At 66.0% G+C, this 115343-nt stretch carries 91 protein-coding genes, 2 pseudogenes and 1 riboswitch (2 of these 94 running past the window's edge); of the genes and pseudogenes, 61 read left to right on the top strand and 32 right to left on the bottom strand.

The window, feature by feature from the left end:
- Both XH93_RS03380 and dctA read right to left on the bottom strand, forming a co-directional pair.
- Positions 1 to 653: the 5' portion of a LysR substrate-binding domain-containing protein gene (locus XH93_RS03380; RefSeq protein WP_194472389.1), read on the bottom strand. The gene continues 277 nt to the left of window position 1, outside the view; only the first 653 of its 930 coding nucleotides appear in the window; the start codon lies at positions 651 to 653; its stop codon lies beyond the left edge, outside the window.
- Between the two features lie 24 nt (positions 654 to 677).
- Positions 678 to 1994 (bottom strand): C4-dicarboxylate transporter DctA, encoded by a 1317-nt coding sequence (dctA, locus tag XH93_RS03375; RefSeq protein WP_194472388.1) that lies wholly within the window; start codon positions 1992 to 1994, stop codon positions 678 to 680.
- Between the two features lie 313 nt (positions 1995 to 2307).
- On the opposite strand from dctA, the gene XH93_RS03370 reads away from it, so the two are divergent.
- From XH93_RS03370 to XH93_RS03325, 10 genes are all read left to right on the top strand, one after another.
- On the top strand, positions 2308 to 3450 hold the full coding sequence (locus XH93_RS03370; protein WP_194472387.1) for an FAD-dependent monooxygenase: 1143 nt from the start codon (positions 2308 to 2310) through the stop codon (positions 3448 to 3450).
- Positions 3451 to 3473: 23 nt separating this feature from the next.
- The gene (locus XH93_RS03365; protein WP_194472386.1) at positions 3474 to 3872 is read left to right on the top strand and encodes a carboxymuconolactone decarboxylase family protein; all 399 of its coding nucleotides are present in this window, start codon (positions 3474 to 3476) and stop codon (positions 3870 to 3872) included.
- Positions 3862 to 4704, top strand: coding sequence for an alpha/beta fold hydrolase (locus XH93_RS03360; protein ID WP_194472385.1), 843 nt, complete (start codon positions 3862 to 3864; stop codon positions 4702 to 4704). The genes XH93_RS03365 and XH93_RS03360 overlap by 11 nt, the downstream gene beginning before the upstream one ends.
- Before the next feature lie 202 nt (positions 4705 to 4906).
- Positions 4907 to 5602, top strand: coding sequence for a cytochrome c biogenesis CcdA family protein (locus XH93_RS03355; RefSeq protein WP_194472384.1), 696 nt, complete (start codon positions 4907 to 4909; stop codon positions 5600 to 5602).
- Between the two features lie 16 nt (positions 5603 to 5618).
- Positions 5619 to 6197, top strand: coding sequence for a thioredoxin family protein (locus tag XH93_RS03350; RefSeq protein WP_139480221.1), 579 nt, complete (start codon positions 5619 to 5621; stop codon positions 6195 to 6197).
- Positions 6198 to 6389: 192 nt separating this feature from the next.
- Entirely contained in the window at positions 6390 to 7796 is a 1407-nt protein-coding gene (locus tag XH93_RS03345; RefSeq protein ID WP_139858751.1) for a cytochrome ubiquinol oxidase subunit I, read from the top strand.
- Positions 7793 to 8803: a cytochrome d ubiquinol oxidase subunit II gene (gene cydB / locus XH93_RS03340; protein ID WP_305825958.1), complete on the top strand. Its 1011-nt coding sequence runs from the start codon at positions 7793 to 7795 to the stop codon at positions 8801 to 8803. Before XH93_RS03345 ends, cydB begins: the two co-directional genes overlap by 4 nt.
- Positions 8803 to 8931, top strand: a complete 129-nt coding sequence (locus tag XH93_RS03335; RefSeq protein WP_139858753.1) for a DUF2474 domain-containing protein — start codon at positions 8803 to 8805, stop codon at positions 8929 to 8931. Before cydB ends, XH93_RS03335 begins: the two co-directional genes overlap by 1 nt.
- 169 nt (positions 8932 to 9100) lie before the next feature.
- On the top strand, positions 9101 to 9694 hold the full coding sequence (locus tag XH93_RS03330) for a L,D-transpeptidase (protein WP_194472383.1): 594 nt from the start codon (positions 9101 to 9103) through the stop codon (positions 9692 to 9694).
- Between the two features lie 61 nt (positions 9695 to 9755).
- A complete protein-coding gene (locus XH93_RS03325; protein ID WP_139480226.1) occupies positions 9756 to 10793 on the top strand; it encodes an amino acid ABC transporter substrate-binding protein in 1038 nt (345 codons plus the stop codon).
- A gap of 257 nt (positions 10794 to 11050) precedes the next feature.
- Here XH93_RS03325 and XH93_RS03320 read toward each other — a convergent pair whose 3' ends face one another.
- A complete protein-coding gene (locus tag XH93_RS03320; RefSeq protein WP_194472382.1) occupies positions 11051 to 12190 on the bottom strand; it encodes an acyl-CoA dehydrogenase family protein in 1140 nt (379 codons plus the stop codon).
- 145 nt (positions 12191 to 12335) lie between these two features.
- Entirely contained in the window at positions 12336 to 13520 is a 1185-nt protein-coding gene (locus tag XH93_RS03315; protein WP_194472381.1) for an acyl-CoA dehydrogenase family protein, read from the bottom strand.
- Between the two features lie 164 nt (positions 13521 to 13684).
- Between XH93_RS03315 and XH93_RS03310 the strand changes: the two genes are divergently transcribed.
- Both XH93_RS03310 and XH93_RS03305 read left to right on the top strand, forming a co-directional pair.
- Complete coding sequence (locus XH93_RS03310) at positions 13685 to 14230, top strand: carboxymuconolactone decarboxylase family protein (RefSeq protein WP_194472380.1); 546 nt, start codon at positions 13685 to 13687, stop codon at positions 14228 to 14230.
- Positions 14231 to 14345: 115 nt separating this feature from the next.
- Positions 14346 to 14840 carry a VOC family protein gene (locus XH93_RS03305; protein ID WP_194472379.1) on the top strand — a complete coding sequence of 165 codons (495 nt, stop codon included), beginning with the start codon at positions 14346 to 14348 and terminating at the stop codon, positions 14838 to 14840.
- 100 nt (positions 14841 to 14940) lie between these two features.
- On the opposite strand, the gene XH93_RS03300 is transcribed toward XH93_RS03305, so the two are convergent.
- The 3 genes from XH93_RS03300 to XH93_RS03290 all read right to left on the bottom strand — a co-directional run bounded on the left by XH93_RS03300 (position 14941) and on the right by XH93_RS03290 (position 18320).
- The gene (locus tag XH93_RS03300) at positions 14941 to 16158 is read right to left on the bottom strand and encodes an MFS transporter (protein WP_194472378.1); all 1218 of its coding nucleotides are present in this window, start codon (positions 16156 to 16158) and stop codon (positions 14941 to 14943) included.
- A 132-nt stretch (positions 16159 to 16290) separates the two neighbouring features.
- Complete coding sequence (locus XH93_RS03295) at positions 16291 to 17535, bottom strand: MFS transporter (protein ID WP_194472377.1); 1245 nt, start codon at positions 17533 to 17535, stop codon at positions 16291 to 16293.
- Positions 17536 to 17828: 293 nt separating this feature from the next.
- Positions 17829 to 18320, bottom strand: a complete 492-nt coding sequence (locus XH93_RS03290; RefSeq protein ID WP_194472376.1) for a type II toxin-antitoxin system HicB family antitoxin — start codon at positions 18318 to 18320, stop codon at positions 17829 to 17831.
- Positions 18321 to 18401: 81 nt separating this feature from the next.
- Here XH93_RS03290 and XH93_RS03285 point away from each other — a divergent pair, with 81 nt between their 5' ends.
- Positions 18402 to 19274 (top strand): protein-L-isoaspartate O-methyltransferase, encoded by an 873-nt coding sequence (locus XH93_RS03285; protein ID WP_194472375.1) that lies wholly within the window; start codon positions 18402 to 18404, stop codon positions 19272 to 19274.
- Here the strand turns inward: XH93_RS03285 and XH93_RS03280 are convergent.
- Positions 19265 to 19954, bottom strand: coding sequence for a DUF938 domain-containing protein (locus XH93_RS03280; protein ID WP_194472374.1), 690 nt, complete (start codon positions 19952 to 19954; stop codon positions 19265 to 19267). The genes XH93_RS03285 and XH93_RS03280 overlap by 10 nt on opposite strands.
- Before the next feature lie 406 nt (positions 19955 to 20360).
- Here XH93_RS03280 and soxX point away from each other — a divergent pair, with 406 nt between their 5' ends.
- The 7 genes from soxX (at position 20361) to XH93_RS03245 (ending at position 26092) form a co-directional block, all read left to right on the top strand.
- Positions 20361 to 20651 (top strand): sulfur oxidation c-type cytochrome SoxX, encoded by a 291-nt coding sequence (gene soxX, locus XH93_RS03275; RefSeq protein ID WP_194474977.1) that lies wholly within the window; start codon positions 20361 to 20363, stop codon positions 20649 to 20651.
- A 32-nt stretch (positions 20652 to 20683) separates the two neighbouring features.
- On the top strand, positions 20684 to 21178 hold the full coding sequence (gene soxY, locus XH93_RS03270; protein ID WP_194472373.1) for a thiosulfate oxidation carrier protein SoxY: 495 nt from the start codon (positions 20684 to 20686) through the stop codon (positions 21176 to 21178).
- A gap of 22 nt (positions 21179 to 21200) precedes the next feature.
- Positions 21201 to 21512: a thiosulfate oxidation carrier complex protein SoxZ gene (soxZ, locus tag XH93_RS03265; RefSeq protein ID WP_194472372.1), complete on the top strand. Its 312-nt coding sequence runs from the start codon at positions 21201 to 21203 to the stop codon at positions 21510 to 21512.
- The gene (gene soxA / locus XH93_RS03260) at positions 21509 to 22366 is read left to right on the top strand and encodes a sulfur oxidation c-type cytochrome SoxA (protein ID WP_194472371.1); all 858 of its coding nucleotides are present in this window, start codon (positions 21509 to 21511) and stop codon (positions 22364 to 22366) included. Before soxZ ends, soxA begins: the two co-directional genes overlap by 4 nt.
- 8 nt (positions 22367 to 22374) lie before the next feature.
- The gene (locus XH93_RS03255) at positions 22375 to 22683 is read left to right on the top strand and encodes a hypothetical protein (protein ID WP_371814918.1); all 309 of its coding nucleotides are present in this window, start codon (positions 22375 to 22377) and stop codon (positions 22681 to 22683) included.
- A gap of 183 nt (positions 22684 to 22866) precedes the next feature.
- Entirely contained in the window at positions 22867 to 24615 is a 1749-nt protein-coding gene (gene soxB / locus XH93_RS03250) for a thiosulfohydrolase SoxB (protein WP_194472369.1), read from the top strand.
- A gap of 436 nt (positions 24616 to 25051) precedes the next feature.
- Positions 25052 to 26092, top strand: a complete 1041-nt coding sequence (locus XH93_RS03245) for an MBL fold metallo-hydrolase (RefSeq protein ID WP_194472368.1) — start codon at positions 25052 to 25054, stop codon at positions 26090 to 26092.
- A 103-nt stretch (positions 26093 to 26195) separates the two neighbouring features.
- Here XH93_RS03245 and XH93_RS03240 read toward each other — a convergent pair whose 3' ends face one another.
- The 3 genes from XH93_RS03240 to XH93_RS03230 are packed head-to-tail and all read right to left on the bottom strand — an operon-like array spanning position 26196 to position 28842.
- Positions 26196 to 27029, bottom strand: a complete 834-nt coding sequence (locus XH93_RS03240) for an ABC transporter substrate-binding protein (RefSeq protein ID WP_371814917.1) — start codon at positions 27027 to 27029, stop codon at positions 26196 to 26198.
- On the bottom strand, positions 27029 to 27802 hold the full coding sequence (locus XH93_RS03235; RefSeq protein WP_194472367.1) for an ABC transporter ATP-binding protein: 774 nt from the start codon (positions 27800 to 27802) through the stop codon (positions 27029 to 27031). Before XH93_RS03235 ends, XH93_RS03240 begins: the two co-directional genes overlap by 1 nt.
- Positions 27799 to 28842, bottom strand: a complete 1044-nt coding sequence (locus tag XH93_RS03230) for an iron ABC transporter permease (protein ID WP_194474975.1) — start codon at positions 28840 to 28842, stop codon at positions 27799 to 27801. Before XH93_RS03230 ends, XH93_RS03235 begins: the two co-directional genes overlap by 4 nt.
- Positions 28843 to 28955: 113 nt before the next feature.
- A riboswitch (cobalamin riboswitch) is annotated at positions 28956 to 29154 on the top strand.
- 164 nt (positions 29155 to 29318) lie between these two features.
- Here XH93_RS03230 and XH93_RS03225 point away from each other — a divergent pair.
- The 3 genes from XH93_RS03225 to XH93_RS03215 all read left to right on the top strand — a co-directional run bounded on the left by XH93_RS03225 (position 29319) and on the right by XH93_RS03215 (position 32045).
- On the top strand, positions 29319 to 31532 hold the full coding sequence (locus XH93_RS03225) for a TonB-dependent receptor (RefSeq protein WP_246799475.1): 2214 nt from the start codon (positions 29319 to 29321) through the stop codon (positions 31530 to 31532).
- A gap of 108 nt (positions 31533 to 31640) precedes the next feature.
- A complete protein-coding gene (locus XH93_RS03220; RefSeq protein ID WP_172626600.1) occupies positions 31641 to 31796 on the top strand; it encodes a hypothetical protein in 156 nt (51 codons plus the stop codon).
- 90 nt (positions 31797 to 31886) lie between these two features.
- Positions 31887 to 32045 carry a hypothetical protein gene (locus XH93_RS03215; RefSeq protein WP_194472365.1) on the top strand — a complete coding sequence of 53 codons (159 nt, stop codon included), beginning with the start codon at positions 31887 to 31889 and terminating at the stop codon, positions 32043 to 32045.
- A 656-nt stretch (positions 32046 to 32701) separates the two neighbouring features.
- Here XH93_RS03215 and XH93_RS03210 read toward each other — a convergent pair.
- Positions 32702 to 33949: a hypothetical protein gene (locus XH93_RS03210; protein WP_194472364.1), complete on the bottom strand. Its 1248-nt coding sequence runs from the start codon at positions 33947 to 33949 to the stop codon at positions 32702 to 32704.
- A 161-nt stretch (positions 33950 to 34110) separates the two neighbouring features.
- On the opposite strand from XH93_RS03210, the gene XH93_RS03205 reads away from it, so the two are divergent.
- From XH93_RS03205 to XH93_RS03195, 3 genes are all read left to right on the top strand, one after another.
- A complete protein-coding gene (locus XH93_RS03205) occupies positions 34111 to 35340 on the top strand; it encodes an MFS transporter (protein WP_194472363.1) in 1230 nt (409 codons plus the stop codon).
- A gap of 206 nt (positions 35341 to 35546) precedes the next feature.
- Positions 35547 to 37346 (top strand): chloride channel protein, encoded by a 1800-nt coding sequence (locus tag XH93_RS03200; RefSeq protein ID WP_194472362.1) that lies wholly within the window; start codon positions 35547 to 35549, stop codon positions 37344 to 37346.
- Positions 37347 to 37505: 159 nt separating this feature from the next.
- Positions 37506 to 39248, top strand: coding sequence for an amidohydrolase family protein (locus tag XH93_RS03195; RefSeq protein ID WP_194472361.1), 1743 nt, complete (start codon positions 37506 to 37508; stop codon positions 39246 to 39248).
- A 114-nt stretch (positions 39249 to 39362) separates the two neighbouring features.
- Here the strand turns inward: XH93_RS03195 and XH93_RS03190 are convergent, their stop codons facing one another.
- On the bottom strand, positions 39363 to 40670 hold the full coding sequence (locus XH93_RS03190) for an MFS transporter (RefSeq protein WP_194472360.1): 1308 nt from the start codon (positions 40668 to 40670) through the stop codon (positions 39363 to 39365).
- A 233-nt stretch (positions 40671 to 40903) separates the two neighbouring features.
- Here XH93_RS03190 and XH93_RS03185 point away from each other — a divergent pair, with 233 nt between their 5' ends.
- The 5 genes from XH93_RS03185 to XH93_RS03165 all read left to right on the top strand — a co-directional run bounded on the left by XH93_RS03185 (position 40904) and on the right by XH93_RS03165 (position 46589).
- Positions 40904 to 41665: a class I SAM-dependent methyltransferase gene (locus XH93_RS03185; RefSeq protein ID WP_194472359.1), complete on the top strand. Its 762-nt coding sequence runs from the start codon at positions 40904 to 40906 to the stop codon at positions 41663 to 41665.
- A gap of 33 nt (positions 41666 to 41698) precedes the next feature.
- Entirely contained in the window at positions 41699 to 42352 is a 654-nt protein-coding gene (locus XH93_RS03180) for an ABC transporter ATP-binding protein (RefSeq protein WP_194472358.1), read from the top strand.
- Positions 42349 to 44808: an FtsX-like permease family protein gene (locus XH93_RS03175; protein ID WP_194472357.1), complete on the top strand. Its 2460-nt coding sequence runs from the start codon at positions 42349 to 42351 to the stop codon at positions 44806 to 44808. The genes XH93_RS03180 and XH93_RS03175 overlap by 4 nt, the downstream gene beginning before the upstream one ends.
- Positions 44809 to 44980: 172 nt before the next feature.
- Positions 44981 to 46090: a lipocalin-like domain-containing protein gene (locus XH93_RS03170; RefSeq protein WP_194472356.1), complete on the top strand. Its 1110-nt coding sequence runs from the start codon at positions 44981 to 44983 to the stop codon at positions 46088 to 46090.
- A 109-nt stretch (positions 46091 to 46199) separates the two neighbouring features.
- A complete protein-coding gene (locus tag XH93_RS03165; RefSeq protein WP_139479760.1) occupies positions 46200 to 46589 on the top strand; it encodes an MAPEG family protein in 390 nt (129 codons plus the stop codon).
- A 73-nt stretch (positions 46590 to 46662) separates the two neighbouring features.
- On the opposite strand, the gene XH93_RS03160 is transcribed toward XH93_RS03165, so the two are convergent.
- Positions 46663 to 47865 carry an ABC transporter substrate-binding protein gene (locus XH93_RS03160; protein ID WP_139479761.1) on the bottom strand — a complete coding sequence of 401 codons (1203 nt, stop codon included), beginning with the start codon at positions 47863 to 47865 and terminating at the stop codon, positions 46663 to 46665.
- A 155-nt stretch (positions 47866 to 48020) separates the two neighbouring features.
- On the bottom strand, positions 48021 to 48896 hold the full coding sequence (locus XH93_RS03155) for a MurR/RpiR family transcriptional regulator (protein WP_246799474.1): 876 nt from the start codon (positions 48894 to 48896) through the stop codon (positions 48021 to 48023).
- A 322-nt stretch (positions 48897 to 49218) separates the two neighbouring features.
- On the opposite strand from XH93_RS03155, the gene XH93_RS03150 reads away from it, so the two are divergent.
- The gene (locus tag XH93_RS03150; RefSeq protein WP_194472355.1) at positions 49219 to 50826 is read left to right on the top strand and encodes an alkaline phosphatase family protein; all 1608 of its coding nucleotides are present in this window, start codon (positions 49219 to 49221) and stop codon (positions 50824 to 50826) included.
- An 82-nt stretch (positions 50827 to 50908) separates the two neighbouring features.
- On the opposite strand, the gene XH93_RS03145 is transcribed toward XH93_RS03150, so the two are convergent.
- Together XH93_RS03145 and XH93_RS03140 are read right to left on the bottom strand one after the other, a co-directional pair.
- Positions 50909 to 54082 carry an efflux RND transporter permease subunit gene (locus XH93_RS03145; protein ID WP_139479763.1) on the bottom strand — a complete coding sequence of 1058 codons (3174 nt, stop codon included), beginning with the start codon at positions 54080 to 54082 and terminating at the stop codon, positions 50909 to 50911.
- Entirely contained in the window at positions 54079 to 55347 is a 1269-nt protein-coding gene (locus XH93_RS03140) for an efflux RND transporter periplasmic adaptor subunit (protein WP_139858783.1), read from the bottom strand. The genes XH93_RS03145 and XH93_RS03140 overlap by 4 nt, the downstream gene beginning before the upstream one ends.
- Before the next feature lie 728 nt (positions 55348 to 56075).
- Here XH93_RS03140 and XH93_RS03135 point away from each other — a divergent pair.
- From XH93_RS03135 to XH93_RS03115, 5 genes are all read left to right on the top strand, one after another.
- Positions 56076 to 65807, top strand: a complete 9732-nt coding sequence (locus XH93_RS03135) for a cadherin repeat domain-containing protein (protein WP_194472354.1) — start codon at positions 56076 to 56078, stop codon at positions 65805 to 65807.
- A 233-nt stretch (positions 65808 to 66040) separates the two neighbouring features.
- Positions 66041 to 66565 carry a phage tail protein gene (locus XH93_RS03130; RefSeq protein WP_139479766.1) on the top strand — a complete coding sequence of 175 codons (525 nt, stop codon included), beginning with the start codon at positions 66041 to 66043 and terminating at the stop codon, positions 66563 to 66565.
- 12 nt (positions 66566 to 66577) lie between these two features.
- Positions 66578 to 67081 (top strand): phage tail protein, encoded by a 504-nt coding sequence (locus XH93_RS03125; RefSeq protein ID WP_139479767.1) that lies wholly within the window; start codon positions 66578 to 66580, stop codon positions 67079 to 67081.
- A 9-nt stretch (positions 67082 to 67090) separates the two neighbouring features.
- On the top strand, positions 67091 to 67612 hold the full coding sequence (locus XH93_RS03120) for a phage tail protein (protein ID WP_139479768.1): 522 nt from the start codon (positions 67091 to 67093) through the stop codon (positions 67610 to 67612).
- A gap of 13 nt (positions 67613 to 67625) precedes the next feature.
- Entirely contained in the window at positions 67626 to 68153 is a 528-nt protein-coding gene (locus XH93_RS03115; RefSeq protein WP_194472353.1) for a GNAT family N-acetyltransferase, read from the top strand.
- Here XH93_RS03115 and XH93_RS03110 read toward each other — a convergent pair.
- A complete protein-coding gene (locus XH93_RS03110; RefSeq protein WP_139479770.1) occupies positions 68146 to 68448 on the bottom strand; it encodes a hypothetical protein in 303 nt (100 codons plus the stop codon). The genes XH93_RS03115 and XH93_RS03110 overlap by 8 nt on opposite strands.
- Before the next feature lie 408 nt (positions 68449 to 68856).
- On the opposite strand from XH93_RS03110, the gene XH93_RS03105 reads away from it, so the two are divergent.
- From XH93_RS03105 to XH93_RS03065, 9 genes are all read left to right on the top strand, one after another.
- Positions 68857 to 70011 carry an iron-containing alcohol dehydrogenase gene (locus tag XH93_RS03105; protein WP_194474972.1) on the top strand — a complete coding sequence of 385 codons (1155 nt, stop codon included), beginning with the start codon at positions 68857 to 68859 and terminating at the stop codon, positions 70009 to 70011.
- 106 nt (positions 70012 to 70117) lie between these two features.
- The gene (locus tag XH93_RS03100) at positions 70118 to 71668 is read left to right on the top strand and encodes an AMP-binding protein (protein ID WP_194472352.1); all 1551 of its coding nucleotides are present in this window, start codon (positions 70118 to 70120) and stop codon (positions 71666 to 71668) included.
- A 111-nt stretch (positions 71669 to 71779) separates the two neighbouring features.
- Positions 71780 to 72478 carry a DUF2270 domain-containing protein gene (locus tag XH93_RS03095; RefSeq protein ID WP_229174334.1) on the top strand — a complete coding sequence of 233 codons (699 nt, stop codon included), beginning with the start codon at positions 71780 to 71782 and terminating at the stop codon, positions 72476 to 72478.
- A 133-nt stretch (positions 72479 to 72611) separates the two neighbouring features.
- Positions 72612 to 73499 (top strand): TauD/TfdA family dioxygenase, encoded by an 888-nt coding sequence (locus XH93_RS03090; protein ID WP_194472351.1) that lies wholly within the window; start codon positions 72612 to 72614, stop codon positions 73497 to 73499.
- Between the two features lie 402 nt (positions 73500 to 73901).
- On the top strand, positions 73902 to 75500 hold the full coding sequence (locus tag XH93_RS03085; protein ID WP_194472350.1) for an ABC transporter substrate-binding protein: 1599 nt from the start codon (positions 73902 to 73904) through the stop codon (positions 75498 to 75500).
- A 92-nt stretch (positions 75501 to 75592) separates the two neighbouring features.
- Complete coding sequence (locus XH93_RS03080) at positions 75593 to 76540, top strand: ABC transporter permease (RefSeq protein WP_139479775.1); 948 nt, start codon at positions 75593 to 75595, stop codon at positions 76538 to 76540.
- Positions 76541 to 76807: 267 nt separating this feature from the next.
- Positions 76808 to 77701 carry an ABC transporter permease gene (locus XH93_RS03075; protein ID WP_194472349.1) on the top strand — a complete coding sequence of 298 codons (894 nt, stop codon included), beginning with the start codon at positions 76808 to 76810 and terminating at the stop codon, positions 77699 to 77701.
- Entirely contained in the window at positions 77701 to 78714 is a 1014-nt protein-coding gene (locus XH93_RS03070) for an ABC transporter ATP-binding protein (protein WP_194472348.1), read from the top strand. The genes XH93_RS03075 and XH93_RS03070 overlap by 1 nt, the downstream gene beginning before the upstream one ends.
- Positions 78711 to 79709, top strand: coding sequence for an ABC transporter ATP-binding protein (locus XH93_RS03065; protein ID WP_194472347.1), 999 nt, complete (start codon positions 78711 to 78713; stop codon positions 79707 to 79709). Before XH93_RS03070 ends, XH93_RS03065 begins: the two co-directional genes overlap by 4 nt.
- Before the next feature lie 127 nt (positions 79710 to 79836).
- Here XH93_RS03065 and XH93_RS03060 read toward each other — a convergent pair whose 3' ends face one another.
- The 3 genes from XH93_RS03060 to XH93_RS03050 form a co-directional block, all read right to left on the bottom strand.
- Positions 79837 to 81825 (bottom strand): acetyl-CoA carboxylase biotin carboxylase subunit, encoded by a 1989-nt coding sequence (locus XH93_RS03060; protein WP_194472346.1) that lies wholly within the window; start codon positions 81823 to 81825, stop codon positions 79837 to 79839.
- Positions 81822 to 83438 carry an acyl-CoA carboxylase subunit beta gene (locus tag XH93_RS03055; RefSeq protein WP_194472345.1) on the bottom strand — a complete coding sequence of 539 codons (1617 nt, stop codon included), beginning with the start codon at positions 83436 to 83438 and terminating at the stop codon, positions 81822 to 81824. Before XH93_RS03055 ends, XH93_RS03060 begins: the two co-directional genes overlap by 4 nt.
- Before the next feature lie 100 nt (positions 83439 to 83538).
- A complete protein-coding gene (locus tag XH93_RS03050) occupies positions 83539 to 84405 on the bottom strand; it encodes a 3-keto-5-aminohexanoate cleavage protein (RefSeq protein ID WP_194472344.1) in 867 nt (288 codons plus the stop codon).
- A gap of 199 nt (positions 84406 to 84604) precedes the next feature.
- On the opposite strand from XH93_RS03050, the gene XH93_RS42880 reads away from it, so the two are divergent.
- Together XH93_RS42880 and XH93_RS42875 are read left to right on the top strand one after the other, a co-directional pair.
- The gene (locus tag XH93_RS42880) at positions 84605 to 85255 is read left to right on the top strand and encodes an ABC transporter substrate-binding protein (protein WP_371814916.1); all 651 of its coding nucleotides are present in this window, start codon (positions 84605 to 84607) and stop codon (positions 85253 to 85255) included.
- On the top strand, positions 85213 to 85773 hold the full coding sequence (locus tag XH93_RS42875; protein WP_371814914.1) for an ABC transporter substrate-binding protein: 561 nt from the start codon (positions 85213 to 85215) through the stop codon (positions 85771 to 85773). The genes XH93_RS42880 and XH93_RS42875 overlap by 43 nt, the downstream gene beginning before the upstream one ends.
- A 90-nt stretch (positions 85774 to 85863) precedes the next feature.
- On the opposite strand, the gene XH93_RS03040 is transcribed toward XH93_RS42875, so the two are convergent.
- On the bottom strand, positions 85864 to 86682 hold the full coding sequence (locus XH93_RS03040; protein WP_194472343.1) for a helix-turn-helix domain-containing protein: 819 nt from the start codon (positions 86680 to 86682) through the stop codon (positions 85864 to 85866).
- A gap of 114 nt (positions 86683 to 86796) precedes the next feature.
- The gene (locus tag XH93_RS03035; RefSeq protein ID WP_194472342.1) at positions 86797 to 87453 is read right to left on the bottom strand and encodes a glutathione S-transferase family protein; all 657 of its coding nucleotides are present in this window, start codon (positions 87451 to 87453) and stop codon (positions 86797 to 86799) included.
- 170 nt (positions 87454 to 87623) lie between these two features.
- Here XH93_RS03035 and XH93_RS03030 point away from each other — a divergent pair, with 170 nt between their 5' ends.
- On the top strand, positions 87624 to 88418 hold the full coding sequence (locus tag XH93_RS03030; protein ID WP_194472341.1) for a helix-turn-helix transcriptional regulator: 795 nt from the start codon (positions 87624 to 87626) through the stop codon (positions 88416 to 88418).
- A 163-nt stretch (positions 88419 to 88581) separates the two neighbouring features.
- Here XH93_RS03030 and XH93_RS03025 read toward each other — a convergent pair whose 3' ends face one another.
- Positions 88582 to 89718: an acyl-CoA dehydrogenase family protein gene (locus tag XH93_RS03025; protein WP_194472340.1), complete on the bottom strand. Its 1137-nt coding sequence runs from the start codon at positions 89716 to 89718 to the stop codon at positions 88582 to 88584.
- A gap of 219 nt (positions 89719 to 89937) precedes the next feature.
- On the opposite strand from XH93_RS03025, the gene XH93_RS03020 reads away from it, so the two are divergent.
- From XH93_RS03020 to XH93_RS03010, 3 genes are all read left to right on the top strand, one after another.
- Positions 89938 to 91479 carry a long-chain fatty acid--CoA ligase gene (locus XH93_RS03020; RefSeq protein WP_194472339.1) on the top strand — a complete coding sequence of 514 codons (1542 nt, stop codon included), beginning with the start codon at positions 89938 to 89940 and terminating at the stop codon, positions 91477 to 91479.
- A 129-nt stretch (positions 91480 to 91608) separates the two neighbouring features.
- Positions 91609 to 92829: an ABC transporter substrate-binding protein gene (locus XH93_RS03015; RefSeq protein WP_194472338.1), complete on the top strand. Its 1221-nt coding sequence runs from the start codon at positions 91609 to 91611 to the stop codon at positions 92827 to 92829.
- Positions 92830 to 93366: 537 nt separating this feature from the next.
- A complete protein-coding gene (locus XH93_RS03010; RefSeq protein WP_194472337.1) occupies positions 93367 to 94077 on the top strand; it encodes a DUF1614 domain-containing protein in 711 nt (236 codons plus the stop codon).
- A gap of 68 nt (positions 94078 to 94145) precedes the next feature.
- Here the strand turns inward: XH93_RS03010 and XH93_RS03005 are convergent, their stop codons facing one another.
- Positions 94146 to 94910: a helix-turn-helix transcriptional regulator gene (locus tag XH93_RS03005; RefSeq protein WP_194472336.1), complete on the bottom strand. Its 765-nt coding sequence runs from the start codon at positions 94908 to 94910 to the stop codon at positions 94146 to 94148.
- 254 nt (positions 94911 to 95164) lie between these two features.
- Here XH93_RS03005 and XH93_RS03000 point away from each other — a divergent pair, with 254 nt between their 5' ends.
- From XH93_RS03000 to XH93_RS02990, 3 genes are all read left to right on the top strand, one after another.
- Entirely contained in the window at positions 95165 to 97390 is a 2226-nt protein-coding gene (locus tag XH93_RS03000) for a marine proteobacterial sortase target protein (RefSeq protein ID WP_371815151.1), read from the top strand.
- A gap of 195 nt (positions 97391 to 97585) precedes the next feature.
- Positions 97586 to 98176: a class GN sortase gene (locus XH93_RS02995; protein WP_194472334.1), complete on the top strand. Its 591-nt coding sequence runs from the start codon at positions 97586 to 97588 to the stop codon at positions 98174 to 98176.
- Between the two features lie 169 nt (positions 98177 to 98345).
- Complete coding sequence (locus tag XH93_RS02990) at positions 98346 to 100568, top strand: acetate--CoA ligase family protein (RefSeq protein ID WP_194472333.1); 2223 nt, start codon at positions 98346 to 98348, stop codon at positions 100566 to 100568.
- Between the two features lie 153 nt (positions 100569 to 100721).
- On the opposite strand, the gene XH93_RS02985 is transcribed toward XH93_RS02990, so the two are convergent.
- Positions 100722 to 101483: a trypsin-like serine protease gene (locus XH93_RS02985; protein ID WP_194472332.1), complete on the bottom strand. Its 762-nt coding sequence runs from the start codon at positions 101481 to 101483 to the stop codon at positions 100722 to 100724.
- A 109-nt stretch (positions 101484 to 101592) separates the two neighbouring features.
- Here XH93_RS02985 and XH93_RS02980 point away from each other — a divergent pair, with 109 nt between their 5' ends.
- The 3 genes from XH93_RS02980 to XH93_RS02970 all read left to right on the top strand — a co-directional run bounded on the left by XH93_RS02980 (position 101593) and on the right by XH93_RS02970 (position 104999).
- Positions 101593 to 102225: an HAD-IA family hydrolase gene (locus XH93_RS02980; protein WP_194472331.1), complete on the top strand. Its 633-nt coding sequence runs from the start codon at positions 101593 to 101595 to the stop codon at positions 102223 to 102225.
- Positions 102226 to 102386: 161 nt separating this feature from the next.
- Positions 102387 to 103415: an AAA family ATPase gene (locus XH93_RS02975; protein ID WP_371815150.1), complete on the top strand. Its 1029-nt coding sequence runs from the start codon at positions 102387 to 102389 to the stop codon at positions 103413 to 103415.
- A gap of 207 nt (positions 103416 to 103622) precedes the next feature.
- Positions 103623 to 104999, top strand: coding sequence for a VWA domain-containing protein (locus tag XH93_RS02970; protein ID WP_194472329.1), 1377 nt, complete (start codon positions 103623 to 103625; stop codon positions 104997 to 104999).
- Between the two features lie 238 nt (positions 105000 to 105237).
- Here the strand turns inward: XH93_RS02970 and XH93_RS02965 are convergent, their stop codons facing one another.
- The gene (locus tag XH93_RS02965) at positions 105238 to 105771 is read right to left on the bottom strand and encodes a hypothetical protein (RefSeq protein WP_194472328.1); all 534 of its coding nucleotides are present in this window, start codon (positions 105769 to 105771) and stop codon (positions 105238 to 105240) included.
- 341 nt (positions 105772 to 106112) lie between these two features.
- On the opposite strand from XH93_RS02965, the gene XH93_RS02960 reads away from it, so the two are divergent.
- Positions 106113 to 107357 carry a DUF2235 domain-containing protein gene (locus XH93_RS02960; RefSeq protein WP_194472327.1) on the top strand — a complete coding sequence of 415 codons (1245 nt, stop codon included), beginning with the start codon at positions 106113 to 106115 and terminating at the stop codon, positions 107355 to 107357.
- A gap of 216 nt (positions 107358 to 107573) precedes the next feature.
- On the opposite strand, the gene XH93_RS02955 is transcribed toward XH93_RS02960, so the two are convergent.
- From XH93_RS02955 to XH93_RS02945, 3 genes are read right to left on the bottom strand one after another with little or no spacing between them, the layout of a single operon-like run.
- Positions 107574 to 109799 carry a molybdopterin cofactor-binding domain-containing protein gene (locus XH93_RS02955; RefSeq protein WP_194472326.1) on the bottom strand — a complete coding sequence of 742 codons (2226 nt, stop codon included), beginning with the start codon at positions 109797 to 109799 and terminating at the stop codon, positions 107574 to 107576.
- Positions 109796 to 110287 carry a (2Fe-2S)-binding protein gene (locus tag XH93_RS02950; protein WP_194472325.1) on the bottom strand — a complete coding sequence of 164 codons (492 nt, stop codon included), beginning with the start codon at positions 110285 to 110287 and terminating at the stop codon, positions 109796 to 109798. The genes XH93_RS02955 and XH93_RS02950 overlap by 4 nt, the downstream gene beginning before the upstream one ends.
- Positions 110284 to 111627 (bottom strand): cytochrome c, encoded by a 1344-nt coding sequence (locus XH93_RS02945; RefSeq protein ID WP_194472324.1) that lies wholly within the window; start codon positions 111625 to 111627, stop codon positions 110284 to 110286. Before XH93_RS02945 ends, XH93_RS02950 begins: the two co-directional genes overlap by 4 nt.
- 98 nt (positions 111628 to 111725) lie before the next feature.
- On the opposite strand from XH93_RS02945, the gene recQ reads away from it, so the two are divergent.
- Together recQ and XH93_RS02935 are read left to right on the top strand one after the other, a co-directional pair.
- The gene (gene recQ, locus XH93_RS02940) at positions 111726 to 113594 is read left to right on the top strand and encodes a DNA helicase RecQ (RefSeq protein ID WP_194472323.1); all 1869 of its coding nucleotides are present in this window, start codon (positions 111726 to 111728) and stop codon (positions 113592 to 113594) included.
- A 75-nt stretch (positions 113595 to 113669) separates the two neighbouring features.
- Complete coding sequence (locus XH93_RS02935; protein ID WP_194472322.1) at positions 113670 to 114893, top strand: MFS transporter; 1224 nt, start codon at positions 113670 to 113672, stop codon at positions 114891 to 114893.
- A gap of 54 nt (positions 114894 to 114947) precedes the next feature.
- On the opposite strand, the pseudogene XH93_RS42870 reads toward XH93_RS02935, so the two are convergent.
- Positions 114948 to 115055, bottom strand: a pseudogene (locus XH93_RS42870) (SEC-C metal-binding domain-containing protein); the annotation flags it as partial.
- 126 nt (positions 115056 to 115181) lie between these two features.
- Positions 115182 to 115343, bottom strand: a pseudogene (locus tag XH93_RS42865) (DUF1186 domain-containing protein) (its annotated part continues 411 nt past the right edge of the window); the annotation flags it as partial.

Here is a 115343-nt window from a genome sequence, read left to right as displayed (position 1 = left end):
CGCAGCGTCTCCTGGTCCGCACTCATCTCGCCGCCGGCCTGGGCGAGCCAGCGCGGCCAATCGTAGGGCTCCGTCAGGTAGGTGATCAGCGTGTGATGCCGCAGGTCCGCCGGGCTTGCGAGCTGTCCCCGACTCAGCAGGTCGACATGGCACACCGGCGCGATCAGCTCGGTCATGAAGTGCTGCGACATCCAGCCGACCGGCTCGCCGACATTGCCGCGGATCGCGACGTCGAATGAGCGGTCGTTGACATTCAGCGGCCCGATCGAGGTCAGCAGCCGCAGTTCGACATCGGGACGCATGCGCTGGAACGAGGAGATGCGGCGGATCAGCCAGCGCATCGCGAAGGTCGGCGGCGCGCTGACGCGCAGCACCGACGGCGAGCCGTATTGCTTCATGTCCATCGAGGCCAGCGCCAGGCGATCGAGAATCGCCGTGACCTCGCGATAGTAGATCTGCCCGGCGGCGGTCAGCGTCAGTTGCGAGGGCGCGCGCCGGAACAGCTTGACGCCGAACCAATCCTCGAGAAGCGCAACCTGACGGCTGACCGCGCCGTGCGTGACGAGCAGCTCTTCAGCGGCCTTGGTGAAGCTCACATGCCGCGCAGCCGCCTCGAATGTCCGCACCGCGTTGAGCGGTGGCAACTTTCTCATGGTCGTGTCGCGTCTCCGGAGGGATCACGAGGATAGCGTGGCGGCGTCCGGATTGTCGAGGGCGCGAACGAACTGCGCGCGGTCGAGGTCGCCTTCCCAGCGCGACACCACCACGGTCGCGACCGCCGTGCCGATGAAGTTGGTCAGCGCACGCGCTTCCGACATGAAGCGGTCGATGCCGAGCAGCAGCGCGATGCTCGCCACCGGAACATGGCCGATCGAGCCGAGCGTCGCGGCAAGCACGATGAAGCCGCTGCCGGGCACGGCGGCGGCGCCCTTCGACGTCAGCAGGCAGACCACGACGAGACCGATCTGCTGCACCAGCGACATCGGCGTGTCGGTGGCCTGGGCGAGGAACACGGCGGCCATGGTCAGATAGATGCAGGTGCCGTCGAGATTGAAGGTGTAGCCGGTCGGGATCACCAGGCCGACGGTCGATTCCGCGCAGCCGGCAGCCTTCATCTTGTCGATGAAGCGCGGCATCACCGATTCCGAGCCCGACAGGCCGAGCACCAGCAGCAGCTCTTCCCTGAGATAGCGGATCAGCTTGAAGATGCTGAAGCCGGCGAGGCGCGAGACGACGCCGAGCCCGACGATGATGAACAATAGGCAGGTGAGATAGACCACCAGCATGAAATGCGACAGCACGAGGATCGAGCCGGCGCCGTATTTGCCGATGGTGAAGGCCATGGCACCGAACGCGCCGATCGGCGCGATCCGCATGATCATGCCGATCAGGATGAAGAGGATCTTCGACAGCCGCTCAATCGCCAGCAGCACCGGCTTGCCGTTCTCGCCGAAGCGCTGCAGGGCGATGCCGAACAGCACCGCGAAGAACAGCACCTGCAGCGTGTCGCCGCTGGTGAATGCGCCGCCCACCGTCGATGGAATCACGTTCATCAGGAAGCCGACCACGGACTGGTCGTGCGACTGGGTCACGTAGGAGGCAACGAGGCGAGAATCGAGCGAGGCCGGCGAGACGTGCATGCCGACGCCGGGACGCGTCAAATTGATCACGACAAGCCCGAGGATCAGCGCCGCCGTGGTCGCGACTTCGAAGTAGATCACGGTTTTGAGGCCGATGCGTCCGGCCTTGCGCATGTCGCCGAGGCTCGCAATGCCATGCACCACGGTGAGGAAGACGATCGGCGCGATCGCCATCTTGATCATCTTGATCAGTGCATCGCCGAGCGGCTTCAGCGCCGCGCCGACATCCGGCCAGAGGTAGCCGACCAGCGCCCCCAGCGCGATGCCGATCAGCACCTGGACATAAAGGCGCGCGTGCCACGGCGCTGCGACGGCGTCGAGACGGGTGGCGCCGTCATTGGTAATCGTGGACATGGGCGTCGATCCTCGGATGTCTTGATGTTGGCCGCGCGTTAGACATCATCGGCAGACGCCGATGCGGCAGCGCCGGAACGTTGGCGGGCGATGGCGCGAAGCGCAAACGAGTTAAGCTCAGGCAGCGTGACCCCAGCTCACAGGCCGGCAAGGGCGCCGGCCCAGCGCCGGCGACCAAGACCTGCCCTCGCGAGCCGGCCGCGTGAGCCCACGTCACGCTCCGTCAGCATTACTCGTTTGCGGCCGCCGCGGGCTTTGACCGACAAAGGTGCAGAAGCCGGCGGTCAGCCGGCGCGAGCTGTGAGGAACGACAATGAGCAGACTTTCGGTGGCGGTGATCGGCGCCGGCATGGGCGGACTGGCCTCCGCCGCGGCGCTGAGCCGCGCAGGAATCGATGTGACGGTGTACGAACAGGCCCAGCGCTTCACCCGGCTCGGCGCCGGGATCCAGATCGGCTGCAACGCCATGAAGGTGATGCGGGCGTGGGATCTCGAACCGGTACTGCGCCGCGAGGCGTTCTACCCGCGCTCCTGGAACAACAAGGAGTACGACAGCGGCGAGGTGCGCTTCGACATGGTGTTCGGGCCCGCCGCCGAGGAGCGCTATGGCGCGCCGTATCTGCTGGGGCATCGCGGCGATCTGCATGCGGCGCTCGCCAGCGCCGTGCCGCAAAATCTCATCCGGCTCGATCACAAGCTGATTTCGATCGAACAGCGCGCCGACCGTTCGGTGGCGCTGATATTCGCCAACGGCCACACCGCGACTGTGGACGCGGTGGTCGCCGCCGACGGCGTGCATTCCTTCGTCAAGGAGCGGCTGTTCGGCCGCGACGAGCCGAACTTCACCGGCCGCATCGCCTACCGCACGGTGTTTCCGGCGTCGTTGCTCAACGGCTATCCGATCGACGACTGCACCAAATGGTGGGGGCCGGATCGCCACATCGTGATCTATTACGTCAAGCCTGACCGTAGCGAAGTCTATTTCGTCACTAGCCAGCCGGAGCCGGGCTTCACACTGGAATCCTGGTCGGCGACCGGCGACATCCGCGAATTGCGCAAGGCGTTCGAAGGCTTCCATCCGCAGGTCCGCAAGGTGCTCGAAGCCTGCCCCTCAGTGCACAAATGGGCGCTGGTCGACCGCGATCCGCTGCTGCGCTGGGGCGAGGGCAACATCACCTTACTCGGCGACGCCTGCCATCCGATGACGCCCTACATGGCGCAGGGCGCGGCGATGGCGATCGAGGATGCGGCGGTGCTGTCGCGCTGCCTGACCGGCGTCGATCGCGACGGCGTCACCGAGGCCTTCCGCCGCTTCGAGGCGACGCGCAAGCCGCGGACCTCGCGCGTGCAGGCGAGCTCGCGAACCAACACCTGGCTCAAGAACCCGACCGATCCGGACTGGGTCTATGGCTACGACGCCTGGACCACGCCGCTGGCTGAGCCTGCGCTGGCGTGAACGCACTTCAACAGGAGAAGAAAATGACCGACGCAAACTCCCGCGGCGAAAAATTCGAGCGCGGCCTGCAGACCCGCCGCACCGTGCTCGGCGAAGCCTATGTCGAGCGATCGCTGAAGGCCGCCGACAGCTTCAACTGGCCGATCCAGAAGCTCGCGACCGAATATTGCTGGGACGAGATCTGGAATCGCCCGGACCTCGACAAGCGCAGCCGCAGCCTGCTCAACCTCGGCATGATCGCGGCGCTCAACCGGCCGCACGAGCTCAAGGTCCATATCCGCGGCGCGCTCAACAACGGGCTGAGCAAGGCCGAGTTGCGCGAGGTGTTCCTGCAGGTCGCGGTGTATTGCGGCATGCCCGCCGGCCTCGACAGTTTTCGCATCGCCAAGGACGTGTTCGCGGAGATGGGCCTTGTCAACTGAACCGGCACCGATCGTAACAGCGGCATGGCAGGGCTTTGTCCGGCACGATGTGCCGGGCAAGGACGGGCGGCTCAGCCTGCGCATCGGCGGAGCGGAAGGCGGCGCGCCGGTGCTGCTCTGCCATTCGATCCTGACCAGCAGCGCGATCTGGCATCGCCAGGCGATCGCGCTCGCCGCCCGCGGTTTTCGCGTGCTCGCACTCGACAGCCGCGGCCACGGACAATCCGAGGCGCCGCGTGGCCCCTACACAATGGATGATCTGGTGGCGGATGCGGTCGCGGCGTTCGATCATCTCGGCATCGCGCAAGCTCACGTGATCGGCGTCTCCCAGGGCGGCATGACGGCGTTGGGCCTCGGCGTGCGCCATCCTGACCGGATCCTCAGCCTGTGCGTGATCGCCGCACGGGCCGATGCGCCGCCGCCCTTCGCAGCCGCATGGGACGACCGGATCGCGCTGGTGCGCGAGCAGGGGATTGCGCCGCTGGCGGCGCCCACCGCCGAGCGCTGGTGCGGACGCCCCTTCCTCGAGGCGCATCCGGAGACCGCCGCCGCATTGCTCCGCTGTATCGGCGAGACCGATCCCGAAGGCTTCATCGGCTGCGCCTGCGCGATCCAGGGCCTCGCCTATCTCGACGGCGTGAAACGGCTGACGCTGCCGCTGACCATGATCGTGGGCGCGCTCGACCAGTTGCTGGTGGCGCCGATGACGGAGCTTGCGGCGGTACTTGGCTGCCGCCTTGCGGTCATTCCGGACGTCGGCCACTTGCCGCAGCTGCACCGACCGGCGGAGGTCGACGCCGAGATCGAACGGCACCTGCGCGAGGTGGCCTGATCTGCACCTCCGGTCCAGGGGTGCGGCCGGACGGGCCCCCGCTCCGACGGCTCCGGTTCGCGTGAAGTCGGCCGCGGCTGGTTTCACACAGACGTGACGCCGCGCGCGATCCGCTTGCGGTAACGCCCCATCCATCCCCGCGAAGAACATCATGCATCCCGACGCGGCCGCTTGGCGCGGCGGGACCTCTGATGGATGGACGATGCTGAGCCTTGCCCTTGCCCTGCTTGCCGGTGTCGCCACCGTCGCCGCTCCTTGCACCCTGCCGATGCTGCCGATTCTGCTCGGGGTATCGATAGGCCAGACCCGCAAGGCGCGGCCCGCGATGATCGCGCTCGGCTTCGTGATGTCATTCTCCATCGTGGCATTGCTGCTGAGCGCGATCACGCGTGCCTTCGACTTCGATCCCAATGTGCTGCGGACCGGCGCCGCGGTGCTGCTCGCCGGCTTCGGCCTTTTGATGATCTGGCCGGCGCCGTTCGAATGGCTGTCGATCCGGCTCTCCGGCGCCGCAGGGGGCGTCGGCAATGCCGTGCCGTCGCAAAGCCTGTTCGGCGGCTTCGTGCTCGGCTCAACGCTCGGCCTGGTGTGGACGCCCTGCGCGGGCCCGGTGCTCGGCTCGATCCTGACCATCGTCGCGACCTCGAAGGATACCGCCTGGGCCAGCCTGCAGCTCGTCACCTACGCGGTGGGCGCGGCAATCCCGATGCTTGCGATCGCCTATGGCGGCCAGGCCGTCACCACCCGCGTGCGCAGCATCGCGCAGATCGCGCCGCGCCTGCAGCAGGGCTTTGGCGTCGTGATCATCGCCTTCGCGGCGCTGTCCTACCTGCAATACGACACGCTGATCGTGGCGTGGCTCACCCAGTTCTATCCCAATGGCCAGATCGGCCTGTGACCAAGAGGAGATATCGATGCCCCTGCGCCTGGTTGCTGTATCCGCCCTCGTTGCCGCCCTTGGCGTCGGCGGCGCCGTCATTCCCGGCCTCTGCGCGGAGTCCGATGCGCCGGCACAGCCGGTGCCTGTCGCGGCGACCATGGTGGCCGAGCAGGCCCAGACCGCGCCCGAGTTCGTCGGCATCAACAACTGGTTCAATTCGCCGCCGCTGAAGCTCGCCGATCTCCGCGGCAAGGTCGTGCTGGTGGACTTCTGGACCTATGGCTGCGTCAACTGCGTCAACACGCTGCCGCATGTGACCAAGCTTTATTCAAAGTACCGCGATCGCGGCCTGGTCGTGGTCGGCGTCCACACCCCGGAATTCCCGTTCGAGCATTCCGCCTCCAACGTGCAGGCGGCGCTGAAGCGGCACGGCATCCTCTATCCGGTGGCGCAGGACAACAACTCGCAGACCTGGAACGCCTATCGCAACCAGTATTGGCCGGCGCAGTACATCATCGACCAGAACGGCAAGATCGTCTTCCAGCATGCCGGCGAAGGCCAGTACGACGAGATCGACCGCACCGTCGCCAGGCTGCTCAGCGCCAACAGCTAGGCTCATTCCCGGCGCGAGGCGGACATCGGCTCGCGCGGAGAAGACGCGTCAAAACAAGGCACTAGGGTTGCTTCTGACTTGATCAGAACAGCAGCCGTGGGCAAAGGACAGCAACCCTAGACAATCCGCCCCGTATTGCCATCACATCTGGCGTGGTAGGGTCCACGCCAGAGCAGTGATGGATGGTGCGTGATGTTCGAAGGCTGGGATGCGGTCGTACTCGCCCGCGCGCAATTTGCTTTCACGATGTCGTTCCACATCGTGTTTCCCGCATTCTCGATCGGGCTTGCGAGCTATCTCGCGGTGCTGGAAGCGCTGTGGCTGATCACCAAGCGCGAAGTCTTCATCAACCTGTTCAATTACTGGCTGAAGATTTTCGCGGTCGCGTTCGGCATGGGCGTGGTGTCGGGCATCGTGATGTCCTACCAGTTCGGCACCAACTGGTCGGCTTTCGCCGACAAGACCGGCCCGGTGATCGGGCCGTTGATGGCCTATGAGGTGCTGACCGCATTCTTCCTCGAGGCGGGCTTCCTCGGCGTGATGCTGTTCGGGCTCGAGCGCGTCGGCCCCCGGCTGCATTTCTTCGCGACGTTGATGGTCGCGATCGGCACGCTGATCTCGGCGTTCTGGATTCTGTCGGCCAATTCCTGGATGCAGACGCCGACCGGCCATGCCGTCAACGAGCACGGCCAGTTCGTCGCCGCAGACTGGCTGAAATTGATCTTCAATCCGTCGTTCCCGTTCCGCCTCGTGCACATGGTGCTGGCGGCGTATCTCACGACGTCGCTCGTGGTCGGCGCGGTCGGCGCCTGGCATCTGCTGCGCGACCCGCACCTCGCCGGTCCCCGCGTGATGTTCTCGATGGCGATGTGGATGGCGACCCTGGTGGCGCCGATCCAGATCCTCGCCGGCGACCAGCACGGCCTCAACACGCTGGAGCATCAGCCGGTCAAGGTGATGGCGATGGAAGGCCACTTCCAGAGCCACAAGGACGGTGCGCCGCTGATCCTGTTCGGCTGGCCCGACGAAAAAGACGCCAAGGTGAAATACGCGATCGAGATCCCGAAACTCTCGTCGCTGATCCTGAAGCATTCGCTTGACGCGCCGCTCGGCGGCCTCGACTCGGTGCCGCGTGAAAACTGGCCGCCGGTGCCGATCACCTTCTGGGCGTTCCGCGTCATGGTCGGGCTCGGCTTTCTGATATTGGGCCTCGGCCTGTTCAGCCTGCTGATGCGCGTGCGCGGGAAATTGTACGAGTCGCGGCTGCTGCACATGTGCGCGGTGACGATGGGGCCGGCCGGCTTCATGGCGGTGCTCGCCGGCTGGATCACCACCGAGACCGGGCGCCAGCCCTTCACCGTGTATGGGCTGTTGCGGACGGTCGATTCCGCCTCGCCGCTGGCCGCGCCTGCGGTCGGCTCCTCGCTGATCGCCTTCATCATCGTCTATTTCGCCGTGTTCACCGCGGGCGTGATCTACCTGCTGCGGCTGATGGCGCAGCCGCCGCATCAGGGTGAGCGGGGCCCGACGTCCGATTTGCCGGCGCGCGCCGCCGGCATCACGCCGGCCGCAGGCGCAGCTCCGGAGGGTGCGCGATGAGCATCGGTATCGACCTCGCCATGATCTGGGCGTTCATCATCGCCTTTGCCGTGTTCGTCTATGTCGTGATGGACGGCTTCGATCTGGGCCTCGGCATCCTGTTTCCGCTCTTTCCGCAGAAGGCCGACCGCGACGTCATCATGAACACGGTGGCGCCGGTGTGGGACGGCAACGAAACCTGGCTGGTGCTCGGCGGCGGCGGCATGATGGCGGCGTTTCCGCTGGCCTATGCGGTGCTGATGCCGGCGCTCTACACCCCTGTCATCGCGATGCTGCTTGGTCTCGTGTTCCGCGGCGTCGCCTTCGAATTCCGCTGGCGCACCCAGAAGGCGCGCAACAGATGGGACCTCGCTTTTGCCGGCGGCTCGCTGGTTGCGACGCTGGCGCAGGGCATCGCGCTCGGCGCCATCCTGCAGGGCATCCATGTCGACGGACGCCACTATGCCGGCGGCTGGTGGGACTGGCTGACGCCGTTCAGCATCCTGACCGGCATCGCGCTGGTGATCGGCTACGCCCTGCTCGGGGCGACCTGGCTGGTGATGAAGACCGAGGGCGAGCTGCGCGACCGCGCCTACCAGCTGAGCTGGGTGCTGCTGATTGCGATGCTCGGCGCAATCGGCGCCGTCAGCATCGCGACGCCGTTCCTCGCCGTGCAATACACCCAGCGCTGGTTCAGCTGGCCGAACATCATCCTGACCGCGCCGGTGCCGATCGCGGTCGCCGCGGTCACCGCGCTGCTGCTGCGCGCGCTCGCCAACAGATTCGACCTGCAGCCGTTCTTCCTGGTGCTGGTGCTGTTCGCGCTGTCCTATGCCGGGCTCGGCATCAGCATGTATCCGTACATCGTGCCGCAGAGCATCACGATCTGGCAGGCGGCGGCGCCGCACAACAGCCAGGTGTTCATGCTGGTCGGGGTCTCGATCCTGATCCCGCTGATCCTCGCCTATACCGCCTGGGCCTACTGGGTGTTTCGCGGCAAGGTGCGGCCCGGACACGGGTACCATTGATGCGCTCCGAGCCCAAGCTGCGGCCGCTCGGCCAGCGCCTGCTGTGGTTCGTGACGCTGTGGCTCGGCGGCGTCGGCACGGTGGCGCTGATCTCGTTTGCGCTGCGACTCTGGATCGCGCCGAAATGAGTCGGCCGGCGCCGTGCGCACCCGCGCCCTCGACAAAAAACGGAAGCATTACAGCGGTATACCGGCTGTGCTCGCCCTAAACTTGCCATCAAGCCGTCCCTGAGATTTGATGCTTGCGATTTGGGTGGAGCAACCGCTTGGCCGCGCGCGCCAACAAGGAGAGCTTTGCATGACGAGACTTCGTCACCTGGTCTGGATGTTGATCGCCACGGGCGTTCTCGTGCTGTCGACGTCGCAGGGTTTTGCCCAGGGCCGCCCCGACGCCGACGAGCCCGGCCTGATCGCCGACGACGCCTACGAGCTCGATCCGGAATGGCAGAAGCAGGTGGTGTACTACCGCACCAATGAGGCGCCCGGCACCATCATTGTCGCCACCGCCGAGCGCCACCTCTATCTCGTGCAGGGCAACGGCCGCGCGCTGCGCTACGGCATCGGTGTCGGCCGCGAAGGCTTTCAGTGGCAGGGCCTGGTGACCATCACCCGCAAGGCCGAGTGGCCGGACTGGGTGCCGCCGCCCGAGATGATCGCGCGCCAGCCCTATCTGCCGCGCTTCATGGCCGGCGGCCCAGGCAACCCGCTCGGCGCCCGCGCGATGTATTTGGGCACCACGGTCTACCGCATCCACGGCACCAACCGGCCCGACACCATCGGCACCGCCGTCTCCTCGGGCTGCTTCCGCCTGGTCAACAACGACGTCGCCGACCTCTACAACCGCGTCCCGGTCGGCACCAAGGTGATCATCCGCCAAAAGCCTGAACTGTAACCGCACCCGCTAGCCCGCCTCGACCTCCGTCCATTGTCCCGATCATCGCGAGAGAGAACCCATGCGTACATTTCGAGGCGGCCTGATCATCGGGCTCGCGATCGCCGTGCTGGTTGCGGCGGCCGCCATCGTCTATGAATATTACGACACCCGCACGCTGAAGCGCACCGTTCGCCGCGGCGAGGTGCTGTGCGGCGTCAACAAGGGCCTGCCCGGCTTCTCGAACCCCGACGACAAGGGCAACTGGACCGGCTTCGACGTCGATTTCTGCCGCGCGGTGGCTTCCGCGATCTTCAACGATCCGACCAAGGCGAAGTTCGTTCCGCTCGACGCCAGCGAGCGCTTCAAGGAGCTGCAGAGCCGCAAGGTCGACATCCTCTCGCGCAACTCCACCTGGAGCATGTCGCGCGAGACCAATTACGACCTCTATTTCCCGGCGGTCGCCTACTATGACGGCCAGGGTTTCATGATCCCGCGCGCGCGCAACATCGATTCCGCGCTGGACTTGAATGACAGCAAGGTCTGCGTGCAGGCCAACACCACGACCCAGCTCAACCTCGCCGACTATTTCCGTGCCAACAACATGAAGTACACGGAGATGAAGTTCGAGAAGCTCGACGACGTCGTGAAGGCCTACAATTCCGGCCAGTGCGACACGCTGACCTCGGATGCCTCGCAGCTCTATGCGCTCCGCCTCAACCTTGCCAAGCCGGGCGACCACGTCATCCTGGCCGACATCATCTCCAAGGAGCCGCTGGCCCCGGTGGTGCGCCAGCGCGACGACGACTGGATGATGATCGTGAAGTGGACGCTCTACGCCATGATCAACGCCGAAGAGCTCGGCATCACCTCGAAGAACATCGACGAGGCGCTGAAGTCGAAGAAGCCCGAGGTGATGCGGCTGGTCGGCACCGAGGGCAGCTATGGCGAGGACCTCGGCCTGACCAAGGACTGGGCTGCGCGCATCATCCGCCATGTCGGCAATTACGGCGAGATCTACGACCGCAACGTCGGCAGCGAATCCAAGCTGAAGATCCCGCGCGGCATGAACCAGCTCTGGAACGCCGGCGGCGTCCAGTACGCGCCGCCGATCCGGTGATTAACTAGCGGGCCCGCGCGAAGGCCACGCCCAACCCACCGCTGTCATCGCCCGGCTTGACCGGGCGATCCAGTACGCCGCGGCTTCTCGGTTCAAGCACCACCGTCTCTGGAATACTGGATCGCCCGGTCCATGTGCGCAATTGCGCACAGGCCGGGCGATGACAGTGCGTTGTGTGGCGTCGAGCCGAGCAATGACGGCGAGTGTGCGGCGTCCCCGGGCGACGACAGCGAGGGCGCGGCGAGACCGTCGCGTGCTCAGTAGCCCTTGCCGCGGGCGAGCTGGTCGGCGTGAAAATTGCTGTCGCCGAACAGTTCCTGGCAGACGCGGGCGCGCTTCATGAAGAAGCCGATGTCGAACTGGTCGGTCATGCCCATGCCGCCGTGCATCTGCACGCCTTCCTGCACGGCCAGCGTGGCCGTGGTGCCGGCGCGCGCCTTGGCCACCGCGACGGCGGTGCCCGCCTTGTCGACGCCGGCATCGAGCGCTTGCAGCGCCTTCAGGACTGCGGCGCGGGTGATCTCGATATCGATGTAGAGCTGCGCAGCGCGGTGCTGCAGCGCCTGGAATTCGCCGATCGCCTTGCCGAACTGCTTGCGCTCCTTCAGGTAGGCCACGGTGCGGCCGAACACCTCTTCGCTGAGGCCGACCATCTCGGACGCGACCGCGCCGCGGCCGATATTGAGCACGCCGTCGAGCAGCGCAAAACCCTGATCGACCTCGCCGAGCACGCTGTCGGCATTGACCTCGACATTGTCGAACACGATGCGCGCCGCGTTGTGGGAATCGACCATCGCGGTGCGTTCGAGCGCGAGCCCCTTCGCCTTCGGATCGACCAGGAACAGCGTGAGTCCCTGTTTGTCGCCGGCGCTGCCTGCGCTGCGCGCGGCCACGATCAACAGATCGGCGGTGTGGCCGTCGACCACGAACGCCTTGTCGCCCGACAGCTTGAAGCCGTTGCCGGAGCGCGTGGCCTGCAGCTTGGTCTGCAGCGGGCGATGCTTGGCGCCCTCGTCGATCGCGAGTGCGGCGAGCAGCGAGCCATCGGAGATCTTCGGCAGATGCTGCGCCTTCTGCGCCGCGCTGCCGCCGCGCGCCAGCGCCGAGGCCGCGAGCACCGAGGTCGCGAGGAACGGCGACGGCATCAGGGTGCGGCCGATCTCCTCCATGACGATGCCGGCCTCGACGCAGCCGAGCCCGCTGCCGCCGAATTGTTCGGGAACCAAGAGGCCGGAAAAGCCCATCTCGGCAAACGTTGTCCACAGCTCGCGCGAGAAGCCGGTGGCATCCTTGCCGTCCCGCAGGCCGCGCAGATGCGCCACCGGCGCCTTGTCGCTGATGAGGCCGCGCGCACTGTCGCGCAGCATGGATTGTTCTTCGGTGAGGACGAGGGCCATTGGGAATCCGATCTAACGTTCTATGCGAGTATCTCTGAGTACGTCATTCCGGGACGCGTCGCAGACGCGAACTACGGTGCGCAATTGCGCACCTGAGAATCTCGAGGTTCCGGGTTCAATGCTGCGCATTGCCCCGGAACGACGGTTAGGCTCCCGGCAAATCCAGGATGCGTTTCGCCACGATGCCGAGCATCACCTCGCTGGTGCCGCCCTCGATCGAGTTGGCCTTGGTGCGCAGCCAGGCGCGCGGCCGGGCGCCGCCCTTGGAGCGCTCGCTTTCCCACTCCAGCGCGTCGATGCCGCCGGCCGACATCAGGATCTCGTAGCGACGCTTGTTGAGCTCGGTGCCGTAATATTTCATCGCCGACGAGAACGCCGGGTGCGACTGGCCCGCCTTGGCGAGATCGACCGCGCGCTCCGCCGCAGCGGCAAGCGCCGCTTCGTCGACCTCGAAGCTTGCGATCTGGCTGCGCAGCTGCGCGTCGTCGAGCTTGCCCTGCGCGTCGGCGCCGATCGAATCCGCCGCGATCTGGCCGAGCGGACGGCCGACGCCGCGCTCGCCCATGCCCGAGATCATCGCGCGTTCATGCTGCAACAGATATTTTGCGACGTCCCAGCCGCGGTTGACGGTGCCGACGACATGCGACTTCGGCACCCGCACATTGTCGAAGAAGGTTTCGCAGAACGGCGAGTAGCCCGAGATCAGCAGGATCGGTTTTGTCGTGACGCCCTTCGACGTCATGTCGAACAGAATGAAGCTGATGCCGTCGTGCTTCTTGGCCGCCGGATCGGTGCGCACCAGGCAGAAGATCCAGTCGGCGTAGTTGGCATAGGACGTCCAGATCTTCTGGCCGTTGATGATGTAGTCGTCGCCGTCGCTCTCGGCGCGGGTCTGCAGCGAGGCGAGGTCGGAGCCGGCGTTCGGCTCGGAATAGCCCTGGCACCAGCGGATCAGGCCGGCGGTGATCTTCGGCAGATGTTCCTTCTTCTGCTCCTCGGTGCCGTATTTCAGCAGCGCCGGCCCGAGCATGGAGATGCCGAACGAGGTCAGCGGCGCCCGCGCCCCGATCGCCGCCATTTCCTGGCGCACGATCTTGGCCTCCTCGCCGTCGAGGCCGCCGCCGCCATATTCCTTCGGCCAATGCGGCACGGTCCAGCCCTTGTCGCGCATCCGCTCGAACCAGACGCGCTGCGCCTCCGAGGAGAATTTTGCATTGCGGCCGCCCCAGAACGTGTCGCCGTCGGAGGTCATCGGCTTGCGCATCTCCAGTGGGCAGTTCTGCTCCAGCCAGGCGCGGGTCTCGCTGCGGAATGTCTCGAGGTCAGCCATGTGCGTTTCCGGTCAAATATGACGAATTGCAAACGACCTTAGCCACCGCGTCGTGGAATTCAATATGTCTTGCGGCCGCGCCATGCCGTGGCGCCGCTGGTCACCTCGTGCGATCGGGTGTATCGGCGAAGTGGGCGGCAATTGAAAAACAAGAGGAAACGGACATGCGGATCAAGCTCCTTCCGCCTGGCGAAATGAACCCAGCGCAAAAAGAGGTCTACGACGAGTCGATCGCCGGCAAGCGCGGCGCGCCGCCGGCGCCGATGATGGCCTGGCTCAACAGCCCGGAGATGGCGCGGCATGCCACGCGGCTTGGCGAAGTGCTGCGCTTCGACACCATCTTTCCGCCAAAGCTGTCGGAGATCGCGATCCTCGTCACCGCGCGGCACTGGACCGCGCATTACGAATGGTACGCCCACAAGCGGCTCGCGCTGAAGGGCGGCATGGATCCGAAGCTGATCGAGGACATCCGCGTCCGCCGCACACCTATTTTCGACGATCCCAAGGCGAAGATGATCTACGACGTCGCCAAGGCGCTGCACGAAGGCCACGGCCTGCCGAAGGGACTCTATGACGAGGCGGTCGAGGTGCTGAGCCTGCGCGGCCTCGTCGAGGTGATCGGCCTCTGCGGCTACTACACGATGGTGTCGATGACGCTGAACACGTTCGAGTTCCAGCTGCCCGGCGGCGAGCTGTCGGAGCTCGGCTGATACGGCGGTTCCGGAAACCTTGCGTTTCGGGATCGATCGCTCTCGTCTGGCCGGGTTCGTACTATATCAGTGGGAGAAGCCTTGCCGCTGACGGCAAGGCACGACGGAGCCAGCCATGCCGCAAAATCCTCCCATCATCGCGGGCACGCGGATCGGGCATGTCCATCTCAAGGTCGCCGATCTCGAGCGTGCGCTGGGCTTCTATTGCGGCGTGCTCGGCTTCGAGCTGCAGCAGCGGATGAGCTCCGGCGCGGCGTTCATCTCGGCCGGCGGCTATCACCACCACATCGGGCTGAACACCTGGGAGAGCAAGGGCGGCCATCCGCCGCCGCCGGGCACCACCGGCCTGTTCCACACCGCCATCCTCTATCCGACCCGCCCGGCGCTGGCCGATGCGCTGCACCGGGTGCTGTCCGCCGGCATCCCGCTCGACGGCGCCAGCGACCACGGCGTCAGCCAGGCGCTGTACCTGCGCGATCCCGACGAGAACGGCGTCGAGCTGTACTGGGACCGCCCCAAGGCCGAATGGCCGCGCGACGCCGACGGCAAGCTCGCGATGTTCACGCGGCGGCTCGATCTTGACGATCTGCTGAAGCAGCGGGTGGCCTGACATTGTAGTCCGTAGCCCGGATGCAGCGCAGCGAAATCCGGGGTCTCTCCATTGGGCGAGACTGCTCCCGGATTACGCTGCGCTCCATCCGGGCTACGAGTTACGCCCGTCTGCGAACCATGATCGTCACCGCGGCGATCAGTTCGAGGCCGATGCAGCCGTAGAACGGCAGCGCATAGCTGCCGGAGAGATCGCGCAGCAGCCCGACCACGCCGGGACCGAACGCATAGGTGATCTGGTTGATCGCGGTGATCAGGCTGACCAGCACGCCGAAAGCGCGCGGATCGAACTCGCGCTGCACGATCAGCGCCGGCAACGTGATCAGATTGCCGACCGAGAAACCGAACAGCGCGCAGGCCGCGATCTGCGCGACATCGTCGTGCACGTTGATGATGACGGCGAGTGCGATCGCCTGGCTGGTGAAGGACAGCGCCGAGGCCAGGCGCTGGTTGAGCCGGTCGATCACGAAGGAGAACGAGACGCGGCCGACCACCGCCATCGCGGTCAGCAGCGCCATCGCCACCGTGGCGCGCTCGCGGCCGATCACCTGATCCAGATAGGCGATCAGATGCACGATGAAGCCGACCTGGGCGAACAGCACCAGCGCAAAGGCGACCGAGACCGAGAGGAAGCTGATGTCGCGCAGCGCCCGCGCGCGCACCTGGGTTGCCGACGGCGCGTCGGCCGCGGCCGCCGTCACCGCATGCAGATGCGCCGGCGGCCGGCCGACGAACAGCAGGATCACCGGCACCATCACCACGACCAGCAGCACCGCGGCGGCGATCATCGCGCCGGAGAAGCCGAAATAACCGATGCCGGTCACGAGCAGCGGCACGCCGACGATGCCGCCAAAGCTCGCGCCGTTCAGCGCCAGGCTGATCGCCATGCCGCGCTTCTTGTCGAACCACAGGCCGAGCGTGTTGGTGATGATGCCGAGGCTGGTGCCGGCCCAGCCGAACGCCAGCAGCGCATTGGCGAGATAGAGCTGCCACGGCTCGCGCACCTCGCCGATCGCAACCGCCGCGATCGCCATCGCGAAGGTGCCGGCAATCAGGCAGCGGCGTGCGCCGAACGCCTTGATCGCCTCGGCGACGAAGGCAACCAGCGCCGCGCCGAACAGATAGAAGAACGTCGTACCCGACGAGATCAGCGACGCCGGCCAGCCGCGCAGCCGCTGCAGCTCGGCGACGTAGACGCTCTGCCCGTAGAAGCCGAGCCCCCAGCCGAACGTCGCCAGCAGGAAGCAGACGACGACGATGCGCCAGCCCTCATAGCGCAGCGAGGCTTCATCTTGCGGGGGGTATGAGGATGCGTCCATTTCTTGCTCTTGCTTCTCACATCGTCACGGCCGGATTGATCCGTTGTCACGATGCAGGAAGCCTTGATGTAAGGAGCCTTGCAAGCCGATCATTTCGATCTGGATCGAACTGTCAGCAGTTGGCAGCAAGAATTAGATGCTCGGATCCGGAATCTCGTCCACCGCACGCAATTTCGCCCGGAGCTTCGCGAGCGAGGCGAATGATAACACGGCGAGGCCAAGCAGCACCGGCGGGAACACGACGAGATTGACCGCGCTCCAGCCGTAATGCGCGAGCAGCTGGCCGGAGGAGAACGAGCCGATCGCCATCATGCCGAACACCAGGAAATCGTTGAACGCCTGCACCTTGTTGCGCTCCTGCGGCCGGTGGGTTTCCAGCACCAGCGCGGAGGCGCCGACAAAGGCAAAATTCCAGCCGACCCCGAGCACGATCAGCGTCGCCCAGAAATGCGGCGCGGTGATCCCGGACAGACCGATCATCGCGGCGACCGCTTCCAGCGCGAGCCCGAGCGCGACGATTGCGGGCGCGCCGAACCGCGCGATCAGCGAGCCGGTGAAGAAGCTCGGGCCGTACATCGCCACGATGTGCCACTGAATGCCGAAATTGGAATCGCTGACCGACAGCCCGCACATCTTCATGGCGAGCGGCGCCGAGGTCATCACCAAATTCATCATCGGATAGGCGATCACGCCGCACAGCGCGGCGGCGATGAAGCGCGGCTGCCTGGCGATCTCGAGCAGCGGACGGCCGCCATGCAGATCCGCCGCCGCCGGCTTTGGCGCATCGACGCCCGACAGCACCGCCATCGCCACCAGCGCGACGATTGCCTGCACCACGAAGGAGAACGCGAACAGATAAGGCGGCCAGAAATCCATGGTCCATTGCACGAGCTGCGGCCCGAGCACGCCGGCGAACACGCCGCCGGCCATCACCCACGACACCGCCTTGGGCCGGAACGCGACGCTGGCGCCGTCGGCCGCCGCGAAGCGATAGGATTGCGCCACCGAGCCATAAAGCCCGCCGAGGAAGGTCGCGCCGCAAAACAGCCAGAACGCCGAATGCAGGATCGCCCAGGCGCCGAGCGCGCCCGTCAGCGTGCCGCAGAAGGTGCCGATGATGAAGGCGGTGCGCCGGCCATAGGCACGCGAGATCGCGCCGGTCGGCAGCGTGCCGGCGGCCATCCCGAGCACATACATCGAGAGCGGCACGGTCGCGAGCGAGACGTCCGGCGCCAGCGTCGCGCCGACGATCGAGCCGGTGGCGAAGATCACCGCCGAATTGGCGCCGGTCAGCGCCTGCGCCGCCGCGAGCCGCCACACATTGCTGCGCGCCCGCGCGTCGTCGGCGGTCTCATCCAAAGCTGTCACGTCGATCATCGGCAGTCCCGCGGCTGAAGCCCCGGCGGGAGCCCCGTGTCGCGCGCACTATGGAGACGCCGGATGTGCCGATCAACCGACGCAAACGGACGCAGGCTATGCGGGAAGTGCACTGCCAATTCCGTCATCCCCGCACAAAGGCTTCGCCTTTGTCGCTGGAGGTGCGAGCTCTTGCGAGCCTCGAAGGATGAATCGGCCACCAGCCGGGCCGTCGACCCTTCGAGGGCCGCCGAAGAAGCGGCCACCTCAGGGTGACGGTGATGGAGCTTGGGCGCGGGTTAGAGGCAGGCGCGCTACCGCGCGCCCTTCTTGCCCGGCTTCTTCTCCGCGCGCAGCGCGCCGGTCTTGTGCACCTTGGAGCGTGGCGGCGTCAGGCGCATTGTTGGAAGCCGCCACTCGAGCGCGATCGACGCGGCAAAGCCGAAGAAGCTGGAGCGGCTCATGCCGATCGATGCCGCGTGCTTGTCGATCCGCGCAATCAGGCTCTTCGGCAGATAGACATTCACCCGCTCGGACGGATCCGGCGGGTCGACGCCGACGATGAAGTAGGCGGCAACGTCCGAGCTCTTCGGCGGCACGATCTGCTCGATCGGCGTCGGCTCGGGCAGCGGCCGGCCCTGTTCGGCCCAGCCGTCGACGGTCTGCGCCAGGGCCTCTTCGGCGCGCCCGATCGCGTCCTCCTGCGACTTGCCAGCGGCGACACAGCCCGGAAAGTCCGGAAACCATGCGCCGAATGTGCCGCGCGGACCGCGCTCCAGCACGGCCGGATAAAGCCGCCTCTTCATTCTGGCCTCCGTCATCGCAGTATGCTATTTCACACACCTGCTGTGTGTCAAATGACACATCGCGCGAGGGACAGCACCGCCATGGACCGGCAAGCCGAGCTCCGCATCATCCGCGCCGCCTATGCCAAGCAGATCATGGCCGCCGCCAATGTCGTCAATCCCAGCGTTGCGGCCGCCTTCTCCGCCGTGCCGCGCGAGGATTTCGTCGGACCCGGGCCATGGCTGATGCTGCGCTGGTGGGCCCGCGACTATGTGCCGACGCCCGATGCCGATCCGGTCTATCTCTACACCGACGACCTGGTCGCGCTGGTCCCCGAACGCCGGCTCAACAACGGGCAGCCGTCGCTGCACGCCTATCTCATGCATCAGGCCGCGCCCGCCGCCGGCGAGCACGTGGTGCATATCGGCACCGGCTCCGGCTACTACACGGCGCTGCTGGCGCATCTGGTCGGACGGTCCGGCCGAGTCACCGGCATCGAATATGACGGCGAACTCGCCGCGCGCGCCCGCGACAACCTCGCGCCCTACGGCAATGTCGAGATCATCCAGGGCGACGGCACGCAGCTGGCGTTCGACACGGCCGACGTCATCTACGTCAACGCCGGCTGCACCCAGCCGGCCGCACGCTGGCTCGACAGACTTGCCGATGGCGGCCGGCTGATCCTGCCGCTGACATCGGACGAAGGATTCGAGGGTGGCGCGCTGGACCAGATAGCGCGATCCGGCGCCGTGTTCCTGATAAGGCGTAGCGGCGCGGACTATCACGCCACGTGGATTTCACCGGTCGCGATCATCCCCTGCGACGGCGGCCGCAACGCGGCGTCCGAACAGGCGCTGGCCGAAGCCTTCGCCCGCGGCGGCTGGCAGAAGGTGACGCGGCTCTGCCGCGACGGGGAGATCGCCGACGCGCGCTGCTGGCTGCGCGGCGACGGCTGGTGCCTGGCTTACGATTGAGCCGCATCCTTGCGCACGAACATCAGGATCATGTTGTTGGCCGGCAGCTCGAACGTCTCGGCCAATCGCAGGCCGACGCTGTCAGCCAGCTTCTCGAGATCGGCGATGTCGCGCACGCCCCACTCGGCGTCGCGTTCGCGCAGCGAGGTGTCGAACACCGCGTTGCTGAGCGCGGTGTGCTTGCCGTCGCGCTTGAACGGGCCGTAGAGGAACAGCCGCCCGTCGGCGCGCAGGTGCCTGTTAGCGCCGGCGAACAGGCCCTCGGCGACCGGCCAAGGCGCGATGTGGATCACATTGGCGCAGAAGATCGCGCGCAATTTGTCCGGACCTTTGCCGTCCGACGGTGCGACCGACCAGGCCGGATCGGACAGATCGATGCGTTGCGGCGGCCGGATGTTGCCGAGGCCGGCATGCACGCGCCAGGCCTCGATGCTGCGCAGATGCGCGTCATTCAGATCGCTCGGCCACCAGACGATGTCAGGCGTATGACCGGCGAACGACACGACATGCTGACCGGTGCCGCTGCCGGCCTCGAGCACGTCGCCGGATTGCCCGGCCAGGAAGTTCTTCAGCACCGCCCAGATCGGCGCGTGGTTGCGGTGGAACGCCGCCGCGTCGAGCCGCCCGTCGGCCTCCACCGGGCTGCCGTCCTTGCCGAACTCCACGACGAATTCTGCCACCGCATTCTCCTGTCAGCCTGTTTGTAGCCTCCATCGGCCCTAACCGCAAAGTTGGAACCCCGCGCTAGGCTGTCTAATCCGTCATCCTGAGGTGCGAGCCCTTGCGAGCCTCGAAGGATGCACGGCCACCAGCCGGACCGATTCATCCTTCGAGGCTCGCCCTTGCGGCGCAGCTGCGCCGCAAGGGCTCGCACCTCAGGATGACGGGACATACAGCACGTGCGCCCCCGGCACTATTAACCGCCCGCTCCGCCTCGCCTATTCTCCACATTGCCAGCCGATGGCCTTTGTGCTTTCCACTCTTTATATTGCGATGGGAACATCGAGATTGAAGCTCCGGGAAACGTCCTTGATCGTCACCCTTTCCAAGTCAGCTTTGGTTCTGGCACTGCTGGCAGGCGCGGCAATGGCCGGCCCGGCGCAGGCCCAATCGGTCGCCGAAGGCCAGAAGCTCGCGTTCGAACGCAGCAAGGGCAATTGCCTGACCTGTCACGTCATCAAGGGCGGCGATCTGCCCGGCACGATCGGCCCCGAACTGAGCGGGCTGAAGGCAAAGTACAGCCGCGACGAGCTGATCGCGATCGTATCTGACGAGACCAAGCGCAACCCGCTGACCGTGATGCCGCCGTTCGGCCGCAACCGGATTCTATCCGAGAAGGAAATCAGCGCGGTGGTGGATTTTTTGCAGACGCTGTGATGCCGCAGCGTTCGCTTTTGGGAGATTTTCCGATGGAGATCACAAGCAACGAATTTTTCAGAACGCGCCGCCTGGTGCTGAAGGGCGCCGGCGTCGCCGCGCTGATCGGCCTCGGCGTCATTCCGTTCGAGGTGCCGCAGGCGCTCGCCGCCGCCAACGACAAATATCCGGAAGAGGCATTCAAGCAGAAGACCGAGGCTGAGGCGATCAAGGCGCTCTATGGCAAGACCGCCGAGCCCTCGGACAAGATCAAGATGGACGCGCCCGAGATCGCCGAGAACGGCGCGGTGGTGCCGATCTCCGCCACCACGACGCTTGCCGACGTCAGCTCGATCTCGTTCCTGGTCAGCGAAAACCCAATCTCGCTGGTAGCGTCATACAAGATCCCGGCCGGCACGCTGCCGAGCGTCGCCAACCGCATCAAGATGGCCAAGACCAGCAACGTCACCGTGCTGGTCGAAGCCGGCGGCAAGCTCTACAGCGCGGTCAAGGAAATCAAGGTCACCGTCGGCGGCTGCGGCGGCTGAGCCTAACCAAGGGACAAATCAGATGGCATCGAGCATTCGCGTGCGCGCCATGTCAAACGGCGACACCACCGAGGTGCAGGCGCTGATCCAGCATCCGATGGATTCCGGCTTCGTCAAGGACGCCAAGGGCGAGATCATTCCGCCGCATTTCATCCAGCAGCTCACCTTCGAATATGACGGCAAGCCGGTGTTCCTGGCCGACTGGGGCGGCGGCGTCTCCAAGGACCCCTATGTGAAGTTCGCCTTCAAGGGCGGCAAGAAGGGTGACGAGTTGAAGGTCAGCTGGGTCGACAACAAGGGCGCGACCGACAGCACCACGGCGAAGATTCAATGATGCTGCGTCTTGCAATCCGCACCGCCGCCGCGCTTGCGCTCGGCGTTCTGGCCGTCGCGCCGGCGGCGCATGCGGCCGACACCGTCGATCCCGTCGCCGACAAGGCCGCCTTCCAAAAATTCTTCACCGACAAATTCCCCAAGCTGAAGCTGGAGGATTTCGTCAACGGTCCCTATTCGATGAATGAGGACCTGCACCGGCAGTGGGAAGAGAAGGAGCAGTTTCCGCCCTACGAGTTCTCGCTCGAGGCCGGCAAGGAAATGTTTTCAAAGCCGTTCAAGAACGGCAAGACCTACGCCGACTGCTTTCCGAACCAGGGCATCGGCATCCGCCAGAACTATCCCTATTTCGACGAGAAGGAAGGCAAGGTCATCACGCTCGAGCTCGCGCTCAACCGTTGCCGCGAGGCCAATGGCGAGGCGCCGTTCTCCTATGTCAGGGATGACATGGCGGCGCTCACCGCCTACATGGCCTTCACCTCGCGCGGCAAGCTGATGGATATCAAGATCCCGAACGATCCGCGGGCGCTCGAGGCCTATCAGAAGGGCAAGGAGTATTTCTACACCCGCCGCGGCCAGCTCAATTTCTCCTGCGCCACCTGCCACATCCAGAGCCCGGGCGAACGGATCCGCGCCGAGGTGCTGGCGCCGGCGCTGGGCATCCTGAATGCGATGCCGATCTACCGCTCGGAATGGTCAGGCATGGGCACCACCAGCCGCCGCTTCACCACCTGCAACAGCCAGATCCGTGGCGTGCCGCTCAATCCGCAGGACGACGAGTATCGCAACCTCGAATACTATCTGTCCTATGTCAGCAACGGGTTGCCGATCTCGGGGCCGGGAGCCAGGCCATGAGACCCGCCATGAGAGCGACCACGATCTTCGCCGCAGCCGCCCTGCTGCTCGCGGGCGCGACCGCTGCGCTCGCCGCCTCCGAGGCCGACTACAAGGCGGCCTATGCCGCGGCCGAAGCCGCCAACAAGGAGGCGGGCGCCCTGCGCAACCAGTGGACCACGACCGCCGCGACGCTCGCTGCCGCAAAAAAGGCCGGTGATGCTGGTGATTTCGACACCGCGGTGGCGCAGGCCAAGGAGGCCGAAGCCCTGGCAAAGGCATCGATCTTCCAGGCCACCAGCGAAAAGGAACGCTGGAAGGACATGGAAGTTCGCTGACACATAGGGGTTAGGGAGGCATTGGCGAAAGGGTTCCCTCCCCCCTTGCGGGGGAGGGTTAGGGAGAGGGGTGAGCCGCACGGGCGGTGTTCGTGGCTCACCCCTCCCTCCAACTCTCCCCCGCAAGGGGGGAGAGAGCCCTACCACCGCCCGCGTGGCTTCGAACCAAGTGCCGAGAGAGTGATGATTATCCGCCGCCGGGATTTCCTGAAAGCATCGGTCGCCGCGACCTTGACGGCCGGCCTGCCCCGGCTTGCCCGCGGCGTCGATACCGCCAGCGTCTATGATCTGGAGCGCTTCGGCAATGCGCGGATCCTGCACATCACGGACACGCATGCCCAGCTGAAGCCGGTGTTCTTCCGCGAACCCAGCGTCAACATCGGCGTCGGGTCGATGGCTGGCCAGCCACCGCATCTGGTCGGCAAGGCATTCCTCGACCGCTTCGGCATCCGCCCCGACAGCGCCGACGCCTATGCCTTCAGCTGCGTCGAGTTCGAGAAGGCCGCCGCCCGCTTCGGCCGGCTCGGCGGCTTTGCCCATCTGAAGACGCTAGTCGAGAAGCTGCGCGCCGATGTCGGCGAGCGGCGTACGCTGCTGCTCGACGGCGGCGACCTCTGGCAGGGCACCGGGTTCGCCAACGCCATGAAGGGCGCCGACATGGTGGAGGCCGCCAACCTGCTCGGCATCGAGGCGATGACCGGGCATTGGGAATTCACCTATGGCGAGCAGGTGCTGCGCGACAATCTCGCCCGCTTCAAGGGCGAGTTTCTGGCGCAGAATGTGTTCCTGACCGAAGAGGCCGCGTTCAACGACGCCAAGGCGTTCGATCCGGCCTCGGGCCGCGTGTTCAAGCCATCGATCATCAAGGAGATCGGCGGCCACCGGGTCGCGATTATCGGCCAGGCCTTCCCGTACGTGCCGATCGCGCACCCAAAGCGCTTCACGCCGGACTGGAAGTTCGGCATCCGTGACGAGGAGCTGCAAAAGCTGGTCGACGGCCACCGCACCAACGACAAGGTCGAGGCGGTGATCCTGCTGTCGCACAACGGCATGGATGTCGATCTCAAGCTCGCCAGCCGGGTCACCGGCATCGACGTCATCCTCGGCGGCCACACCCATGACGCGATCCCGCTGCCGATCACGGTGACCAATGCCGGCGGCGTCACGCTGGTCACCAATGCCGGCTCTAACGGCAAGTTCATCGGTGTGCTCGATCTCGACCTCGCCAAGGGCAAGGTCGCCAACGTCCGCTATCGCCTGTTGCCAGTATTTGCCGAACTGCTGAAGCCCGATCCGGCGATGCAGGCACTGATCGACAAGATGCGCCAGCCCTATGTCGACGACTGGGACGACAAGCTCGCCGCCGCCGACCGCCTGCTCTACCGCCGCGGCAATTTCTCCGGCACCGTGGACCAACTGATCTGCGACGCGCTGCTCAACGAGCTCGAGGCTGAGATCGCGCTGTCGCCGGGTTTCCGCTGGGGCCTCACCACGCTCGCGGGCCAGCCGTTGACCATGGAAGACGTGCTGTCGGAAACCGCGATCACTTACCCCGAGACTTACGTCGCCACCATGACCGGCCACCAGATCAAGGATGTGCTGGAGGACGTCTGCGACAATTTGTTCAACGTCGATCCCTATTATCAGCAGGGCGGCGACATGGTCCGCGTCGGCGGCCTCGCCTACACCTGCACGCCGGGCGAGACCGTGGGCAAGCGCATCTCCGAGCTGAAGCTCGCCAGCGGAAAGCATCTCGAGGCCGGCAAGAGCTACAAGGTCGCGGGCTGGGCCTCGGTCAATCAGCAGAGCGGGCTGCCTGTCTGGGACGTGGTGGCAAAGCACCTGCGCGCCGGCCGGCCGCCGAACCGCGACGCGCCCGGCGTGACGCTGAAGGGCGTCGACGACAATCCGGGCATCACAAAGCTTGGATGACGCGGCGGCGGATGAGTGTTGCCGCGCGGACCGAATGGATTGCCGCGTCGCTTCGCTCCTCGCAATGACGGGGTGACGCCACCATCGTGCCATCAGCTACATCTGGTCGTAACATTCGCGGCCATCTAGGCCTCTCACCCGACACCTGGGCGTCATCCTGAGAGGGTGTGAAGCTTTGTCCTCACCCACACCTGTCATCACCCGCGCAGGCGGGTGATCCAGTATTCCAGAGGCAGTGGTGAATGAACCGAGAGGCCGCAGCGTACTAGTTCGCCCGGTCAAGCCGGGCGATGACAGCGGTGGGTGAGGACAAAGCTTCACACCTTCTCAAGGCGACGGGATGGTGTTTGTACGGGGGATGGATTTGCTTTGAATCGCCCCTATCTATGGAATAATATGCTCCCGGCGTCTCAACCCAGAGAACAGGTAAGCCGTCATGATCTTTCGCCAACTGTTCGACAGCGTGTCCGGCACCTACAGCTATCTGCTCGCGAGCCGCGCCGGCGGTGAGGCGCTGATCCTCGATCCCGTGCTGGAAAAGGTCGACCGCTACTGCAAGCTGCTGCAGGAACTCGATCTGCGGCTGGTCAAGGCCGTCGACACCCATCTGCACGCCGACCACGTCACGGGCCTCGCCGAGCTGCGCGACCGCACCCAGTGCATCACCATCATGGGCGAGCAGAGCAAGGCCGACGTGGTCTCGATGCGCGTCTCCGACGGCGACCGGGTGATGATCGAGGGCCTCTGCCTCGATGCGATGTACACGCCGGGCCACACCGACGATTCATACAGCTATTTGATGGGCGACCGCGTCTTCACCGGCGACACGCTGCTGATCCGCGGCACCGGCCGCACCGATTTCCAGAACGGCAGCGCGCGGGCACAGTACGATTCGATCTTCAACCGCCTCTTGAAGCTGCCGGACGAAACGATGGTGTTCCCCGCCCATGACTACAAGGGCGACACCGTCTCCACCATCGGCGAGGAGAAGCGCTACAATCCGCGGCTGCAGGTGAAGTCGATCGACGCCTATGTCGAGCTGATGAACAACCTCAATCTGCCGAACCCGAAGCTGATGGACGTCGTGCTGCCCGCCAACATGCATGTCGGCCTGCACCAGGACGAGCTCGCCAAGGAAGGTCTCGCGCTGTCAGCGCGGGACGCCATCGCCAGCCTCGGCCGGCCCGACATCCTGCTGGTCGATCTGCGCGAGGTCGCCGAACGCGCCAAGCACGGCACGCTGGCGGGTGCGCTGCACGCGCCCTATCCCGGGATCTGCGCCACGCTGCAGCCCGGCGGCATGCTGCGCGAAGTCGCAGCCGCGACCGGCCGTCGCGTCGTGTTCTTCTGCGCCTTCGGCGAGCGCTCGGCGATGGCGGTGGCGGCCGCGAAGAAGGCGGGGCTTGCGAACACCGCGCACATCGAAGGCGGCATCGACGCCTGGAAGAAGGCGGGCGGGCCGGTGGTGATGGGATGATCCCGTAGCCCGGATGAAGCGCAGCGCAATCCGGGGCCAATCCCTCCGCGGAACGACTTTCCCGGATTTCGCTGCGCTGCATCCGGGCTACGCAGCTACACCATCAGCGCGTCACGCGCTGCAGCTCCGCGGTGAGCCGATCCAGCGCATCGGCCAGCATCACGCCGCCGCAGACGGTGAGCCGCTCGGGCAGCACGATGCGCTTGTCCGGCGGGTAGAAGCGTTGCAGCGCGGGATGCAGCAGGAAGGCGCGGCCGTCATCCTCGGCACGATCGCCGGCTTCCGCCACCAGGATGAAATCCGGCCGCAGTTTGACGATCGCCTCCAGCGAGGCAAAGCCGCCGGCATGGAAACCGAGTTCGCCGGCGGCATTGCTGAGCCCCACTTCGCGCAGCAGCGAGTTGATCAGACTGTCGTCGCCCGCCACAAAGCCGCGCCGCTCCAGCGGCAGCACGCGATAGTGACGATCGCTCGCCGCCGCCCGCGCGCGGGCGATCGCGGCATCGAGCCGCGCGATCTCGGCTTGCGCGCGATCCGGATGCTGCAGCACGTCGCCCATGGCGCGGATCTGCTCTTGCACCTCGTCCAGCGTCCGCGGCACCGTGAATTCGACGAGATTCAGCCCCTGCGCCTTCAACAGATCGCGCGTCGCGCGCTTGTCGAACAGGCTGACGACAACAATGTCCGGCTTGAGCACCAGCACGTCCTCGGCCCCGCCCGACAGCGTCGGGTAGCGCTGTGCCTTATCCGCCGCCCAGGACTGCCAAGCATCGCGAGCAAAACGGCTGAGGCCGAGGATCTGGTCCGGATCGGCCAGCGACAGCACGGGCTGGTCGCTGCAGACATTCATCGAGACGATGCGCGGGCCGGCAGCCGACGCGGCGTCGCACGACATCAGCCACGCCGCAGCAGCCAGTGCTGTGAGCCGCCAGCGCATCAGACGTCCGCCCACGGCACGATGACGGCCTCGCGCTGATATTCGGCGCGATAGGCGCGAACCCGAAACACCTCAGCCAGCACGTTTTCCGACAGCGCCGCGCCGGGCGCGCCCTGTGCGGCCAGCCGGCCCTCCGATAGCACCAGCACGTGATCGGCGAAGCGCGCGGCAAGTCCGAGATCATGGGTCACAACGACGACCAGTACGCCGGTATCGGCGACGTTGCGCAGTTTTTGCATCACATCGATCTGGTGGCGCGGATCGAGCGAGGCGGTCGGCTCATCGGCCAAAATCACCGGCGCCTCGACCGCGAGCACGCGGGCCAGCGCGACGCGGCTGCGCTCGCCGCCGGAGAGCTCGGTGACGCGGCGATCGGCGAATTCCGTGACGTCGACCGCCTGCATCGCCCGCAGCACGGCCTCGATATCCTTCGGCGACAGCCGCGCCGGATCGGTCGCGCCGTGCGGATAGCGGCCGAGCGCGACGATGTCGCGCGCCGGCAGCGGCCAGTGCACCATGTGGCCCTGCGGCAGATAGGCGAAGCGTTTTGCCCGCTCGCGCAGCGACAGCGTCGACAATGCATTGCCGCCGATCCTGATCTCGCCGCCGGATGGAATCAGCCCGGCCAGCGCCCGCAGCAGCGTGGTCTTGCCGGCGCCGTTCGGGCCGACCAGCGCGACGAGATGGCCTGCGGCGAGCGACAGCGAGATATCGTGCAGCACCTTGCGGCTGCCGAGCGAGGTATCGAGATTGGTTGCGGCAAGCAGCGTCATGCCACGCCTCCGCCGAGCGCGCGGCGTTCGCGCATGATCAGATAGAGGAAGAACGGCACGCCGATGATCGAGGTCAAGACGCCGACCTTGATGTCCGAGGTCGACGGGATGATGCGCACCGCGATGTCGGCAGCGAGCAGCAGCGCCGATCCAGTGAGCGCGCTCGGCACCAGCAGCCGCGCCGGATCGTGACCGATCAGCGGACGCATCAGATGCGGCGCCACCAGGCCGATGAAGCCGATCGTGCCTGTCACCGCGACCGCGCCGCCGACACCGAGCGCGACGCCGGTGATCACCAAGAGCCGCAGCCGGCCGACATCGACGCCAAGGCTCTGCGCCGCCTCCTCACCCAGCGTCAGCGCGCGGAAGGCGCTGGCCTGGCTGAGCAGGATGGCGGCACCGGCGACGATGAAAGGCAGCGCCAGCGCGACATGGACGAAGCTGCGGTCCTCCAGCGAGCCGAGCAGCCAGAACGCGATCTCGAGCACCACGAACGGATTGCTGGAGAGGTTCATCACCAGCGCGGTGGCGGCGCCCGCGAAGCTCGAGATCGCGAGCCCGGCGAGGATCAGGATCAACAGCCCGGCATTGCGGCCGGCGATCGCAAGCAGCGCGAACACCGAGCCGAACGCGGCGATGATCGCCACCACCGGCAGCGCATAGGAACGCACGTCGGCAAGCCCGAGCGCGATCACCAGCACCGCGCCGAATGCCGCCGATTGCGGCGCGCCGAACAGCGACGGCGAGGCCAGCGGGTTGCGCAGCAGCCCCTGGAGCGCCGCGCCCGACAATCCCAAAATGCCGCCGATCGCAACCGCCAGGATAGTGCGCGGCAGACGGATCTCGCGCACGATCACCTGCGCGACGTCGCTGCCGCCGCCGAACAGCGCCTCGGTCACGCTGAGCGGCGACAGCCGCACCGGCCCGGTGCCGAGCGAGAGCAGCGTCAACAGCACCACGAGCGCGGCCAACGCCGCGGCCGCGCCCCACCGGCGCCGCGCCGCGACCTCGGCCGCAAAAGCAAAATCCTGCACGCTCATCGTATCCATGCTCTTACAGCGATCGCCGTGGCAGACAAGCGACACACGGCAAAAACCGTGGCCGCCGGACGCCGGCCCCGTTTCCGCCGGGATTGACTCTGGCGCCCTGCCGAACCCTAGATGACCGGGACGGTTCCTTAGTGGGATAAAAAGGGAATGCGGTACGAGGAAACTTCCTCCAGGCCGCGGCTGCCCCCGCAACTGTAGGCGGTGAATCCTTCGTCACAGGCCACTGGGAATCTCGGTCCTGGGAAGGCGACGAAGGGTAACGACCCGCGAGCCAGGAGACCTGCCGTCAACCGTGGTCACACGCGACGATGTCGGTCGGGGAGTACAGGCATTGGCTTCACCTGAGGCTTCCAGCACGATGGTGAGACTGGGTCGCGGTGACGTGCCACTGCCGTCATTCCGAGGCCTCGCCTATGTTCTCCTTCCCTTCCATCCGGCCGCGTCGCGCGCTTCTGCTCGCGATGACAATGCTTGCGCCGGCGCTCTTCACCGCCGCGGCGCGGGCGCAGCAGGTCGCTGTCGCCGGAGAGCTCCCTCCGATCGAGGTCACCAAGCCGGGCGAGCAGAACGTCACCCGCGCCAAGCCGACCACCGATGAAACGCCTGCCCCGCGCCGCCGCGCACCAGGCAGTTCACAGTCCAGTAATACGGGCACCGGACCCGGATCGAACACGGCGTCGTCAGGCACGGCATCGGGGACCGGCAGTGGCGGCGGCGGCCGGCAGTTCGCCGGCATCGTCGGCGCCTCCTCCACCGTGATCACCGCCGACGACATCGCGCATTCGCCGACGCAATCACTGCCGGAGATTCTGGCGCAGGTGCCGGGCGTGCAGCTGCAATCGCTCTATGGCGGCCCGAACGGCGCCAAGACCGCGGTCGACCTGCGCGGCTTCGGCGCGTTCGCCTCCGACAACACGCTGTTCCTGCTCAACGGACGCCGCCTCAACGACATCGACAAGGCCGGCTTCGACCTCACCACCATCCCGATCGATTCGATCGAGCGCATCGAGATCACCCGCGGCAACAGCGGCGCCGTGCTCTATGGCGACAACGCGGTCGGCGGCGTCGTCAACATCATCACCAAGACCGGCGTCGGTGGCCCGCCGGCGACGATCCGCACCGAAGGCGGTGTCGGCTCGTTCAACACCCGGATGGCCGCGGTGTCCGCCGCGCTGAATGCGGGGCCGTGGTCGACCTCGTTCTATGGCAACGGCATCAAGTCCGACGGCTATCGCGTCAACAATGCGCTCGACCAGCGCAACGCGGTCGGCAACGTCAACTACACCACGCCTGATTTCACCGCGTTCCTGACCGTCACCGGCAGCGACCAGAAGCTCGGCCTGCCCGGCGGCCGGCTGGTCGATCCGTCGATCGGGCTCAATGAGCTCGCCACCGATCGGCGCGGCGCCGCCACGCCGTTCGACCACGCCAACCAGCAGACCGCGAGCGTCACCACCGGCTTCACCAAGACCCTGATCAACGGCGTCGACCTGATCGTCGACGGCGGCTGGCGGCAGCGCGACACCCAGAGCGCGTTCTTCGGCACGGTGCCGACCATCAGCTTCGCCTCGACCTACAACGACGCGGCGCTCGACACCTCGTCGCTGACGCCACGGCTCAGCGTCAAGACCATCATGCTGGGCATGCCGTCGACGATCCTGACCGGTATCGATTATTACGACACGACGTTCCGCCAGGCGCGCGGCGCCTTCCAGGGCGTCGACCCCACCCACATCTACAATCTCGAGCAGCAGTCCGTGGCCGGCTATTGGCAGCACACCATCGGCGTGCTGCCGACGACTGATTTTTCGTATGGCGCACGGGTGCAGAACACCCACCTTTCGGCGCGCGACCGCTATGACCCGAATGCGCCGTTCGCGTTCGATGCGCAGGCGACGCCGCTCGACAGCGACGAGACGCAATACGCGCTGCATCTCGGCATCGAGCACCGCATCACCGATACGTTCTCGGTGTTCGGCCGCGCCGCGCGCGCATTCCGCACGCCTGATGTCGACGAGCGCGTCGCGTCGGGCCCGGCGTTCGATCCGCTGACCTTCATGGCGCTGGCGCAGAATTTCAGGCTCAAGACCCAGACCTCGGAGGACGGCGAAGTCGGCTTCCGCGTCAAGACCAACCAGTTTCAGGTACAGACCAGCGCTTACGTGATGGATCTGCAGAACGAGATCCATTTCCTCCCGACGGTGTTCTTCAACGTCAATCTCGATCCGACCCGCCGCTACGGCTCGGAGACCAGTGCATCGCTCAAGGTCAGCGATACCGTGACCTTGCGCGGCGGCATGGCCTATACCCGCGCCGTGTTCCGCGAGGGCGCCTTCGCCGGCAACGACGTGCCGCTGGTGTCGCGCACGACCGGCAATCTCGGCGTGACCTGGAATATCCTGCAGAACTACCTGGTGTTCGACGCCACGCTGCGCGCCTGGAGCTCGCGCGTCATGGACAACGACCAGGCCAACACCCAGAGCCGCATCCCCGGCAACGCCACCGCCGACATCAAGCTCAGCGGGCAATACGACCGCTTCTTCTGGTCGGTCAGCGCGAACAATCTGTTCAACGCGCTGTACTACGACTACGCGATCGCGAGCTCGTTCACGGCCGGCCGCTTCTCGGCCTATCCGTTGCCCGGCCGGACCTACATGGTACGGGCAGGTGCGACCTTTTGAGCCCCGCGGCGCGGCTGGATGTGACCCCGCCGTGTCGCTCTTTCCATTACAAGCGCCCGGGAACTGGGGTAGAATTGCACCATCGATCTGACCCTCGCAGGGGGAATCATGGGCAAACCCGGAAAGAGTACGGGCGGTGCCAAGCCCGACGACGCAGCGAAGACGCCGCCGCCACCGCCGCCGGAGGATGACGAGTGTTACGAGGACGGCGACATCGCGACGCCGAAGCTCGACCATTACGGCAATGATGACGAGCCGTTGTAGCCCGCCTTCGCTCTTCACGAGCCGCTTTGCTCACCCGACGACGCCTGGAGTAGACTTTCGGTAATCGACCGAACTCGCGCAGGAAGACACATGGGCAAAGCCGGAAAGAAGAGTACGGGCAGCCCCAAGCCCGACGACAAAGCGAAAACGCCGCCGCCACCGCCGCCGCAGGACGACGAGTATTACGAGGACGGCGACATCGCGACGCCGAAGCTCGACCGCTACGGCAATGATGACGAGCCGTTGTAGGCCCTGATGTTTCCAAGCGTTCCCTGCGAAGGCAGGAATCCATGACCACGGGGTCCAGTCACCGGACGGCGCGCTTCGCGCCGACCGGTTGGCTTGCCCGGGACGTCGCCGCCGCAGGGGCGCTTCTGCCAAAATGCCGAAAAACAACCCCATGCAAAGTAGCCGGCGGCGGCGCTCGGCCAGGCCACTTGACACGTCGGGCAACTCACCGGTAACCTTCCAATATTCCGAAATCACGCAAAGGCCCTCGGGACGACGCGTTGAGAGACCTACGCTGCCCTCCGTCACCCTGAGAGGGTGTGAAGCTTTGTCCTCACCTACACCTGTCATCGCCCGGCCTGTGCGCAATTGCGCACATGGACCGGGCGATCCAGTACGCCGCGGCCTCTCGGTTCATTCACCACGGCCTCTGGAATACTGGATCACCCGCCTGCGCGGGTGATGACACCGAGCAAGTTGGGCAAACCATCCCGTCACCCCCGCGCAACGGCTTCGCCGTTGTCGCTGGAGGTGGCCGCTTCTTCAGCGGCCCTCGAAGGGTCGACGGCCACCAGCCGGGCCGATTCATCCTTCGAGGCTCGCAAGGGCTCGCACCTCCAGCGACAAAGGCGAAGCCTTTGCGCGGGGATGACGGATCGAAGAGACGAGGGGAAGAGTCAGCAAAACCCCTCGCTCTCGATCGCTGCGATGCTGGCGCGATCGAGCAGATGGGCGCCAAAGCCGCCGCGGGCGAGCGACGCGGCGAGCTGCGGCGAGATCAGCATCAGCGCGGCGGTTATCGCCAGCGGCACGGCGCTGGGCCAATCGAGCCGCATCGGCGTCAACTCTTCGGTGCTGCCCCGATACGGGCCTTCGCCCGCGGCAATGCGGCCGCATTCGCGGATGATGTCGCGCCGCGTGCCGTCGCGCGACGCGCTGCCGAGCAGCGCCTGCATCGCCAGATGGGTGCGCACGCCGGCGCGGCTCTCGGCCAGCGGGGCCGGCGTCTCGTCGAGCGAGACCCGCAGCAACAGATCGACCAGATCGGTGCCGGCGCGGTGCGCGTTGCCCGGCTCGACCAGCCGCGGATTGCAGTCGATCAACAGCGGGGTTGCGCTGTCGAGCGGCATCATGACATCGACCGACAGCGCCCCGTGCCAGCCGAGATGCGCGCCGATGGTCTCGAGATAGTTGCGGATCGCGGGCCGGCTGACGCTCTCCTTGATTGCCTCGCCGCCGCCGACGCCGGCTGCGATCTGCCGATAGGCGTGAAAACCGACCAGCGTGCCGCGGCAGAACACCGACTGGGCCTTCTCGGTGGTGCCGGTGATCAGGTCCTGCACCAGCACCTCGCCGGCGAAATCCCCGGCCGACTCCAGGTCATAGAGCGCGAGATTGAGATCGCTGGCGTCGCGCACGAACCAGATGCCGCGGCTTGCGGTGCCGACCGACGTCTTGACCACGGAGGGATAGCGCACCGCCTCGCGCAGCTCGCCAGCCGATCTCACGATATGGGTCGGCGGCTGCGGCAGGCCGAGTTGGTCGAGCAGCCGGCTGAAGCCGGCCTTGCCGTGCACGGCGCGATAGGCGGCGAAATCCGGCAGCGCGAGGCCGACGTGCGGCTTCAGCCGCGCCGCGGCGCGGGCGAACAAAAACCCCTGCTCATGGGTCGGCAGCAGCACGTCGAAGCGCCGCGTCGCCAGCAGGCGCTCGACGAAGCGAAGGAAGCCAGCGGGATCGCTGCGCAGCGGCGGGCAATGGTGGAATTTGCGGACCAGGCGCGAATAGCGCGCCAGGCACCAGCGCGAGGGGTCGCAGACCTCGACGTGATGGCCGGCCGCGCCCAGGATCGTGACTGCCTCGCGGCCGGAGGTGCTGGAGCCCTCCGACACGAGCACCCGGAGCGGCTTTCTGGCGTCGATCATGGCCGATCATCGCTGCGTCGCCCCGCATTGTCGCCGCCCTTGATGCCGCATGTGTCGATCCGGCACGCCCTCCCCGGGGCAGCCATGCAACGGCGTTCATGGACAATTATCGGCCAGTCTCTATTTTGCCGGACCAACAGGAAACGGGGGTTCGCCCAGCAATGGTTGACGTTCTGGCTGCACCGCAGCAAGCGAAAGCCGACAGCGCGCTGCGGACGCTGACGGGGATTTCCGTCGCGCATTGGGTCAGCCATTTCCACATCTTCGTGCTGCCGATGCTGTTCCCGTTCCTGAAACAGCAGCTCGGCGTCGGCTATATCGAGCTCGGCTTCGCGCTGACCGTGTTCGCGGTCACCTCGGGGCTGACCCAGGCGCCGATCGGCTACCTCGCCGATCATATCGGCGCGCGCAAGATCCTGCTGATCGGGCTGACCGTCGGCGGCTGCGCGCTGATCGGGCTTGGCCTGCATTTGAGCTATACCTCGCTGATCGTCTGCGCCGTGCTGCTCGGCCTTGCCAACAGCGTCTATCACCCGGCCGATTACGCCATCCTCTCGGCCCATATGGACGAGGCGCGGATGGGCCGCGCCTTCTCGATCCACACCTTCGCCGGTTTCCTCGGCGGCGCGGTGGCGCCGGCGATCATGGCGGCGCTGGTGGCCTCGATCGGCGGCCTCGGCGCGCTGATCGTGGCCGGTGCGATCGGACCCTTGGTGGCGCTGTTCCTGATCGTGCTCGGCATTCCCGATGCCGGTGCCAACAAGGACAAGAAGGACGACGCTGCCCCGAAGGCCAGCGTGATCACGCCGGCGCTGATGATGCTGACCGCGTTCTTCACGCTGCTCAGCCTGTCGACCTCGGGCATCAACAATTTCGGCGTGGTCGCGCTGATGGGCGGCTACGGCACCTCGTTCTCGACCGCCAACATCGCGCTGACTGCGTTCCTCGGCGCCAGCGCCGCCGGCGTGCTCGCCGGCGGTTATCTCGCCGACTGGACCCACCGCCACAGCCAGGTCGCCGCGGCCTGCTTCGCCGTCAACGCCGCCCTCGTGCTGCTGATTGCGCTGATGAACCTGTCGCCTGCCGTGCTCACGCTGGCGATGGGGCTCGCCGGGTTCCTCGGCGGCGTGATCGCGCCGTCGCGCGACATGATGGTGCGCAATGCCGCGCCTCCCGGCGCCGCGGGCCGCGCCTTCGGCATCGTCTCCACCGGCTTCAACTTCGGCGGCATCGTCAGCCCGCTGCTGTTCGGCTGGATCATGGACCAGCAGATGCCGCATTGGGTGTTCGGCGCCTCCGTGGCCTTCATGGTGCTGACCGTGCTGCTGGCGCTGGTCTCCGAGCGCAGGTCGCGCAAAGCGCCTGACGCCGTCGCGGCGTCGGGCCCGTGACGGTTGGCTAGCTGAATTCAAAAAAATGCAGATCAGGCAGCCAGGCTGCGGCCGGGCCGTAACGTCGCTTGGCGGGGAACCTGATTTTCGGGCCCGCATGGTCGCTCTTGGGTAGCTGCCATTCACGTTCTTCTGCTTGTCCAGATATATCGCAGTGCGATATATCGCCGCATCCCCCCGTCAACCTGGTCCGAAACACTGCCGTCATGAGCGTCATTTCCGTCAAATCGCTACCCTCCGCCAAGGCCAACGCCGCAAAGGCCAGCCATTCGCTTGGCGACTTCACGACCGAGCCGCGCGTGATGGTGATCGCCGCAATCGCGGTCGTCGTCGCCAGCGCCGGCGTGGTCGCCGGCTTTGCCCTGCTGCAGCTGATCAAGCTCGCCACCAACATCGCCTATTTCGGCCGCTTCACCTTCGCCGAGCAGAAGCTGCAGGATACGCCGCTCGGTCTCTGGATGGTGCTGGTGCCGGTCGCAGGCTCGCTGATCATCGGGCTGATGGCGCGCTTCGGCAGCGAGAAGATCCGCGGCCACGGCATTCCGGAGGCGATCGAGGCCATCCTGCTCGGCCGCTCGCGGCTCGGCGCCAAGGTGGCGATCCTCAAACCGCTGTCCTCGGCGGTGGCGATCGGCACCGGCGGTCCGTTCGGCGCGGAGGGCCCGATCATCATGACCGGCGGCGCGATCGGCTCGCTGATCGCGCAGATGCTCCCGGTCAGCGACAACGAGCGCAAGACCCTGCTGGTGGCGGGCGCCGCCGCCGGCATGACCACCGTGTTCGGCACCCCGATCGCCGCGATCATGCTCGCGGTCGAGCTGTTGCTGTTCGAATGGACGCCGCGCAGCTTCATTCCGGTCACCGTCGCGGCCGTGGTCGCCGCGGTCGAGCGAACTTTTCTGCACATGCCGGCGCCGCTGTTCCCGTTCGCCGGCGATATCGATATCTCCGCGATGCAGCTTGGCGGCTGGGTGCTGATCGGAGTTCTCTCTGGCCTCTTGTCGGGCGTGCTGACGCGCATGGTCTATGGCTGCGAGGACGCGTTCCAGAAGCTGCCGATCCACTGGATGTGGTGGCCGATGATCGGCGGCCTCGTGGTCGGCATCGGCGGCCTGATCGAGCCGAACGCGCTCGGCGTCGGCTACGAGAACCTTGCCGAGATGCTGCGCGGCGATGTCGTGCTGAAGGCCGCGTTGTTGCTGCTGGTGGTCAAGGCGATCATCTGGTCGGTGGCGCTCGGCTCCGGCACGTCGGGCGGCGTGCTGGCGCCGCTGCTTCTGATGGGCGGCGCGATGGGCACCGCGCTGAGCGGCTATCTGCCCCACGCGAGCCCCGGCTTCTGGGCGCTGCTGGCGATGGCGGCGACGATGGGCGGCACGATGCGCTCGCCGCTGACCGCCACCTTCTTCGCCGTGGAACTGACCGGAAACACCCATGTGCTGCTGCCGCTGATCGCCGCCTGCGGCACCGCGCACGCCATGACGGTGCTGTTGATGCGGCGGTCGATCCTGACCGAGAAGGTGGCGCGGCGCGGCCACCATCTGGTGCGCGAATATCGGGTCGACCCGTTCGCCCTGACGCGGGTGCGCGAGGTGATGACCAAGGCGGTCGAGACCGTCCCCGACACCATGACGCTGCACGGCGCCGCCACCTTCCTGACCAATCCGAAGACCGGTCATCCGAGCTTTCCGGTGGTCGACGCCAATCATCGCGTGCTCGGCGTGATCGATCCGCCATCGGTGCTGCGCTGGCGCCGCGCCGGCAAGCATCGCACCGCGACGCTCAATCAATTGCTGGCGGGCAGCAAGATTACGGTCGCCTATCCCGATGAGTATCTGGATCGGCTCGCCGACCGCCTGTCCCAGATCAACGTCTCGCATCTGCCGGTGATCTCGCGCGAGGACCAGCGGCTGGTCGGCTATATCGGCTGGAAGGATTTGATGCGGGTGCGCGCCAAGCTGCAGGCCGAGGAGACGCAGAAGACGTCGTTCTTCGGCGCGCGTTAGCGCGAACGTCTCGCTCGGCGGGAACAAATTTCCGCCGAGCGGCTTTCGGCAGCCTCACCCGAGGCCGCCAGCGCATTCCAGAGCCTCACCGGCGGCGGTTGACTGTATCAAGGGGTGACCCATGATGCCGGCAACAAAACAACCCCGGGATGAGATGCCATGACCTCGACCCCTGACCTCGTGATCCGCGGCGGCACCATTGCCGACGGCAAGGGCGGCGACCTCTATGAGGCTGACGTTGCCATCAGCGGCGGCAAGATCACCGAGGTCGGCAAGGTTTTGGCAAAGGGCAAGGAAGAGATCGACGCCCGGGGCAAGCTGGTCGCGCCCGGCTTCGTCGACATCCACACCCATTACGACGGCCAGGTGACCTGGAGCCAGGACATCACGCCGTCGTCGCAGAACGGCGTCACCACGGCGATCATGGGCAATTGCGGCGTCGGCTTCGCGCCGTGCCGGCCGAGCGACCACGTCAGGCTGATCCAGTTGATGGAAGGCGTCGAGGACATCCCGGAGCCGGTGCTGAGCGCCGGCATTCCCTGGGCGTGGGAAAGCTTCCCCGATTACATGGAGTGGCTGTCGAAGCGCAGCTTTGACATGGACATCGGCGCACAGCTGCCGCATGCGGCGCTGCGGGTCTATGTGATGGGCGAGCGCGGCGCGCGCCGCGATCCCGCGACGCCTGAGGACAATCGCGCGATGGCAAAGCTCGCCGGCGACGCGGTGCGGTCCGGCGCGCTCGGCTTCTCGACCTCGCGCACGCTCAACCACCGCACCTCGACCGGCGACTACACGCCGACCTTGAAGGCCGGCGAGGACGAACTGACGGCGATCGCCGACGCCATGCACAAGGTCGGCCGCAGCGTGCTGCAATTCGTGCTCGACCAGAGCACCGTGCATGAAGACCTGCCGATGATGCTGCGGGTGGCCGAGACCACCAAATGCCCGATCTCGTTCTCGGTGGCGCAGGCCGACAAGGCGCCGCGGCGCTGGCGCCAGACTATGGACACCATCAACGAGGCCGCCGGCCGCGGCCTGTCGATCACCACCCAGATCGCCGCGCGCCCGGTCGGGCTGCTGCTCGGGCTGGAACTGTCGCGCAACCCGTTCCAGACCCATCCGAGCTATCGCGCGATCGCGCATCTGCCGCTGGCCGAGCGCCTCGCGCATCTGCGCCAGGCGGAAGTGCGCGCCGCGATCCTGAGCGAGACGCCGACCTCGACCGACGATCCGCTGTTCTTCCGGCCGAACTACGACAAGATGTATCTGCTCGGCGATCCCCCGGATTACGAACAGCCGCCGGAAAACGCGCTCGGCGCGCAAGCGCGCCGCCAGGGCCGCCAGCCGGAAGAGCTCGCCTATGACGCGATGCTGACCGACCAGGGCCGCGGCATGCTCTACGTGCCGTTCCTCAATTACGCCGACGGCAATCTCGACGCCGTGCACGAGATGCTGCGCGAGCCCAGCGCCGTGCCGGGCCTGTCCGACGGCGGCGCGCATTGCGGCATCATCTGCGATGCCAGCTTCCCGACCTACCTGTTGACGCATTGGACGAGGGACCGCACCCGCGGCGAGAAGCTCTCGATCCCGTTCGTGGTCGCGGCGCAGTCGCGCAAGACCGCGCTGTCGGTCGGGCTCCATGATCGCGGCGTGATCGCGCCGGGCTTCAAGGCCGACGTCAATGTGATCGATTACGACCGGCTGCATCTGCATCCGCCGAAGGTGCATTATGACCTGCCGGTCGGTGGCCGCCGCCTGCTGCAGCAGGTCGACGGCTACGACGCCACGATCGTGTCCGGCGTGGTGACCCAGCGCGGCGGCAAGGCCACCGGCGCAAGGCCGGGCAAGCTCGTGCGCGGCGCGCAGGGCTTGCAGTCGACCTTCGGCGCAGCCGCGAGCTAGCCGTTATTTAGCCTTGTAGCCCGGATGAAGCGAAGCGTAATCCGGGGCCGCTTTGTCCGCGGATAGACTTGTCCCGGATTACGCTGCGCTCCATCCGGGCTACAGGACTGCGGCTTACGTCGGTGACACCGCGCCCTTGATCGTGCCGCCGGCCGGCTGGGCCTCGCCGGTCAGCCGCGCACGCTCGGTGTTCGGCCACAGCAGGAGCAGCCCGATCACGCCGGAGCCGGCCATGATCGCGGCGTTGATGGTGAAGCCCGACAGATAGCCCGCCATCGGCGTTGCGGCGTGCTGGATCACGTTGCCCATCACCATCGGCGCCAGCAGGCCGGAGATCGTGTACAGCGCGCCGTAGATCGCGATCACGGCGCCGCGCTGCGACACCGGCGTGAACTCGCCGAGCATCGGCGGGCAGACCACATAGATCGAGCCGCAGAGGCCGGAGCCGATCACCAGGAGCGCGATCATCAGCCCACCGGGCGCGACTTGCGGCAGCAGCGCGAGAATGCAGCCGCCGACGATCAGCGGCACCGAGCCGAGCACGCCGCGCGCGCCGCGGGTGGTGTATCCGCGCGCCAGCATGACCTGCGAAATCCACCCCGTGAGCAGCACGATCGTCGCGCCGAAGATCCACGGCAGGATCGAGACGAAGCCGGCCTGCTGCTGCGAGAAGCCGAGCCCCTCGATGATGAAGGAGGTGAACCAGGTGAGCCCGAGCGACAGCGCCCAATAGGCGCCGAAGGTCGCAACCACGCAGCCGATGAAGGTGCGCGAGGTCAGAAGCTTCAGGTAAGGAATCCGCGGCTCGTCGGCGACGGTTGCGACCGTCGATACCAGCGGCCCCTCCTTGCCGAGCGCGAACCAGGCGACGACCCAGAGCAGGCCGACGATGCCGAGCGCGCCGAAGGCGTGGTGCCAGCTGTGATTGACGATAATCCAGTTCAGCGCCGGCACCGCGAGGATCACGCCGAACGCCGAGCCCTGCGACAGGATCGCCGTCGGCAGCGTGCGCTTCTCGTCCGGAAACCATTTGTAGATCGCATGCGCGGCGACCGAGAACGCCGGTCCTTCGCCGGCGCCGAGGATGATGCGGCAGATCACCAGCGTGGTGAAACTGACGGTGCCGACCATCGGGAATTGCGCCAGCGACCAGATCACCGCGAGCACCAGCAGCACCCAGCGCGTGGCGACGCGGTTGACGACGAAGCCGACCACGATCGCCGAGATCGCGAACAGCAGGAAGAACGACGAGCCGAGGTCGCCAAACTGCTCCTGGGTCAGGCCCATTTCCTTTTTGATCGGCACGCCGGCGAGCCCGACCACGATCTTGTCCGCAAAGTTCACCACCATGAACAGGAACAGAAGGAAGGTGATTGTCCAGGCGCCCTTGGGCGTCCGCCCGGACGTCGGTTGCGTCGTCATGTTCTCGCTCCCCGTATCGTTTTTGGCTTCTGTAAGATCGGCCCCGAACAGGGATGCTAGCCACGCCTTGCCGCGTAACGCAACTACGCATTTCCACGGGTTATGTCGCCGCGGCGACACAGCGACGGGTGCGCGCGGCGCTCGATCACGATCGCGTCGCCAGGCGATCGAAGCAATGATCTGACATGCCCCGGCTGCTATGCTCGACCCGCCATCAAAGCCCGGGGTTTTCCATGAACAGATCGATCCTTCGCGCGGCTGCCAGCACCACGTTCGCAGCCTTAGCGCTGCTCTTCGCCCATGGCGTCCGCGCTCAAACCGGCGCGGCGCCCGACTATGCGGCGATCGTCGCCGCGCCCGACCGCAGCGATGCCGACCGCCAGACCGACCAGCGTCGCCAGCCTGCAAAGATGCTGGCGTTTGCCGGGGTCAAGCCCGGCATGACCATCCTCGACATGGAGGCGAGCGCCGGCTACAGCACCGAATTGTTGGCGCGGACCGTGGGGCCGACCGGCAAGATCTACGCCCAGGATTCCGCGGCCGTGATCGAGCGCTTCGTCAAGGACAAGTTCGACACCCGCGCCCAGAAGCCGGCGATGCAGAACGTCGTGCATGTGGTGCGCAACTACGACGACCCGATCCCGCCCGAGGTTTCGAACCTCGACATGATCACCTTCTTCTTCGCCTATCACGACATCACCTACATGGAGGTCGACCGCGCCGCGATGAACAGGAAGATGTTCGCCGCGCTGAAGCCGGGCGGCTTCCTGATCATCGCCGATCACTCGGCGAAGACTGGTGACGGCACCAGTGTCGGCAAGACGCTGCACCGGATCGAGGAAGCCACGTTGAAGCAGGAGGTCGAGGCCGCCGGCTTCAAGCTGGTCGCCGAGGGCGATTTCCTGCATCATGCCGAGGACCCGAAGGACATTCCCGTCTTCAAGGCGCCCGTGCCGATCGACGAGTTTGTCCTAAAATACCAGAAGCCGCAGTGAGGCCCGGCCATCGCTTCGCCTGACCAGACCACCGTGCTCCGCGTCACCGGACTGACCAAGAGCTACCGCTCGGCGAGCGAGGACGTCGCGGTGCTGCGCGGCGTCGATCTTGCCGTCGGCGCCAGCGAGAGCGTGGCGCTGACCGGCGAATCCGGCAGCGGCAAGAGCACGCTCTTGCATCTGATCGCGGGGCTCGATGCGGCCGACGGCGGCGAGATCAGGCTCGCGGATACCGTGGTCTCTGCGCTCAACGACGCCGGCCGCGCCGAACTGCGCCGCGACCGGCTCGGCCTCGTATTCCAGCAATTCAACCTGATCCCGAGCCTGACCGTCGCGGACAATCTGGCGTTCCAGTCGCGCATCGCCGGCCGCCACGATGCGGCCTGGCATGACGAGCTGGTCGAGCGGCTCGGCCTCAAACCCCTGCTCAGGCGCTATCCCGAGCAATTGTCCGGCGGCCAGCAACAGCGCGTCGCGATCGGCCGCGCGCTGGCGCCAAAACCGCTGTTGCTGCTGGCGGACGAGCCGACCGGCAATCTCGACGAGGACACCGCCGACGAGGTGCTGGCGCTGGCGCGCGATCTCGTGACGCGCACCGGCTGCGGCTTCCTGATGGTCACCCACAGCGCGCGGTTGGCTGCGACGCTGGATCGCCAGGTAAATCTGCATGCTGGAGTCATAGCGTGAAGCGCGTGCTCTGGATCCTCGCGGTGCTGCTGAGCCACTGGCGGCGGCATCCGATGCAGCTTGCGACCTTGCTGATCGGGTTGATCTCGGCGACCGCACTGTGGAGCGGCGTGCAGGCGCTGAACCAGCAGGCGCGCAACGCCTACGACCGGGCGGCGGCGACCTTCGGCGGCTCGCGCACCGCGATGCTGGTCGGCCAGGATGCCGCGACCTTCCCGCAAAAGCTGTTCGTCGATCTGCGCCGTGCCGGCTGGCCGGTGTCACCGATGCTGGAGGGCCGCATCCAGATCGACGGCCGCGGCGTGCGCCTGCTCGGCATCGAGCCGGTGACGCTGCCCTCCGAGGTCGGCAATGCGCCCGCGGTCGGGCGCGGCGGTTTGCTTGCCTTCGTCACGCCGCCCGGCGAGATGCTGGTGGCGCCGGAGACGCTGCGCGATCTCGGCCTCAAGGAAGGCGCGCGGCCGGAGGCGAACGGCATGACCTTGCCGCCGCTGCGCGTGCAGGGCGAGCTGACGCCCGGCGTGCTGGTCGTCGATATCGGCATCGCGCAGCAAATTCTGAAGCTGCCCGATCAGGTCTCACGCCTGCTGGTCGGCAAGTCCAAAGCCCCGCGCGCGGCGCTGGAGAGTGTCGCCGGCGAGAAACTCCGGCTGGTCGAGCCGAACGCGGAGAGCGACCTCGAGCGCCTCACCGACAGTTTTCATCTCAACCTCACCGCATTCGGCCTGCTGTCGTTCTTCGTCGGCCTGTTCATCGTCAATTCGGCGATCGGGCTCGCGTTCGAGCAGCGGTTGCCGATGCTGCGCACGCTGCGCGCCTGCGGCGTCTCGGCGCGGCTGCTCAACACCGTGCTGGTGCTCGAGCTGGTGTCGCTGGCGCTGCTCGCCGGCCTGATCGGTCTGGTCTGCGGCTATTTTATTGCGGCGGCGCTGCTACCCGACGTCGCGGCGTCCTTGCGCGGGCTCTACGGCGCGCAGATCCCGGGGCAGCTGTCGCTGAAGCCGGTCTGGTGGCTCGCCGGCATCGCGATCAGCATTTTGGGCGCACTCGCCGCCGCGGCTGCGAGCCTCACCAAAGCGATAAGGATGCCGGTGCTGACGACGGCGCAGCCGCAGGCCTGGCAGCAGGCGCAGCGGCGCTGGCTGATGTTTCAGAGCGCCGCGGCGCTCGCGGTGTTTGCAATGGCCGCCGGGCTGATCCGATTCGGCGATTCCCTGATCGCGGGCTTTGCCGTGCTCGCCGCGCTGATGCTCGGCGCGGCGCTGATCCTGCCGATGGTGCTGCAGATCGCGCTCGCGCTCGGCCAACGCAGCGCGCGCAAACCGGTCGGCATCTGGTTCTGGGCCGACAGCCGCCAGCAGCTCTCCGGCCTGTCGCTGGCGCTGATGGCGCTGCTGCTCGCGCTCGCGGTCAATGTCGGCGTCGGCACCATGGTCGGCAGTTTCAACCGCACCTTCCTGGTCTGGCTCGACGGCCGCCTCGCCTCCGACGTCTACATCAATGCGGCCAGCGACGCGCAGGCGACCGAGATCAAGGCATGGCTGCGCGAGCGGCGCGAGGTCGAGGCGATCCTGCCCGGCGGGCGCGCCGACAGCCAGCTCGGCGGCGCGCCGATCGAGGTGCTCGGCCTGCCCGACCATGCGACCTATCGCGACAACTGGCCGTTGCTCGAAAGTGCGGCCAATGCCTGGGTCCGGCTGCGCCCCGGCGACACCTGCTTCGTCAGCGAGCAATTGGCGCGGCGCATGAAGCTTGCCGTCGGCGACCACATCGAGGTGCCCGCCCCCGGCGGCAACTGGCCGCTCGGAATCGTCGGCATCTATGCCGACTACGGCAACCCGAAGGGCCAGATCGCGGTCAACTACGCGGCACTGACCCGGCGCTTCCCGCAGACGCCGCTGACCCGCATGGGCCTGCGCGTCGCGCCCGACAACATCGCGCCGCTGATCGCAGCGCTGCAGCAGCAATTCGGGCTCGATGATCGCAACGTCGCCGACCAAGCGACGATGAAGACCGAATCCAAGCGCATCTTCAACCGCACCTTCTCGGTGACCTCGGCGCTGAACGCCTTCACGCTCGGTGTCGCCGGCATCGCGCTGCTGACCAGCCTGCTCACGCTGGCCAATTCGCGGCTGCCGCAGCTGGCGCCGCTGTGGGCGATCGGCCTGACGCGGCGGCGGCTCGCCGCGCTCGAGCTGCTCAAGACCATGGCGGTCGCGCTGATCACCGCGCTGTTCGCGCTGCCGCTCGGTCTGCTGGTGGCGTGGTGCCTGCTTGCGATCGTCAACGTCAAGGCGTTCGGCTGGCGGCTGCCGTTCCACGTGTTCCCGCTGCAGCTGATCGAGCTGCTCGCCGTGGCGCTGCTCGCGGCGCTCTGTGCGGCGGCGCTGCCGGTCGCTAGACTGGCCCGCATGCAGCCGGCCAGCCTGATCAGGATCTTTGTCAATGAACGCTGAGATCAGATGAGGTCGAACTGCGTCCGCGCAGGGACTCTGTTCCCTCTCCCGCTTGCGGGGGAGGGTCAGGGTGGGGGTCTCTCCGCGAGTCACATTGCGGACGGAGCCCCCACCCGCCGCGCTGCGCGCGACGACCTCCCCCGCAAGCGGGAGAGGTGAAGCGAGGCTGCGGATGCATCGGATCAAGCCAACTGCACTCAGCACTAGCCGCGCCCTCACGCGGCGCGCGTTCGCCGGCGGTGCGGCGGCGCTCGCGCTTGTTGGCAAGGGGTTGGCGCAGGGCTTTGCCGGGCTCGGCGAGACCGCCGAGGGATTTGCGCAGGTGACGCCGGGCAAGGCGTTCGCGTTTCCCGCCGATCACGGCCCGCATCCGGAGTTCCGGATCGAGTGGTGGTACGTCACGGCCAATCTCTCCGACGCGAGCGGCGCGGCCTATGGCGCGCAATGGACGCTGTTCCGCCAGGCGATGAAGCCGGGCGCCGCGGTCGAGGGCTGGGCCAACCAGCAGGTCTGGATGGGCCACGCCGCGGTGACCAGCGCCACGACGCATCGCTTCAGCGAGACGTTCGCGCGCGGCGGCATCGGGCAGGCGAATGTCGAGCCTGCGCCGTTCCAGGCCTGGATCGACGCCTGGCAACTGCGCGGCCTCGATGGTTTCGATGCACAGCGCGTTGCCCCGCTCGAGCTGACGGCCGCGGGCGCCGACTTCGGCTACGCGTTGCGCCTCGACGCCGGCCATCCGCTGGTGCTGCAGGGCGACCGCGGCTACAGCCGCAAGTCGGATCGCGGACAGGCCTCCTATTACTACAGCCAGCCGTTCTTCAGGGCAGCCGGCCGGCTCGTCATCGACGGCAAGCCGGTCGACGTCAGCGGCCGCGCCTGGCTGGACCGCGAATGGAGCAGCCAGCCGCTCGATCCGGATCAGACCGGTTGGGACTGGTTCTCGCTGCACCTGCCCGGCGACGAAAAACTGATGCTGTACCGGCTGCGCCAGAAGGATGGCCGCGAAAACCTGTTCGGCAACTGGATCACGCCCGCCGGTCGCTCGGCGGAGATCGCCGCCGGCGGCAACAGCATCGCACCGTTGGCGACCACCGAGATCGGCGGCCGCAAGCTGCCGACCGCGTGGCGGGTCACCCTGCCCGCACGCGGCCTCGCCATCGAGACCACGCCGCTGAACCCGACGAGCTGGATGGGAACCAGTTTTCCGTACTGGGAAGGCCCGATCCGCTTCTCCGGCAGCCACGCCGGAATCGGCTATCTTGAGCTGACGGGATACTAGCCGCAGCGCCGCGCAGAGTTGCGAGGCGAAAAATCGGCCCCCGCATGTCACACCGAGTCCTGCCGCCCCGTCATGATATGGGACCACAGAACAAGAGGAAACGTCCGACATGTACCACTATACGGCGATCGTCACCTGCCTTGCCGTCGCACTGCATTTCTTCTTCGCGCTGCAGGTCGCGCGCGCCCGCGCGCTGTACGGCGTCAAGCTGCCGGCAATCATGGGCAATCCGGATTTCGAGCGCGTCTACCGCATCCAAATGAACACGCTGGAATGGGCGCCGATCTTCCTGCCGTCGCTCTGGCTGTTCGCGATCTATATCGGCGATGCCGCCGCCGCAGCCATCGGCGCGATCTGGGTGATCGGCCGCATCGTGTATTTCCTCGGCTATCGCGAGGCGGTGCCGAAGCGCACCCCGGGCTTTGCCATCCAGGCGCTGGCCTGCACTGTGTTGTGGGTCGGCGCGCTCGGCGGCGCGGTGTGGCGCCTGGTGCATTAGACCCGGCTAGGGCCACACACTCCACCGTCGTCCTGGCTTTCGCCAGGACGACATCGCCCTTGGATGCCCCGCGTCACTTCGTCAGCGGGCAGCCGCTGTCCTTGACGGTGAAGAAGGCCTGGTCGCCTGGCACCACCGCGATCTGCTTGTAGTAGTCCCACGGCTTCTTCGATTCCGAGGGCTTCTTGACCTCGAACAGATAGAGGTCGTGCACCATGCGGCCGTTCGCCAGCACCTTGCCCTTGGCGAAGGCGTCGTCGACCGGCAGCTCCTTCAGCTTCGCGGCGACCGCTTCAGAGTCCTTGGTGCCGGCCGCCTTCACCGCTTTCAAATAACTCAGTGTCGCCGAATAGGTGCCGGCATGGATCATGCTCGGCATATGGCCGGTACGTTTCATGAACCGCTCGCTGAAGGCGCGCGAGGCGGCATCGTGATCCCAGTAAAAGCCTTCGGTCAGCACCAGCCCTTGCGCGGCGTCAAGCCCGAGCCCGTGCACCTCGGAGATCGTCATCAAAAGACCCGCGAGCTTCTGGCCGCCTCGCACGATGCCGAACTCGGCGGCCTGCTTGATCGAATTGGTGGTGTCGAGACCGGCATTGGCGAGCCCGATGATCTTGGCCTTCGAGCTCTGGGCCTGCAGCAGGAACGACGAGAAGTCCGACGAATTGAGCGGGACGCGGACCTGGCCGACCACCTTGCCGCCCTTCGAGGTAACGATGTCGCTGGTGTCCTTTTCCAGCGCGTAGCCGAACGCATAGTCGGCCGTCAGGAAGAACCAGGTGTTGCCGCCGGCTTCGGTCAGCGCGCCGCCGGTGCCGACCGCCAGCGCGCGGGTGTCGTAGGCCCAATGGAAGCTGTAGGGCGTGCACGCATCGCCCGATATGCGCGAGGTCGCCGCCCCCACCACGATGTCGATCTTCTTTTTTTCCTTGGACAGCTCCTGCACCGCAAGCGCCACCGATGAGGTCGTGAGCTCGGTGATCATGTCGACGTTCTCGACCTCGTACCAGCGCCGCGCGATCGCAGTCGCAAGGTCCGGCTTGTTCTGATGGTCGGCGGTGACGATCTCGATCTTCTGTCCCAGCACCTCGCCGCCGAAATCCTCGACCGCCATCCGCGCGGCTTCGAGCGAGTATTTTCCGCCGTAGTCGGCATAGACGCCGGACTGATCGTTGAGAATGCCGATCTTGACACCCTGTGCCGATGCCGGTGCCGCAAGCAACAGGCTGCATGCCGCGACGGCGGCCAAAGATCCGAACAAGTATCCCGATTTCATTGTTATGGTCTCCCCACAGTTTCTATCAGGAAAAAATCGGCGCGAGACTATTTTATAACCCTGCGCCTGCCCATCTATTTCGGCTCAGCCAATAGTATGGGCTTGATGGTGTCATTTTCGGGGGCGGGGTGCCAACTCAGGCTTGAGGCCGCAGATCAAAAGCGCTTCTCGGAAAGAATACGCGCGACGTGTTGAAGTCTCTCGACCGAGCGCTCGGTGTGGGTCAGCGCACAACAGCTGACCAAGGTATCGATAATGGCGAGCTGAGCGACGCGGCTGCTCATCGCTTCGGGCCGATAACGCGTTTCGTTTGCGACAGTATAGAGCAGAACGTCGCAATGGGCCGCGAGCGGCGATTTGCCGAGCCGGGTGATGCCGATCGTCCGGGCACCGGCTTCCCGCGCCAATTGGGTGGCGAGCACCGTCTCGACCGTACTGCCGGAGTGCGACACCGTGACGGTCGCAACCGTCGGGCCGGTCATGCCTGCGCTGACCGCCTGGACATGGGAATCGACGACGGCGCTCGCCGAGAGCCCGAGCTGCAGCAACCGATAGGACAGGTCCTGCGCAATAGGCGCCGAACTTCCGATGCCATAAATCTCGATTCTCTGCGCTTCGTTCAACATGCTCGTCGCCTGCGCCAGGGATTCCATCGACAGCAGACGGCGTGTCTCGTGCAGCGAAGCCGCGTGAGCGGCAAAGATGTGGTCCGTGACCGTCGCGGGATCATCGCCCTGATGCAGATTCTCCTGAATCAGGTGAACCGGCTCGATGAGATCGCGCGCCAGAAGGATCTTCAGCTCCTGAAATCCGCGAACGCCCACCCGCCGGCAGAACGAAACGATCGTGCCTTCGCTGACATCGCATGCCTCGGCAACCTCGGTGATCGACATGTGAATGAAGGACTCGGGCTGTCCGATGATCCGCGCGGCGATCTGCCCGGCTTTCGGAGGAAGATCAGCCTGCAGTTCCCGAATCCGGGACAGGACGGCGTTCACGGATTGCCCTGGATCGACGTTCAAGCGCTTCACCGCCCCCCTCGCACACGATGTGGGAGTCCATTGAATTGGCTATCGGCAGCATGAAACTGCACTGCCGGTCGCGCTGTCTCTGTCATTCCACCTTCCTGCCGTTCACCGTCTGCATCTGATCCTGATCACCGGAAAAATCACGAGCTGGTCGCCCGCGGCGCCATCAAACCTATGCACTGAAAAAAACTCATAAAGACGCATCTGAAAAATAAATTATTCACATCTGCGTCAAATCGCCTTGCTACGCCTCGTCCGCCTGCGCGGGGCGCCCAAGCCAGTGCCGCGCGATCACTCCTTCATCTCAAGAAAAGGTCGACACAGGATGACAACACGTCGCGATTTTCTGGCGGGCGCTGCGGCGGCAGCTGCCTTCACCAGCATCAACCGGGCGCTCGCCATTCCGGCGGCGCGCCGGACCGGCACCATCATGGACGTCAAGCACATCGTGATCCTGATGCAGGAGAACCGCTCGTTCGACCACTATTTCGGTACGATGCGTGGCGTGCGCGGCTTCGGCGATCGCTTCCCGATTCCGCTCGAAACCGGCAAGGACGTGTGGTTTCAATCCGATGGGACGCGTGAAATTCCGCCTTACCATCGCGACTCCGCCACCAGCAACGCGCTGGTCGGATACGGCACGCCGCACTCGTTCGGCGACAGTCAGGCCGCGTGGAACCAGGGCAAGATGGGCTTGTGGCCCAAGTACAAGACCCAGTACGCGATGGGCCACTTCCAGCGCGAGGACATCCCGTTCCAGTTTGCCCTCGCCGAGGCATTCACGATCTGCGACGCCTATCACTGCTCCATCACGACCGGCACCGACCCGAACCGGATCGTGTTCTGGTCGGGCTCCAACTTCAATCCGGCGCTGCGCGCGCAGGGCATCAACTGCACGACGAACGACTCCGAGCCCAACAACAACCGCTGCTGGCCCAACCCGTCCAAATGGGTGGCCGGCCTGCCGCAGCCTCAGCCGACCTACAAGTATGTCGGCAGCGACTTCAACTGGCCGACGCTCCCCGACCTCCTGCAGCAGGCCGGCGTCAGCTGGCACATCTACCAGGACATGAACGACAACTGGACCGGCGCGATGAACGGCTGCCTGGCGTTCTCCAGCTTCCGCCACGCACAGCCGGGTGATCCCAACTATCTGCACGGCCTGACCGGTGGTCCGGACTATCTCGCGAAATTCAAAGCCGACGTGATGAGCGGCAACCTGCCCCAGGTGTCGTGGATCCTGCCGACCCAGGCCAACTCCGAGCATCCCGGCGGCGGCAGCCCGACCCGCGCCGGCAACTTCACCGACCAGGTGCTGGACGCGTTGACCTCCAACCCCGAAGTCTGTTGGGTGCTCGCTCCCAATGGCTTCCACCGTCACTTCTCAGGCAACATCAGCACGATGCGGCCCAAGAACGAGCCCAACCCCGAAATCTTCGTCGGCTACAATATCCACGACGGCGGCGTGCATCTGCAGCTCCGCAACGACGGCAACAGCCACCTCCGCTTCACGGTGAAGTCCAACAAGATCTACGGTCCGTTGGTTGCCGTGAGCGCCGCGGTATCCGCCGCGACGCAGCCGGAGTCTCCCGGCTTCGGTCCGCGTCCCGGCGTCCAGCCGGTCGGAGTCGGCCCGGTGCCAGGTTTCCGGAAGGCCCCCGACCTTTCGGCAGCGGGCTTCGGCTTCAATCCGTCGGTCTTCTTCCCTGGACCGGACGTTGGCGGCGGTGCCCGCACGTCGTGGGATGTCAAGGTGCCTGCTTCCGGCCAGCCGAGAGAGCTGTATTGGAATCTGCGCACCACGGGCGGCTGGTACGACTTCGTCATCACCAGCGACTCGGACAGCAATCTCTATCGGCGCGTGGCCGGCCATGTCGAAACCGGCCGGGCATCGGTGAGCGATCCCGGCATGGGCATCGCCGACCAGTTCTAGAGCACGGTCCGCGCGCGGCCGCGTCAACGCAGAGATGGATTCCGGGGGTATGCCCCCGGAATCATGTTGGAAAGGTTCGTGCTCACCCCGCCGCCGCCGCCGTGGTCTGGTCCTTCTTGCCCTCGTTCTTTCCTTCGGCGAGGTTGCGCACCACCATGTAGAAGATCGGGGTGAAGATCAGGCCGAACAGCGTGACGCCGAGCATGCCGAAGAACACGGCAACGCCGACCGCCTGGCGCATCTCCGAGCCCGAGCCGGTCGACACCACCAGCGGCAGCACGCCGAGGATGAAGGCGAACGACGTCATCAGGATCGGCCGCAAGCGCAGCCGACAGGCCTCGATCACCGCCTCCAGCCGCGACCTGCCCTCGAGCTCGATGTCGCGCGCGAACTCGACGATCAGGATCGCGTTCTTGGCGGCAAGCCCCACAAGCACCACGAAGCCGATCTGGGTCAGGATGTTGACGTCCTGGCCCATGATGCGCACGCCGATGGTGGCCGCGAACAGGCACATCGGCACGATCAGGATCACCGCGAACGGTAGGGTCCAGCTGCCATATTGTGCGGCCAGCACCAGATAGACGAACAGCACGCAGATCGGGAACACGTAGAGGCCGGCATTGCCGCCGGTCACCTGCTGATAGGACAGGTCGGTCCATTCGAACGAGAAGCCGCTCGGCAAGGTCTGGTCGGCGAGCTGCTTGATGGTGTTGAGCGCCGTCGTCGAGCTCACCCCTGGCCCAGGCTCGCCCTGCAACTCGGACGCCGAGTAGAGATTGTAGCGCGCAACGCGGTCGGGTCCCGAGATGTCCTTGAAGTCCACGACGCTGCCGAGCATCACCATGTCGCCGGCGGCGTTGCGAGTGCGCAGCCGCGACAGATCGGGGCTGTCCTTCCGGAACGGCTGATCGGCCTGCGCGGTGACGTGATAGGTGCGGCCGAACAGGTTGAAGTCGTTGACGTAGGTCGAGCCGAAATAGGTCTGGATCGTGTCGTTGATGTTGGCGATCGGCACCCCGAGCTTCTGCGCCTTGACGCGATCGATGTCGACGAACAGCTGCGGCGTATTGGCGGAGTACGGCGAGAACACCGAGGTGAGGCTCGGTGACTTGCGCGCGGCGTTCACCAGCTCGTCGGTCGCGGCCGCCAGCAGCTCGGGCCCGCGCCCCTGCCGATCCTGGACGCGAATGGTGAAGCCGCCGCCGGTGCCGATGCCCGGCACCGCGGGCGGCGGAATCACGATGATGAAGGCGCCCTGGATCACCGACAGCCGCTTGCGCAGCTCGGCGGTGATGGCGTTCGCCGTCAGCCCCTTCTTCAGCCGCGCCTCCGGCTCGTCGAACACCGGGAACAGGGCCGCGGCATTGCCCGCCTGGGTGCGCGTCGCGCCGGAGAAGCCGGCGAAGGCCGCGACGCGGACGATGCCCGGCGTATCCAGCGCGATCCGCTCGATCTCGCGCACCACCGCCGTGGTCCGCGCCAGCGACGCGGCGCCGGGCAGCTGCGCCGAGATGATGACGTAGCCGCGATCCTGGGCCGGAATGAAGCCCTGCGGAGTGGTGGCGAGCAGCCAGCCGGCACTGCCGATCAGCACCAGGTAGATCGCGACCATCACCACGGTATGCCGGATCACGAAGTCGGCGGCAGCCGCGTAGCCGTGTGCCAGGCGGTCGAAGATGCGGTTGAACACCCCGGTAAAACTGTCCCAGCCGCGCGCGATGATATTCCAGCGCGCCGGCGGCCGCTTCTCCTCATGCGGCACCAGGATCTGCGAGGCTAGCGCCGGCGACAGCGTCAGCGAGCAGAAGCAGGAGATTGCGGTCGCAACCGCAATGGTGACCGCGAATTGCTGGAAGAACTGCCCGGAGATGCCGCCGAGGAACGCGGTCGGCACGAACACCGCGCACAGCACCAGCGCGATCGAGACCAGCGCGCCGCCGACCTCCTCCATGGTCTTCAGCGCGGCTTCGCGCCGGCTCATGCCGTGCTCGAGATGCCGCTCGACGTTCTCGACCACGACGATGGCGTCGTCGACCACGATGCCGACCGCGAGCACGAGGCCGAACAGCGTCAGATTGTTGATCGAGAAGCCGAGCGCGGCCATCACCGCGAAGGTGCCGACCAGCGACACCGGGATCGCGATGATCGGGATGATCGCGGGCCGCCAACCCTGCAGGAACACCAGCACCACGATGACGACGAGCGCCATCGCCTCGTAGATCGTCTTGATCAGCTCATGCACCGATTGGGCGATGAACTCGGTCGGGTTGTAACCGATATTGTAGTCGAGCCCCTTCGGGAAAGAGGTCTTGAGCTGCGCCATCGTGTCGGAGATGTGCTTGGCGGTGGCCAGCGCGTTCGAACCTGGCCGCTGCGTCACCAAGAGCGCGACGGCCGATTTGCGCAGCAGGAAACTGTTGGTGGCATAGGACAGCGCACCGAGCTCGACGCGGGCGACGTCGCGCAGCCGCACGGTGCGGCCGTCGGAGCCGGCCTTCACCACGATGTCCTCGAATTGCCTGATGTCCTTCAGGCGGCCGGTGAAGACGAGGTTCGGCTGGAACGCGCGATCGGCGATCGGCGGCTCCGCGATCTGTCCGCCCGCGATCTGCAGATTCTGGGCCCGGATCGCCGCCAGCACCTCGCCCGAGGTCAGGCCGAGATTGGCAATCCGGTCAGGGTCGAGCCACAGCCGCATCGAGTAGTCGCGCGCGCCAAACATCTGGATGTCGCCGACGCCGTCGATCCGCAAGAGCTGATCGCGAACCTGGAGCAGCGCGTAGTTCGAGATGTAGAGCTGGTCGAACGTGTCGTCGGGCGACAGCATGAACACGACCATCAGGATGTCGGGCGAGTTCTTGCGAGTGACGACGCCGTTGCGCTGCACCTCTTCAGGCAGCCGCGGCTGCGCGATCGCGACGCGGTTCTGCACCAGCACCTGGGCCTTGTCGAGATCGGTGCCGAGCTTGAAGGTGACGGTGATGGTGAGTTGGCCGTTCGAGGTCGCCTGGCTGTAGAGATACAGCATGTCCTCGACGCCGTTGATCTCCTGCTCGATCGGCGCCGCTACGGTGTCGGACACAGTCTGCGCCGAGGCGCCCGGATATTGCGTGGTGACCGTGACGGTCGGCGGCACCACTTGCGGATATTCCGAGACCGGCAACGTCTGGTAGGCGATCGCGCCGACGATCAGCAGCACGATCGACAGCACCATCGCCAGGATGGGCTGGTTGATGGAAAGCCTTCCGAGATTCATGGCTTGGCACCCGCCGCGGGCTTGTCACCTGCCGGAGCGGCCGGCGCTTTATCCCCTGCGGGAGCCTGCGCCATCTTCGGCGTCACCTTGGCGCCGACGCGGGCGCGCTGCAGCCCGTCCACGATGACGTGGTCCTCGGCCTTGAGGCCCTCGCGGATCACGCGCAGGCCCTCATCCAGCGGCCCGAGCACGACCGGCCTCGCCTCCACCGTGTTGTCGTCCTTGACCACGAACACGATCTTGCGCGACTGGTCGGTGGCGATGGCGGTATCGGGAATCAGCAGCGCCTCGTAAGGCGAGGAGCCGACGATGCGGACGCGGCCGAACTGCCCGGGCAGCACCGACAGATCCTTGTTCGGGATGATTGCGCGGCTGCGCAGCGTCGCGGTCGAGACGTCGAGGCGGTTGTCGAGAAAGTCCATCTTGCCCTCGTGCGAGGGCTTGGTTTCGCCGGTCAAGGTCACCTGCACCGGGTTCGGCGTATCGCGCGAGCTCGGCCGCTTGCCTTCGAACCAGAGCCGGCTGTTGCGCTGATAGGTCGTCTCGTCGACGTCGAAATAGATGTAGATCGGATCCAGCGACACGATCGAGGTCAAAAGCGTCGAGCCGCCCTCGCTGCCCTGCACGAGATTGCCCGGCGTCACCAGATGCCGGCTGACGCGGCCGGTGATCGGCGCCAGCACATGGGTGAATTCGACATTGAGCTGGGCGGCCTTCAGCGCGCCTTCGGCCTGGGTTTCGGCGGCGCGCGCCGCCTGCAAGGCCTGACGGCGTTGGTCGACGACCTGTTCGGAAACCGCGCTGGTCTGCACCAGGTTGAGGCCGCGCTCGAGATCGCGCTTGGCAAGCTCCCCCTTGGCGCGTGCGTCGGCGAGTTGACCTTCGGCTTGCAGCACGACGGCCTCGAACGGACGCGGATCGATGATGTAGAGCAGATCGCCGGCCTTGACGATCGCACCGTCCTTGAACTCGACGCTGTTGACGAAGCCGCCGACGCGGGCGCGGACCTGAACCTCCTCGATCGCCTCGAAGCGGCCGGTGAACTCGTCCCAGTCGGTGACGGTGCGCTTGACCGGCTGGGCCACGGTGACGGGCGGCGCCGGCGGCGCGGCCGCCTGCGATTGCGCCTTGTCCTCGCAGCCGCCGAGCGCCAGCGCGGCCAGCAGGCCGATCGGCACAAGGCCACGCGATACGTAACGGCGGAGCGAATCACGCTCGACGCCGGTCCCTGGAGCCGGATACTCCGTTTTGCCAATCAAGCTCATTCCGTCTCCCCAACGACGCCGCAAATAAAATTGCCGTGATTCAACCCGGATGGACCGCCGTGATGTAACCGCGGCGGACGTCACAGATGTAACCGCTTCCCAGTCTGTTCAAGATGGCCGCCGGATCAAGCTAATAGTTTCGTAGTCTGAGAGCCTTACGACGTAATCGCGAAGCCGGGACGACGGGAACAGGCAGCAACGCTGGCCTATCAGGCCAGCAGGTTCATGTCCTGGTTTGCGGCGGGGACAATCACAGAGCGAGTAGCCGACATATATTTGTCATGACCGGGCGATCCCGGCGGCGCGGCAAAAACGTCGTCCTGCAAGTTTGCCGAAATACGACTTATTGCTGAGCTCTACCTCCCGCTGCATCGCGCCATAAAGGTTAATGGCTCATTTGTCATGTGCACACACATTGACACTCGGAAACATCGCCAATACGGTCATGGTTGCCGAAGGGTAAAATTTCTCGGCCGCCGCATTTTTCTTGAACATTTGCTGGGCTTAGTCGCGGCGTGAGTATGTGAAGGCGACTACGTAAATGGCAAGCGCATTTGATCTTGCTGACAGCACAGCTGCGCGCTCGGTGCGGTTTTCTCATTTCGCGCACGACCCCATGCGGTCACTGGTCGCTGCTAATCAACCCCAAGGTGTGAACGAGTTCACACGTCCGCTTTCCCGACAATTGTAATTAGGACCGGCCTTCACGCCGGTTGCAGGAGCGCTTCATGACGACCATACCCGCCTTTACAATCGGTGGTTTCACGCGCCCGGAACTTCACCTCGATCCGACCGGTCATATCGTCCTGGATCCGGTCGCTCAGGCGTTCGCCGACACGTATGGTCTGCAGTATCTCTATATCGGTTGCCCTCCCGGCACGCTGTTTCCGCCGATCCCCGGCTTCCTGTCGCCGCCGACCGACACCAATTCCGGCACCAACACGGTCGTCGAAGGCGCCGCTGCCAACACCTCGGTCAACATCACCGCGCACGCCAACAGCCTGATCGGCTTTCCGATCACCTATTCGCTGACCAACGACGCCAACGGTGCCTTCAAGATCGATTCGCACACCGGCGTCGTCACCGTCGCCGATCCGACCAAGCTCGATTTCGAGAGCTCCGGCGGCAGCTACGGCATCACCGTACGCGCCACTGACGGCATCTTCGTCTCGTCGCAGACTTTCTCGATCGCCGTCACCAACGCGCCGCCGTCGACACCGATCGACAGCTTCACCGGCGACACCGCCGCCGTGTATGAAGGCGCCGCCGCCGGCACCGTGGCCGGCATCAACGCATTCTCGTTCGACGTGAACGGCCCGGCCGTCACCTATTCGCTCACGGCGGATTCCTCCAACGGCGGGTTCACGATCGATGCCAACACCGGCATCGTCACCGTCGCCGATCCCACCAAGATCGATTTCGAGTCCGCGCCGGGCCATTTCTATGTCATCACGGTCCAGGCCAGCGACGGCCATGGCGGCGTCAGCTCGGAGAGCTTCAGCATCGGGGTCTACGACGTCGCGCCGCCGGCGCCCGGCGACAGCGACGCCGCGGCCAACACCGTCACCGAGGGCGCCGTCGTCAACACGACCGTCGGCGTGACCGTGCATGCAGACGACATCAGCGGCGGCACGGTGACCTATTCGCTGACCGACAACGCGGGCGGCGCCTTCAAGATCGATCCCAATACCGGCGTCGTCACTGTCGCCGACCCCAGCAAGATCGACTATGAGAGCGCGCCCGGCCACAGCTACACCATCACGGCGCAGGCCAGCGACGGCACGCTGACGAGCACCCAGAGCTTCACCATCGCGATCGGCGACGCTGCGCCGTCGACGCCGACCGACAGCAACGCGGCCCCCAATACCGTGGTCGAAGGCGCGGCCGCCGGCACCGTCGTCGGCATCACCGCAGCGTCGACCGACGTCAATGGCGGCGCGCTGACCTGGTCGCTGACCAACAGCGCGGGCGGCGCATTCACCATCAACCCGACCACCGGCGTCATCACGGTCGCCGATCCCAGCAAGATCGACTTCGAAACCGCGCCCGGCCACGCCTACACGGTAACCGCGCAGGCCAGCGACGGCACGCTGACCAGCTCGCAGAACTTCACCATTGCCGTCACCGACGTCGCTCCGTCGGCGCCGGTCGACAGCAATGCCGCCGCCAACACGGTGGCGGAAGGCGCGGCCGCCGGCACCGCCGTCGGCATCACGGCGTCCTCGACCGACATCAACGGCCCGGCCGTGACCTGGTCGCTGACATCGGACAGCTCCGGCGGCGGTTTCACCATCAATGCCACCACCGGCGTCATCACCGTCGCCGATCCGACCAAGATCGACTATGAGAGCACCGCGCCCGGCCACACCTACACCGTGACCGCGCAGGCCAGCGACGGCACGCTGACGAGTTCGCAGAGTTTCACCATCGCCGTCAGCAACGTATCGATCACGACGCCGGTCGACGCCGATGCCGCGGCCAACACCGTCACCGAAGGCGCCGCCGCCGGCACCACGGTCGGCATCACCGCGTCCGCGGTCGATCCGAACGGACCGGCGACGGTTTATGCCCTGATCGGAGACACCTCCGGCGGCGGCTTCACCATCAATGCCAGCACCGGCGTCGTCACGGTCGCCGATCCGACCAAGATCGACTATGAAACCGCCGCAGGGCACGCCTACGGCATCACCGTGCAGGCCACCAGCGGCGCCGACGTCACGACGCAGAGCTTCTCGATTGCGGTCGCCAACGCCGCGCCGTCGGCCCCGGTCGACAGCGACGTCACCGCCAATTCGGTCATCGAGGGCGCCGCGGCCGGAACCACGGTCGGCATCACGGCGTCCTCGACCGACGTCAACGGCCCGGCCGTCACCTATTCGCTGACCGGCGACACCTCCGGCGGCGGCTTCACCATCAACGCCACGACCGGCGTCATCACCGTCTCCGATCCCTCCAAGATCAATTATGAGACCGCCGGCCACAGCTACACCGTGACCGCACAGGCCAGCGACGGCACGCTGGCGAGCTCGCAGACCTTCACCATCGCGGTCGGCGACATTGCGCCGTCGGTCCCGGTCGACAGCGACGCCACCGCCAACTCGGTCAGCGAAGGCGCGGCTGCCGGCACCAGCGTCGGCGTCACGGCGTCCTCGACCGACATCAACGGCCCGGCCGTCACCTGGTCGCTGATCGGCGACACCTCGGGCGGTGGCTTCACCATCAATGCCGCCACCGGCGTCATCACCGTCGCCGATCCGACCAAGCTCGACTACGAGAGCACCGCGCCCGGCCACAGCTACACCGTGACGGCGCAGGCCAGCGACGGCACGCTGACGAGTTCGCAGAGCTTCACCATCGCCGTCACCGATGTCGCGCCGTCGACCCCGGTCGACAGCGACGTCGCCGCCAACAGCATTGCGGAGGGTGCGGCCGCTGGCTCCACCGTCGGCATCACCGCATCCTCGACCGACGTCAACGGCCCGGGCGTGACCTATTCGCTGATCGGCGACACCTCCGGCGGCGGCTTCACCGTCAATGCCGCCACCGGCGTCGTCACCGTCGCCGATTCCACCAAGCTCGATTACGAGACCGCCGCGGGCCACGCCTACACCGTCATCGTGCAGGCCAGCGACGGCACGCTCGCGAGCTCGCAGACCTTCACCATCGGCGTTGCCGACGTCGCACCGACGACCCCGGTCGACAGCGACGGCGCGGCCAATTCGATCGCCGAAGGCGCCGCCAACGGCTCCACCGTCGGCATCGTCGCATCCGCCGTCGACGTCAACGGCCCGGCCGTGACCTATTCGCTGATCGGCGACACCTCCGGCGGCGGCTTCACCATCAACGCCGCGACCGGCGTCATCACCGTCGCCGACAGCACCAAGATCGACTACGAAACCTCGGGCGGCAGCTACACCGTCACCGCGCAGGCCAGCGACGGCACGCTGACGAGCTCGCAGACCTTTACCATCGCCGTCACCGACGTCGCGCCATCGACCCCGGTCGACGGCGATGCCACTGCCAATTCAGTTGCCGAAGGCGCGGCCGCCGGCACCAGCGTCGGCGTCACGGCGTCATCGACCGACGTCAACGGGCCGGCCGTCACCTGGTCGCTGACCGGCGACACCTCGGGCGGCGGCTTCGCCATCAATGCCACCACCGGCGTCATCACCGTCGCCGATCCCACGAAGATCGACTTCGAGAGCTCCGGCGGCGGCCACAGCTACTCCGTCACCGCGCAGGCCAGCGACGGCACGCTGACGAGCTCGCAGACCTTCACCATCAACGTCGCCGACGTCGCGCCGTCGGCCCCGGTCGACGCCGATGTCGCCACCAACACCGTTGTCGAGGGTGCGGCCAACGGCACCACCGTCGGCGTCACGGCATCCGCGACCGACGTCAACGGGCCGGCCGTGACCTATTCGCTGACCGGCGACACCTCCGGCGGCGCCTTCACCATCAATGCCACCACCGGCGTCATCTCCATCGCCGACGACACCAAGGTCGACTACGAATCCTCGGGCGGCAGCTACACCGTGACCGTGCAGGCCAGCGACGGCACGCTGACGAGCTCGCAGGCCTTCGTCATCGCCGTCACCGACGTTGCGCCGTCGACCCCGGTCGACAGCGATGGCGGCGCCAACCAGGTCGCGGTCAGCGCGCCGGTCGGCGCCTCGGTCGGGATCACCGCGTTCTCGACCGATATCAACGGGCCCAACGTCACCTATTCGCTGGTCGGCGACACCTCGGGCGGCGGCTTCACGATCGATCCGACCACCGGGAAGGTCACGGTCGCCGATCCCTCCAAGATCCATCTCGCCGACGGGTTCTACGACATCACGGTGCAGTCCAGCGACGGCACGCTGCACAGCCAGCAGACCTTTACCATCGGCGTCGTGATCGATGCGGCCCCGGTCGTCACCGCCGGCCATACGCTGAATTACACCGAGAACCAGGCCGCCACCGCGTTCGATCCGGCGATCACGGTCACCGATTCCGACAACGCCAACCTGACGCATGCCACGGTGCAGATCACCGGCGGCTACGTCAACGGCCAGGACGTCCTCGCCTTCACCAACACCGCCACCATCACCGGCTCGTTCAACGCCGCCACCGGCACCCTGACGCTGACCGGGACCGACACGGTCGCGAACTACCAGGCCGCGCTCGCCTCGGTGACCTACTTCAACAGCAGCGACAATCCGTCAGCAGCGGCGCGCACGGTCACGATCATTGCCAATGACGGCACGCTCGACAGCTCGCCGGTCACCGGCACCATCAACGTCACGCCGGTCAATGATCCGCCTCAGGTCGTCGCCGGCCATGTCCTGAGCTACACCGAGGACCAGGCCGCGACCGCAATCGACCCGGCGATCACCGTGTCCGACGTCGACAACACCACGCTGACCGGCGCGACGATCCAGATCACCGGCAACTACGCCAACGGCCAGGACGTCCTCGCCTTCGTCAACACCGCCAACATCACCGGCTCGTTCAATGCCGCCACCGGCACGCTGACGCTGTCCGGCACCGACACCGTCGCCAACTATCAGGCGGCGCTGGCCGCGGTGACCTATCAGAACACCAGCGAGAACCCGTCAGGGCTGGCGCGAACCGTGACGTTCATCGCCAATGACGGCGCGGCGACGTCGACGCCCGTCACCGGCACCATCAACGTCACGCCGGTCAACGATGCACCGGCGACGACCGCCGGCGGCACGCTGAACTACACCGAGAACCAGGCCGCGACCGCGATCGATCCCACCGTCAACGTCACCGACGTCGACAGCGCCAATTTGGTCGGCGCGACGGTGCAGGTCACCGGCAACTACGCCAACGGCCAGGACGTGCTGGGCTTCACCAACCAGAACGGCATCACCGGCGTGTTCAACGCCGCGACCGGCACGCTGACGCTGTCCGGCTCCTCGAGCGTCGCGAACTACAAGGCCGCGCTCGATTCCGTCACCTATTTCAACTCGAGCGACAACCCGTCCGGGCTCGACCGCACCGTCAGCTTCACGGTCAACGACGGCTCGCTGAACAGCAACACCTCGACCTCGACCATCCACGTCACGCCGGTCAACGACGCGCCTTCCATCAACGCCACCGGTACCCTGGCCTTCACCGAGAACCAGGGCCCGACCGCGATCGCATCCGCGCTGACCGTCACCGACGTCGACACCGCGACGCTCTCCAGCGCGACGGTGCAGATCAGCGCCAACTACGTCAACGGCGAGGACCTGCTCGCCTTCACCAACACCGCCAACATCACCGGCTCGTTCAATGCGGCCACCGGTACGCTGACCTTGACCGGCACCGACACGGTGGCGAACTACGAGGCCGCGCTGCGCTCCGTCACGTATAACGACAACAGCGACAACCCGTCGACCTTGGCGCGGACCGTGACCTTCACGGTCGATGACGGCCAGGCGGCGAACCATCAGAGCGCCGGCTCGGCTCACACCCTCAACGTCACCGCGGTCGACGACGCGCCGGTCAACAATGGCGTGCCGGCGAGCTTCACCTTGATGTCGGGCTCCAGCCACAACATCACCGGCCTCTCGATTTCCGACGTCGACGCCGCAGGCGGCAACGACATCACCACGACCTTGACCTCGGCCGGCGGCGGCATCGTCAACATCGCCGCAGTCGGCGGCGGCGCCGCCATCACCGGCAACGGCACCGGCGTCGTCACGCTGACCGGCACGATCGCGCAGATCAACGCCTCGCTCGCCGGCACCGTGACCTACACCGCGGCCGACGGCGCCACCGGATCGTCGACCACGACCATCACGATGGCGACCAACGACCACGGCCACACCGGCACCGGCGGCCCGATCACCGACACCGACGTGATCCAGGTCGGCGTCACCCAGCAGGTCTGGTTCATCGATCAGGCCCAGACCATCACCGATGCCACCGCGCCGCGCGGCTCGCAGGCCAACCCGTTCACCGACATCCACGAGTTCAACATCTCGAGCGGGCCGGGCGTCAACGACATCATCTATCTGAAGGCCGGCACCTATACCGGCGAGGGCATCAACCTCAAGGACGGCCAGACCCTGCTCGGCGACGACCAGGCGCTGTCGCTGCCCGATCCGTTCGGCGGCCCGGCGATCCAGATCGAAACCTCGAGCGGCGCGCGGCCGACCATCAACGTCACCACCGCCGCCGACCAGGGCATCGATCTCGCCCAGAACAACACCATCCACGGCATCAACATCACGACCGCTTCGGGCACCACCGGCCTCGATGACGGCAACAACTCGGTCGGCAACCTGACCGTCGACCAGATGTCGATCACCGGCTCCGGCCAGGCCGTCGACATCGACCAAGGCGGCGCGCTCAACGTCTCGCTCGGCACGGTGAGCTCGTCGGGCGGCGCCTTCGGCGTCCAGCTCGGCGGCGCCCTGACCGGCAGCTTCACCACCACCGGCGGCACGCTGTCGGGCCACACCACCTCGGAGTTCGACGTCAACGGCGGCACCGGCAACATCAGCTATGCCGGCACGATCGGTGACGGCACCGGATCGTCGGTCTCGGTCGCCAGCCACACCGGCGGCACGGTCGCCTTCTCCGGCGCCATCACCGACGGCGCCGACGCCGGCGGCGGCGTATCGCTCTCGGGCAACACCGGCAGCACGATCAACTTCACCGGCGGCATGACGCTGAGCACCGGCGCCTCGAGCGGCTTCGCCGCCACCGGCGGCGGCACCGTCAACGTCACCGGCACCAATCACATCACCAGCACCACCGGCACCGCGCTCAACGTCACCGGTACCACGATCGGCGCCAGCGGCCTCACCTTCCAGGACATCAGCGCCAACGGCGCGGCCAACGGCATCGTGCTGAACAACACCGGCACCAGCGGCGGCCTGACGGTGACCGGCACCGGCTCGACCACCGGTTCGGGCGGCACCATCCAGAACACCACCGGCGACTCCATCAGCCTGTCGTCGACGCGCGGCATCACCCTCGCGAACATGAACATCACCGACGCCGGCGCAAACAACGCCGGCAACGACAACTCGAACTGGATCGACGCCAGCAGCGTCACCAATCTGACCCTGACCAACATGCATGCGACCGGCTCGGTCGGTCATGGCGTGAACGGCAACAACATCACCAATCTGACCATCACGGGCGGCGTCTTCTCGGGCGGCGGCGCCGACAACGATCAGGCGAATTTCAACGGCTTCGAACTTCACAACCTGCTCGGCACCTCGTCGATCACGGGCACCACGTTCTCGAACTCGAACACGATCCAGTTCCACGTCAACAACGACACCGCCACGAACTTCGCGGGCACGCCTGACCAGCTGACCGTTTCAGGGACCACCTGGAACAACCAGACCGGGCCGTTTGCCGGCGACCACCTGTCGGTCAACTCCGACACCGGCGGCAATTTCAGCCTGATCGTCAACAACACGAGCGGCCAGAACACCTTCGTCACCGGCGGCACGGCCGTGCAGGCAACGGCGGGAGGAACCAACGGAAAGATGAACGCCGATATCTCCGGCGTCACCTCCGGCGGATCGCTGGCATCCAACAACTTCAACACGGCGATGGTCGTCATCGGTGAAACCGGCACCGGCATCATCACCTACGACATTCACAACAATACCTCGCTCGGAACCGGCAGCGTTGCTATCAAGGTCACGCACGCCTCCGCCGGCGGCACCTCGACCGGCAAGATCCGTGACAACACGATCACCCACATCGCCGGTCCGGGTACCGACGCCGTGTCGGTCGACGTTCAAGGTGTCGGCGCAACCGGCGGCACCGGCACCGTCCTGATCGAGAACAACACCATTACCGGCAACTATCAGCGAGGAATTCACGTCCAGTCGGGGCAGGGCAATGCGGTCATCAATGCCACCATCGACAACAACCATTTGACCGGCACCGACACGACCGGTCAGGGCCTGCAGCAGATTGCAGTCATTGCCGGCATCAGCGGCGGCGGCAGCGCCACGACGCTTCGTCTCAACATGTTCAACAATGACGTCCACAATGGCGCAGGCGCGACCTATACGGCCGACTACCGCCTGCAAAATATGTCGGGCAACACGTTCCTGCTTCAGGACTTCGCGGGCAACGGCTCCACGGTCTCCGACATTCAGAGCTGGGTGACCGCCACCAAGGGCAATACGGCTGCCGGCACCGGCGTCATCACCGTCAATGTCGGCAGCCCGTTCGGGACCACCGGCGCCATCCCGACGCCGATACTGGCGGCGGGCGGTGGCGTCGCCGCCTCCACGCCGACGCCAGGCGAGACCCATCTCACCCAGACTCAACTCGATACCGTCGTCGCGGCAGCGATCGCCCAGTGGATGCACGCCGGCGCAACGCAGGCCCAGTTCGATGCAATGCTCGCCACCACCTTCAGCGTGGCCGACCTCGGCGGCAATATTGCCGGCGAGCAGACCCCGGGGCACATCACCATCGATGACGACGGCGCCGGCCATGGCTGGTTCGTCGACCCGACGCCGAACGACAACTCGGAATTCACCCATGCCGTGAACGGGTCCACGACCGATTTGCAGACCGATCCGACCAACGCCGCAGCGGGCCATCTCGACCTCCTGACTGCCGTGGTCCACGAACTCGGTCACGTGCTCGGCCTTCCCGACACCACCGATCCGACGACCGCCAACGACCTGATGTACGTCAACCTGGCCGATGGCGAGCGGCGGCTGGCCGACCACGCCGACGTCACCGCGGCGCTGGCGGCGCTTCCGAATCCCTCGACGCCGGCCACGGTCGCGGCTCCCGCGCCAGCACCGACGCTCGTGATCGCGACCAACGTCTCCAACTACACGCTCGAAGCCACCGACAACGATCTGACCCACGTTGGAAACAACGACTTCATCGGCGTCGGCAACGCCCTGAACAACGTGCTGACCGGCGGCGCCGGCAACGATTATCTGGTCGGGCTGGACGGCAACGATACGCTGATCGACGGCGGCGGCCTCACCACGCTGCAAGGCGGCAAGGGCGACGACATCTACGCGGTCCAGTCCAAGACGGACACCGTGTTCGAGTTCGCCAACGAAGGCACCGACGAGGTGCAGACTTTCCTGGTCTCTTACACCCTGCCGGCCAACGTCGAAAAGCTGACCTTTGTCGGCAACTTCTCGCATCAGGGCACCGGCAACGCACTCGCCAACACCTTCACCGGCACTGCCGCCGACGATATCTTTACCGGTGCGGGTGGCAACGACGTGTTCAACTATCGCGTGAGCGGCAACGGCCTCGACACCATCACCGACTTCAACGCCAACAACGCCGATACCGCGGAGCACGATCATATCGACCTGCACGGACGCGGCCTTTCCTTCGCCGAGCTCGCCGTCACCGAGGTTGCGGGCGGCGTCACCATCGGCATTCCCGGCGGTGATGCGATCTTCCTGAAAAACGTGTCCGTGCATTCGATCGACGCCGGAGACTTCTTCTTCTAGCACGCTGCCCGGCTCTGAGTGAATCAGAGCCGGGCTCAAATCGACTCTTCACGTCGTTCCAACTCACACGCGTCACGGCCGGGCAAGATCGCGAGGCGCGAAAAAAAATTGCAGCGACCATGCTATCGTTGAGGTTGCACTAGCCGTAAAACACGCTATCGTGCGCACGTTATCGATACGGCGTCGCTGTCTCGTGTTTTTGCAGAATTTAAATCGTATTTGGCGGAGGACCGATGGCTGACCCGTTTCTTTCCGAGATCCGCATAATGTCGTTCAACTTCGCGCCCAAGGGATGGGCGCAGTGCAACGGCCAGTTGCTTCCCATCAATCAGAATCAGGGGCTGTTTTCGCTGCTCGGTACGACATTCGGCGGCGACGGGCGGGTGAATTTTGCGTTGCCCGATTTGCGCGGGTGCGTTCCGATCCATGTCGGCGGCGGCAACGCGCTCGGCGGGCGCGGCGGCGAGCAGGCCCACACAATATCGATCGCCGAAATGCCGGCGCACATGCACGTGTTTCAGGGCTCGACTGCAAACGCGAGCTCCGTCGCGCCCGCCGGCAACGTGCTCGCGAGGGGCACGACGGCGGTCGGTACCAATCCCATCAACTATTATACCAATACGATCACCAACTTGACCCCGCTCAACGCGGGTGATTTGGCGAACACCGGCGGCAGTCAGGCGCATCTCAACCTGCAACCGTTCCTGACGGTTCTCTTCTGCATCGCCCTTCAGGGCATCTTCCCCTCGCCGAACTGAGGAAACGCACTCATGGCACAGCCTTATGTTGGCGAGATTCGCATGTTTGCCGGCAACTTCGCGCCGGCCGGCTGGATGTTCTGCGAAGGGCAACTGCTGCCGATCAGCGAAAACGAGACGCTGTTTCAGTTGATTGGCACGACCTATGGCGGCGACGGCCAGTCGACCTTCGCGCTTCCGGACCTGCGCGGGCGCCTGCCGCTCCATCAGGGCAACGGCTTCGTCATGGCCGAGACCGGCGGCGCCGAGGAGATCACGCTGACGGTGCAGCAAATACCTGCGCATACTCACCCGCTCGTTGCCTCGACCAACGCGGCAAACTCGCCCAACGTCCAGAGTGACCTGCCGTCAACGGGCCTGGTCAGCCAGCTGTATTTTGCCAGCGATCCGGATACCAACTGCAGTCCGCAGGCCGTCGCGGCGACCGGAGGTAGCCAGCCGCATAGCAATTTCCAACCCTATCTGTGCGTCGATTTCATCATTTCACTGTTTGGCATTTTTCCGAGCCAGACCTAGGAGCCGACAATGGCCGACCCGTTCGTCGCGGAGATCCGCATCTTTCCGTTCAATTTCGCACCCACGGGCTGGGCATGGTGCGACGGCCAGCTTTTGCCGATCTCGCAGAACACCGCGCTATTCTCCCTGCTCGGCACCACCTACGGCGGCAACGGCAAGAGCAACTTCGCACTGCCCGACCTGCAGGGCCGCGCGCCGATGCACCCCGGCCAGGGCCCGGGCCTGTCGCTGCATGACCTCGGGGAAACCGGCGGGTCGGATACTGTAACCTTGCTTGAGTCCGAAATTCCCTCGCACTCGCATCAATTCAAGGCCTACGGCAGCGATCCCTCCGATCATTTCAACCCAAGCGGCGCGTCCCTGGCTCGTTCCAATGGCGGCAACGCATGGGGCGCGGCGAGCAGCCTCGTATCCTTGGCACCGCAAGCCATCAGCCCCGCCGGCGGCAATCAGCCGCACAACAACATGCAGCCGTATCTGACCTTCTATTTCAACATTGCGCTGCAGGGCGTTTTCCCGCCGCGCGGCTGATTGGCCTTCGATCATGGAAGCGTCCGTCGCTGCGGTTCCGTTTGGCTGGGCGCGTGCGGCGGACGCTGGCCTGACATTCCGCCCGATCGTCGATACCGACCTGTCGTTTCTGGCACGGGTTTACGTCTCGACCCGAATCGAGGAATTGGCCGTCACGGATTGGAGCGATGCGCAGAAGATGGCATTCCTCCAAGACCAGTTTCGCGGGCAACACGCGCACTATCAGAAGTATTATCCCGAGGCCGACTGGCTGGTGACGGCCCACGCCGGCCGGGATATCGGCCGCTTCTATATCGAGCGCTGGCCGAGCCAGCACCGCATCATCGACATCGCCTTCCTTCCGGAGCATCGCGGCAGAGGTCATGGCGAAGCGGTGTTGCGCGATGTGATGGACGAGGCGGCGGCCGCCGGCAAGGACGTCTCGATCCATGTCGAGAAACTCAATCCGGCGATGCGGCTCTACCGCCGCCTCGGCTTTGCGGTCGAGGAGGACAAGGGCGTCTACGATTTGATGCGCTGGAAGCGGCCCAACCTCAGGTGAAGACCGCCTGATAGCCGTTGCCGTCCGCGAGCGGCCCGATCGGCACCAGGAAAATCTCCATCACGCCCAGCGCCGGATGCTGCACCGGGTAGATCGCCTGCGGCAGCCATTGTCCCCTGGGTGCTGCGAACAACAGCGAGAACGCGCCGCCTGGCCGCCCGCTGTTGCCGGCGGGATCGACCTTGGCCAGTTTCAATGGCACGACGCCATCCGCCGCCTGCAGCTCGAAGATGCTGTCCGTGTGCGCAGCGAAGTCGTCGATGTGCAGCTTCGCGAGATCAACCGATGATGTCATGCCGATGCTTCCCCAGATGTCGCCAAGCTGTAGCACGCCGCGCGCCGCAACGCGCGACGAAATGCGCGGACGAGTAGCGCGACAAAACTAAACTCGGACAAATCACGTCGCGGGTATGCACGGCTGCGCCCTCCCTCCACAACTGTCATCGCCCGGCCTGTGCGCGATTGCGCACATGGACCGGGCGATCCAGTACGCCGCAGCTCATCGATTCAAGCACTGCTGCCTCTGGAATACTGGATCACCCGCATGCGCGGGTGATGACACCGAGCTAGCCGCTTGACGCTTGAATCAGGCCAACACCAACACCCCCCACCCCGCACACCCCTGATGACGGCCCCGCTTTCCTCCGCTAACCTGCCCGCCAAGGCTGCCGGCAAGGCGGCGCAGTCAAGGGAGGACGGGCGCGTGCATCGAGGCCGTGTCATCTTCGGCGCCATGGACGAGGTCGTGTTCGGGCACCCGGCTCGCGAGGCCGTGGTCGAGCAGTTGGACCGGCTCGGCGCGCAGCGCGCCTTCCTGATGGTGTCGGGGACGCTGAACCGCGAAACTGACGAGATCGAGAAAATCCGCCAGGCGCTCGGCAGCCGCTGCGTCGGCACCTTCGACCAGATGCCGGCGCACACGCCGCGCGCCGCGGTCATCGCGGCCACCGCGCAGGCCCGCGCCGCGCAGGCCGATTTGATCGTCACCATCGGCGGCGGCTCGATCACCGACGGCGCCAAGGCGGTGCAGCTCTGCCTCGCCAACGACGTCACCACCTCCGACGGCATCGACTTGATCCGCACCCGTGGCGGCGTTGCGCCGGAGATGAAGCCGCCGACCGTGCGCCAGATCAGCGTGCCGACCACGATCGCCGGCGGCGAGTTCTCCTCGATCGCCGGCGTCACCAACGAGGCCAAGCGGCAGAAGGAGATGCTGCGCCATCCGCTGGTGATGCCGCGCGCCACCATCCTCGATCCTGAAATCTCGGTGCACACGCCGGACTGGCTGTTCCTGTCGACCGGCATCCGCGCCGTCGACCATTGCGTCGAGGGCATCTGCTCGCGCGAGGCGCATCCTTATGGCGACGCCCAGGCGCTGAAGGGGCTGGAAATGCTGGCGCAAGGCCTGCCGCGCGTGAAGGCCGACCCGAGGCACATCTCCGCGCGGATGGATTGCCAGATCGGCACCTGGCTCTCGACCGGGCCGCTGGCCTCGGGCGTGCCGATGGGCGCGAGCCACGGCATCGGCTATGTGCTCGGCGCCGAGTTCGACGTGCCGCACGGCTATACGTCCTGCGTGATGCTGCCGGCGGTGCTGCGCTGGAACAAGCGCGACAATGCCGACCGCCAGGCGCTGGTCTCGGCCGCGATGGGTCATCCGGGCGCGGACGCCGGCGACGTGCTCGACCGCTTCATCCGTGCGCTCGGCATGCCGCGCACTTTGCGGGACGTGCACGTCGGCCCCGAGCATTTCGACCGCATCGCGGCGCAGGCGATGCGCACCCCCTGGGTGCCGCGCAATCCGCGCCGGATCGACGGCCCGGCCCAGGTCCGGGAAATTCTCGTGATAGCGGCCTGACGCATGATTCGGACCGCGGGACCGGCTATCCGGAGCGATCAAACAGGAGATGCGATCATGATGTGATCGCGTCGTCGCATCATGATCAACGGGGATCTGAGGTTCGATGTACACCGGCAAGCATGCTCATTTGCGCCCGCTGCAACCCGCCTTCATCATGGCCGGCAGCGGCGAGATCGTCACCTATCGCGAGCTCGAGGCGCGCAACAACCGCCTCGCGCATCTGTTCCGCCGGCGCGGCATGAAGCGGCTCGACCACTATTCGATCTTCATGGAGAACAACGACCGCTATCTCGAATCCTGCGGCGCCGGCGAGCGCGCCGGCCTCTACTTCACCTGCGTCAATTCGTTCCTCACGCCGGGCGAGCTCGCCTACATCCTGACCAACAGCCAGTCGCGGATCCTGATCACCTCGCAGCTGAAGCTCGACGTCGCGCGCGAGGCGCTGAAGGAGTGTCCGCAGGTCGAGCTCTGCATCGTGGTCGACGGCGACGGCGAGAGCGAACGTATCGTCGGCCTGACGCAAGCAACCGCCGGCCTGCCGTCGACGCCGATCGCCGACGAGGCGCTGGGCACCGCGATGCTGTATTCCTCCGGCACCACCGGCCGGCCCAAGGGCATCGTGCGGCCGCTGCCGGAGCAGCCGCCAGCACAGAACCTGCCGCTGTTCGATTTCCTGATCAAGCTCTGGCACTACCGCGAAGGCATGGTCTATCTCTCGCCGGCGCCGCTCTATCACTCGGCGCCGCAGGCCGCGGTCAATCTCACGATCCGGATGGGCGGCACCGTCATCATCATGGAGAGCTTCGACCCCGAGCGTTACCTGCAGCTCGTGCAGCAATGGGGCATCACCCACACCCAGCTGGTGCCGACCATGTTCTCGCGCATGCTGAAGCTGCCCGAGGAGGTGCGCAACCGCTACGACCTCTCGTCGCTGGAGATCGCGATTCACGCCGCCGCGCCCTGCCCGGCGCTGGTCAAGGACGACATGATCAAATGGTGGGGCCCGATCATCCATGAATATTACGGCGCCACCGAAGGCCTCGGCTTCACCGCCTGCAACAGCGAGGAATGGCTGGCGCATCGCGGCACCGTCGGCAAGGTCCTGCTCGGCGACCTGCATATCCTAGACGAGAATCTCAAGCCCTGCCCGAACGGCACGCCGGGCACGGTGTGGTTCAAGACCGCTTCGCCGTTCGAATATTTCAACGATCCCGCCAAGACCTCGGAAGCCCGCTCGCCCGACGGCAGCATGAGCACGGTCGGCGATGTCGGCTACATCGACGACGACAATTTTCTCTACCTCACCGACCGCGCCACCTTCATGATCATCTCGGGCGGCGTGAACATCTATCCGCAGGAATGCGAGAACCTGCTGATCACCCATCCCAAGGTCGCCGACGCCGCGGTGTTCGGCGTGCCCAATGTCGATCTCGGCGAAGAGGTGAAGGCGGTGGTGCAGCCGGTCGACGGCGTCGCGCCCGGGCCCGATCTCGCCGAGGAGCTGATCGCGTTCTGCGCGCAGTCGCTGTCACGGCAGAAGGTGCCGCGCTCGGTCGATTTCGAGGCCGAGCTGCCGCGGCTGCCGACCGGCAAGCTCTACAAGCGCTTGCTGCGCGACCGCTACTGGGGCAACAAGACCTCGCGGATCGTGTGAGCGCGGCGGTGCGGCACGCCGGACCGATGCGAGAGGCCGCAACGGACTGGCCCATGGCGCGGATTTCGCGTTATGCTCCGCAATCGCAAGCCTGCATCGCCGGAGGCCGCCATGCCGTCGCCCCAGCCGCGCGAGCCGGAGCCCTCAGCGGCCCGAAGGCTCGAATTCACCGCCGCCGAGATCGGTGCGCTCGCCCATCTCTATCGCGGCGAGATCTACCGCTCCACGGTCTGGCGCACCCGCCTCGACAGCTCGACCAACTGGGCGGTGGTGACCACCGGGATCGCGCTGTCGGCGACCTATAGCAACGCGGAGGCATCGCCGCTGCCGATGGTGCTGGTCGGCCTCCTGGTCACCGTGTTCCTGCTGTTCGAGGCGCGGCGCTACCGCTACTTCAACGTCTGGCGCGCCCGCGCGCGGCTGCTCGAAACCGATTTCTACGCACCGATGATCCGCGGCGAAAGCCTGTCGCCGAACGGGCGCTGGACCGAGCTGCTCGCCAACGACTATCGCCATCCGAGCTATCACATCAGCTATGCCCGCGCGATCGGGCGGCGGCTGCGGCGGACCTATGGCTGGATCTTCGCGATCCAGGCCATCGCCTATTACGGCAAGCTCGCGATCCATCCCGGGCCTCTGACCGCGCTCTCCGAGGTTGCGCAACGCGCGGCCATCGGGCCGATCCCGGGCGACATCGTCATTCTGGCGGGCGTTGCCTTTCACACCAGCTGGGCGATCTTTGCGCTCGTCACCCATCGCCTCGAGGCCGCCAAACGCCGCGAGCGGCGCAACCTGATCGCGATGGGATGACGCTGGTCCGCGTCCCGGTCGGGGCACAGTCTCGCGGCCTGCTGCATGCCGGACCCGACGGGCGCGCGCATTGTCGCCGTCCGGCCTTTCCCATAAGCTCGCCACAGAACAACAAGAATGGGAGGACCCGCCGATGGATGTGATCCCGCTCGCTCCGGGTTTCGGCGCCGAACTGCGCGGCGTCACCCTCGCCGATGTCGCCGCCAGTGATGCCGCCTATGCTGCGGTGCGCGCGGCGTTCGAGGAACATTCGGTGCTGGTGTTCCGCGGCCAGGAGGTCAGCGACGACATCCAGCTCGCCTTCTCGCGCCGCTTCGGCCCGCCCGAGGTGACAAAGGTCGGCTCGATGGGCACCGGCTCGCATTTCGTGATCCTCTCGACCTTCGGGCCCGACGGCAAGGTGGTGCCGTCGGATCACCGCCAGCAGCTGCGCGCCAGGGCCAACCAGCTCTGGCACACCGATTCCTCCTTCAAGCGCGTGCCGGCGCTGACCTCGATCCTCTCGGCGCGCATCATCCCCGAGCATGGCGGCGAGACCGAATTCGCCTCGATGCGGCTGGCGTTCGAGCGGCTCGACGCCGCGCAGGCAAAGCGGCTGGAGAATTGCTTCGCCTGGCACTCCTACGCGCATTCGCGCAGCAAGGTCGCGACCGGGCTCGCGACACCCGAGGAGGTCGATGCGCTGCCGCCGGTGTGCTGGCGCATGGTATGGCGCAATCCGGTCAACGGCCGCGGCGCGCTCTATCTCGCCTCCCACGCCTACGGCGTCGAGGGCATGGATGCCGAGCAAGGCAAGGCGCTGATCGAGGAACTGACCGAGGCCGCCACCGCGCCCGGCACCACCTATCTGCATCAGTGGAAGCAGGGCGATGTCGTGATGTGGGACAACCGCGCCACCATGCATCGCGGCCGCCCCTGGCCGGCGCATGAGGGCCGCCTGATGATCCGCACCACCATCTCCGCCACCGACGCCGACGGCGTCGCGAGCGTGACGCCGCCGTCATCGCAGGCGGCGGAGTGAGGGCGAGCATGTCGTTCCGTCATCCTGAGGTGCGAGCCTTGCGGCGCAATTGCGCCGCTGGGCGAGCCTCGAAGGATGAATCGGCCACCAGCCGGGCCGTGCATCCTTCGAGGCTCGCAAGGGCTCGCACCTCAGGATGACGGGAAACGCTGGGAGTGCGCTGGAGAGATCAGATCAAGCGACAAACTGTCGCTCATCACGGCAAGGAAACTCATCGCTGCATAGCAAAACAAACCGCGAGTTCCGTGCCTCACCACACTATTCCCGGACCATGGAAATTTTTGCTCTGGCGCGTCATCCGAATTGCCAATCCCTGCGCGCCCCTCGCCGGTTGCCCGGCGGGCTCACCATGGTATCGTCAATGCCAATCGGCCATTGAGACCGAGTTGTGTGGAGGGGACTATGCGGAGCGTGCAAGCGCTGGCCGTCGCGGTGGTGTCTGTTCTGGCGATCAGCGACGTTTCATATGCGAACGGCGAGCCGAAATCCGGCGGCATCTTCAGGATCTATCACCGCGACAGTCCCGGCAGCGCCTCGATCCACGAGGGCGCGACCTATTCGCTGAACGTTCCGTTCATGCCGATCTTCAACAACCTCGTCATCTTCGACCAGCATATCGCCCAGAACAGCGCCAAGACGATCCGGCCCGAGCTGGCAGAGAGCTGGGCCTGGAGTGGCGACAACAAGACCCTGACCTTCAAGCTGCGCAACGACGTGAAATGGCATGACGGCAAGCCGTTCACCGCGGCCGACGTCAAATGCACCTTCGACATGCTGATGGGCAAGTCGCAGCAAAAGTTCCGGCAGAACCCGCGCAAATCCTGGTACGACCAGGTCGACGAGGTCACCACCAACGGCGACTATGAGGCCTCGTTCAAGCTGAAGCGGCCGCAGCCGGCGCTGCTGTCGCTGCTCGCCTCGGGCTATACGCCGGTCTATCCCTGCCACGTGTCGCCGGCAGAGATGCGCACCAAGCCGGTCGGCACCGGTCCGTTCAAGTTCGTCGAGTTCAAGGCCAACGAGTCGATCAAGCTGACCAAGAACCCGGATTACTTCAAGAAGGGCCTGCCCTATCTCGACGGCATCGAGTTCACCATCATCCCGAACCGCTCCACCGCGATCCTCGGCTTCGTCTCCGGCAAGTTCGACATGACGTTCCCGACCGAGGTCTCGATCCCGCTGCTCAAGGACGTCAAGTCGCAGGCGCCCAATGCGGTCTGCGTGGTGGAACCGAACAACGTCTCCACCAACATCATCATCAATTCGAGCGCGCCGCCGTTCGACAACATCGACATCCGCCGCGCGCTGGCGCTGGCGCTCGACCGCAAGGCGTTCATCCAGATCATGTTCGAAGGCCAGGGCGACATCGGCGGAACCATGGAGCCGGCGCCGCAGGGCTTGTGGGCGATGCCGAAGGAGATGCTGGAATCGATCCCCGGTTACGGCCCCAACATCGAGAAGAACCGCGAGGAGGCCCGCAAGCTGATGCAGAAGGCGGGCTATGGCCCCGACAAGCACCTGCAGCTCAAGGTGTCGACCCGCAACATCGCGGTCTATCGCGATCCTGCGATCATCCTGATCGACCAGATCAAGAGCATCTATATCGACGCCGAGCTCGATGTCGTCGACACCGCGCAGTGGTTCCCGAAGGTCGCACGCAAGGACTATTCGCTCGGCCTCAACCTCACCGGCAACGCGGTCGACGAGCCCGACCAGTCGTTCTACGAGAACTATGCCTGCGGCTCGGAGCGGAACTACACCAACTACTGCAACAAGGACATCGAAAAGCTGTTCGACCAGCAGTCGGAGGAGACCGACGTCGAGAAGCGCAAGAAGCTGGTCTGGGACATCGACAAGAAGCTGCAGGAGGACGTCGCCCGTCCAATCATCTTCCATGCAAGGACCGGAACCTGCTGGCAGCCTTACGTCAAGAACATCACGGTAATGTCAAACAGCTCCTATAACGGCTATCGATACGAGGACGTCTGGCTCGACAAGTAGTCGAGGCCCGAGCGCGCTTTCGAGCGAAGTGGAAGACCGTTCGCGTCAAGAGAGCGCGTCAAGTAAGCTACGGGTCAGGGAGAAGAGCCAGGGTGTTTGCCTATATCGTCCGGCGGCTATTTCTGATGCTCGTGACCCTGTTCGGGATCTCGGTCATCATCTTCGTGCTGCTGCGGGTCGTGCCCGGCAACATCGTCGACATCCTGTTCGACGCCGCCGGCTTCGTCGATCCCGCCGACAAGGCCAATCTCGAGCGCGAGCTCGGCCTCAGCCAGCCGATCGTGATCCAGTATCTCAACTGGATCGGCGGCCTGCTGCACGGCGATCTCGGCTATTCCTATGTCTCGGAGAAGCCTGCGCTGCAGGAGATCTTGCCGCGAATCCCGATCACCGCGCGGCTCGCCGGGCTGGCGCTGCTGTTCTCCGCCTCGATCGGGATTCCGCTCGGCGTCATCAGCGCCGTGCACCAGGGCTCCAAGCTCGATTACGCGCTGCGCGTCGTCAGCCTCAGCGGGCTGTCGCTGCCGTCGTTCTGGCTCGGCCTGTTGATCCTGATGGCCTCGGTCTCGCTGTTCGGCACCATGCCGATCTTCAATCCGAACCCGCGAACCTGGTTCGAGGCGTTCAGCATCTATGCGGTGCCGGCAGCGGCGGTCGGCTTCCGCAGCGCGGCGCTGACCATGCGCATCACGCGCTCCTCGATGCTGGAGATCCTGCGCCAGGACTATATCCGCACCGCGCGCGCCAAGGGCGCCTCCGAAGCCTCGGTGAACTACCACCACGCGCTGAAGAACGCGGTGCTGCCGGTGATCACCGTGATCGGCATCGAGGCCGCGTTCCTGATCGGCGGCCTGATCGTCACCGAGACCGTGTTCAACATTCCCGGCATCGCCCGCTTCCTGGTCGAAGCGCTGCGCTGGCGCGACTATCCGATCGTGCAGAACCTCGTGATGTTCATCGCCGTCGTCGTGGTGGTGGTGAATTTCATCGTCGACATGCTCTATGCCGCGATCGATCCGCGGATCCGGTTCGGAGACTGACATGACAACGTTGGTCGAAGTCCGAGCTCCGGTCTCACCTCGCCCCGCTTGCGGGGAGAGGCATAGGCCGCCGTCGGCGGCCGTTGAGAAGAACGCCGAAGCAAAGCTTCGGCTATGTCGCATCGCAGATGCGATCCGGGTGAGGGGGAGTCTCCGCGAATCCAACTCTCACCGCGCTTGCGGAGACTCCCCCTCACCCCAACCCTCTCCCCGCAAGCGGGGAGAGGGGGAGGATAGTTCCGCGAACGCGGAGCAAGGAAACTAGCCGTGGCCACGATCAATTTCGAGAGCGAACTGCGACGGGCCGGGGCCAACGCCACCGGCGGCTGGGGGCGGTTTGCGTTCCTGGCGCAGCGCCATGTGCTCGGCACCGTCGGCCTGATCATCATGGTGCTGTTCGTCTGCACCGCGCTGTTCGCCGACCTGATCAGCCGCTACGATCCGCTCAGCGTCGATTCCGCGCACCGGCTGGCGCCGCCCTCGGCGCTGCACTGGTTCGGCACCGATTCCTTCGGCCGCGACGTCTGGAGCCGGATCATCCATGGCGCGCGGATCTCGCTCGCGGTCGGCATCGGCTCGACGACATTGGGTGCGACGCTCGGCGTGATCGTCGGGCTCACCTCCGGCTATCTCTCCGGCTGGGTCGATCTCCTGTTCCAGCGGGTCACCGACATCCTGCAATCGCTGCCGCTTTTGGTGCTCGCGCTGGTGATGACCGCGGCGCTCGGCCCGTCGCTGCCGAACGTGATCCTTGCGATTGCGATCCCGCTGATCCCGACGGTCGCCCGCGTGATCCGCGCCAACACGCTGGCGCTGCGCGAGCAGCCCTTCGTCGAGGCCGCCAAATCGATCGGCATGAGCGAGATGCGGATCGCGCTGCGCCACGTGCTGCCGAACACCATCGCGCCGCTGATCGTGCTGGCCACCGCGCAGCTCGGCTCGACCATTTTGACCGAAGCGTCGCTGTCGTTCCTCGGCCTCGGCATTCCCGAACCCTATCCGTCCTGGGGTCGCATGCTGTCGGAATCCGCCGCCGAATATGTCCGCACCGCGCCGTGGCTGGTGATCTTCCCGGGCATTGCCATCAGCCTTGCGGTGTTCGGCACCAATCTGTTCGGTGACGCGTTGCGCGACATCCTCGACCCGAGGCAGCGCGGCTGATGAGCGAGGCAACCACGGCAGAAATGGTTCTCGATGTGAAGAACCTGCAGACGGTGTTCTTCACCAATTCCGGCCTGTTCCGCGCGGTCGACGACGTCTCGTTCTCGGTCCGCCGCGGCGAAACGCTGGCGATCGTCGGAGAATCCGGCTGCGGCAAGAGCGTCAGCGCGCTGTCGATCATGCGCCTGGTGCCGGATCCGCCCGGCCGCATCGTCGGCGGCTCGGTGATGCTCGAAGGCACCGACCTCCTGAAGCTCGACGATGCCGCGATGCGCGACATCAGGGGCAACCGCATCTCGATGATTTTCCAGGAGCCGATGACCTCGCTCAACCCGGTGATGCGGATCGGCGACCAGATCATCGAGGCGGTGCGGCTGCATCAGAACGTCAGCAGCAAGGAGGCCTGGAAGCAGGCCGTCGACATGTTGAGGCTGGTGCGCATCCCCGAACCGGAGCGGCGCGCCCACGAATATCCGCACCAGCTCTCCGGCGGCATGCGCCAGCGCGCGATGATCGCAATGGCGCTGGCCTGCCGGCCGGCGCTCTTGATCGCCGACGAGCCGACCACCGCGCTCGACGTCACCATCCAGGCACAGATCCTGGCGCTGATCGTCGACCTGCAAAAGCGGCTCGGCACCGGCCTGATCCTGATCACCCACGATCTCGGCGTGGTCGCGCAGACCGCGCAGCGCGTGATCGTGATGTATGCCGGCAAGAAGGTCGAGGAAGCCACCGTCGAGGCGCTGTTCGAGACCCCGCTGCATCCCTACACCCGCGGGCTGATGGCCTCGATGCCGGCGGTGATCGCGCTCGGCGCCAAGACCGACGAGCGGCTGACCGAAATTCCGGGCATGGTGCCGTCGCTGACCAAGCTGCCGCCCGGCTGCGCGTTTGCGCCGCGCTGCAAGCTCGCGGTCGACCGCTGCCGCCAGGAGTATCCGCCGCTCGGCGAGGTCAAGAGCAATCACTGGGCGGCGTGCTGGCGCGCCGGCGAGCTGGCGGAGGCGTCATGACCGAACAGCGCCCGCTCCTCGAGGTCACCGATCTCGTCAAGCACTACGCGGTGCGCGGCGGCGTGCTGCGCCGGCAGGTCGGCACCGTGCACGCGGTCGACGGCGTCAGCTTCGCGCTCGGTACCGGCGAGACGCTCGGCCTGGTCGGCGAATCCGGCTGCGGCAAGTCGACAGTGGCGCGCACCGTGTTGCGCCTGGTCGAGCCGACCAGCGGCGCGATCAAGCTCGACGGCGAGGACATCGCGCCGCTCAGCAAGACCGCGCTGCGGCCGTACCGCCGCTCGATGCAGATCGTGTTCCAGGATCCGTTCGCCTCGCTCAATCCGCGCATGACGGCGGGCGACATCGTCGGCGAGCCCTTGAGCGTGCATGGCCTTGCGACCGGTGCGAAGAAGCAGGAGCGCGTCGCGGAGCTGTTCCAGCAGGTCGGGCTGCGGCCCGACCAGATGAAGAACTTTCCGCATCAGTTCTCCGGCGGCCAGCGCCAGCGCATCTGCATCGCGCGTGCGCTGTCGCTCGGGCCGCGGCTGATCGTCTGCGACGAGCCGGTCTCCGCGCTCGACGTCTCGATCCAGGCGCAGGTGATCAATCTGTTGATCGACCTGCAGCGCAAGCAGAACTTTTCCTATCTGTTCATCGCGCACGACCTCGCGGTGGTCGCCCATATCAGCCATCGCGTCGCGGTGATGTATCTCGGCCGCATCGTCGAGATCGCCGACAAGCGCGAGCTGTTCGCCAATCCGCGCCATCCCTACACCCAGGCGCTGCTCGCCTCGGTGCCGATCGCCGACCCCAAGGCCAAGCGGCTCACGCCGCTGATCGACGGCGACGTGCCGAGCCCGATCAACCCGCCCTCCGGCTGCGCCTTCCACACCCGCTGCCGCTACGCCATGGATCGATGCAAGACCGAGCGGCCGATGCTGAAAGAGGCGGGCGTGGGGCATCAGGTGGCGTGCTGGCTGAATGACGGTACGGGGCGGAGTGAAGGCGCGTAAACCGTCATTGCGAGCGAAGCGAAGCAATCCATCTATCCGTTCGCGGCGGCGTGGATTGCTTCGTCGCGGAGTTTATCATCGGGCCGGCCAGAGGCCGGACCCGTTGGCTCCTCGCAATGACGCGTGGTTAGGCCGCCTGCTTATCGACCTCGATCTCCACCACGATCTTCCCCGTCGTCACCTGCTCGCCCTCGGCGACGTCGATTGCCGACACCGTGCCAGCGACGCCGGCGGTGTGGACGTGCTCCATCTTCATCGCCTCCAAGGTCATGACCGGCTGGCCGGCCGCGACCTTGTCGCCGGCCTTCACCAGCACCGCGACGACGCGGCCGTTCATGGCGGCGCGGACCTTGCCGTCGCCGCCGGCTGCGTTCGCCGACTCCGGCGGCGCCAGGGTGAGATCGCGGACCGACAGAGTGACGCCGCGGTGCAGGATGAAGAGCCGGTCGCCATCGCGCAGGAATCTTGCCGATTCCATCAGGCCGTTGCGGCGGAAGCGGATGCTGTCCGGACCGAGCTCGTCGATCTCGAGGCTGAAGCGATCGCCATTGCGGGTGACGAGATAGCTGCCGTTGCGCTCGCGGACAATCTCGATCTCCTGCACGCCGTGGCCGAGGTCGATCCGCAAGCCCAGCGGAAACGTCGCGGCGAGTGATCGCCCGCCCTGCCATGGCGGCGCGTAGCAGTTGGTGACATAGAGCAGCAGCGCCGCGAGTGCGGCGTCGCTGGCTCGATCGGCGCGCGATGCAAGCAGCGCATCGCCGTTCTGGCCGATGAACGCCGTGGTCGCCTCACCTTTGGCAAAGATCGGGTGACGCAGGCAGTCGATCAGAAATCCCTGATTGGTGGTGACGCCGAAGGCCGTGACCTGCTCCAGCGCGCAGATCAGCTTGCCGCGCGCCTCATCGCGGGTCGCGCCGTGGCTGATCACCTTGGCGATCATCGAATCGTAGAACGGTGGAATTTCGGAGCCGGATCGCAGCGCGTGCTCGACCCGGATGCCATCGGGCATCTGCCATCGCGCCATCGTGCCGGACTGCGGCATGAAATCGTGCGAGGCGTCCTCCGAACACAGCCGCACCTCGATGGCATGGCCCGAGAAGGTGATGTCGTCCTGCGTCAGCCCGAGCGGCTGGCCGCTTGCGACGCGGAGCTGCAGCTCGACCAGATCGAGCCCGGTGATCGCCTCGGTAACGGGATGCTCAACCTGCAGCCGCGTGTTCATCTCCATGAAGTAGAAATGCCCGTCGCGATCGAGCAGGAACTCCAGCGTGCCGGCGCCCTCGTAGCCGATCGCCTTGACCGCCTGCACCGCGACCGCGCCCATTTGCGCACGCAGCGCCGGCGTCACCGCCGGCGACGGCGCCTCCTCGATCAGCTTCTGGTGCCGCCGCTGCACCGAGCAGTCGCGCTCGCCGAGGTGGATGGCGTTGCCGTAGCGATCGCCGAACACCTGAATCTCGATGTGGCGGGGATCGACGATGGCACGCTCGAGAATCACGCCTGGGTCACCGAATGCGCCCTGCGCTTCCGAGCGCGCGCCGCGCAGCGCATCCGGGAACGCGGCGGCATCCGCGACCAACCGCATGCCGCGCCCGCCGCCGCCGGCGACCGCCTTGATCATCACGGGAAAGCCGATCGCCCTGGCTTCCGCCAGCATGACCGCGTCGCTCTGGTCGGCGCCCTGATAGCCGGGAACGCAGGGCACACCGGCCCTTTGCATGATGTCCTTGGCGCCGGCCTTGTTGCCCATCGCGCGGATCGCCTCCGGCGACGGCCCGATGAACACGAAGCCAGCATCGCGGCAGGCTTGCGCAAAATCCTCGTTCTCGGCGAGGAAGCCGTAGCCGGGATGCACCGCGCCGGCGCCGCTCGCTTTGGCCGCGGCGATAATCGCATCGATCTTCAGATAGGATTGCGCGGGCAGCGCCTCGCCGATCCGCACTGCCTGATCAGCTTCGCGCACGTGCAGCGCATCGCGGTCGGCATCGGAATAGACCGCGACCACGCCGTAGCCGAGCCGCCGCGCTGATCGCATGATGCGCAGCGCGATCTCGCCGCGGTTGGCGATCAGGATCTTGAAGAACGGCGTCCGCTTCACCCCCGTTCCGCTCATGGTCGCGCCACCGAGAACTGCATCGGCTGCGGTGTGCGCGCCTCGGCCTCGCGGCAGATCGCAAGCACCTCGGCGAGCACGCTGCGGGTGTCGCGCGGATCGATCACGCCGTCGTCGAGCACGCGGGCGCTGGTCGAGAACACGTCCATCTGGCCGTCGAACACGCCTGTGATCTGCGCCTTCATCGCCTCCAGCTTCTCCTTCTCGACCGGCTTGCCGCGCCGCGCCGCGGCGGCCTCGGTGACGATCGCCATGGTCTCGGCGGCCTGCTCGCCGCCCATGACAGCGGTCTTGGCGTTCGGCCAGGAGAAGCAGAAGCGCGGATGGAAGCCGCGGCCGCACATGCCGTAGTTGCCGGCGCCGAACGAGGCGCCGCAGTACAGCGTGATCTGCGGCACCGTCGCCGAGGTCACGGCCTGGATCATCTTCGAGCCGTGCTTGATCATGCCGGCCTCTTCATAGGCCTTGCCGACCATGTAGCCGGTGGTGTTGTTCATGTAGAGGATCGGCGTGCGCGACTGGCAGCAGGCCTGGATGAAATGCGTCGCCTTGTTGGCGCCGGGCACGTCGAGCGGGCCGTTGTTGGTGATGATGCCGATCGCGTGGCCCTCGATGCGAGCATGGCCGCAGACCGTCGCCGGGCCGTAATTGGCGCCGAACTCGGTGAAATCGGAATCGTCGATGAAGCGCGCAATCGCCTGCCGCATGTCGACGGGACGCTTGTGGTCCATCGGCATGATGCCGAGCAGCTCTTCCGCGTCGTAACGCGGTGGCTTGACCGCGGCCGCCTCGCGCGCCGGACGATCCCAGGGCAGCTTGGCCATGATGTCGCGCGCGATGCGCAGAGCATCGCGATCGTCCTCGGCAAGATAATCGCCGAGGCCGGAGATCGTGGTGTGCATCTCGGCGCCGCCGAGCTCCTCCTCGGTCGCGATCTCGCCGGTCGCGGCCTTCAGCAGCGGCGGGCCGGCAAGGAAGGCGCGGGTGCGGCCGCGCACCATCACGATGTAATCGGACAGGCCGGTCTGGTAGGCGCCGCCGGCCGTCGACGAGCCGTGGGTGACGGTGACAACCGGAAGCCCCGCCGCCGACAGCCGCGCCAGATTGCGAAAGATGTTGCCGCCGCGGACAAAGTCCTCGACGCGGTAGCGCAGCAAATTGGCGCCGGCGCTTTCGACCAGCTGCACATAAGGCAGCTTGTTCTCCAGCGCGAGCTCCTGCACCCGCAGCGTCTTGTCGAGGCCGTAAGGCTGCAACGCGCCGGCATCGATCCCGGCGTCGTTGGCGCTGACCATGCAGCGGATGCCAGAAACGAAGCCGATGCCGGCGACGAGGCCGCCGCCGGGCACGCTCTTGTCCGCATCCGGCACGTCGAACATGTAACCGGCCAGCGTCGACAATTCGAGGAACGGCGAGCCGGGATCGAGCACCAGCGCGACGCGCTCGCGCGGCAGCAGCTGCCCACGGCTGTGGAAGCGGTCCTTGGCGGCCGCCGATGCGGCTCGGGTACGCTCTTCCAGGGCGCGCATCCGCGCAATCAGCGCCAGCATGCCGTCGCGGTTGGCGAGGTAGGCGGCGCTGCCGGTGGCGATGGTGTTTTCGATGATGGGCATGAACTCTCCCGCTCGTCATTGCGAGGAGCGAACCGACGAAGCAATCCATACCCTCCCTGGTGGCGCGATGGATTGCTTCGCTACGCTCGCAATGACGGCACTAGTGCCTTGTACCAAAAATCGTCCGCGCTTCCGCCGGGCTCGCAATCTCGCGGCCGGCGCGGCGCGCGCAGGCCGCCAGGGCCTCGACCAGTTGCCCGTTCGACGTCACCTTGGTGCCGTCGCCGAGATAGAACGTGTCCTCCAGCCCGCTGCGCAGGTGACCGCCGAGATCCGCGCAGCGCTGGTGCAGCGGCCAGATCTCGGCGCGGCCGATCGCGGTGACCTGCCAATGCGCCTCCGGCGCTTTCAATTTCAAAAGGATCGGCAACAGCTCCGGATCGGCGGGCATGCCCGAGGCGACGCCCATCACGAAATTGTATTCGAGCGGGCCGGAATACATGCCGGTCTGCCGGTACATGCCGACGCAGCGCACGATGCCGACATCGAAGCATTCGAACTCGGGGATGGTGCCGACCTCGTTCATGACGTCGAGATAGTCCTGCACCTTCTCGACCGCGTTGTCGAACATCATCGGCGGCCACGCCCAGGTGTTGTCGGCCTTGACCTTCAGATAATTCAGCGAGCCGGCGTTGCAGGCGGCTATCTCGGGTTTGGTCTCGCGCACGCAATTGAGCGCGCCCTGGTAGTTCGGACCAGATGTGCCGGTGGTGTGGTTGATGATGACGCCGGGGCAGGCCTCGCGGATCGCCTGCTGGATCTCCTTGCTGACACTGACCTCCCACGACGGCAGATGGCCCTTGTTCGGCTCCTGCTGACGCAGATGGATGTGCATGATGCTGGCGCCGGCATTGAACGCGGCCTTCGCCTCGCGCGCCATCTGTTCCGGCGTCACCGGAACGTTGTGCTGCTTCGGATCGGTGAGCACGCCGTTCAGCGCGCAGGTGATGACGGCCTTGTCGCTCATGGTCTGGCTGGTCCCGGCTGCAGCGCGGACGCTGCCGATTTTCCCATGATCGGAAATTTGCCTCGGCATCATCTTGCGTTGACTGGCTACCCGGACGCTGCCACGCGGCAAGACGCATCAGCCGGTTAACACAAGACACTGAACCGCATGGCGCATAGCCTCTGCGCCAAGCACAAGCCGGCATCGCGGGGAGAACGTCATGGTCTCGATCAATCGGCGCACATGGCTGACGGGCGCGACCGGCGCGGGCCTCGCCGCATTCGCCGGAATCCGTCCCTCGCTGGCCGAGGACACGCCGGGCGTCACCGCGACCGAGATCAGGATCGGCAGCACGACATCGCTGAGCGGCCCGGTGTCGGCGCTCGGCGTGCAGGCGCGCTGCCAGGAAGCCTATTTCAGGATGCTCAACGAGCAGGGCGGCATCGCCGGGCGTCAGATCAAGTACATCTATTACGACGACGCGTTCAATCCGGCGAAGACGGTCGAGCAGGTGCGGCGGCTGATCGAGAACGACAACGTCGCCTTCCTGTTCAACATGCTCGGCACCGCGCCGAACTCGGCGGTGGTGAAGTACATCAACGCCGCCAAGGTGCCGCATCTGTTCCTGTCGGTGAACGGCGACAAATGGGGCGACTACCAGAACTATCCCTGGACCATGGGCTTTGCGCCGAGCGCGCGCACCGAGGCGCAGGTGTTCGTCAAATATGCGCGAAGTTCGCAGTGCTCTATCAGAACGACGATCTCGGGAAGGACTTTGTTGCCGGCGCCAGGGATGTGCTGGGCGAGAAGTTTGCGAGCGCCGCGGTGGTGGCGTCGCACGAGGTCACCGATCCCACCATCGACGTGCTGATCTCTGGCACCACCGCAAAATTCGCCGCGCAGTCGATGCGCAAGATCTTTGAGCTCGGCTGGAAGCCGATGCATTTCATCGCCAGCGGCGCGGCCTCGATCTCCTCGACCATCGCGCCGGTAGGTTTCGACAAGGCGCAGGGCACGATCTCGTCGGCCTATGTCAAGGACGTCGCCGATCCGGCCTGGGCCAACGATCCCGGCGTGAAGGAGTTTCTCGCCTTCATGGAAAAGTACTTTCCCGACGGCAATCCGAAGGAGGGCTACAACCTCTACGCCTACACCGTGGCGCGGGTGCTCAAGATCGTGCTCGAGCAGTGCAAGGCCAATTTTGCCCGCGACAACATCATGGCGCAGGCGAACAACCTCAAGGACGTCGAGATCCCGACGCTGCTGCCCGGCATCCGCGTCAACACCAGCCCGACCAACCATCACCCGCTGCAGCAGCTGCAGCTGCAACGAATCGAGGGCTCGGGATGGCAGCGGTTCGGCGAAGTGATCCAGGGTGCGAATTTGTGATGTCGCCCCGTCATTGCGAGCGAAGCGAAGCAATCCACCGCACCGCATACGCGGAAGCATGGATTGCTTCGCTTCGCTCGCAATGACGGGTTACGTCAGCACCGGCTCGCTCGCCACCTGCCCCGCCCGATAGATCGCAAGATCGCGCGAGCCGGAAAAGATCGCGCGCGGCTTCAGGCCGTAGAAGCGGCGGATCGAGTGGCTGAAATGGGTCGAGTCGGGATAGCCGATGTCCTGCGCGAGATGCGCGAGGTTGATATCCTGGTTGGCGAAATGCAGCAGGTGCCGCGCGCGCTTCCAGGCGCGGAACGAGCGGAACGAGATTCCGGTCTCTTCCTTGAACAGGTGCAGGAAGCGCGACGGCGACAGCGAGGCCTCGGCCGCGCAGCCCGCGGCGGTCACCGGCTCGCCGGAGAACTGGCCGATCCGGGCGATCGCACGCACCACCCGCGGGTCGAGCACGCGCTGCGGCAGCGCGTCGCCAAAGCACATGGTGTCGAACTCGGCGTTCGAGATCGAATCGCGATACTGCATCTCGGCAAGCCGCGCATAGGCGGCGCGGATGCGGTTGGCGAACAAATGCGCATCGGGCCCTTGCAGGCGGCGCGCGACCGCCTCCAGCGTGCCGTCGGGCACGCTTTCCGGCTCGATCGCGACGCAGATCGCGGCGCGGTATTCGCTGGTGATAGTGTGGCGCAGGTTCGGCATGGTCACGGCGAGTTCGCCATGAACCTGCTGGCCGTCGCTGGTCGACAGATGCAGGCCGTCGCGGATCGCGACGTAGACGTGGAAGGCGCCCGGGCAGCGCTCGCGCGGGCGGCCGAGCAAGCCGGCATAGAACACCCGCTCCGGCGTGATCAGCATCCGGTGGCCGGAATCCGGGTTCTGCGTGTCCACGATGGCGTCCATGGCGTATCCTCCTCGCGGCTCTTTTGGCCGCTGCGGCGGGCTACCATAGCGCAAATTCGGAGGCTGTCACGGACCGACGGCAGTCGTTCCGGGACGAGGCGCTCGCACCGGAACCTAGGGCCGCGCCCGCGGCGCAACGTTTTGTTCCAGCCCGGCTTTTTGCTCCGCGGCCACCGCGCGCTGAAACCCGTCGCGCTGCTGCAGCCGGGCCCAATAGGCCGCGACATTCGGCCCAAAATCCTTGGCGAGGCCGATATTGGCGGCGAGCCGGAGCGCGTAGCCGTTCGTGATATCGGCGGCGGTGAAGCGGCCGGCGCAGAGGAATTCCGAATTTGCAGTGGCGGCCTCCACGGCGCGAAGGCGGCCAAAAAACCATTTTGCGTAGTCGCCGGCGACCTGCGGGTTGCGGCGCTCCTCCGGCTCGAGCTGGCTGTAGCGGAGCACCAGCGTCTGCGGGAAGGTCAGCGTGGCGTCGGAGAAATACATCCAGTTCACGAACGCGCCGTAGGCCGGCTCATCGGGGCCGACGATCAGCGGCGTCGGGCCGTATTTGGTGCCGAGGTAATGGCAGATGCCGGAGGACTCCGTCATCCTGGTCTCGCCGTCGATCATGAACGGAATGGTGCCGAGCGGATTGATTCCGAGATATTCCTTGGCGAACACCCGCGGCGGGAACGGCAGCATCTTCAGCTCATAGGCGAGCCCAAGCTCCTCCAGCATCCACAACGGACGGAACGAGCGCGCGGCGTCGCAGTGATAGAGCGTGATCATCAGGCGTTTCCCTTCACTTCGAACCCGCAAGCCGGCCCACCACGGCGAAGCGGCGCGACGATGCCGAAAAGCGCCACCGCGAACTTGCGCTGAGTGGCTGCCCGCCGCGCGGCTGGTGGGTTCGGATGTTTCATTCTAGGATGAAACCGCGTCGGGCAGGGCTGAAATTGATGCGGAAAGCGGGGCAGCGATCGCGGGGCTCGAACAGCGGGACTCCCCGCAAGGCCAAGGCGGCCGATACCCCGGCGGACCGGTCCGGGCTGGAGCTGAAAGCCTGGGTCGACGCGCTGAGCGCAGCGCCGGCGGGCGCGATCACCGAGAGCCAGATCCTCAGCTGGGTGGAAGGGCCGCTGCGGCGCTTCTTCCCGTTCGAGCGCTTCCTCGGCAGTTATGGCCGGCTGTCCGGCGGGCGCATCAAAATGCGCAACCTGGTGACCTCGGGCCACCAGCCGGAATTCATCGCGACACTCGACACCGCCTTCGATCTCTCGTCGCGCGGCTGTTTTGCCTGGTGGGTACAGAACCGCGCCGCCTTCATCCTCGATCCGGCCGCCCCGCCGCCGTTCGCCACCAAGCGCGAGCTCGACGAGATCAGGCAGTTCTCGCTCGGCGTGATCGCAGCGCACGGCGTGGTCGATCCGTTCGCCAACACCGGCACCTATCTCAGCTTCGCCGGGGTCGCGGCGGACGATCCGGTGCGCACGCGGGCCTCACTCAATCTGATCGCGCCGGTGCTGCACGCGCTGTTTCTCGCCACCGAGCAGGTCGGGGCGCCATCCGTCGACCTGTCGAAGCTGACGGAGCGGCAGCGCCAGCTGGTCGACCTCGCGCTCATGGGCCTGCCGGACAAGACCATCGCGACGCGGCTCGGCATCTCCGAGAACACCGTCGGCAACCATTTCCGCGGCATCTATGAGCGGCTCGGCATCAGCAAGCGCAGCCAGCTGATCGCGGCGCTGAAGTAGGCGTGGCCTCCGCTCCCTGTCGTCATTCCGGGGCGCACGGCCAAATACCGCGAAAACAACCCCATGCAAAGTAGCCGGTGGCGCCGGAACTCGATCAGACCACTTGACACGTCGGGCAAGTCAGCCGTATTCTTCTAATATTCCGAAACATTGCGCAAGCTGATCACAATCCCATCTGCCGCGACGCCAGATCCTTCATGATCTCCTCGGTGCCGCCGCCGATGGCGTTGACCTTGACCTCGCGGTAGATGCGCTCGACCTTGACGCCGCGCATGAAGCCGGCGCCGCCGAAAATCTGCACCGCCTCGGAGGCGCAGTGCGCCATGGTCTGGGTCGCCTGGTTCTTCATCATGCAGATCTCGGCGACCGGGCTCTCGCCCTGGCCGAGCCGCCACGCCAGCATTTCCAGCATCGCCTGCGAGGCCGCGACCTTCTGCGCCATGTCGACGATCTTGTGCCTGATCACCTGGTGCTGGGCAATCGGCTTGCCAAAGGTCTTGCGCTCCTTGGCGTAGGCGATCGCCTCGTCGAGGCAGACCCGGGCATAGGCGGTGCAGCTCGCCGCCATGCCCATCCGCTCGCTGTTGAAATTCTGCATGATGATCTTGAAGCCCTGGCCCTCCTCGCCGATCAGGTTTTCGACCGGCACCCGGCATTCGTCGAAATGCAGCGTCGCGGTGTCGGAGGCCCACCAGCCCATCTTCTTCAGCTTGGTGCGGGTGAGGCCAGGCGTATCGCCCTCGATCAGCAGCAGGCTGACGCCACCAGGCCCCTCGCCGCCGGTGCGTACCGCCACCGTCAGATAGTCGGCGCGCATGCCCGAGGTGATGAAGGTCTTCTCGCCGCTGACGACGTAGTGGTCGCCTTCGCGCCGCGCCCTGGTGCGCAGATTGGCGACGTCGGAGCCGCCGCTCGGCTCGGTGATCGCGAGCGCGGAGATCTTCTTGCCGGCCAGCACCTCCGGCAGCACCCGCGCCTTCACCTCCGGCCGCGCGGCGCGCGCGATCGGCGGCGAGCCGATAGTGTGGCTCATCAGGCTCGAGGAGACGCCGCCGGCGCCGGCGCGCGCCAGCTCCTGCGAGGCCACGATCTTCATGAATTGGTCGGCGGCAATCCCGCCATACTCTTCCGGGAAGCCGAGGCCGAGCAGCCCGATCTCGGAGGCTTTTACGTAAAGCTCGCGCGGAAACTCGCCCGCCTCATCCCATTGATGGGCGTAGGGCTCGATTTCCTTCGCCACGAAGCGGCGCATCACCTCGCGAAACGCCTCGTGCTCGCTGCTGTAGAACGGGTTTGCCATCGGCCTGGCTCCATTGATTCCTTGGCCGGACGATGTCCGGATTTCGCACCCTTCACTTGCGTCGAGTGGCTGCCCGATAGCGCCGACGGGCCGATCCGGCCCTGCGCCAGCCACTAGACGCAAGACAGTTTCGCGCCGCGGCCCCTCCACTGGCAACACGTGACATCAACCGAGCCAGGAGCAGGCGGCGCAAGATTGCCGCTCCGCGAGGAGGGACATTTGCCGGTTCGTTACTACGACTGGATCGCGCATCATCGCCGGCGCGCAGCGGACAAGATTGCGCTGGTCGATCTCGCCAGCGGACGCAGCTTCAGCTACGCACAACTGGACGACCGCGCCTCAAAGCTCGCCACCCATCTGCGCGACCGGCTCAAGGTCGCCAGCGGCGACCGCGTCGCGGTGCTGGCGCTGAACACGACGGATACGCTGGAAGTGCAGTTCGCCTGCTTCCGGATCGGCGCGGTGTTCCTGCCGCTCAACACCCGCCTCACCGTGCCCGAGCTGCACTACATTGTCGGCGACGCCGCGCCTGTCGTGATGATCCATGACGACGATCTCGCCGAGACCGCGCTGGCGGTGGCAAAACTCTGCAATGTCGCCGCCGTGATGCGGCTCGGCCCCGGCGGCTCGTATGAAGCCGGCATCGCTGCGGCGACGCCGCTCGCGCGGTTCGAGGAGGTCACGCTCGATGACATCTCGACCATCATGTACACATCCGGCACCACCGGCCAGCCCAAGGGCGCCATCATCACGCATGGGATGACGTTCTGGAACTGCGTCAATCTCGGCGGCCCGGCCTGCATCTCGCCGTCGTCGGTGCTGCTCACGGTGCTGCCGCTGTTCCACACCGGCGGGCTGAATTGCTACACCAACCCGGTGCTGCATGCCGGCGGCACGGTGCTGATCATGCGGGTGTTCGATCCCGCCGAGGCGCTGCGGCTGATCAGCGATCCCGCGCAGGGCATCAACGTGTTCTTCGGCGTGCCCTCGATCTACCAGTTCATGTCCCAGCACCCTGACTTCGCGATCGCCGATTTCAGCCGCCTGATCGTCGGCGGCGTCGGCGGCGCGCCGATGCCGGTGCCGCTCCTGAAAACCTGGGAGGCGCGCGGCGTCGCGCTGCAGCAGGGCTACGGCATGACGGAGACCTCGCCGGCGGTGATGGTGCTGGACCGCGAGGACGCCGCGCGCAAGGCCGGCTCGTCCGGCAAGCCGGTGCTGCACACCGAGGTCCGGATCGTGCGGCCGGATGGCACCGACGCTGCGGTCGGCGAACTCGGCGAGCTCTGGGTCAAGGGCCCGAACATCACGCCGGGCTACTGGAACCGGCCGGACGCCAACGCCGCCTCCTTCACCGACGGCTGGCTGCACACCGGCGACGCCACGCGGATGGACGAGGACGGCTTCTATTACATCGTCGACCGCTGGAAGGACATGTACATCTCCGGCGGCGAGAACGTCTATCCGGCCGAGGTCGAGAGCGTGCTGCATCAGCTTGCGGCGGTCGCCGAGGCCGCCGTGATCGGCATCCCGAGCGAGCAATGGGGCGAGGTCGGCATGGCGATCATCGCGGTCAAGCCGGGCCATTCGCTGGCGGCGGCCGAGATCCACGCCCACTGCCAGGCCAATCTGGCGCGGTTCAAATGCCCGCGCGTGGTCGAATTTGTCGAAGCCCTGCCGCGCAATGCGACGGGCAAAATTCATAAGCCGACCTTGCGGCAGCAGTTCAGCCAGCCGAAGCCGACCGATACCGCGGCATGATCCCGGAAACGTGTCTGGCGTTTTCCTGATCGTGCCGAGACAAGAAGTTGCCCCGTAGCCAATTGCCGGGACCGGCTACGGGTTCGTTGCAAACGTCCCCAACCAGAATCAATCGAGGAAATTGCTTTCATGACAACAAGAACACTGCCGCTGCTGGCCGCCGCCGCAGCCCTCTGCCTGCTCTCCACCCAGGCCGCCTTTGCGCAAAAGAAATACGACACCGGCGTCACCGACACCGAGATCAAGATCGGCAATGTCGAGGCCTATAGCGGCCCAGCCTCCGCCTACGGCATCATCGGCAAGACCGAGGAAGCCTATTTCAAGATGATCAACGATTCCGGCGGCATCAACGGCCGCAAGATCAACTTCATCTCCTATGACGACGGCTACTCGCCGCCGAAGACCGTCGAGCAGATCCGCAAGCTGATCGAAAGCGACGAGGTTTTCCTGGTGTTCAACGCGCTGGGCACGCCGACCCAGACCGCGGTGCAGAAGTATCACAATTCCAAGAAGGTGCCGCAGCTGTTCCTCGCCACCGGCGCCAGCAAGTGGAACGACCCGAAGGATTTTCCGTGGACCATGGGCTTTCAGCCCAGCTATCGCGTCGAGGCGCGGATCTTCGGCAAGTACATCCTCAAGGCCAAGCCCGATGCCAAGGTCGTGATCTTCTATGCCAATGACGATTTCGGCAAGGACTACCTGGTAGGCCTCAAGGAAGTGCTGGAGAAGTCGAGCGCGAAGATCATAGCAGAAGAGAGCTACGAGACCACCGAGCCGTCGATCGATTCCCACATCGTCAAGCTGAAGGACACCGGCGCCGACGTGTTCGTCAACATCTCGACGCCGAAATTCGCAGCGCAGGCGATCAAGAAGATGGCCGAGCTTGGCTGGAAGCCGATGCATGTGATGACCGACGTCTCGATCTCGATCGGCGCGGTCATGAAGCCCGCCGGCCTCGAGGCCAGCGAAGGCGTGCTGTCGGCCGGCTACCTGAAGGACGCCTCCGATCCGCAATGGAAGGACGATGCCGGCATGAAGACGTTCATGACCTTCATCGACAAGTACATGCCGGGCGCCAACATCTCCGATGCCAACCTGGTCTATGGCTACGCCGCGGCGCAGACCATGGTGCAGGTGCTGAAGCAGTCCGGCGACAATCTCACCCGCGAGAACGTGATGAAGCAGGCCGCCAGCCTGAAGGATTTCACGCCCGACACGCTGATCCCCGGCATCCGCGTCAACACCGGCGCCACCGACTTCGCCCCGATCGAGCAACTCAAGATGATGCGGTTCAAGAGCGGGCAGTGGGAGCTGTTCGGCGACATCATCAGCGCGGAGACGGGGGGCTAGGGACGGTCGAAGCCGGAGTTCACGATGTCGCGAAGCCGCCCTATTCGGGCGGCTTCGTTGTTTTGGCGAGGCGCATCGTAGCGTCTGGCGCGCAAAACTCTCTCACCGTCACGCTGAGGAGCGCGCCCTTGCGCGCGTCTCGAAGGGTCGACGGCCCGGCTCTCTCCACGTCGGCGCATCGGGCCGTGCATCCTTCGAGGCTCGCAAGCGCTCGCACCTCAGGATGACGGGGAGAGAGCGTAAGTTGTCTCCAGCGTCGTCCTGGCGAAAGCCAGGACGACGCTGGATGTGTGGCACCGCTGTTCAACCCGTCACCCTGAGGCGGCCGCTTCTTCAGCGGCCCTCGAAGGGTCGACGGCCCGACTCTCTCCGCATCGACACATCGGGCCGTGCATCCTTCGAGGCTCGCAAGAGCTCGCACCTCAGGATGACGGGACGCACAGCTCAGGATGACGAATTGGCAATGGGGTTGTGATCCGGCCCGAAAATTCCCACCTGACAACGGTAGAACTGCGCAAAAGCCGAGCCGTCAATCCGATGCATTCCCACATGCACTATCTGCCGATGACGCCGGGATTGTTCTCGATCCTGGTGCTGGCGGCCGTGGTGCTGCTGATCCTGATCCAGCTTCGCATCCTGCGCTACGCCTATCTGCGGCTCGGCGTCAGTCCGGGGGCTGCGATGCTGCTGCTGTTCGGCTCGCTGATCGGCAGCTATTTCAACATTCCGCTCACGGTGCTGCCGGGACCGCCGGTGCAGGCGGGCCAGATCGTCGACTTCTTCGGCATGCGCTATGTCGTGCCATACCTGGCATCGCCGAGCACGATCCTCGCCGTCAATGTCGGCGGCGCGGTGATCCCGGCGCTGATGTCGGCCTATCTCGTGCTGCGCTATCAGCTCTGGCTCAGGGCCGTGATCGCCACGGTCGTGATCGCCGCCATCGTCCATGCCAGCGCCACGCCGGTGGCGGGGATGGGGATCGCGGTCCCGGTGTTCGTGCCTGTCATCGTCACCGCCATCCTCGCGCTGCTGCTGTCGCGCGAATACGCGGCGCCGCTGGCCTATATCGGCGGCTCGATGGGCACGCTGCTCGGCGCCGATCTGCTCAACCTCGACAAGATCGGCAGCCTTGGCGCGCCGATCGCCTCGATCGGCGGCGCCGGCACGTTCGACGGCGTCTTCCTCACCGGCATCCTGGCCGTGCTGATTGCCGGCGTCGTCGCGCCGGCGCAGCCGAGGCGGGCGTAACTGCCATCTCGATCCACAAGCTCGGGATTCCGGGTTCGCGCTGGCGCGCGCCCCGGAATGACGCTGCGCTAGCCCTGCAGCAGGATGGCAAACGGCTCGTCGACCGTGCGGCGCAGATGCTCGCGGTAGACCTTGTAGTTCGCATCCTCGGACGAGATCCGTCCAAAACTTGGGTTAGCTAGGTTCTTGAGCGGCAGGAATGCGATCGGCGCGGCGATCGGCGTCAGCACCGCGCCGCGGCCGGCAAGCAGCGTCGTGATGATGCCGTACATCTCGCCGGAATTGCGCGGCCGCGACACCGTGATCACGCGGTGCTGGCCGTGCCGGTTGGTCACGAGATAGACGAAGCCGGACTCGTTGGGCACGGCGACCTCGCCGAACTGGGTGTAGTCGGAATCCTGCCGCTCGCTTTCGCGAAATCCGAGCGACGAGGCGGCCTCGTCCCAGGCGATCACGGTGCGATAGGCATAGATCGCCTCCTTGTCGCCGAACGACGGCCGCACCGTGACGTAGGTGCCTTCGATCCGCGCCACCGCGCGGCGGGCATAGGAGCCGAGGCTGTCGGGCGCGACCTCGCCATTGACCGGAGGGGTGATCGTCACGACATCGGGCAGCTTGCGCAGGGGCACGCCGAGCGCCTGCTCCAGCCGCACCGTGGTCGCGAGCGTGAACGGGCGGCGGCCGCCGAGCACCTTTTCCAATGTCGATAAGCTGAGTTTCGCCTGCTCGGCCAGGGTCTGGCGCGAAATCCTGCGGCGCGCGATCTCCTCGCGGATGGTCTCCGCCACCTGCCGACTCTGCTCGGCGGAAAGCTGCTTGTCCGGCGTCGGCATCGGATTCCCTTGCGCGATTCCCCTTCGGTCGGTGCAGTCTAGCAGACCGGACAATTCATCACAAAACCGCACAAGCCCGCCTTTGCCCCGGGCGGGCCGCGCCGGGCGGCGGCCAATCATTGCCGATCATTCTGCTCGCGCCAAAACCGCCGCTCTCCATGATGGCGAAGCAGCGAAAACCTCGCTCGGGAGAGACGACGATGACGATCTATGATGTGAGTGAAGACAGCCGGCGGATGCGCCTGTCGCGCAGGATGCGCATCGCGCTGTTCTTCGTGGTGGAAGGTGTGGCCGCGCTGGCGATCGGCTTCGCGGCGCTGTTTCTGAGTTTCGATTCGGCGTGGTCGGCGGAGCAGCCGCAGCACGCAGTGTTGCGGCCGAGCGAGGCGCGTTCCGGTTCTCTGCTGCTGAAGACCGACGACGGTTATGCCGACGCGACCAGGCTCGGCATCGATGTCGATCTCACGGTGTCGGGGCCGACCATCCGCGCCCGCGTCACCCAGATCTTCCGCAACCCGACCAAGGACTGGATGGAAGCGACCTACGTCTACCCGCTGCCGTCAGGCGGCGCGGTCGACACGCTGAAGATGGTGGTCGGCGACCGCGTCGTGGTCGGCGACATCAAGGAGAAGCAGCAGGCCCGCGCGATCTACGAGCAGGCCAAGCAGAACGGCCAGAAGGCCGCGCTCACCGAGCAGGAGCGGCCGAACATTTTCACCAATTCGGTGGCCAATATCGGCCCCGGCGAAACCGTGCTGGTGCAGATCGAATATCAGGAGCCGGTGCAGCAGAGCGGCAACGAGTTCTCGCTGCGGGTGCCGATGGTGGTCGGCCCGCGCTACAATCCGAAGCCGCTGGTGCAGAGCGTCGATCTCCGTGCCGACGGCAGCGGCTGGGGCGCAACCACGACCGATCCGGTGCCGGATCGCGACCGCATCACGCCCGAGGTGCTCGATCCCGCCGAGCATGCGCCGGTCAATCCGACCAACATCACGGTGCGCCTGCAGGCCGGTTTTCCGATTGGCGAAGTGAAGAGCCCCTTCCATCAGGTCAAGATCGAAAACCCCGACAGCACGACGCGCATCATCAAGCTGGCCGAAGGCCCGGTGCCGGCAGATCGCGATTTCGAGCTGACCTGGAAGCCGGCGGCCGACAAGGCGCCGTCGGTCGGGCTGTTCCGCGAGCATGTCGGCAATTCCGACTATCTGCTGGCCTTCGTCACTCCGCCCTCGGTCGAGCAGGCGCAGCAGAAGCCGTTGCCGCGCGAGGTCGTGTTCGTGATCGACAATTCCGGCTCGATGGGCGGCACCTCGATCATCCAGGCCAAGGCGAGCCTGTTGTACGCGCTCGGCCGGCTGCAGCCGACCGATCGCTTCAACGTGATCCGCTTCGACGACACCATGGACGTGCTATTCCCGGCGCCGGTGGCGGCAACCGGCGGCAATATCGGCACCGCGACGTCGTTCGTCAGCGCGCTGCAGGCCCGCGGCGGCACCGAGATGATCCCGGCGATGCGCGCCGCGCTGTCGGACACCAACCGTGACGACACGAGCTACGTCCGCCAGGTCGTGTTCCTGACCGACGGCGCCATCGGCAACGAGCAGCAGCTGTTCGAGACCATCAGCGCGCTGCGCGGCCGCTCCCGCGTCTTCATGGTCGGCATCGGCTCGGCGCCGAACACCTACCTGATGACGCGTGCAGCCGAGCTCGGCCGCGGCAGCTTCACCCATATCGGCTCGGTCGAGCAGGTCGACGAGCGCATGCGCGGCCTGTTCGCCAAGCTGGAGAATCCCGCGGTGACCGGGCTCTCGGCAAAGTTCTCCGACGCCAATGCCGACCTGACGCCGGCGGCGCTGCCCGACGTCTATCGCGACGAGCCGCTGGTGCTGGCCGCAAAACTCGACAAGCTCGCGGGCTCGGTCGAGATCAAGGGCCGCATCGGCGACCGTCCGTGGAGCGTGACCTTGCCGCTGGCGAATGCCGCGGAAGGCAAGGGCCTGTCAAAGCTGTGGGCGCGCCGCAAGATCGCGGACGCCGAGGTGGCGCGCACCACGCGGCAGGCGAGCCCCGAGGACGCTGACAAGACCATCCTGGCGCTGGCGCTGGAGCATCAGTTGGTGACGCGGCTGACCAGCCTCGTTGCGGTCGACAAGACGCCGAGCCGTCCCGCCGGCGAGCCGCTGAAGCTCACCGAGCTGCCGCTCAACCTGCCAGCGGGGTGGGATTTTGCAAAGGTGTTCGGCGAGCGTCCGCGCCTGCCGGCCGCGACAGGCGAGCGCCGTGCCGACGCAGGTGACGCGAAGGTGCAGGTCGCCGCGCTGAAACGGTCGCCGGTGGCGACGCGGGCTCCTGCCGCCACGGTGCAGCTGCCGAAGACGGCGACCGATGCCGAATTGAAGATGCTCGCGGGCGTGATCCTGCTCACGGTCAGCCTGCTGCTTCTGGTGTTCAACCGACGTCAGACGTCGTCCCCCCGTTGACGTCGGATGAAAGGAGGAGGTGCCCCCGACCTCCTCTTTCAAGAGCGCGCGCGGCCTCCCCACCCGTCCTCCAAGGGCCGCGCGCGCGTTTTTTTCTCTTGAGCTGTCATTGCGAGCGAAGCGAAGCAATCCATGGTTCCGCATGTGCCGCACGATGGATTGCTTCGCTTCGCTCGCAATGACGGGAGAACAAGAATGCCCCGCCTCCTTCCCGCCCTCGTCTTCGCCCTGATCGGCCTGATCCTGTTCGGCCAAGGCGCCTACATCCACGCCAAGGCGCTGCTCGCGCAGGTGCTGCTGGAGCGCGCCTTCACGCGGACCATCGCCACCGGGCATCCCGCAAAACCGTGGAGCTGGGCCGATACCTGGCCGGTGGCGCGGATCGAGGTGAAGCGGCTGCGCGCCTCCACCATCGTGCTCGCCGGCAGCAGCGGCCAGGCGCTGGCGTTCGGTCCCGGCCATGTCGAGCTGACGGTGGATGCGGGCGAGCGCGGTGTCGCGGTCTACTCCGCGCATCGCGACACCCATTTCCGCTTCCTCAAGGATGTTGCTGTTGGCGACGAGATCGATGTCACCAGGAGCGACGGCAGGACGTTCCGCTACCGGGCCGATCGCTCTTCGATCGTCCGCTTCGATCAATCCGGCATCGATCCGCTGACCGACCAGTATGAGCTGGTGCTGTCGACCTGCTGGCCGTTCGATGCGGTGACATCGGGGCCGGAGCGCTATCTACTGCACGCGACCCTGATCAAATCGGATTCGGCCCCGTCCCAACCGGGTTCCTGATCGATGAATTTTGCGTGTGCCGGGATATCGCGCGCGATGCCCTGACTTGCGCCAGCGTGAGTTGCCCTCCTCTCTTCCTCGCCATAAAAACAATGAAAAATCGCGAGCCCGCGGTGATCCACCGCCGGCCTCAAGGAAACGACGACAACAAGGGTAAGGGCAAGGCTCCATGGAAGCGCTCGCAAGCACCGCGTCTCATCCGTCCCACAAATGGACGCCGTCCGACGACGCCAGCGACATCGTCAAGAGCATTCATGCGATGCTGCACCCGCGCAACATCGTATTGGTCGGCGCCACCGACAAGCCCGGCAACTACGCCGAACGGATCTGGAACAACCTGATCAAGTATCAATATGCCGGCGGGCTGTTTCCGATCAATTCCAAGCGCGAGACGATCTGGGGCGTCACCTGCTACAAGGATTTTTCCAGCCTTCCCGAAAAACCCGACCACGTGCTGGTGCTGGTGCCGGCGCGCTTCGCCGTGCAGGTGGTGCGCGATGCGGCCGCGGCCGGCGCGCGCTCGGCGACCATCGTCACCTCGGGCTTCAGCGAGTTGCAGGACGAGGAGAGCCAGCGGCTCGCCGTCGAATTGAGGCAGGCGATCAAGGAGACCGGGCTCGCCGTCACCGGCCCGAACTGCCTCGGCAATTTGAGCGCCGGCGAGAATTTGTTCACCAATATCGACGACCGCATCGTCACCATGGAGCAGGGCGCGGTCGCGATCGCCGGGCAGTCCGGCGCCATCGTGATGGCGATCCGCCAGGCCCTGGAGGATCGCGGCGTCGGCGTCGGCTACATGGTCACGACCGGCAACGAATCCGGGCTCGAGACGCCGGACCTGATGAGCTATTTCGCCGCCGATCCGAGCATTCGCGTCATCGTGGTCTATCTCGAAGGCGTGCGGAACACGAAAGGGTTTCGCGACGCCTGCAAGGCCGCGCGCGCCGCCGGCAAGCCGGTGATTGCGCTCAAGCTTGGCGCCTCCGAGGGCGGCCGTGCCGCGGCGATGGCGCATACCGGCGCGCTGGCCGGCTCGATCGAGACCTTTGATGCGATCTCGACCCGCGAGGGCGTGGTCCGCGTCCGCGGGCTGGATGAGCTGATCGAGACCACGGAGTGCTTCGTCCACGCCGATCCGCCGAAGGGCAACCGGCTCGCCGCGGTGTCGCTGTCCGGCGGCAAGCGCGGCCTCCTGATCGACGCGTTCTATTCCGCCGGACTGAACTTTGCGCCGCTGAGCGCGAATGCATCCGAGCAACTGGCGCAGATGCTCGGGCCTGGCAGCATCGTCGGCAATCCGCTCGATGCCGGCTTTGCCGCGGTGGTCGATCCCTCCGTCTACATGAAGTCGATCAAGATCATGATCGACGATCCCGATACCGACGTCGTCATCATCGATTCCGAGCTGCCGAAGGCGCCGCACGAGATGCGCGAGCGCAATTTGCGCATCGTCAACGAGATGGCGGGCCAGGCCAACAAGCCGGTGATCTATATCAGCGCGATGTCGATCGGCTTCACCGAATTCACCAAGGGACTGCGCAAGACCTTGCCGAATGTTGCGGTGATGCAGGGCCTCGACCGCGCCGTCGGCGCGATCAAGTCGCTGATCGAATATGCCGGCCTGCGCAAGGAGGTGCCCGACATCGTCTCGAGCTCGAAGGCCTCGGCGCGCGCCGTGCTGGAAAAGACGCTGAAGGCTGCCAACGGCGCTGCCGCGCTCGACGAGGTCGCCTCGAAGGCGCTGCTCAAGGCCTACGGCATTCCGATCTCGAAGGAAGCGGTGGCGCAGACCGCGGCAGAGGCGGTGAAGATCGCGAAGGAGATCGGCTTCCCGGTGGTGGCCAAGGTGGTCAGCCCGGACATCCTGCACAAATCCGACATCGGCGGCGTGGTGCTGAACCTTGGCAATGCGGCCGAGGTGAAGAAGGCGTTCAACGACATCACCGCGCGGGTGAAGAAGCTGAAGGGCAAGCCGAAGCTCGAGGGCATTTTGATCGCGCAGCAGGTCAAGGCCGATCTCGAGCTCGTGGTCGGCGCCTCGCTCGATGCTGAGATGGGGCCCGTGGTGCTGTTCGGCACCGGCGGCGTCGACATCGAACTCATGAAGGACGTTGCGCTGGCCGGCGCGCCGCTCGATGCCGCCGAGGCGAAACAGCTGATCGCGAAGACCAAGGCCGGCGTCAAGTTGAAGGGCTATCGCGGCAAGCCCGCGCTGCACGAGCCGTCGGCGGTGAAGGCGCTGGTCGGCCTCTCCAATTTGATGGCGGACGCCAATGGCCGCATTGCCTCTGTTGACGTCAACCCGTTCCTGATCAACAGCAAGCTCGGCGTCGCCGTCGACGGCCTGATCGTGCTGAACAACGCCGCCGCGAGCAAGGCCGCGGGGCATTAGGGCCCGCTACCGGAGTTCGGTTCCGTCATCCTGAGGTGCTCGCCTCTTCGGCGAGCCTCGAAGGATGCACGGCCCGACTGTGGCCGATTCATCCTTCGAGGCTCGCAAGAGCTCGCACCTCAGGATGACGGAATGAAGAGCGCGCAAGCAGCGCTAAAAACTTGCGCCCCATTGCCGCGCGGTCTGCAGCAGCCAGTCGCGATACAGCGTCAGCGGGGTGACGCCGGTGATGCCGCCGCAGCCGGCGGCGCCGTTTGGCCCGGTCGACCAGCTCACCACGCCGACGATCACGGGGCCGCCTGGCTTGTCCTCGAACACAGGCGCGCCGGAATCGCCGGTGCAGGCCCCGAGCCCATCGCGCGTGCCCTGCCCGACCGGATCGACCAGGCGGATCTGCAAGGTGCCGGGCTTGCCGGTCGCGACCAGCCCGGCGACGCGGATGGTGCCGCCGCTCTTGCCGTCGCCGCGCACGGTGACGCCGACGCCGGCGATGGTGAAGCGGCCGCCGACCTGGATCGCGATGGTGGGCGCACCGAGCACGGCCGGCGCCTTGCCCGCGACCGGCGTGGCGAGTTGCAGCAGCGCGACATCGGCGGTCGCGACGTGATTGACCATGGCCTGCATCTTGAAGGCGGGATGGATCGCGACCGCCTTGACGTCCTGCAGCTTCGGCTGCCGGTCCGCGCCGTACTCGACGATCTTGTAGTCGGCGCCGGGCTGCACGCAATGCGCCGCGGTCAGCACCACCCTCGGCGCGATCAGCGCGCCGGTGCAGAAATTGCCGCGCGAGCCGACGATGGTGACGACGGCGCGGGCGACGCCGTCGGCCTGCGGCGCGCCGCCGCCGACGATCGCCGACGCCGGCGCAGCTAGCAGCGACAGCGTGGCCGCGAGGATCAATCGAGCTGTTTTCATCGGCGCAGCAATAGCCCGCGCGGCTGATATCGCCAAGCGCCGGATCGGGCTGGCCCCGTCACCCAATTCATGTTAGCCGCTCCATGACACGAACAGGGCAGGACGGGCGATGATCGAGGCAGTGATCTGGGATTTTGGCGGCGTCTTGACCACCTCGCCGTTCGAGGCGTTCATGCGCTACGAGACCGAGCGCGGCCTGCCCGCCGACATCATCCGCCGCACCAACGCCGCCAACCATCTCGAAAACGCCTGGGCGAAATTCGAGCGCGCCGAGATCGATATCGACGCCTTCGACGAGCTGTTCGCCGCGGAATCGAAGGCGCTCGGCGCCGAAATCCGCGGCAAGGACGTGCTGCCGCTGCTGTCAGGCGATCTGCGTCCCGAGATGGTGGAAGCGCTGAAGCGGATCAAGGCGACGTGCAAGACCGGCTGCATCACCAACAATCTGCCGGCCAACGCAATCGGCAGCCGCAGCGGCCGCACGCTCTATGTCGCCGAGGTGATGGCGCTGTTCGACCACGTGATCGAGTCGGCCAAGATCGGCCTGCGCAAGCCCGACCCGCGCATCTACCGGATGATGGTGGAGACGCTGGGCGTGAATCCGAAGCACTGCGTCTATCTCGACGATCTCGGCGTCAACCTGAAGCCGGCGCGCGAGATGGGCATGACCACGATCAAGGTGGTCAATGCCGCGCAGGCGATCGGCGAGCTCGAGGCCGCAACCGGGCTGAAGCTGAGATAAACGCCGCTTCGTCGTTTCGTAGCCCGGATGGAGCGCAGCGCAATCCGGGACAGACCATCCGCGGAGAGACTTCCCCGGATTGCGCTGCGCTCCATCCGGGCTACGGGCTACGCACTTCCGCTCGGCGGAATACCCCCGAACCATGCGCTAAGCCGATGGCTTTGCGGGCCAAACGAGCCTTGTGCTTTGCCCGCAACGGGCGCAGAACAGGTCCGAATAAGGCAAATTCGGAGCTGATCCTCGTGGCTGACACCAGGCCCACCGCCTCGATCGAGGCCGTGGAAAGCGGCCTTGCCGCGCAAGGCTATATTGCGAGCCGGCAGATCGCGACCGCGGTCTACCTGTCGCAGCAGATCGACAAGCCGATCCTGGTCGAGGGCCCCGCTGGCGTCGGCAAGACCGAGCTCGCGAAGGCGATCGCCGCCTGGCGCGGCATGAAGATGATCCGCCTGCAGTGCTACGAAGGCCTCGACGAGGCCAAGGCGCTGTATGAGTGGAAGTATGCAAAACAGCTGCTCTACACCCAGATCCTCAAGGACAAGCTCGGCGAAGTGCTCGGCGGCGCGCAGACGCTGGGTGCCGCGCTCGACCAGTTGCACACGTTCGGCGACGTGTTCTTTTCCAAGGAGTTCGTCGAGCCGCGCCCGCTGCTGCAGGCGCTGGAACAGCCCGATGGCTGCGTGCTCTTGATCGACGAGATCGACAAGTCGGACGCCGAGTTCGAATCGCTGCTGCTGGAAATCCTCTCCGACTTCCAGGTCACCATCCCCGAGCTCGGTACCGTCGCCGCGGTGGCGCCGCCGACGGTGATCCTGACCTCGAACAGCGAGCGCGACCTCGGCGACGCCTTGAAGCGGCGCTGCCTGCATCTGCATATCGGCTTCCCCGAGCAGCGGCTGGAGGAGCGCATCGTCGAGAGCCGGGTGCCCGGCATCTCGCAGACCTTGCGCAAGCAGATGGTCGGCTTCATCCACGAGATCCGCTCGCTCGATCTGAAGAAGCTGCCGTCGGTGAGCGAGGCGATCGACTGGGCGCGCGTGCTGGTGCTGCTGCAGGCGAGCGAGCTCGACCATGAGATCGTCAGGGACACGCTCAACGTGCTGTTGAAATACGAGGCAGACATCGAGGCCGCGACGCCGCAGATCTCCGCCTTCATCGCCAAGGCGTCGCGCCAGGGCGTATTTAGCTAGATCAATGCTGTCGGTTCGGACCATATCCGCGAACGAGCTTCGCTCCCTCTCCCGCTTGCGGGGGAGGGTTGGGGTGGAGGTTTCACCGCGAGTCACATCGTGGAGAGAGCCCCCACCCGCGTCGCATCTATCGATGCGATGCGACCTCCCCCGCAAGCGGGAGAGGTGCAGCGAGACTGCGGCCCGATCGATTCGGTCTTAGCCACAATGCGCGAGAACCTGCATCGCTTCTTTCGTGCGGCGCGGGGAGCCGGGGTCCGGGTCTCGCCCGCGGAGAGCATCGATGCGATGCGCGCGGTCGCCCAGGTCGGCTTTGCCGACCGCGCCGTGCTGCGCGACACGTTTCTGTTGACGCTGGCCAAGACCCAGGACGAGAAGCGCGCGCTCGGCGACTGTTTTGACCTGTTCTTCAGCCAGCCCGAGCCGCAGCAGGAGACCTCGGAGCAGCAGAAGGCGGATGAGCAGAGCCAGTCGGGCGGCAATCCGGAGGCCGACGCTCACGGCGACAGCTCCGGCGGTGCGGAGAGCGAGAACGTCGGGCCGCTGGCGCAGATGCTGCTGTCGCAGGACCGCACCGCGATCTCGACCGCGATCGCCAACGCCTCCGGCGCGGCGTCATTGTCGGACATCCGCTACTTCACCCAGCGCGGCATCTTCCAGACCCGCATCCTCGACGCGATGGGCATCCAGCGCCTGCGCGATGACATCGACAATCTGACCGCGCGCAACCCGGCGATCGCCGAGCGGCTGCAGGACGCGCTCACCGGCCTGCGCGGCACCGTCCGCGACGCCGTCTCGCAGGCGCTGCTGCTCTACGGGCGTGAGGAAACCGAGAACCTGCGCAACGAGATTTTGCGCAATGCGCCGCTGGCCCGGATCGAGCCACGCCAGGTCGAGCAGATGCGGAGCCTGATCCGGCAGATCGCGCGCCGCCTGCGCGAGCGCTACTCCAAGCCGCGCAAGCGCCAGCGCCGCGGCCATCTCGACGTCCGCCGCACGCTGCGGCGCAACGCGGCGTGGGGCGGCGTGCCGTTCCTCACCGCCTGGAAGCGCAAGCACCGCGACCGGCCGAAGATCGTGGCGTTGTGCGACGTCTCCGGCTCGGTCGCGCGCGTGTCGGATTTCTTCCTGCTGCTGATCCACAGCCTGCACGAGGTGGTCGACGACGTCCGCTCGTTCGCCTTCTCCGGCCATCTGATCGAGGTCAGCGACATCCTCGCAAAGAAATCGCCGGAAGAGGCGATGAAGGAGATCATGTCCAAGGTCGGCTTTGGCTCGTCCGACTACGGCAACTCGTTCGCCGATTTCGAGCACGAGTGGATGAACACGATCACGCCGCAGACCACCGTGATCGTGCTCGGCGACGCCCGCAGCAACAATCTCGATCCGCGCGCCGACATTTTGCGCCGGATCGGCGAACGCTCGAAGCGGCTGGTGTGGCTCAACCCCGAGGGCCGCATGACCTGGGGCTTCGGCGATTCCGAGATGCCGCGCTACGCGACCTTCTGCACCGTGGTGCGCCAATGCGCCACCGCCAAGCAGCTCGAGCGCGCGGTGTCCGACATCGTGGCGACGTATCAGTAGCCGGGCATGCAACTAACGCCGCATGCGCGGAAAGAGCCCCTCACCCCAACCCTCTCCCCGTAAGAACGGGGAGAGGGGGAAGAGATAGAGAGCCACGGGTTGCTCACCTCTCCCCGCTCTTTGCGGGGAGAGGTCGGATTGCATCGCCAGATGCAATCCGGGTGAGGGGCCGGGCACGCTGTTCACAAGCAACGAGGTGCACGCCGGATGGCCCCTCTCCGCTAGAACGGAGAAGGAGCTAAGACCCTGCCGCAGGCAATGCGCTACGAAAAATCCAGCCCACGAACGAGATCAGCGTCAGCGCGATCGCGGCGGCGATGCTGACGAGCTTGATCGTCGTGATCGCCTTCAGCTTGGGGACCGACCGCGCCGCCTCGTTCGGATCGCCGCGCAGCAAGAGCCAGGCCAGCAGGCAATCCTCGATCAGGTCGCTGAGCAGATACACCGCCGGCACCAGCAGTCCGAGCCAGGCGAAAGACGGATAGATCTGGCTGATCCAGTGCGACGAGGCGGCGCCCATCGCGCCCGCGAGCGCCAGCATCACGATCAGATCGAGCGGAAACAGAATCGGAAACACATACTTCATCCGCAGATCGGACGTGACCAGCTCGCCGAGCTGGCCGGCGGTATAGCTCAGCGTCTTCTCGGGAAAACGGGAGCGAAACCGTTTTGCGAACACCCGATCGGAATATGTGCCGACCCACCAGAACAGGCCGAATGCGATCACAACCAATGCTGCGAGGATGACCGTGACGATGGCTTCGTGGCTCATGCCGGTCCGCCCGTGGCCAGGCCGAACGTATCGCGGATATCCGCGCGCAAGACGATTGCATGCACCGGCGCAGTCTCCGAAACGAGAAAAATATGAACTGAATACAGAGAGATTGTTCGCCAGAATCCTACCTTTTCTGAGTCGTTGCAATTGATTTCCGAGAATCGTGCAGGGGGCCCCGCCGACTGCCACGGCGGCTTGTCGGCGCCGGCGTTGCGCGGCTTCGGCTTGGCGAAAGTTCAGCCGGATACATCAAACTGTCTTCAATTGGAGATTGAATCTCCCCCGCATTATGCCCTAGATAGATGCGGAAAATTTCACGGCGACCGCGAGGGCAACGGATGCCGAAGGATATTGTGATTTGCTGCGACGGCACCGGCAATGAGATCGGCGCCAATATTTCCAACGTTCTGAAGCTGTTTCGCGTCGCCGACAAGGATGACCGGCAGCGGATCTATTATCATCCCGGCCTCGGCACGATCGGCCTGCAGAGCACCTGGGGGCGCTTCAAGCAGGAGGTTCGCGGCCTGTGGGGGCTCGCGTTCGGCGCCGGTCTCGACAAGGATACGCTCGGCGCCTACCAGTTCCTGTGCCGGGTGTGGGAGCCGGGCGACCGGGTCTGGATGTTCGGCTTCAGCCGCGGCGCCTATACGGTGCGGGTGCTGGCCGCCTTCGTTCACGTGATGGGGCTGTTGCCGGTCGACCAGCTCGACCTCGCGGGCTACGCGTTCTCGACCTACAAGAAGGCGAGCTCGGACGCCCAGGACTCCGACGGAAAGTTCGATCTGGCCCCGCTCAAGGAGGTCTGGCACTTCAGCCAGATCGCCGGCGGCCGCAACATCGACATCGAGTTCGTCGGCGTCTGGGACACCGTCGCCTCGATCATCGTGCCGCGGCAGGACAATTTCTGGTTCGACCTGCAGACGCTGCTGTTCACCCGCACCAATTCCAGCGTCAAGTGCTTCCGCCAGGCGATCTCGATCGACGAGCGCCGGCGCATGTTCCGCCTCAACCGCTGGATCGAGCCGCAGAAATTCCGTTCCGATCCGTTCGATCCCGCAACCGAGGTCGAGCAGGACATCCGCCAGGTCTGGTTCGCCGGCGTTCACTCCGACGTCGGCGGCGGCTATCCGGAGGATCAGAGCGGACCGTCAAAATTCCCGCTGATCTGGATGCTCGAGCAGGCCAAGGCGGCCGGGCTGCACATGGACCAGGCGCTGATCGATCATCTCGCCTGGGGAATGCCGCTGCCGCCGCACAAGCACGAATATGTGCCGCCGAGCGTGACCACGCCGTTGCACAATTCGCTGACCGGGTTCTGGAAAATCCTGGAATGGATTCCGAAGAGCGCCAAATGGAAGGAATGGCCGGAGCGAAAGACCTTCCTCGGCTTCTATCTGCCGATGGGCGAGCCGCGGCTGATTCCGAACGGCGTGCTGATCCATCGCTCGGTGCTGGAGCGCATGGACAAGGATCCGGCGTACCGCCCGATCAACCTGCCGAAGACCTACAAGGTCGAGGAATTGACGCCGCCCCCGGCCCCGGTGCCCGCACCGCCCTTGGAAAAGGCCAAGCCAGCCGCCTGACCGCCCTCAGAGCGCGAATAGGTTGAACTGGCGCGGCATCGGAGGTTCACCTCTCCCTTGGGAGAGGTCGGCGCGCAGCGCCGGGTGAGGGGTTACGGTCTCTCGTTGAAGCTGCGGCCCCTCACCCGATTTGCTGCCGCAAATCGACCTCTCCCCGTCGGGGAGAGGTGGATCAAACCCGCGGTCAAACCGATTCAACCTAACTTCATTCCGCCCTCAGGCGTCGATTGCATCCTTGATCTTCTTGCGGCTGAGCGGCAGGTCGCGCAGCCGCTTGCCGGTCGCGTGCGCAATCGCATTGGCAAGCGATGCCGCTGCCGGGCCCTGCCCGGTCTCGCCGCTGCCGAGGAACGGCTGGCCCGGGCGGTTGATGATGTGGACCTTGATGCTGTCGGGCACTGAATTGAAGCGGAGGATCGGGTAGGTCTGCCAGTCGATGCTGGTGATCCTGGTATCGTCGAACGCGACGCTTTCATACAGCGTCCAGCTCGCCGACTGCACGATCGCGCCCTCGATCTGGTTGGTGATGCCGTCCGGATTGACGACCTGCCCGGCATCGACCGCGGCCACCGCACGCACCAGCCTGGCACGGCCGGTCTCGCGATCGACCTCGACCTCGCAGGCGATGGCGCAATAGGCGGCAAGGTTCTTGTAGCGCGCGAACGCAAAGCCGTAGCCGCGATTCGGCGGCGCCTTGCGGTCGCGGCTCCAGCCGAACTCCTGGGCGGCCTTCTCGACCACGGCGCGGCCGCGCTGATCGTCGAGATGTTTGAGGCGAAACTCGACCGGATCGGCGCCGGCGACATCCGCCAGCTCGTCCATGAAGCTCTCGAGCGAGAACACGTTGTGATAGGCGCCGAGCGCGCGCATCGCCGAGATCCGCAGCGGCATCGCCGGGATGAAGTGATGCATCACATGCGCATTCGGAAAATTGTAGATCGGGATCGCGTTGCGATCGCCGCCGCCCTCCGGCAGCGGCAGCGGTTTTGGCGCGGGCACAGCGAACGACTTCGACATATGCTGGGCCGCGAGCAGCGCGCCCGCGCCGCCGGGCCGCATCGAATGCGTGTTGCTCCACACCGCAAAATTCCAGTCGGCGATCTTGCCGCCCTCGTCGAGCGAGGCGTTGAGCTTGGTCACCATCGCCGGACCATAGGGCTCCCAGCCGTGCTCCTGCTCGCGCATCCACTGCACCCGCACCGGACGGCCGGGCAGCGCCCGCGCGATCAGCGCCGCGTCGGCGGCGGCATCGTCGGCGCCGTTGTGGCCGTAGCAGCCGGAGCCCTCGACATGGATCAGGCGCACGCTCGGCTGCGGCATGCCGAGCATTTCGGCAATCGCCTGGCGGTCGGGATAGACGCCTTGCGTATGCGTCCACACCGTCATCGCGCCGTCGGCGAACTGCGCCACCGCGCAGGACGGCCCGATCGAGCCGTGCGATTGGTACGGCCGGGTATAGGTTGCCTCGATCGTCCTGGTTCCGGTCACCGACGCATCGCCGCGAGAAAAGATCGCAAAATCCTGCGACGGCAATTTGGTCAGCACGTTGGGCAGATCGTTCTGGTTCGGCAGCCTTGCGCTCTCCCGCCACTTCGCCGCGGCAGCCAGCGCCTGCATCGCCTTGACCGCCAAAAACTCCTTCTCCGCGACCACGGCGAGGAAGTTGCCGTCACGCACGATCCGGATCACGCCGGGCATTTTCTCGATCGTGGAGGTGTCGCATTCGACAAGCTCCGCGCCGTAGCTCGGCGGCCGCACCACGCGCGCATGCACCATGCCGGGAAGCCGCATGTCCTGCACATAGGCCGCGCCGCCCGTGACTTTTGCGGGGATGTCGACGCGCGGCACTGGCTGGCCCATCACCTTGAAGGTTTGCGGGTCCTTCAACGGCGACGTCGGCTGCGCCTGGACGTGCAGGACGTCCGCCGCGACAAGTTCGCCATAACTCAGGCGCCGGCCATCCGGCGCGATCACCGCCGCATTCTCCGTCCGCAAAGTCTCGGCCGGCAATCCGAACCGGCGTGCGGCATCCGCCATCAGCAAGCCGCGCGCCTGTGCCGCGGCATGCAGGATCGCGGTGCCGCTGTCCTGCATCGAGTGGCTGCCGGAGGTGTAGCCCTCATTCGCCGTGAGCTTGGTGTCGGCGGTGATCACCTTCACCGCATCGAAGGCGACATCGAGCTGCTCGGCCGCGATCTGCTGGAAGGCGGTGCGAAAACCCTGGCCGAGCTCGGCCTTGCCGGTGAAGGCGGTGATGCGGCCGTCGGCATCGATGCGGATCCAGGAATCCAGATAGGGGAATTTGGCGAGGCTGCCCGGCAGTTCCGGCCCCTGGCCCGGCTTCTGTTCTTGAGCCGATGCGCCACGCAGTGAGAAGCTGACGATCAGCGCGCCGGCGCCGGCCAGCACGCTGCGGCGGTCGAGGATCACGGGCCCGTTCATCGGACGCTCCTGTCGCTCGCCGCATCGGCGGTGTCCATCAGCCGCGCGGCGCGGTGCACGGCGCGCAGGATGCGCATGTGGGTGCCGCAACGGCAGAGGTTCGGCTCCAGCTCGGCGCGGATCTGCGCATCGCTCGGCTTCGGATTGCGCATCAAAAGCGCCTGCGCCCGCATCATCATCCCGGCGATGCAGTAGCCGCACTGCGCCGCCTGCTCCTCGATGAAGGCGCGCTGGATCGGCGCCGGCGCGGCCGCAGTGCCGAGCCCTTCGAGGGTCGTCACCTGCTTGCCCGCGAGCAGCACCAGCGGCGTGACGCAGGACTGCACCGCCTTGCCGTCGACGATGACCGTGCAGGAGCCGCATTGCCCGAGCCCGCAGCCGAACTTGGCGGCGTTCAGTTCGAGATCGTTGCGCAGCACGTAGAGCAGCGGCGTATCGGGGTCGGCATCGACCTGATGATCCTGCCCGTTGACCTTCAACGTGATCATGGCTTGCCTCGCTGACTGGATTCGGCCGGCGCCTCGCGCGCCGCGACCGAGACCGCTTGCGCCGCGCGCGCATCGCGCACGGCCTTGTCGAGATCGTTCCAAGCCGGCCGCTTGCCGAAGCGGACGCGCAGATAATTCAGCAGCGCCGCCATCTGCGCGTCGTCGATGCTGGCCGCAAAGCCCGGCATGATCGGGCTGCGCTCGCCTTCGACCGCGCCGACCCCCGTCAGCACGATGTTGGCGAGATTGCGCGGATCGGGGCTGGTGACCGCCGTGCTGAGCGCAAGGTTGACGCCGCCATAGGGCAGCGGCCGGTTGCTCTCATGGCAGGATGCACAGGCCGCGGCATAGATCGCCGCGCCCGCGGGATCGGCCTGTGCCGCAACCGCCGGGGACGGTTGCGCCACGGCGTCTGCGGGCCGCTTGCCGTCCGGCGCCGGCGCGCCCGAGATGTCGGCCATGTACGCGGCGATCGCGCGCACGTCGCTGTCGGGCACCGACGACAGATTGCTGACCACTTCCGCCATCGGCCCGCGCGCGGTGCCGTGGTCCGGTTGCCAGCCGTGGCGCAGATAGGCATAGAGCGCCTCGGCGGTCCACCGCACCGGGGCGTGCGAGGTGTCGTTCAGCGCGTAGGCGTGCCAATTGTCGACCTCGCCGCCGGAAAACTGCGCATTGACGCGCTCGGCGCCGAGCGCGTTACGCGGCGTATGACAGGCGCCGCAATGCGCCAGCCCCTCGACCAGATAGGCGCCGCGGTTCCATTCCGCGCCCTTGGCCGCATCCGACGGGACATCGCCGCCGTGGAAATACAGCAGCTTCCACCCCGCGATCAGCGGGCGGTAGTTGAACGGAAACGACAGCTGATTCGCCGGAGGAGACGCGCTGACCGGCTGGCGCGTCATCAGGAAGGCATACAGCGCCCGGTCGTCGGCATCGGAGACGTTGGTGAAGTGGTCATAGGGGAAGGTCGGGTAAAGATGCCGGCCGTCACGGCTGACGCCGGAACGCATCGCGCGGACGAATGCCGCCTCCGGCCAGCCGCCGATGCCGGTTGCGGCATCTGGCGTGATGTTGGAGGAAAAAACGGTGCCGAACGGCGTCGGAACCGGCAGGCCGCCGGCATAATTGCCGCCGCCGCGCACGGTATGGCAGGTGTTGCAATTGCCGATCGCGGCAAGGTCGCGGCCGCGCTTGACGAGGTCCGGATTGAACGTATCGGGCCGCGGCGGCGCGATCGCTGCAATTGACGGACGCCAGGCGACGCCAAAACCCGCCGCCGCGCCGGCGACCAGCACGACAGCCGCAATGCCTGTGATGATCCGCAGCCGACGGGCCATGCCTGAATTGAGTTTGTTGTTGGGACGTGTATTAACACATCTGCCCCGGTATCGTTCGGCCCGAAGACCCCGATCACCGCCTGTTGACCTCAGGGATCATGACCGCTCAGCCAGCCCTCGATCGCGCATCCCCTCCGCCCCGCGATGCGCTGTCCGTGCTCAACCACGTGTTCGGGCTGCCGGGTTTTCGCGGCGCGCAAGAGAAGATCATCCGCCACGTCAGCGACGGCGGCAATTGCCTGGTGCTGATGCCGACCGGCGGCGGCAAGTCGCTGTGCTACCAGCTCCCCTCCTTGCTGCGCGACGGCTGCGGCATCGTGGTGTCGCCGCTGATCGCGCTGATGCGCGACCAGGTCGCGGGCCTCACCGAGGCCGGCGTCAACGCCGCGGTGCTGAACTCGACGCTCAGCTATGAGGAAGCTTCCGAGGTCGAGCGGCGGCTGCTCGCCGGCGATCTTGATCTGCTCTATGTCGCGCCGGAACGGCTGCTGACGCCGCGCTGCCTCAACCTGCTCGGCCAGGCGCAGATCGCATTGTTCGCGATCGACGAGGCGCATTGCGTCTCGCAATGGGGCCACGATTTCCGCCCGGAATATATCGGCCTCTCCGTGCTCGCCGAACGCTTCCCCGACGTGCCGCGCATCGCGCTGACCGCGACCGCCGACGCGATGACGCGCAAGGAGATCGCCGAGCGGCTGCAACTCACCGACGCGCCGCACTTCGTCGCGAGCTTCGACCGGCCCAACATCCGCTACGAGATCGTCGACAAGCAGAACGCGGTGACGCAGCTGAAGAACCTGATCAAGGAGCGGCATGCCGGCGACGCCGGCGTGGTCTATTGCCTGTCACGCGCCAAGGTCGAGGACGTCGCGGCGTCGCTGACGGAGGCCGGCATCCCGGCGCTGCCCTATCACGCCGGGCTCGATGCAAGCGTGCGCGCCCGCCACCAGGACCGCTTCATCAACGAGGACGGCGTCGTGATCGTCGCCACCATCGCGTTCGGCATGGGCATCGACAAGCCGGACGTGCGGTTCGTCGCGCATCTCGATCTGCCGAAGAGCGTCGAGGCCTATTACCAGGAGACCGGCCGCGCCGGCCGTGACGGCAAGCCGTCGACCGCATGGATGGCCTACGGCCTCTCCGACATCGTGCAGCAGCGCCGCATGATCGACGAGTCGAACGGCTCCGACGCCTTCAAGCGGGTTTCGATCGGCAAGCTCGACGCGCTGGTCGCGCTGGCCGAGACCGTGCATTGCCGGCGGCAGCGCCTGCTCGGCTATTTCGGCGAAACGCAGGCCGATGAGAGCTGCGGCAATTGCGACAACTGCCTGACGCCGCCGCGGGTGCGCGACGGCAAGGTGCTGGCGCAAAAACTGCTGTCCTGCGTCTATCGCACCGGGCAGCGGTTCGGCGCCATGCACCTGATCGATGTGCTGGTCGGGCGGCTGACCGAGCGCGTCAAGCAGTTCAACCACGACCAGCTGTCGGTGTTCGGCATCGGCCGCGAGCTCAACGAGAAGCAATGGCGCGCGGTGCTGCGCCAGCTGGTGGCGATGGGCCATCTGCGCGCCGACAGCGACGCCTTCGGCGCGCTGAAGCTGACCGACAGCGCCCGCGGCGTGCTGAAGGGCGAGACACAGGTGATGCTGCGCGAGCAGCCGGAATGCGCCCGCAACCGCGCCATCCGCGACAAGTCCCGTCGCGGCGAGCTCGCACCCGCCAGCAACGGCAAGGGCGCCGCCGCCAATCCCGCCCTGCACGCGGCGCTGCGCGCCTGGCGCTCCGACATCGCGCGGCAGCGCGGCGTGCCGGCCTATGTCGTGCTGCACGATTCCACCATCGACGGCATCGCCGCGGTGCGGCCGGCGTCGCTGAACGAGCTGCGCAACATCGCCGGCATCGGCGACAAGAAGCTCGAGCATTACGGCGACGAGCTGATCGCGTTGGTGAGCAGGACCGAGGGCTGAGCCTCGCGCCGAACTTTATAGTCAGTCTAACGCCCACATGTTGACGTCGATCACGCGCTCCGCCATGCGTGACGCATGTCCGCACAACCCCAAGCCATATCCGACAATCTGTTCCGTCATCCGCCGCTCCTGCTGTTCGTGGCGTCGCGCAGCTTCTCCGAATTCGCCTACCAGATCGCCACCGTCGCGATCGGCTGGCAAGTCTACGCGCTGACCGGCAGCGCGGTCTATCTCGGCCTGGTCGGGCTGGTGCAGTTCATCCCGAGCGCGCTGCTGGTCTTCATCGCCGGCCATGCCGCCGATCGCTACGATCGCCGCCGCGTCGTGCAGGCTTGCCAGATCATCCAGGGGCTGGCCGCCGCCTATCTCGGCTGGCGCAGCTTTGCCGGCGATTTGACGGTGCTGGAGATCTTCTCGGCGCTGGTGACGTTCGGCGTCGCGGCGGCGTTCGGCGACCCGGCCGCCTCGGCGCTGCTGCCAGCTGTGGCGCCGGAGGGGCAGTTGCAGCGCGCCACTGCGCTGTCGACCGGCGCCTGGCAATTCTCGATTGTCGCGGGTCCGGCGATCGGCGGCCTCACCTACGCGATCTCGCCGGCGGTGCCTTACGCCGTGATGGCGGCGTTCTGGCTGCTCGCTGCCGTGCTCTGCGGCGCGATCCGGCTGGAACGTCCGGCGGCCGAGCCGGACCCGCCGTCGCTCGATCAGCTGTTTGCCGGCGTCAAATTCGTCCGCGACAATCCGGCGATCCTCGGCACCATTTCGCTCGATCTGTTCGCGGTGCTGCTCGGCGGCGCTAGCGCGCTGCTACCGATCTATGCCCGCGACATCCTGCAGGCCGGCCCGTGGGCGCTCGGCGTGATGCGCGCCGCGCCGGCGGTCGGCGCGCTCGTGATGACGGCGGTGCTGACGCGGCATCCGATCTCGCGGCATGTGGGCTTGCGCATGTTCCAGGGCGTGATCGCCTTCGGCATCGCGATCTGCGTGTTCGCGCTGTCGAAGGAGATCTGGCTCTCGACGCTGGCGCTGGCCGCGATGGGCGCCGCCGACACCATCAGCGTCGTGATCCGCGTCTCGCTGGTGCAGCTGGCGACGCCGGACGAGATGCGCGGCCGCGTCGGCGCGGTGAACTATCTGTTCGTCAACGCCTCCAACCAGCTCGGCGAATTCGAAAGCGGCATCACCGCAGCGCTGTTCGGCACCATCCCGGCCGCGCTGATCGGCGGCCTCGGCACCATCGCAGTGGCGCTGCTGTGGATGAAGCTGTTCCCGTCGCTGCGCAAGGTCGAGCGGCTGGAGTGAGAGGCGCTTGGATACGGGGAACGACCGGCCCAGGCTAACCGACGTAGCCGCACGTCACCCCTGACCAGCGAGGCAGCATTTCTTGTATTTCTTGCCGCTTCCGCACGGGCAAGGGTCGTTGCGTCCGACATGGCGGAGGGGATTCCTCACGGGCTCCGTGGGCGTCCATTCCGCATCGAAATCGTCATCAAATGATTGATCCGTAGTGTCATCGTAGTCGGACCACTGCAGCGCCTCAAGCACGTCCCCGATGTAGCCCAAACGAATTTCCTCAAAGCGCGCGACGTCATCGGGCCGCTGCTCCGCCTCAGCCAGCATGTCCTCGAAGCTCCGGCGCTCCCGCAGCCAATCCGGTATGCGGCCTTCATCTCCCGCGCGGCGCACCAGCGATGCCAGGTCGCGGAGCCCTAACAGGGCAATTGCCAGTTGCCAGGCAAACCAGGCCTGGTC

The organism is Bradyrhizobium sp. CCBAU 51753 (assembly GCF_015291565.1).
In the GTDB taxonomy this organism is placed as follows: Bacteria; Pseudomonadota; Alphaproteobacteria; order Rhizobiales; family Xanthobacteraceae; genus Bradyrhizobium; species Bradyrhizobium ivorense.
The sequence above is the reverse complement of the archived record's forward strand: the minus strand, read 5'-3'. Positions and strand labels throughout refer to the sequence as shown.

Excerpts from the sequence above, each read along its gene's own strand:
- dctA (WP_194472388.1), bottom strand. The coding sequence starts at position 1,994 with ATGTCCACGATTACCAATGACGGCGCCACCCGTCTCGACGCCGTCGCA.
- XH93_RS03370 (WP_194472387.1), top strand. The coding sequence starts at position 2,308 with ATGAGCAGACTTTCGGTGGCGGTGATCGGCGCCGGCATGGGCGGACTG.
- XH93_RS03365 (WP_194472386.1), top strand. The coding sequence starts at position 3,474 with ATGACCGACGCAAACTCCCGCGGCGAAAAATTCGAGCGCGGCCTGCAG.
- XH93_RS03355 (WP_194472384.1), top strand. The coding sequence starts at position 4,907 with ATGCTGAGCCTTGCCCTTGCCCTGCTTGCCGGTGTCGCCACCGTCGCC.
- XH93_RS03350 (WP_139480221.1), top strand. The coding sequence starts at position 5,619 with ATGCCCCTGCGCCTGGTTGCTGTATCCGCCCTCGTTGCCGCCCTTGGC.
- XH93_RS03345 (WP_139858751.1), top strand. The coding sequence starts at position 6,390 with ATGTTCGAAGGCTGGGATGCGGTCGTACTCGCCCGCGCGCAATTTGCT.
- cydB (WP_305825958.1), top strand. The coding sequence starts at position 7,793 with ATGAGCATCGGTATCGACCTCGCCATGATCTGGGCGTTCATCATCGCC.
- XH93_RS03335 (WP_139858753.1), top strand. The coding sequence starts at position 8,803 with ATGCGCTCCGAGCCCAAGCTGCGGCCGCTCGGCCAGCGCCTGCTGTGG.
- XH93_RS03330 (WP_194472383.1), top strand. The coding sequence starts at position 9,101 with ATGACGAGACTTCGTCACCTGGTCTGGATGTTGATCGCCACGGGCGTT.
- XH93_RS03325 (WP_139480226.1), top strand. The coding sequence starts at position 9,756 with ATGCGTACATTTCGAGGCGGCCTGATCATCGGGCTCGCGATCGCCGTG.
- XH93_RS03320 (WP_194472382.1), bottom strand. The coding sequence starts at position 12,190 with ATGGCCCTCGTCCTCACCGAAGAACAATCCATGCTGCGCGACAGTGCG.
- XH93_RS03315 (WP_194472381.1), bottom strand. The coding sequence starts at position 13,520 with ATGGCTGACCTCGAGACATTCCGCAGCGAGACCCGCGCCTGGCTGGAG.
- XH93_RS03310 (WP_194472380.1), top strand. The coding sequence starts at position 13,685 with ATGCGGATCAAGCTCCTTCCGCCTGGCGAAATGAACCCAGCGCAAAAA.
- XH93_RS03305 (WP_194472379.1), top strand. The coding sequence starts at position 14,346 with ATGCCGCAAAATCCTCCCATCATCGCGGGCACGCGGATCGGGCATGTC.
- XH93_RS03300 (WP_194472378.1), bottom strand. The coding sequence starts at position 16,158 with ATGGACGCATCCTCATACCCCCCGCAAGATGAAGCCTCGCTGCGCTAT.
- XH93_RS03295 (WP_194472377.1), bottom strand. The coding sequence starts at position 17,535 with ATGATCGACGTGACAGCTTTGGATGAGACCGCCGACGACGCGCGGGCG.
- XH93_RS03290 (WP_194472376.1), bottom strand. The coding sequence starts at position 18,320 with ATGAAGAGGCGGCTTTATCCGGCCGTGCTGGAGCGCGGTCCGCGCGGC.
- XH93_RS03285 (WP_194472375.1), top strand. The coding sequence starts at position 18,402 with ATGGACCGGCAAGCCGAGCTCCGCATCATCCGCGCCGCCTATGCCAAG.
- soxX (WP_194474977.1), top strand. The coding sequence starts at position 20,361 with ATGGCCGGCCCGGCGCAGGCCCAATCGGTCGCCGAAGGCCAGAAGCTC.
- soxY (WP_194472373.1), top strand. The coding sequence starts at position 20,684 with ATGGAGATCACAAGCAACGAATTTTTCAGAACGCGCCGCCTGGTGCTG.
- soxZ (WP_194472372.1), top strand. The coding sequence starts at position 21,201 with ATGGCATCGAGCATTCGCGTGCGCGCCATGTCAAACGGCGACACCACC.
- soxA (WP_194472371.1), top strand. The coding sequence starts at position 21,509 with ATGATGCTGCGTCTTGCAATCCGCACCGCCGCCGCGCTTGCGCTCGGC.
- XH93_RS03255 (WP_371814918.1), top strand. The coding sequence starts at position 22,375 with ATGAGAGCGACCACGATCTTCGCCGCAGCCGCCCTGCTGCTCGCGGGC.
- soxB (WP_194472369.1), top strand. The coding sequence starts at position 22,867 with ATGATTATCCGCCGCCGGGATTTCCTGAAAGCATCGGTCGCCGCGACC.
- XH93_RS03245 (WP_194472368.1), top strand. The coding sequence starts at position 25,052 with ATGATCTTTCGCCAACTGTTCGACAGCGTGTCCGGCACCTACAGCTAT.
- XH93_RS03240 (WP_371814917.1), bottom strand. The coding sequence starts at position 27,029 with ATGCGCTGGCGGCTCACAGCACTGGCTGCTGCGGCGTGGCTGATGTCG.
- XH93_RS03235 (WP_194472367.1), bottom strand. The coding sequence starts at position 27,802 with ATGACGCTGCTTGCCGCAACCAATCTCGATACCTCGCTCGGCAGCCGC.
- XH93_RS03230 (WP_194474975.1), bottom strand. The coding sequence starts at position 28,842 with ATGAGCGTGCAGGATTTTGCTTTTGCGGCCGAGGTCGCGGCGCGGCGC.
- XH93_RS03225 (WP_246799475.1), top strand. The coding sequence starts at position 29,319 with ATGCTTGCGCCGGCGCTCTTCACCGCCGCGGCGCGGGCGCAGCAGGTC.
- XH93_RS03220 (WP_172626600.1), top strand. The coding sequence starts at position 31,641 with ATGGGCAAACCCGGAAAGAGTACGGGCGGTGCCAAGCCCGACGACGCA.
- XH93_RS03215 (WP_194472365.1), top strand. The coding sequence starts at position 31,887 with ATGGGCAAAGCCGGAAAGAAGAGTACGGGCAGCCCCAAGCCCGACGAC.
- XH93_RS03210 (WP_194472364.1), bottom strand. The coding sequence starts at position 33,949 with ATGATCGACGCCAGAAAGCCGCTCCGGGTGCTCGTGTCGGAGGGCTCC.
- XH93_RS03205 (WP_194472363.1), top strand. The coding sequence starts at position 34,111 with ATGGTTGACGTTCTGGCTGCACCGCAGCAAGCGAAAGCCGACAGCGCG.
- XH93_RS03200 (WP_194472362.1), top strand. The coding sequence starts at position 35,547 with ATGAGCGTCATTTCCGTCAAATCGCTACCCTCCGCCAAGGCCAACGCC.
- XH93_RS03195 (WP_194472361.1), top strand. The coding sequence starts at position 37,506 with ATGACCTCGACCCCTGACCTCGTGATCCGCGGCGGCACCATTGCCGAC.
- XH93_RS03190 (WP_194472360.1), bottom strand. The coding sequence starts at position 40,670 with ATGACGACGCAACCGACGTCCGGGCGGACGCCCAAGGGCGCCTGGACA.
- XH93_RS03185 (WP_194472359.1), top strand. The coding sequence starts at position 40,904 with ATGAACAGATCGATCCTTCGCGCGGCTGCCAGCACCACGTTCGCAGCC.
- XH93_RS03170 (WP_194472356.1), top strand. The coding sequence starts at position 44,981 with ATGCATCGGATCAAGCCAACTGCACTCAGCACTAGCCGCGCCCTCACG.
- XH93_RS03165 (WP_139479760.1), top strand. The coding sequence starts at position 46,200 with ATGTACCACTATACGGCGATCGTCACCTGCCTTGCCGTCGCACTGCAT.
- XH93_RS03160 (WP_139479761.1), bottom strand. The coding sequence starts at position 47,865 with ATGAAATCGGGATACTTGTTCGGATCTTTGGCCGCCGTCGCGGCATGC.
- XH93_RS03150 (WP_194472355.1), top strand. The coding sequence starts at position 49,219 with ATGACAACACGTCGCGATTTTCTGGCGGGCGCTGCGGCGGCAGCTGCC.
- XH93_RS03145 (WP_139479763.1), bottom strand. The coding sequence starts at position 54,082 with ATGAATCTCGGAAGGCTTTCCATCAACCAGCCCATCCTGGCGATGGTG.
- XH93_RS03140 (WP_139858783.1), bottom strand. The coding sequence starts at position 55,347 with ATGAGCTTGATTGGCAAAACGGAGTATCCGGCTCCAGGGACCGGCGTC.
- XH93_RS03135 (WP_194472354.1), top strand. The coding sequence starts at position 56,076 with ATGACGACCATACCCGCCTTTACAATCGGTGGTTTCACGCGCCCGGAA.
- XH93_RS03130 (WP_139479766.1), top strand. The coding sequence starts at position 66,041 with ATGGCTGACCCGTTTCTTTCCGAGATCCGCATAATGTCGTTCAACTTC.
- XH93_RS03125 (WP_139479767.1), top strand. The coding sequence starts at position 66,578 with ATGGCACAGCCTTATGTTGGCGAGATTCGCATGTTTGCCGGCAACTTC.
- XH93_RS03120 (WP_139479768.1), top strand. The coding sequence starts at position 67,091 with ATGGCCGACCCGTTCGTCGCGGAGATCCGCATCTTTCCGTTCAATTTC.
- XH93_RS03115 (WP_194472353.1), top strand. The coding sequence starts at position 67,626 with ATGGAAGCGTCCGTCGCTGCGGTTCCGTTTGGCTGGGCGCGTGCGGCG.
- XH93_RS03110 (WP_139479770.1), bottom strand. The coding sequence starts at position 68,448 with ATGACATCATCGGTTGATCTCGCGAAGCTGCACATCGACGACTTCGCT.
- XH93_RS03100 (WP_194472352.1), top strand. The coding sequence starts at position 70,118 with ATGTACACCGGCAAGCATGCTCATTTGCGCCCGCTGCAACCCGCCTTC.
- XH93_RS03095 (WP_229174334.1), top strand. The coding sequence starts at position 71,780 with ATGCCGTCGCCCCAGCCGCGCGAGCCGGAGCCCTCAGCGGCCCGAAGG.
- XH93_RS03090 (WP_194472351.1), top strand. The coding sequence starts at position 72,612 with ATGGATGTGATCCCGCTCGCTCCGGGTTTCGGCGCCGAACTGCGCGGC.
- XH93_RS03085 (WP_194472350.1), top strand. The coding sequence starts at position 73,902 with ATGCGGAGCGTGCAAGCGCTGGCCGTCGCGGTGGTGTCTGTTCTGGCG.
- XH93_RS03070 (WP_194472348.1), top strand. The coding sequence starts at position 77,701 with ATGAGCGAGGCAACCACGGCAGAAATGGTTCTCGATGTGAAGAACCTG.
- XH93_RS03065 (WP_194472347.1), top strand. The coding sequence starts at position 78,711 with ATGACCGAACAGCGCCCGCTCCTCGAGGTCACCGATCTCGTCAAGCAC.
- XH93_RS03060 (WP_194472346.1), bottom strand. The coding sequence starts at position 81,825 with ATGAGCGGAACGGGGGTGAAGCGGACGCCGTTCTTCAAGATCCTGATC.
- XH93_RS03055 (WP_194472345.1), bottom strand. The coding sequence starts at position 83,438 with ATGCCCATCATCGAAAACACCATCGCCACCGGCAGCGCCGCCTACCTC.
- XH93_RS03050 (WP_194472344.1), bottom strand. The coding sequence starts at position 84,405 with ATGAGCGACAAGGCCGTCATCACCTGCGCGCTGAACGGCGTGCTCACC.
- XH93_RS42880 (WP_371814916.1), top strand. The coding sequence starts at position 84,605 with ATGGTCTCGATCAATCGGCGCACATGGCTGACGGGCGCGACCGGCGCG.
- XH93_RS03040 (WP_194472343.1), bottom strand. The coding sequence starts at position 86,682 with ATGGACGCCATCGTGGACACGCAGAACCCGGATTCCGGCCACCGGATG.
- XH93_RS03035 (WP_194472342.1), bottom strand. The coding sequence starts at position 87,453 with ATGATCACGCTCTATCACTGCGACGCCGCGCGCTCGTTCCGTCCGTTG.
- XH93_RS03030 (WP_194472341.1), top strand. The coding sequence starts at position 87,624 with ATGCGGAAAGCGGGGCAGCGATCGCGGGGCTCGAACAGCGGGACTCCC.
- XH93_RS03025 (WP_194472340.1), bottom strand. The coding sequence starts at position 89,718 with ATGGCAAACCCGTTCTACAGCAGCGAGCACGAGGCGTTTCGCGAGGTG.
- XH93_RS03015 (WP_194472338.1), top strand. The coding sequence starts at position 91,609 with ATGACAACAAGAACACTGCCGCTGCTGGCCGCCGCCGCAGCCCTCTGC.
- XH93_RS03010 (WP_194472337.1), top strand. The coding sequence starts at position 93,367 with ATGCATTCCCACATGCACTATCTGCCGATGACGCCGGGATTGTTCTCG.
- XH93_RS03005 (WP_194472336.1), bottom strand. The coding sequence starts at position 94,910 with ATGCCGACGCCGGACAAGCAGCTTTCCGCCGAGCAGAGTCGGCAGGTG.
- XH93_RS03000 (WP_371815151.1), top strand. The coding sequence starts at position 95,165 with ATGCGCATCGCGCTGTTCTTCGTGGTGGAAGGTGTGGCCGCGCTGGCG.
- XH93_RS02995 (WP_194472334.1), top strand. The coding sequence starts at position 97,586 with ATGCCCCGCCTCCTTCCCGCCCTCGTCTTCGCCCTGATCGGCCTGATC.
- XH93_RS02990 (WP_194472333.1), top strand. The coding sequence starts at position 98,346 with ATGGAAGCGCTCGCAAGCACCGCGTCTCATCCGTCCCACAAATGGACG.
- XH93_RS02985 (WP_194472332.1), bottom strand. The coding sequence starts at position 101,483 with ATGAAAACAGCTCGATTGATCCTCGCGGCCACGCTGTCGCTGCTAGCT.
- XH93_RS02980 (WP_194472331.1), top strand. The coding sequence starts at position 101,593 with ATGATCGAGGCAGTGATCTGGGATTTTGGCGGCGTCTTGACCACCTCG.
- XH93_RS02970 (WP_194472329.1), top strand. The coding sequence starts at position 103,623 with ATGCGCGAGAACCTGCATCGCTTCTTTCGTGCGGCGCGGGGAGCCGGG.
- XH93_RS02965 (WP_194472328.1), bottom strand. The coding sequence starts at position 105,771 with ATGAGCCACGAAGCCATCGTCACGGTCATCCTCGCAGCATTGGTTGTG.
- XH93_RS02960 (WP_194472327.1), top strand. The coding sequence starts at position 106,113 with ATGCCGAAGGATATTGTGATTTGCTGCGACGGCACCGGCAATGAGATC.
- XH93_RS02955 (WP_194472326.1), bottom strand. The coding sequence starts at position 109,799 with ATGAACGGGCCCGTGATCCTCGACCGCCGCAGCGTGCTGGCCGGCGCC.
- XH93_RS02950 (WP_194472325.1), bottom strand. The coding sequence starts at position 110,287 with ATGATCACGTTGAAGGTCAACGGGCAGGATCATCAGGTCGATGCCGAC.
- XH93_RS02945 (WP_194472324.1), bottom strand. The coding sequence starts at position 111,627 with ATGGCCCGTCGGCTGCGGATCATCACAGGCATTGCGGCTGTCGTGCTG.
- recQ (WP_194472323.1), top strand. The coding sequence starts at position 111,726 with ATGACCGCTCAGCCAGCCCTCGATCGCGCATCCCCTCCGCCCCGCGAT.
- XH93_RS02935 (WP_194472322.1), top strand. The coding sequence starts at position 113,670 with ATGTCCGCACAACCCCAAGCCATATCCGACAATCTGTTCCGTCATCCG.